General features: G+C 69.3%; 67 protein-coding genes. 34 read left to right on the forward strand and 33 right to left on the reverse strand.

Going from position 1 to position 85,664, the window contains the following annotated elements; genetic code table 11:
- The 4 genes from ABZ412_RS32300 to ABZ412_RS32315 all read right to left on the reverse strand — a co-directional run.
- Positions 1–435 (reverse strand): nuclear transport factor 2 family protein (locus tag ABZ412_RS32300; RefSeq protein ID WP_357287915.1); only part of this gene is annotated, 435 nt, incomplete at its 3' end.
- A 201-nt stretch (positions 436–636) separates the two neighbouring features.
- Positions 637–2,400, reverse strand: a complete 1,764-nt coding sequence (locus tag ABZ412_RS32305) for an oleate hydratase (RefSeq protein ID WP_357287917.1) — start codon at positions 2,398–2,400, stop codon at positions 637–639.
- 46 nt (positions 2,401–2,446) lie between these two features.
- A complete protein-coding gene (locus ABZ412_RS32310) occupies positions 2,447–3,307 on the reverse strand; it encodes a 3-hydroxyacyl-CoA dehydrogenase (RefSeq protein WP_357288073.1) in 861 nt (286 codons plus the stop codon).
- A 2-nt stretch (positions 3,308–3,309) separates the two neighbouring features.
- Entirely contained in the window at positions 3,310–3,957 is a 648-nt protein-coding gene (locus ABZ412_RS32315; protein ID WP_357287920.1) for a helix-turn-helix domain-containing protein, read from the reverse strand.
- Positions 3,958–4,065: 108 nt separating this feature from the next.
- On the opposite strand from ABZ412_RS32315, the gene ABZ412_RS32320 reads away from it, so the two are divergent.
- The gene (locus ABZ412_RS32320) at positions 4,066–6,354 is read left to right on the forward strand and encodes a molybdopterin-dependent oxidoreductase (RefSeq protein ID WP_357287922.1); all 2,289 of its coding nucleotides are present in this window, start codon (positions 4,066–4,068) and stop codon (positions 6,352–6,354) included.
- A gap of 18 nt (positions 6,355–6,372) precedes the next feature.
- Here the strand turns inward: ABZ412_RS32320 and ABZ412_RS32325 are convergent, their stop codons facing one another.
- Positions 6,373–7,251 carry a LysR family transcriptional regulator gene (locus ABZ412_RS32325; RefSeq protein ID WP_357287925.1) on the reverse strand — a complete coding sequence of 293 codons (879 nt, stop codon included), beginning with the start codon at positions 7,249–7,251 and terminating at the stop codon, positions 6,373–6,375.
- A 94-nt stretch (positions 7,252–7,345) separates the two neighbouring features.
- Here ABZ412_RS32325 and ABZ412_RS32330 point away from each other — a divergent pair, with 94 nt between their 5' ends.
- Positions 7,346–8,608 (forward strand): MFS transporter, encoded by a 1,263-nt coding sequence (locus tag ABZ412_RS32330; protein WP_357287928.1) that lies wholly within the window; start codon positions 7,346–7,348, stop codon positions 8,606–8,608.
- Here the strand turns inward: ABZ412_RS32330 and ABZ412_RS32335 are convergent.
- The 3 genes from ABZ412_RS32335 to ABZ412_RS32345 form a co-directional block, all read right to left on the reverse strand.
- Positions 8,581–9,981 carry an aminotransferase class I/II-fold pyridoxal phosphate-dependent enzyme gene (locus tag ABZ412_RS32335; protein WP_357287931.1) on the reverse strand — a complete coding sequence of 467 codons (1,401 nt, stop codon included), beginning with the start codon at positions 9,979–9,981 and terminating at the stop codon, positions 8,581–8,583. The two genes, ABZ412_RS32330 and ABZ412_RS32335, sit on opposite strands and share 28 nt — an antisense overlap.
- Entirely contained in the window at positions 9,978–16,322 is a 6,345-nt protein-coding gene (locus tag ABZ412_RS32340; RefSeq protein ID WP_357287934.1) for an SDR family NAD(P)-dependent oxidoreductase, read from the reverse strand. The genes ABZ412_RS32335 and ABZ412_RS32340 overlap by 4 nt, the downstream gene beginning before the upstream one ends.
- A gap of 100 nt (positions 16,323–16,422) precedes the next feature.
- The gene (locus ABZ412_RS32345; protein WP_357287936.1) at positions 16,423–17,052 is read right to left on the reverse strand and encodes a GNAT family N-acetyltransferase; all 630 of its coding nucleotides are present in this window, start codon (positions 17,050–17,052) and stop codon (positions 16,423–16,425) included.
- 278 nt (positions 17,053–17,330) lie between these two features.
- Here ABZ412_RS32345 and ABZ412_RS32350 point away from each other — a divergent pair, with 278 nt between their 5' ends.
- Complete coding sequence (locus ABZ412_RS32350; protein ID WP_357287939.1) at positions 17,331–18,425, forward strand: TerD family protein; 1,095 nt, start codon at positions 17,331–17,333, stop codon at positions 18,423–18,425.
- 6 nt (positions 18,426–18,431) lie between these two features.
- On the opposite strand, the gene ABZ412_RS32355 is transcribed toward ABZ412_RS32350, so the two are convergent.
- Both ABZ412_RS32355 and ABZ412_RS32360 read right to left on the reverse strand, forming a co-directional pair.
- Complete coding sequence (locus ABZ412_RS32355) at positions 18,432–19,700, reverse strand: TerD family protein (RefSeq protein WP_357287942.1); 1,269 nt, start codon at positions 19,698–19,700, stop codon at positions 18,432–18,434.
- Between the two features lie 57 nt (positions 19,701–19,757).
- A complete protein-coding gene (locus tag ABZ412_RS32360; RefSeq protein WP_357288076.1) occupies positions 19,758–20,456 on the reverse strand; it encodes a haloacid dehalogenase type II in 699 nt (232 codons plus the stop codon).
- Between the two features lie 46 nt (positions 20,457–20,502).
- Here ABZ412_RS32360 and ABZ412_RS32365 point away from each other — a divergent pair, with 46 nt between their 5' ends.
- The 7 genes from ABZ412_RS32365 to ABZ412_RS32395 all read left to right on the forward strand — a co-directional run bounded on the left by ABZ412_RS32365 (position 20,503) and on the right by ABZ412_RS32395 (position 32,883).
- A complete protein-coding gene (locus tag ABZ412_RS32365) occupies positions 20,503–21,366 on the forward strand; it encodes a class I SAM-dependent methyltransferase (protein ID WP_357287945.1) in 864 nt (287 codons plus the stop codon).
- A gap of 145 nt (positions 21,367–21,511) precedes the next feature.
- Positions 21,512–27,559 carry an amino acid adenylation domain-containing protein gene (locus ABZ412_RS32370; RefSeq protein ID WP_357287948.1) on the forward strand — a complete coding sequence of 2,016 codons (6,048 nt, stop codon included), beginning with the start codon at positions 21,512–21,514 and terminating at the stop codon, positions 27,557–27,559.
- 187 nt (positions 27,560–27,746) lie between these two features.
- Positions 27,747–28,745, forward strand: a complete 999-nt coding sequence (locus ABZ412_RS32375) for an alpha/beta hydrolase (protein ID WP_357287950.1) — start codon at positions 27,747–27,749, stop codon at positions 28,743–28,745.
- Between the two features lies 1 nt (position 28,746).
- Positions 28,747–29,646 carry an SDR family NAD(P)-dependent oxidoreductase gene (locus tag ABZ412_RS32380; RefSeq protein WP_357287953.1) on the forward strand — a complete coding sequence of 300 codons (900 nt, stop codon included), beginning with the start codon at positions 28,747–28,749 and terminating at the stop codon, positions 29,644–29,646.
- A gap of 16 nt (positions 29,647–29,662) precedes the next feature.
- Positions 29,663–30,583 carry a ferritin-like domain-containing protein gene (locus ABZ412_RS32385; RefSeq protein ID WP_357288079.1) on the forward strand — a complete coding sequence of 307 codons (921 nt, stop codon included), beginning with the start codon at positions 29,663–29,665 and terminating at the stop codon, positions 30,581–30,583.
- Entirely contained in the window at positions 30,580–32,046 is a 1,467-nt protein-coding gene (locus tag ABZ412_RS32390; RefSeq protein ID WP_357287956.1) for an NAD(P)/FAD-dependent oxidoreductase, read from the forward strand. The genes ABZ412_RS32385 and ABZ412_RS32390 overlap by 4 nt, the downstream gene beginning before the upstream one ends.
- 72 nt (positions 32,047–32,118) lie before the next feature.
- Positions 32,119–32,883, forward strand: a complete 765-nt coding sequence (locus ABZ412_RS32395) for a MerR family transcriptional regulator (RefSeq protein WP_357287959.1) — start codon at positions 32,119–32,121, stop codon at positions 32,881–32,883.
- 59 nt (positions 32,884–32,942) lie between these two features.
- Here ABZ412_RS32395 and rplL read toward each other — a convergent pair whose 3' ends face one another.
- From rplL to ABZ412_RS32410, 3 genes are read right to left on the reverse strand one after another with little or no spacing between them, the layout of a single operon-like run.
- Positions 32,943–33,326 (reverse strand): 50S ribosomal protein L7/L12, encoded by a 384-nt coding sequence (rplL, locus tag ABZ412_RS32400; RefSeq protein WP_357287961.1) that lies wholly within the window; start codon positions 33,324–33,326, stop codon positions 32,943–32,945.
- A gap of 42 nt (positions 33,327–33,368) precedes the next feature.
- Positions 33,369–33,758, reverse strand: coding sequence for a hotdog domain-containing protein (locus ABZ412_RS32405; RefSeq protein ID WP_357287963.1), 390 nt, complete (start codon positions 33,756–33,758; stop codon positions 33,369–33,371).
- Positions 33,758–34,141: a thioesterase family protein gene (locus ABZ412_RS32410; protein WP_357287965.1), complete on the reverse strand. Its 384-nt coding sequence runs from the start codon at positions 34,139–34,141 to the stop codon at positions 33,758–33,760. The genes ABZ412_RS32405 and ABZ412_RS32410 overlap by 1 nt, the downstream gene beginning before the upstream one ends.
- 114 nt (positions 34,142–34,255) lie before the next feature.
- Here ABZ412_RS32410 and ABZ412_RS32415 point away from each other — a divergent pair, with 114 nt between their 5' ends.
- Genes ABZ412_RS32415 through ABZ412_RS32425 form a run of 3 tightly spaced genes read left to right on the forward strand, consistent with a single transcriptional unit; the run spans position 34,256 to position 37,175 of the window.
- Positions 34,256–35,233, forward strand: coding sequence for a GlxA family transcriptional regulator (locus ABZ412_RS32415; protein WP_357287967.1), 978 nt, complete (start codon positions 34,256–34,258; stop codon positions 35,231–35,233).
- Positions 35,230–35,961, forward strand: coding sequence for a DJ-1/PfpI family protein (locus tag ABZ412_RS32420; RefSeq protein WP_357287969.1), 732 nt, complete (start codon positions 35,230–35,232; stop codon positions 35,959–35,961). Before ABZ412_RS32415 ends, ABZ412_RS32420 begins: the two co-directional genes overlap by 4 nt.
- A gap of 20 nt (positions 35,962–35,981) precedes the next feature.
- Positions 35,982–37,175, forward strand: a complete 1,194-nt coding sequence (locus ABZ412_RS32425) for a cytochrome P450 (RefSeq protein ID WP_357287970.1) — start codon at positions 35,982–35,984, stop codon at positions 37,173–37,175.
- Between the two features lie 20 nt (positions 37,176–37,195).
- Here the strand turns inward: ABZ412_RS32425 and ABZ412_RS32430 are convergent, their stop codons facing one another.
- Complete coding sequence (locus ABZ412_RS32430; RefSeq protein WP_357287972.1) at positions 37,196–38,323, reverse strand: NADH:flavin oxidoreductase; 1,128 nt, start codon at positions 38,321–38,323, stop codon at positions 37,196–37,198.
- A 115-nt stretch (positions 38,324–38,438) separates the two neighbouring features.
- Between ABZ412_RS32430 and ABZ412_RS32435 the strand changes: the two genes are divergently transcribed.
- From ABZ412_RS32435 to ABZ412_RS32445, 3 genes are all read left to right on the forward strand, one after another.
- Positions 38,439–38,882, forward strand: coding sequence for a MarR family transcriptional regulator (locus ABZ412_RS32435; protein ID WP_357287974.1), 444 nt, complete (start codon positions 38,439–38,441; stop codon positions 38,880–38,882).
- A gap of 147 nt (positions 38,883–39,029) precedes the next feature.
- Complete coding sequence (locus ABZ412_RS32440; RefSeq protein WP_357287977.1) at positions 39,030–40,034, forward strand: saccharopine dehydrogenase NADP-binding domain-containing protein; 1,005 nt, start codon at positions 39,030–39,032, stop codon at positions 40,032–40,034.
- Between the two features lie 11 nt (positions 40,035–40,045).
- Positions 40,046–40,894: an NAD(P)H-binding protein gene (locus ABZ412_RS32445; RefSeq protein WP_357287979.1), complete on the forward strand. Its 849-nt coding sequence runs from the start codon at positions 40,046–40,048 to the stop codon at positions 40,892–40,894.
- Between the two features lie 6 nt (positions 40,895–40,900).
- On the opposite strand, the gene ABZ412_RS32450 is transcribed toward ABZ412_RS32445, so the two are convergent.
- From ABZ412_RS32450 to tnpA (ABZ412_RS32460), 3 genes are all read right to left on the reverse strand, one after another.
- The gene (locus ABZ412_RS32450; protein WP_357287981.1) at positions 40,901–42,082 is read right to left on the reverse strand and encodes an amidohydrolase family protein; all 1,182 of its coding nucleotides are present in this window, start codon (positions 42,080–42,082) and stop codon (positions 40,901–40,903) included.
- 231 nt (positions 42,083–42,313) lie between these two features.
- Entirely contained in the window at positions 42,314–43,144 is an 831-nt protein-coding gene (locus ABZ412_RS32455; RefSeq protein WP_357287984.1) for a DUF1460 domain-containing protein, read from the reverse strand.
- 33 nt (positions 43,145–43,177) lie between these two features.
- Positions 43,178–43,621, reverse strand: coding sequence for an IS200/IS605 family transposase (gene tnpA, locus ABZ412_RS32460; RefSeq protein ID WP_357287987.1), 444 nt, complete (start codon positions 43,619–43,621; stop codon positions 43,178–43,180).
- Positions 43,622–43,643: 22 nt separating this feature from the next.
- Here tnpA (ABZ412_RS32460) and ABZ412_RS32465 point away from each other — a divergent pair, with 22 nt between their 5' ends.
- Positions 43,644–44,948 (forward strand): transposase, encoded by a 1,305-nt coding sequence (locus tag ABZ412_RS32465; protein WP_357287988.1) that lies wholly within the window; start codon positions 43,644–43,646, stop codon positions 44,946–44,948.
- Here the strand turns inward: ABZ412_RS32465 and ABZ412_RS32470 are convergent.
- From ABZ412_RS32470 to ABZ412_RS32485, 4 genes are all read right to left on the reverse strand, one after another.
- Positions 44,878–46,371, reverse strand: a complete 1,494-nt coding sequence (locus tag ABZ412_RS32470; protein WP_357288080.1) for an AIM24 family protein — start codon at positions 46,369–46,371, stop codon at positions 44,878–44,880. The genes ABZ412_RS32465 and ABZ412_RS32470 overlap by 71 nt on opposite strands.
- Positions 46,372–46,545: 174 nt before the next feature.
- Entirely contained in the window at positions 46,546–46,722 is a 177-nt protein-coding gene (locus tag ABZ412_RS32475; RefSeq protein WP_357287990.1) for a hypothetical protein, read from the reverse strand.
- A gap of 130 nt (positions 46,723–46,852) precedes the next feature.
- On the reverse strand, positions 46,853–48,067 hold the full coding sequence (locus tag ABZ412_RS32480) for a glycosyltransferase 87 family protein (RefSeq protein WP_357287993.1): 1,215 nt from the start codon (positions 48,065–48,067) through the stop codon (positions 46,853–46,855).
- Positions 48,068–48,193: 126 nt separating this feature from the next.
- Complete coding sequence (locus tag ABZ412_RS32485) at positions 48,194–49,609, reverse strand: nucleobase:cation symporter-2 family protein (RefSeq protein WP_357287996.1); 1,416 nt, start codon at positions 49,607–49,609, stop codon at positions 48,194–48,196.
- A 408-nt stretch (positions 49,610–50,017) separates the two neighbouring features.
- Here ABZ412_RS32485 and ABZ412_RS32490 point away from each other — a divergent pair, with 408 nt between their 5' ends.
- From ABZ412_RS32490 to xdhC, 3 genes are read left to right on the forward strand one after another with little or no spacing between them, the layout of a single operon-like run.
- Positions 50,018–51,448, forward strand: coding sequence for an FAD binding domain-containing protein (locus ABZ412_RS32490; protein WP_357287999.1), 1,431 nt, complete (start codon positions 50,018–50,020; stop codon positions 51,446–51,448).
- Positions 51,449–51,480: 32 nt separating this feature from the next.
- Entirely contained in the window at positions 51,481–53,835 is a 2,355-nt protein-coding gene (xdhB, locus tag ABZ412_RS32495) for a xanthine dehydrogenase molybdopterin binding subunit (RefSeq protein ID WP_357288002.1), read from the forward strand.
- Complete coding sequence (gene xdhC, locus ABZ412_RS32500; protein WP_357288004.1) at positions 53,828–54,649, forward strand: xanthine dehydrogenase accessory protein XdhC; 822 nt, start codon at positions 53,828–53,830, stop codon at positions 54,647–54,649. Before xdhB ends, xdhC begins: the two co-directional genes overlap by 8 nt.
- 294 nt (positions 54,650–54,943) lie before the next feature.
- Here the strand turns inward: xdhC and ABZ412_RS32505 are convergent, their stop codons facing one another.
- Entirely contained in the window at positions 54,944–56,560 is a 1,617-nt protein-coding gene (locus tag ABZ412_RS32505; protein ID WP_357288007.1) for an FAD-binding protein, read from the reverse strand.
- 112 nt (positions 56,561–56,672) lie between these two features.
- On the opposite strand from ABZ412_RS32505, the gene ligD reads away from it, so the two are divergent.
- Positions 56,673–57,638 (forward strand): non-homologous end-joining DNA ligase, encoded by a 966-nt coding sequence (gene ligD / locus ABZ412_RS32510; RefSeq protein WP_357288010.1) that lies wholly within the window; start codon positions 56,673–56,675, stop codon positions 57,636–57,638.
- Here the strand turns inward: ligD and ABZ412_RS32515 are convergent.
- Both ABZ412_RS32515 and ABZ412_RS32520 read right to left on the reverse strand, forming a co-directional pair.
- Complete coding sequence (locus ABZ412_RS32515; RefSeq protein ID WP_357288012.1) at positions 57,635–58,282, reverse strand: response regulator transcription factor; 648 nt, start codon at positions 58,280–58,282, stop codon at positions 57,635–57,637. The genes ligD and ABZ412_RS32515 overlap by 4 nt on opposite strands.
- Entirely contained in the window at positions 58,279–60,552 is a 2,274-nt protein-coding gene (locus ABZ412_RS32520) for an ATP-binding protein (protein WP_357288015.1), read from the reverse strand. The genes ABZ412_RS32515 and ABZ412_RS32520 overlap by 4 nt, the downstream gene beginning before the upstream one ends.
- Before the next feature lie 336 nt (positions 60,553–60,888).
- Between ABZ412_RS32520 and ABZ412_RS32525 the strand changes: the two genes are divergently transcribed.
- Positions 60,889–61,269: a LysR substrate-binding domain-containing protein gene (locus tag ABZ412_RS32525; RefSeq protein WP_357288018.1), complete on the forward strand. Its 381-nt coding sequence runs from the start codon at positions 60,889–60,891 to the stop codon at positions 61,267–61,269.
- Here ABZ412_RS32525 and tnpA (ABZ412_RS32530) read toward each other — a convergent pair.
- Positions 61,266–61,715 (reverse strand): IS200/IS605 family transposase, encoded by a 450-nt coding sequence (gene tnpA, locus ABZ412_RS32530; protein WP_357288020.1) that lies wholly within the window; start codon positions 61,713–61,715, stop codon positions 61,266–61,268. The two genes, ABZ412_RS32525 and tnpA (ABZ412_RS32530), sit on opposite strands and share 4 nt — an antisense overlap.
- A 67-nt stretch (positions 61,716–61,782) precedes the next feature.
- Between tnpA (ABZ412_RS32530) and ABZ412_RS32535 the strand changes: the two genes are divergently transcribed.
- Positions 61,783–63,084: a transposase gene (locus ABZ412_RS32535; protein ID WP_357288023.1), complete on the forward strand. Its 1,302-nt coding sequence runs from the start codon at positions 61,783–61,785 to the stop codon at positions 63,082–63,084.
- A 37-nt stretch (positions 63,085–63,121) separates the two neighbouring features.
- On the forward strand, positions 63,122–64,537 hold the full coding sequence (locus tag ABZ412_RS32540) for a lipase maturation factor family protein (RefSeq protein ID WP_357288025.1): 1,416 nt from the start codon (positions 63,122–63,124) through the stop codon (positions 64,535–64,537).
- Here the strand turns inward: ABZ412_RS32540 and ABZ412_RS32545 are convergent.
- A complete protein-coding gene (locus ABZ412_RS32545; protein ID WP_357288028.1) occupies positions 64,458–65,597 on the reverse strand; it encodes a TfoX/Sxy family DNA transformation protein in 1,140 nt (379 codons plus the stop codon). The two genes, ABZ412_RS32540 and ABZ412_RS32545, sit on opposite strands and share 80 nt — an antisense overlap.
- Positions 65,598–65,746: 149 nt before the next feature.
- Between ABZ412_RS32545 and ABZ412_RS32550 the strand changes: the two genes are divergently transcribed.
- Positions 65,747–68,263, forward strand: coding sequence for an arylsulfatase (locus ABZ412_RS32550; protein ID WP_357288030.1), 2,517 nt, complete (start codon positions 65,747–65,749; stop codon positions 68,261–68,263).
- A gap of 14 nt (positions 68,264–68,277) precedes the next feature.
- Here ABZ412_RS32550 and ABZ412_RS32555 read toward each other — a convergent pair whose 3' ends face one another.
- Positions 68,278–70,470, reverse strand: coding sequence for a phosphocholine-specific phospholipase C (locus ABZ412_RS32555; protein ID WP_357288083.1), 2,193 nt, complete (start codon positions 70,468–70,470; stop codon positions 68,278–68,280).
- 322 nt (positions 70,471–70,792) lie between these two features.
- On the opposite strand from ABZ412_RS32555, the gene ABZ412_RS32560 reads away from it, so the two are divergent.
- Positions 70,793–71,266 (forward strand): GtrA family protein, encoded by a 474-nt coding sequence (locus ABZ412_RS32560; protein WP_357288086.1) that lies wholly within the window; start codon positions 70,793–70,795, stop codon positions 71,264–71,266.
- Between the two features lie 4 nt (positions 71,267–71,270).
- Here the strand turns inward: ABZ412_RS32560 and ABZ412_RS32565 are convergent, their stop codons facing one another.
- The 4 genes from ABZ412_RS32565 to ABZ412_RS32580 all read right to left on the reverse strand — a co-directional run bounded on the left by ABZ412_RS32565 (position 71,271) and on the right by ABZ412_RS32580 (position 75,665).
- A complete protein-coding gene (locus tag ABZ412_RS32565; RefSeq protein ID WP_357288033.1) occupies positions 71,271–71,537 on the reverse strand; it encodes a transglycosylase family protein in 267 nt (88 codons plus the stop codon).
- A gap of 135 nt (positions 71,538–71,672) precedes the next feature.
- A complete protein-coding gene (locus ABZ412_RS32570) occupies positions 71,673–73,127 on the reverse strand; it encodes an NAD(P)/FAD-dependent oxidoreductase (RefSeq protein ID WP_357288036.1) in 1,455 nt (484 codons plus the stop codon).
- 91 nt (positions 73,128–73,218) lie between these two features.
- Entirely contained in the window at positions 73,219–74,154 is a 936-nt protein-coding gene (locus tag ABZ412_RS32575; protein ID WP_357288039.1) for a tyrosine-protein phosphatase, read from the reverse strand.
- A gap of 44 nt (positions 74,155–74,198) precedes the next feature.
- Positions 74,199–75,665, reverse strand: coding sequence for a cellulase family glycosylhydrolase (locus ABZ412_RS32580; protein ID WP_357288041.1), 1,467 nt, complete (start codon positions 75,663–75,665; stop codon positions 74,199–74,201).
- A 197-nt stretch (positions 75,666–75,862) separates the two neighbouring features.
- On the opposite strand from ABZ412_RS32580, the gene ABZ412_RS32585 reads away from it, so the two are divergent.
- The 3 genes from ABZ412_RS32585 (at position 75,863) to ABZ412_RS32595 (ending at position 78,355) form a co-directional block, all read left to right on the forward strand.
- Complete coding sequence (locus ABZ412_RS32585; RefSeq protein ID WP_357288043.1) at positions 75,863–76,759, forward strand: tyrosine-protein phosphatase; 897 nt, start codon at positions 75,863–75,865, stop codon at positions 76,757–76,759.
- Between the two features lie 347 nt (positions 76,760–77,106).
- On the forward strand, positions 77,107–77,532 hold the full coding sequence (locus ABZ412_RS32590) for a hypothetical protein (RefSeq protein ID WP_357288046.1): 426 nt from the start codon (positions 77,107–77,109) through the stop codon (positions 77,530–77,532).
- Positions 77,533–77,566: 34 nt separating this feature from the next.
- Positions 77,567–78,355: a fused MFS/spermidine synthase gene (locus ABZ412_RS32595; RefSeq protein WP_357288049.1), complete on the forward strand. Its 789-nt coding sequence runs from the start codon at positions 77,567–77,569 to the stop codon at positions 78,353–78,355.
- A gap of 243 nt (positions 78,356–78,598) precedes the next feature.
- On the opposite strand, the gene ABZ412_RS32600 is transcribed toward ABZ412_RS32595, so the two are convergent.
- Positions 78,599–79,549: a LysR substrate-binding domain-containing protein gene (locus ABZ412_RS32600; protein ID WP_357288052.1), complete on the reverse strand. Its 951-nt coding sequence runs from the start codon at positions 79,547–79,549 to the stop codon at positions 78,599–78,601.
- A 176-nt stretch (positions 79,550–79,725) separates the two neighbouring features.
- On the opposite strand from ABZ412_RS32600, the gene ABZ412_RS32605 reads away from it, so the two are divergent.
- The gene (locus tag ABZ412_RS32605) at positions 79,726–80,265 is read left to right on the forward strand and encodes a hypothetical protein (RefSeq protein WP_357288055.1); all 540 of its coding nucleotides are present in this window, start codon (positions 79,726–79,728) and stop codon (positions 80,263–80,265) included.
- Positions 80,266–80,293: 28 nt separating this feature from the next.
- Here ABZ412_RS32605 and ABZ412_RS32610 read toward each other — a convergent pair whose 3' ends face one another.
- The gene (locus ABZ412_RS32610) at positions 80,294–81,229 is read right to left on the reverse strand and encodes a tyrosine-protein phosphatase (RefSeq protein WP_357288058.1); all 936 of its coding nucleotides are present in this window, start codon (positions 81,227–81,229) and stop codon (positions 80,294–80,296) included.
- A gap of 248 nt (positions 81,230–81,477) precedes the next feature.
- Between ABZ412_RS32610 and ABZ412_RS32615 the strand changes: the two genes are divergently transcribed.
- The 4 genes from ABZ412_RS32615 (at position 81,478) to ABZ412_RS32630 (ending at position 85,525) form a co-directional block, all read left to right on the forward strand.
- The gene (locus tag ABZ412_RS32615; RefSeq protein ID WP_357288061.1) at positions 81,478–82,191 is read left to right on the forward strand and encodes a hypothetical protein; all 714 of its coding nucleotides are present in this window, start codon (positions 81,478–81,480) and stop codon (positions 82,189–82,191) included.
- A gap of 86 nt (positions 82,192–82,277) precedes the next feature.
- Entirely contained in the window at positions 82,278–83,288 is a 1,011-nt protein-coding gene (locus tag ABZ412_RS32620; RefSeq protein ID WP_357288064.1) for an alpha/beta hydrolase family protein, read from the forward strand.
- An 80-nt stretch (positions 83,289–83,368) separates the two neighbouring features.
- Positions 83,369–84,871: a cellulase family glycosylhydrolase gene (locus ABZ412_RS32625; protein ID WP_357288067.1), complete on the forward strand. Its 1,503-nt coding sequence runs from the start codon at positions 83,369–83,371 to the stop codon at positions 84,869–84,871.
- Positions 84,872–84,886: 15 nt separating this feature from the next.
- A complete protein-coding gene (locus ABZ412_RS32630; protein ID WP_357288070.1) occupies positions 84,887–85,525 on the forward strand; it encodes a hypothetical protein in 639 nt (212 codons plus the stop codon).
- Positions 85,526–85,664: the final 139 nt, after the last annotated feature.

Below are 85,664 nucleotides of genomic sequence, written 5' to 3' on the forward strand. Positions count from 1 at the left end.
CGCACCCGCCGCCTGGCGTTTGGCCGCCGCTGCCTCCCGTTCGATTTGCGCGACGGCCTCGGCCTGGATCTGCGCGAACTGGGCGGCCATGGCCTCGGCCAGCGCCTGGGCGCCCGAGAGCGGGCGGACCATCACCGTGAATTCGTCGATCTTGCCGTCGGCGTCGAAGTGCAGGAAGTCGCACCCGGTGATGCGCTTGCCCGCGACGGTGGTCTCGAAGACCAGCGCGTGGTCGGCGGCGTCCGGCGCACCGATCTCCTTCACGTACCGGAAGTCCTCGAACACCCGCATCACCCCGCGCAGGATGGCCGCGGTGATGGCCTTACCCGGATAGGGCTTGAAGGCGACCGGGCTGGTGAAAACCACATTGTCGGCGAGCAGCGCTTCGATGGCCGCGGCATCGCGGGCCTCGACGGCCTGACGGAACGGGTGCATGATCCCTCACATCCAGATAGTCAAATCACTGCCTATGGATTCGAAAGGTAGCGCCAATTACTGGTATCTGTCTAGAGACAATATAGACAATTAGTTCACTATCTGGCTCCAGGCTCCAGGCTCCAGGCTCCAGGCTCCAGGCTCGATGTGAAGACGACAACGGCCCGATCCCACCGGGAACCGGGCCGTCGCGGTGGCGCTCTACTTGCCGATGACGCCGTACTGGGTCAGCAGCTCGCCGATCTCGTTGTTGCCGAACCGCTTCGCCACCCCGCGCCACAGCAGCTCCGGCCCGGGCAGGTCGATCGGGTCGCCGTCGCGCAGCCGCGTCATGGCCGTCAGCAGCGTGCGGATGTCGTAGGTGGAGTTGAACACCTCCGGCACACCCCGCTCGATGTCGAGCAGCTGATACGCCGCCTCCATCCCGGTGCGCACCGAGTACTCGGTGGTGAAGATGCAGTCCCGGCTGGTCTCCGCGAACTGGCCGATGAACGCGAAGTTCACCGAACCCGCGGGCACCACGTCGGGCCGGTCACCGGCCTTGCGGGGCATGAAGAAGGCGGTCACGTACGGCATCATCACCGGCACGCAGCGCGCCGCCTCCGCCGCCAGTTCGGGGATGTCGGACTCGGGCACGCCCAGGTGGTACAGCCATTCCTGGGTGATCTCCGCGCCGGTGCACTCCTGCATGGTCTTCTTCACGTAGTCGCCGGGCTTGTCGGCGAACAGCGCGTACACCCAGACCACGATCTGATCCTTGGGCTGCTGCTTGAAGTGCGGCTGCCGGTTCACCGTCCAGCTCATCAGCCAGCTGGAGTCCTTGACCGTGACGATGCCGCCGGTGACGACCTTGCCGCTGAAGGGATCCCGCTTACAGATCTTCTGAATGTATTCGGGGATGCGCTGATCCAGCGTGGTGACGGTGGCCGACTCCCACTTGGTCTCGGGGATATGCGAGCCGAACACGTCGGGACGCCCGAAAGCCTCGTCCTTGGCCGCGATGCGCCGCCACAGATCCCACGCCGGCGCCGGGCCCTCGTTCAGCTGAGCGGGCGTGTGCTGGTCGCCCTCGTCGGAGTTCTCGGTCAGCGACCCGATGGTCATCAGCAGCAGATCGTCCGGACCCAGGTCCACCCCGCCGTCGACTCCCTCGGAAGTCCAGTGAATCCTGGTGGCCTGCTTGCGATCCCCGCTGATCTCGAAGTCGACGTCGGTGACGGTGGTGTCGAACGTGAACGTCACGCCCTGGTCCAGCAGCCACCGGTACAGCGGCAGCACCAGCGACTCGTACTGGTTGTACTTGGTGAACTTCAGCGCCGAGAAGTCCGGCAGCCCCCCGATGTGGTGCACGAATCGGTGCAGGTACAGCTTCATCTCCAGCGCGCTGTGCCAGTCCTCGAAGGCGAACATGGTGCGCCAGTACATCCAGAAGTTGCTCTCGAAGAAGTCCTTCGAGAACACCTCGTTGATCCGCTTGCCCTCCATCTCCTCCCGAGTGGCGAGGAAGATCTTGGTGACGTCCTGCTGCGCCTTGTCGTTCAGCGTGAAGAGGTTCTTGGTCTGCGCGCTCTGCCCGCGATTGACGGTGGCGCGCTCCAGCGAGAAGTTCGGGTCGTCCTTGTTGAGCCAGTAGAACTCGTCGAGCACGCTGGCGTCCTCGACCTCGATGGACGGGATGGACCGGAACAGGTCCCACAGGCATTCGAAGTGGTTCTCCATCTCGCGGCCGCCGCGGATGACGAAGCCCTTCTTCGGTTCCCTGATGCCGTCGAGCGCGCCGCCGGGGATCTTCAGCTCTTCCAGAATGGTGATCTTGTTCCCGGGCATCCGGCCATCGCGGATGAGGAAGGCCGCGCCGGACAGCGAGGCGAGACCCGACCCGACGAACCAGGCCGTCTTGCCATCCACGCCCGCGGGCTTGCGGGGCCGTGCGAAGGCTTCGTAGTTGCCGCTGGTGTACTCCATCAGAACTCCTGTCCGTGGGGGATCGGTCTGGAAAAACGGTGTGCGCCTAGGCCGTGTACTTGTAGAACCCCTCTCCGGTGGCGATGCCGAGCTTGCCCTTGTCGATGTAGTTGTCCTTGAGCCACTGCGCGATTCGCTGTCCGGTGGCGTCACCGCTCATCAGGATGTTGTAGGGCGTGGTGAGCCCGATGATGTCGAGGATCTGGAACGGCCCGGCCGGAGCGCCGGTGCCGATGCGCCAGGTCTTGTCCACCGCCTCGGGCTCCGCGTAGCCGCCCTCGGCGAGGTTCATGGCCGCGTTGAGCAGCGGCACCAGCAGCGAGTTGAGGACGTAGCCCGCCTTCTCCTTGTGCAGTTCGATGGGCACCATGCCGATGGCGGAGGCGAAGTCCACCACCGCCTGGTAGACGGCCGGATCGGTGTCGGGGGTGCCCATGATCTCGGCGGTGTTGAAGTGCCACACCTGATTCGCGAAATGCAACGCCAGGAACCGATCGGGCCGACCGGTGAAATCCTTGATGGCGCTGGGCAGCAGGGTGGAGGAGTTGGTGGCGAAGATGGTGCGCTCGGGGGCCAGCTTGCCCAGCTTCTCGTAGATCTCCTGCTTGAGTGAGAGCACCTCCGGCACCGCCTCGATCACCAGGTCGGCATCCGAAACCGCCGCGCCCAGATCGGAACTGAGCGCGATGCCCGCCGCGGTCGCCTCGGCCTTGCCGTCGCCCGCACCGGGCACCTGCTCGCGGTAGGTGGCGGCCAGCTTGTCGAAGCGCCCGCGGGCCGCGGTCAGCGCCGCGTCGTCGATGTCGTATCCGGTGACGTCGAAGCCGCGGAACGCGGTCTGGAACGCGATCTGGGAACCCAGCACACCGGTGCCGAGCACGGTGACCTTGCGGATCTCGATGCCCATTGTCATTGCCTCCCTGTGGATGTGAAGTATCCGGCGATTATCTGTGCGATCTGCGCCCGCAGATCCGCCATGGCGTCGTGCCCGGGATGCGCGCCGGTGGACGGCCGGGCCAAGGCCAGGTGCAGCACCGCGAAGATGCTGCGACCGGCTACTCGCGCCTGCTCCTCGACCTGTGGTGACCCGGTCGCGCCGGAGTCGGCGACGAGCCGTTCGGCGATCATGGATTCCAGCCGGGCCACCAGGGCCAGGCCCTCGGAGCGGTACTTGTCGGTGGGTGAGCCGAACAGCAGTTCACGCTGATAGACGATGGTGTTCTCGGGTCGTTGCGCGGCGGTCCGCAGCAGCGGGCCCAGCATCTCGCACACCGCCGCGACGGTATCGGCCTGCGCGCGAGCCTGATCCGCGCCGACCTCCAGCGCGGTGCGCAGCTCCTCGTTGTAAACCATCAGCAACAGTTCGCCTTTGGTGGCCGCGTAGCGGAACAGCGTGCCCGCCGCGATATCGGCGCGATCGGAGATCTGCTGGGTGGTGACCCGGTCGAAGCCCTGTTCGGCAAACAGGGTCGCGGCCGCCTCGAAGATCCTGGACTGTTTGTCGTGCATCTTGCGTTGCCGTCGTCCGACGTGCGCCGATGTGGCCGTTGTGGCCATCGGACACCTCCAACCCTGCCTGCGGAACTGAGTGGACTCAAAAATGAGCGTACTCCAAGCTACTGAATCCGCAACCCCGCCCCGACCGGCCGGGCGTATGTTGTGGGCATGGCCACGCACCTCACCCACTGGGGCGTTCTCGAAGCGGACAGTGACGGCGAACGGCTGACCACGGTCCGCCCGTGGCACGCGGACCCCGAACCCACTCCGCTCATCGAGAATGTCGCCTCGGCCCAGCACCATCCGGCCCGCATCGACCAGCCCTATGTGCGGCGCGGCTGGCTGGAACACGGCCCCGGGCCCGGACCGCGCGGCGCGCAGGAGTTCGTGCCGGTCTCGTGGGAGACCGCGCTGGATCTGCTGGCCGGTGAATTGGCCAGGGTGTACCGGGAATTCGGTGCGGGCGCCGTCTACGGCGGCTCCTACGGCTGGGCCAGCGCGGGCCGATTCCATCACGCGCAGAGCCAGATTCACCGATTTCTCAACTGCCTCGGCGGTTACGTCTCGCATCGCAACAGCTACAGCCTGGGCGCGTCGACGGTGTTGCTGCCGCACATCCTCGCCGATATGGGCACCATCATGTCCCGGGCCACCACCAAGTCGGTGCTGGCCGAGCACTCGAAGCTGATCGTCTCCTTCGGCGGTCTGTCCCCGAAGAACGTGGTGGTCTCGCCCGGCGGGGTCTCCAAGCACAACGGCCGCGGCTGGATCGAGACCGCGCACGCCAATGGCTGCCGCTTCGTCACCATCGGCCCGCTGCGCGACGACTGCCCGGCCGAGGCCCACGCCGAATGGATCGCGTCCCGGCCGGGCAGCGATGCCGCGCTGATGCTCGCGCTGGCCCAGGTGCTGGACGCGGAAGGGCTGGCGGACAACGCTTTCCTGGACCGCTACACCGTCGGCTACGACCGCTTCCGCGACTATGTGCGCGGCGCGGCGGACGGCATCGTCAAGGACCCGGACTGGGCCGAGCCCATCACCGGTGTTCCCGCGGACCGGATTCGCACCCTCGCCCGCGAGATGGCGACCACCCGCACCCTGGTCACGGTGAGCTGGTCGCTGCAGCGGGCCCGCTACGGGGAGCAGCCGCTGTGGCTGGGCGTGGTGCTGGCCGCCATGCTCGGCCAGATCGGTCTGCCCGGAGGCGGATTCGGCCACGGCTACGGTTCGGCCGGGAATGTCGGTCTGGCCGTGCGGGTCACGTCCCCGCCGAAACTGCCGCAGGGGCGCAACGCCGTGCACGACTTCATCCCCGTCGCGCGCATCGCGGACATGCTGCTGAACCCGGGTGAGCCGTACGAGTACAACGGCGAGCATCGCACGTATCCCGCCATCCGCCTGGTCTATTGGGCCGGTGGCAACCCCTTCCATCACCACCAGGACCTGGCCCGGCTGCGCACCGCCTTCGGCCGGCCGGACACCGTGGTGGTGCACGATCCGTTCTGGTCGGCCACGGCCCGGCACGCCGACATCGTGCTGCCCTCGACCATGACCCTCGAACGCGACGACTACGGCTCGGGCGAGGGCGACCGCTACCTGTTCCCGATGCCCGCCCTGACCCGGCCGCACGCGCAGGCCCGCGACGACTACTGGATGTTCGGTGAACTGGCCGAAAGGCTCGGCATCGGTAAGGAATTCACCGAGGGGCGCACGGATCGGGAATGGCTGCGCCACCTCTACGACGAGTGGCGCGACCGATTGAGCGCCCGCGGCCACGACGTGCCCGACTACGACACCTTCTGGTCCGGGGAATCCCTGGACCTGCCCCTCGAAGCCGAGGAGCACGTCGCCTTCGCCGACTTCCGCGCCGACCCGGTCGCTCACCCGCTGCACACCCCGAGCGGGCGGATCGAGATCTTCTCCGAGACCATCGCGGGCTTCGGCTACGACGACTGCCCGGGCCACCCGGTGTGGCTCGAGCCGGACGAATGGCTGGGCGGCCCGCTGGCGGCCCGGTTCCCGATTCAATTGGTGGCCAACCAGCCTCGGACCAAACTGCACAGTCAGCTCGATATCGGCGCGCACAGCCAGTCCTCGAAGATCCGGGGCCGCGAACCGGTCCGGCTGCACCCGGACGACGCGGCCGCGCGCGGTCTCGCCGCGGGCGACATCGTCCGGATATTCAACGATCGCGGCAGCTGCCTGGCCGGGCTGGAGATCAGCGATTCGGTGCGCCCGGGCGTCGCGCAGCTGTCCACCGGCGCCTGGTACGACCCCGACCCCGCCGACGCGACCTTCTGCCGCCACGGAAACCCCAACGCGGTCACCCGGGATCGCGGCACGTCCCGCCTGAGCCAAGGGTGCACGGGCCAGCTGTCCCTGGTGGAGATCGAGCGCTACACCGACCCGCTCCCGCCCCTGACCGTCACCGGCCCACCCGCCATCGTCGACCTGTGAAGGCTGCGCGGCCGCACGTCATCGCCCCGCGCCGCCGTGCGCGACGAGCGCTTCGATGACCGTGCGCGCCGCGTTCGACGGAGTCCGCGCGGCCGCGTGACCGACGCACAAACGCCACGGCAGCGGATACGGCCGGTAGTCGGCGAACGGGACGCCGGGGGAGAGCCGCGCGACCGACAGCGGGATGAGCGCGACCCCGAAATCCTTGGCCGCCAACTCCAGTGCGAACGCCTGGTCGGCCACCTCGATGACCGGATAGCGGCCCGGGAACAGCTCGTCGGCGATGGTGCGGATGCCCCAGCCCGGCGGGAAGTCGATGAACCGCACCCCGTGCAGATCGGCGGCGTGGAAGGGGCGGCCCGCCAGCGGATGCCCGGGCGCGGTGCACAGCACCAGCGTCTCCTCGGCGATGAGATGGGTGGTGAGGCCGGGGAATTCGTCGCTCATGCCCGCGAGCAGCGCCAGTTCGAGCGAATTGTCCAGCAGTCCGGCCACATTGCCGGCCATTCCGGAGATGCTCTGACGCATCCGCAGGGTCACCTCCGGATACTGCCGGTGCAGTTCGGCGATGATGCCCGCCAGGTCGATGTTGTGGATGTTCATCAGATTGCCGACGACCACCTCCCCGCGGATCTCCCCGCGGGCGGCGTCGATGGCGTCCACGATGTCGCCGCGGGCGCGCAGCAGGGTGCGGGCGGGCGCGACCATGGCCCGGCCCGCGACGGTCGGCTCGAGGGTGCGCGGGGTGCGGTCGAACAGGCGCACCCCGAGTTCGTGCTCGAGTTTGGCGACGCTGGTGGAGACCGCCGACTGCACCAGGTTGAGGTGGCGGGCCGCGGCGGTGAAGGACCGGTGGTCGCAACAGGCCAGGAAGCATTCGATCTGACGCAGCTCCATGGGCCGAGCTTAGCCCTGCCATCTATTGGATAGATAGCAGTATCGAAAACCATCGCTTTTGTAGATTGAAATCCCCGCCCACCATGAAGCGGTGATGGTTTCCACGCTCCGCACCGCGGCACCCGCACCGATCGCTCCCGAGGCTGACCCGACGCTGACCCGGACGACGGTGCTGGTGTTCGCGGTGACCGCCGGCTCCTCGGCCGCGGGCAACTACTACCTGCAACCCCTGCTGCACCAGGTCGCCGGCGACCTGACGGTGTCCACCGCGAGTGCGGCGCTGTTGGTGAGCGCGGCCCAGATCGGCTATCTGTGCGGCCTGGCGTTCCTGGTCCCGCTCGGTGACTTCCTGCGCCGCCACCGCATGGTGCCGGTGCTGCTGCTCGCCTCGGTCGCCGCCCTGCTGGTGTCGGCGTTCGCGCCGAACTACGCGGTGCTCGTCGCGGGAGTGGCGGCCACCGGGGTGGCGGCCTCGGCGGCGCAGGTGGTGGTGCCGTGGGCCTCGGCGCTGGCCGATCCGGCGCGGCGCGGGCAGGTGGTCGGCACGGTGATGAGCGGCCTGCTGCTGGGAATCCTGTTGTCGCGGGTGCTGTCCGGGGCGGTGGCGCAGCTGGGTGGCTGGCGCGCGGTGCTGCTGGTGGCGGCCGGACTGCAGGTGGTGATGGCGATCAGCGTGTACCTGCTCGCGCCCGCCACCCCGCGCGCGGCGACCGGGGAGAGCTATCCACGAGTGCTGGTGTCGATCATGGGTCTGATCCGCCGCCACGCGGTGTTGCGGCAGCGCATGCTGCTCGGGTTCATCCTGATGGGGAGCTTCTCGCTGGTGTGGACCGCGCTGGCGTTCCAGCTGTCCGGATCGGGCGGAAGTTCGTACCACTACGGCGAATTCGTGATCGGCCTGTTCGGCCTGGCGGGGGTGGTCGGGGCGCTGGGCGCGCCGGTGGTGGGCCGGCTGGCCGACCGCGGGCACCTGCGCCGCGTCACCACGCTGACCTGGCTGGTGCTGCTGGCCAGCTGGGTGCTGGTGGTGTGGGGCGGGCACAACGTGGTGGCGTTGATCGCCGCGCTGGTGGTCTTCGACTTCGGTATCCAGGGCGCGCATCTGACCAACCAGTCGGCCATCTACACCCTGGATCCAGCCGCGCGCAGCCGCCTGACCACCGCCTACATGGTCACCTACTTCCTCGGCGGCGTGACCGGATCGGTGACCGCCGGGGCCGCGTTCGAGGCGGGCGGCTGGACGCGGGTGTGCGAACTCGGGGTGGCCGCCACGGTGGCCGGTCTGGTGCTGTGGGCGGTGTTCGCGCTCCGCCCACAGCACCGCCGGACTCAGACCGCCATGGCCTCGGGCAGCTGACCCGCCAGCGCGATCGCCTCGGCCAGCAGGTCCGCCGTCGACAGCAACTGCCGCTCGCTGTGCTCGGAGGTGATGAAGAAGCGCAGCCGCTCCTTGCCCACCGGCACCGCCGGGGCCGAGATGGCCCCGGCGTACACGCCCTGGCGCAGCAGGTGCGCGGACACGAATCCGGCCCGCATCTCGCCCGGCACGATCACCGGCACGATCGGCGTGCCCTGGGACTCACCGAGATCCAGTCCCCGCTCCCGCAGCGCGGTGTCGAACAGCCGGGCGTTGTGCCACAGCCGGGCCACCCGATCCGGTTCGGCCGCGAGCACATCCAGACCGGCCAGCGCCGCCGCGATGGCGGACGGCGCGGGCGCACCGGTCAGCATGGCCACGCCCGGTGCACTGGATTTCATCGCCGCGATCAGCTCGGCGTCGGCGGCGATGAACCCGCCGACGCTGCCCAGCGCCTTGGACAGCGTGCCCATCCAGATGTCGACCTCGGCCCCGGCCATGCCGTAGTGCTCGCGGATGCCGTGCCCGGCCGCGCCGAACACGCCGAGCGAGTGGGCCTCGTCCACCATGACGGCACAGTCGAATTCGCGGGCCACGGCGGCCAGTTCGGCCACCCGGCCGACGGTGCCGTCCATGGAGTAGTGGCCTTCCAGCACCACCAGCGCCCGATCGAACCCGGACCGCGACATCTTCAGCACCGACCGCAGCGAGTCGGGATCGTTGTGCCGGAAGTTGATCCGGCGGCAGCCGGCCCACTGCGTGCCGGAGACCACACTGCCGTGGATCAGGCTGTCGCAGAACGCCACATCGCCCTCGCGCAGCAGGAAGCCGATGACGCCCGCGTTGGTGAGGTAGCCGCTGGTGGTCACCATCGCGTCGCCCACGTCGTACATTCCGGCGAGCCGCTGCTCCAGTTCGCCGTAGAGCGGGATCTCACCGGACACGATCCGGCTCGCCGAGGCCGACGCGCCGTACTGGTCGAGGGCCTCCTGGGCCGCCCGCACCACCCGGGGGTGGCTGGACAGTCCCAGGTAGTTGTAGGCGCTGAAGTTCACCAGGTCGGTGTCCATGGCCCGGATGACGGTGTCGTTCGGGCTGTTCCGTGGCAGGAACAGCGGGTTCGGCATGCCCGACTGCTCGCTGATGGCCGCGATGGCCGCCCGTTTGGCGACGGCCGCCGCGACCTCCGGATGGTCGGCGAACTGCCGACCCGGCCCGCGCGGAGCGCGAGCCGGACCAGTCCGCCCCGCGAGGGGAGCCGGCGTGGCGGGCGCGGTGTGCCGGACCGTGGTGGCCGGGCCGGGCACTCCCGCCTCCGTGGTCGCGTTGCCCGCCAGCAGTTTGCGTGCCAGGTCCCGTGCGGATTCGCTCATGCCGACACCGCCCCGGTGTTCGCGCCGACCAGCATCTCGGCGGCGCGGGCCCCCGCGAGCTGGAGGGTGAACGACCGCCCGACCTTCATCGACAGCAGGTCCACGCCCAGTGTCTTGCCCACCAGCGCACCGAATTCCACCGCCATCAGCGAGTCCAGGCCCAGTTCCGGCACCGGGATCGTGAGGTCGATCGAGTCGGCGTCGACGCCCATCACCACGGCCAGTTGCTCGGCCAGCATGTGCGCCACCACGTCGGCCCGCTTCTGCTCGTCGAGTTCGCGCAGCGCCGACACCAGCTGCGAGGCGGCCGAATTGTCCTGCGCCGCAGCGGCGATCAGCTCGGCGGTGCGGCCGGTCATGGCGTACCAGGACACCGTGGAGGCCACCGTCGACCAGTTGATCGGGATGATCGACGCCTGGTGATGGATGCCCAGTTCCAGGGACTTCTCCAGGTATTCGACGCCCTCGTCCATGTCGATCGGGTCGAATCCGGCGGTGCGCAGGTAGCGGGACACATAGTCGTCGTCGGCCATGCCGCCGCCGGACATGTGACCCCAGCCGACCGCCAGCGCCGTGCCGCCGTCGCGGACCACCAGGTCGGCGGTGGCATTGAGCGCGAGATTGGCCGCGGTGTAGGCGTATTGGCCGATGCTGCCGAAGATGGTGCTGCCGGAGGAGAACAGCACGAACATGTCGAGCTCGGCTCCGGCCGCGGCCAGCCCGTGCCGCAGCGCGATCACGCCCTCCGCCTTGGGCCGGTACACCTTGGCCAGGCTGTCCCGGTCCATGTCGGCGACCCGCTTGTCGTCGAGCGTGCCCGCGGTGTGGAAGACGCCGCGCAGCGGGTGCTCGGCGGAATGCGCCCGCGCCACCACGGCTTCCATGGCCTCGATGTCGGTGACGTCCACCAGTTCCTCGGTGACCTCGACGCCCTGCGCCCGCCAGCGCGCCAGTTGGGCGCGGGCGGCGTCGGTGGTCGCGCCGCCCCGGCCCAGCAGGGTCAGGTGGCGTGCGCCCAGCCCGGCCAGCCAGCGCCCGACGGCGAGGCCGAACGCGCCGAACCCGCCGGTGATCAGGTACCGGGCCGCCGGATCCACGGTGACCGCCGCGATCAGCGGACGCACCTGCGGCGCTTCGGATTCCAGGCGCACCGCGATCCGGCCGAGCTGCGCCGAACGGGCCACGTCCTCGAAGGCCCGGGCCACGTCGGCGGTGTCGTACACCTCGAACGGCAGGTACCGGTAGTGGCCCGACGCCAGCTTCTCCTGCACGCCGCGTACCAGATCGCTGGTGGCCGAGCGCTTGATCGCCAGCATGCGGTCCAGGTCGAAGGAGTGGTAGGAGAGGTTCTTGTCGAAGTACCCCAGGTCGAGCACGCCGCCGCCGTAGATGTCGGCCTTGCCGATCTCCACGATGCGCCCGAACTCGGCCACCGCCTTGAAGTTCTGCCGCAGGATCTCCCCGGGCGCGGTGCTGATCACCACGTCCGCGCCGCGACCGGAGGTGAGGCCCAGGACGTCGTCGGCGAAGTTCAGCGACCGCGAGTCCAGCGCGTGGTCGGCGCCCTGTTCGAGCACATAGGCCCGGCGCTCGTCACTGCTGGCGGTGCCGATCACCGTGGCCCCGTACAGCTTCGCGACCTGCACCGCGGCTGAGCCGACACCGCCCGCCGCGCCGTGCACCAGCACCACCTCGCCCTTGCGCACCCGCGCCAGTTCGAGCAGCGAGTGCTCGGCGGTCGCGAACGCGACCGTGCTGGTGCATGCGCCGGGCTCGGTGTCCGCCGGCACCCGGGTGACCAGGTCGGCCTCGGTGGTGTGGAAGCGGGAGATCATGCCCTTGGACGTCACGAACACCCGGTCGCCGACCGCGAGATCGCCGACGCCCGTACCGGTCCGGACGACGACGGCGTCGGCCTCCATCCCGGGCTCGGTGCCGTAGAAGGTGCCCGCCATCTCGCGCTCACCGAGCACCCCGATGACCTTGAGCGGGTCCTTGTAGCCGAGACCGACCGCCAGGATGCGCACCTCGACCTCGCCCGCCCCGGGCGCGCGGCGTTCGCAGCGCCGCCACGCCAGCCGCGACAGCACCCGCGACTTGGGCAGCTCCAGCCGGAAGTTCGCCTCCGGATCGGTGAGCGGCTCGGCCCGGTCCAGTCCGTCGATGCGCTCGGGCAGGGTGGCCGCGACCACCGTCACCCAGCGCAACCCGTTGCGCAGCACCACTTCGTCGGCGTGGTCGTAGGTGAACGCGCCCGGCACTGCCAGCTCTGCCGCCAGGTCCGCCTCGCTCACCTCCGGATCCACGTCGATGAGCCGCCAGCGCAGCCGCGGCTGCTCGTTGAGCAGCACCCGGCGGGCGCCGGCCAGCGCGGCGTGCGCAGGATCGGGGACCGCGTCCTCGTCCGGGTGCGCGAAGGCCCGCTCGGTGACCAGGGAGACGTGCACGGAACCGTCACCGGTCATAGGGATTTCCTCGCCGCGCTGCTCGAGCCAGTCCTCGAGGAAGCCCTCGACGGTGACCGCGATGCGACGCAGCGTCCACAGCGCGTCCAGGTCGGTGTAGTCGTGTCCCGCGACCAGCACGATGTGCGTGCGCTCGACACCGTTGAGCGCCACGATCCGCTGGAGCCGCTCGCGCACAACGGATTCCAGGTCCTCGCGGCCCGGATCGCCGACGGCGAGCACCTCGCCGTGGGCCGTGGCGCCCGCGATGGATGTGGCCCGCGCTCCCGCCTCGGCGGCGAAGTCGACGGCCAGCGTGTACGCGGTATCGGGGGTGGGCAGGGCGGTGGTGTCCACCGGTTCCCGCATGTCCCAGCGGTCCTCGTAGAAGTAGTCCGTGAGCCGTTGCAGCGCACCACGATCGGGGTTGATGTCGCCCAGCCGCAGGCCCAGGATCCGCATGACGATGTTCTCCTCATCGTCGAGCAGGTCGTAGTCGCAGGTGAGCTCGTCGGCGGTCTGGTCGCCGCTGGTACTGGTGAGGCGGGCCACCACCGTCACCCGCTCCGGGATGGGCGCGAACACCCGCACGCCTGCGACGGCGACCGGAACCAGCGCTCCCCGTCCGGCGTTCGGCGCGGCGGCGAGGACCGCTCCGAAGCACTGCACGGCCGCGTCGACGACCGCCGGGTGGGCGAGGTGCCCGCTGTCGCGGGCAATGGTTCCGTCCAGGGTCGCGACCACGGTATTGCCGCTCACCCGCAGCGCGGTGGCGCGGCGGAAGTCCGGGCCGTAGTCGAGGCCGCGGGCGGCGAAGGCGGTGTAATAGGCGTCGGGGTCGATGGCGGCCATCTCCTCGAGCACCGGCAGCTCGGCCTTGGACGGCTCGTAGACGCCCTCGACCAGGCGGCCGGTGGCATTGACCGTCCAGGCGTCGCCCGCCGCGTCGCGGGAGCGAATGCTGAAGCGCCGGGTGGATTCCTCCACCTGCAGTTCCACCACCGGGGCCATGCCCTCGTCCACCACCAGCGGCGCGAGGAACCGGACGTCCTCGACGGCGACCCGGGTGGACTCGGTGCGCAGCGCCGCCGCGCTCAGGGCCGCGTCCAGATATGCCGCGCCGGGCAGGATGCGAGACCCGCCGACCACATGGTCGGCCAGCCACGGCATGTCGCCGACGCTGAGCTGGACGCGCCATGCGGTGTTCGGGTGCTCCGGTACGGGATCGCCGAGCATGCGGTACATACCGGGCGTGCCGTACTTGAGCCGCTGCATGCCGCTCAGTTCGACGCGCAGCCGGGTGCGCTGCCATGGGTAGCGCGGCAGATCCACATGCCGGGTGACCAGATCGCCGAAGAGGGCGTCGATGTCGAGCACACCCGCCGCGTACAGCCCGGCCAGGGTCTGCCGGACGCTCTCGGCGTCGTCCTGCTTGCGGTTGAGGGTGGCGACGGTGGTGCCGGTCTCGTTCGCGCCGATCAGGATCTCGCGAATGTTGGCGCCCAGCACCGGATGCGGGCCGACCTCCAGGAACACCCGGCTGCCCACGCCCACCAGTTCGGTGATGGCGTCGGCGAAGCGGACGGGCTGCCGCACATTGGCGCACCAGTAGGCCGCGTCCCAGTCGCCCGCGGTCACCCGGGTGCCGGTCACGGTGGACCACAGCGGGATACGCGGCTCGGCGAGGCTCAGCCCGGCCAGGGCGGCGGTCAGCTCGTCGAGGATGGGGTCCATCAGGTAGCTGTGATACGGCACCTCGACCTGGAGTCGGCGCGCGAAAACGCCTTGCTCGGTGAGGGATTCGGCGATCTCGTCGAGCCGCTGCTCGTTGCCCGCGAGGGTGACCGCGCTCGGGCTGTTGATCGCGGCGATGCTGACCAGTTCGTCGCCGTCGATCAGCTCCAGCGCGGCGGCGGGGGCCAGACCGACCGCGAGCATGCCGCCCGAACCGGCCGTGGTGGCCTGCAGGCGGGCGCGATGGAAGCTGACCAGCAGCGCGTCCCGCAGCGACAGCATCCCGGTGACGTAGGCCGCCGACACCTCGCCGACACTGTGGCCGACCACGGCGGCGGGCCGGATGCCCAGCTCGTCGAGCAGGGCGACCAGAGCGACCTGGATCAGGAAGTTGGCGGGCTGGGCGACCGCGGTCGAGGTGACCCGCGACTGCTCCTCGGGCCGCAGCAGCTCCTCGACGATCGACCAGCCCGAGATCTCCCGGAACACCGCGTCGATCCGCTCGGCCTCGGTGGCGAAAGCGCCACCGGTGGTGAGCAGTCGGCGGCCCATGGCCCACCACTGCGGACCCATGCCGGTGAACACGAACACCGGTTCGGGCGCCTTGCGGGCGATCACCTTGGCGGTGCGGCCCTCGCCGCCCGCGAAGTCGATCAGCGCCCGCACCAGCTCGGCGTCGTCACCGAAGGTGAGGCCCGCGCGCACACCGTGATGGTGCCGCCGGGTCCACGCCGCCTCGGCCAGCCGGGCGGGTTCGGCTCCGGCGGCGATGAGCTCGGCGTAGCCGCGCGCCAGTTCGCGCGCGGCGGTGTCGGTGCGCGCCGAAATCGGCAGCACGCCATGGTGTCTGGGCTCCCGCTCCGGAGTGTCCGCCGCGACGTATTCCTGGAGGATGACGTGCGCGTTGGTGCCGCCGTAGCCGAAACCGTTGACCGCGACCGTCATTCGGGTCTCCGGATCGACCGGCTGCGCCTCCACCTGCAAGGCCAGACCCAGCTCGTCGAACGGGATCTCCGGGTTCGGCTCGTTCAACCAGCCCTGCGGCGCGATGGTGCGGTGGGTGATGGCCAGCGCCGACTTGATGACGCTCGCGATACCCGAGGCGGCCTCGGTGTGCCCGAGCTGCCCCTTGACCGAGCCCACGCCCAGCGGCGCGGTCCGCCCCTCGACCTGCCCGTAGGCGCGTCCGATGGCCCGCAGTTCCAGCGGGTCGCCGACCGGGGTGCCGGTGCCGTGCGCCTCCACGTAGGTGACCTCGTGCGGTGCGATGCCCGCCCGCTCGGTGACCGACTTGGCCAGGGCTTCCTGCAGATCCGCGTTGGGAACGGTGATGGCGGTGGTGCGCCCGTCCTGATTGGATCCGGTGGCCTTGACCACCGCGTAGATCCGGTCCCCGGCGCGCTCGGCGTCCTCGAGCCGCTTGAGCACCACCATGCCCGAGCCCTCACCGCGGCCGTAGCCGTCGGCGGCGGCGTCGAAGGGCTTACTGCGGCCGTCGGCGGCCAGGAAGCCGCCCTTGCACATCGAGACGAACACCTCCGGCTGCAGCAGCATGGTGACGCCGCCCGCCAGAGCCACCTCGCAGTCGCCGTTGGCCAGCGCCTGGCAGGCCAGGTGGAAGGCCACCAGCGACGACGAGCAGGCGGTGTCGACGGTGAGCGCGGGGCCGATCATGTTGAGCGCGTACGCGATCCGGTTGGACAGCATGGTGTACGACGCGCCCGCCGCGGTGTGCATGTCCACCCACGGCAGCGCCGCATTGGTGTTGGACACCGCCATCTGGTCCAGCGTGAAGGCCCCGACGTAGACGCCGATCGGCGCGCCCGCGGCCTGTCCGGCGATGCCCGCGTCGTCGAGCGCCTCCCAGGCCACCTCGAGGACGAGGCGCTGCTGCGGGTCCATGGCGGCGGCCTCGCGCGGCGAGATGCCGAAGAAGTCGGGGTCGAAGGCCCACGGGTCGCCGGTCATGAAGGCGGCCCGTTTGGTGTACATGCGTCCCGGCGTGCGTTTGTCCGGGTCGTAATACCGGCGGTAGTCCCACCGGTCGGACGGGATCTCCACGACCCCGTCGCCCTTGTTGATGATGAAGTCCCAGAACGACTCCGGGGAATCGATGCCGCCGGCATAGCGGCACCCGATTCCGACAATGGCAAGGTCAGACACTGCATCTCCTCGGAAAACAGAACGAACCTGGTGATCCCCCCCGAGGGCGCGCGGCGGCGGCCCGATCGTGTTCCGCGATCGGGCTCCCCTCCGAGTCATGTCAGCCCGCGGTCACGCCCGCCGGCCGCAGCATGAAATTCAATTCCGGACCCTTACTCCCGATTCGGGTTCCGGCGAGCCGCGCGAAGTCCATCGCTTGGTAGTAGCCGACGTTGGCGTCCTTGCAGATGCCGCACAGGGCGCGCCCGTGGGCCTCGGACTCGGCGATGAGCCAGCGGGTCAGCGCCCGGCCGATGCCCGAACGCGGGACCGTGGGGTCCGCGCCCAGGTAGACCATGTAGTTGTGCGGCTCGGCGGGGGCGGAGCCGGCGATGGCGGCGTCCACCTCGATACCCCGGCGGGTGGCCGCCGGGCCCATGGCCCACAGCAGCTGTGGACCCGAAATCGCTTCCCGCAGAGCGGTATTGCGGAAGCCGTGGGGAATCCACAGCAAAGCGCCGACGATCACGCCGTCGATCTCGGCGACGATGGCCGCCTCGGCGGGCAGGTAGCGGTGCCGGACGAGGACGCGCAGCATGCCCGGCGTGCGCCGCGCGCGCACTTCCGGATCGGGGAAGACGTAGTCCTCGATCGGATCGTCGGACTCGAAGGCCAGGGCGATGACCCGGACGATGTCCTCGATGTCGGATTCGGTGGCGCGGCGAATGGTCGGTGTACCCGACTGAACCAAAACTGTCCCTTACGTTTTCGCGCCCGTCAGCGCCCGACTTCGATGACGGACAGTCCCTCGTCCCACTACTCGACGGTAACCTGAACGGCTACTGACCGGTAATGTACCCAACAGCTACTGAACATGCGACCGATTCACCTTGTGGCATAAAACGATTCGCCGGGAGATGGCCAAGCGCCTCCGGATGCCCTAAGGTTCGCGCGCACAAAATGCCACGCGCGAAACAGATATGGGTTCGTTTCATCCGGGTGTCCGGCCGAACCAATAGAGTGGAGAACGTGGCCGCACTTCTCACCCAAGGGCAGACCGGTGAACTGGGCGTCTCGGACATCACCGTGACGGTGCATTTCAGCGCGGGAGTCGATCTCGCCGCGCTGCTCCTGACCGATCGCGGTGCGGTACGTGATGATACCGACCTGATCTTCTACAACCAGCCCACCGGCCCCGGCATCCAGCTGGTGCCCGGGCAGCACGCCGTCGCCGTGAACCTGAGCGCCGTGCCGCCGGGCGTGGCCCATATTCGCATCGTGGTCAGCCTCGACGACCGCGACAGCCGCTTCGGCGACCATCCCGCCCCGCACATCGGCATCGCCGACGATCGCGGAAACCCGCTGTACGAGTACGTGATCGACGGCCTCGGCAACGAGACCACGGTGGCGGCGGTGGACCTGGACCGCGGCGACGACGGATGGTACGCCCGCGCGGTCGGCTTCGGCCACCCCCGCGGCTTCGCGGCGCTGGTCGCGGATCACGGTGTTTCCATCAGCAATTCGCCGCACGCGGCCCGCCCCGCCGCCCCGTCAATCGCGCCGGTCATGAAGTCCGGCGACACCGTGGCCCTGCGCCGGCAGGGCCAGGACCTGAGCTTCGTCAAGATGGGCCTGGGCTGGGATCCGGTGCACGTGCAGCACAAATGGGGTTCGCGGCCGGTCGAGATCGACCTGGACGCCTCGGCCCTGGTCTACGCCGGGCACGATCTGATCGACGCCGCCTACTACGGCCAGCTGGTCACCAAGGACGGCGCTATCCGGCACTCCGGCGACAACCTCACCGGTGAGGGCAAGGGCGACGACGAGACCATCACCGTGGACCTGACCCGGATCGGCCCGCAGGTCACCACCATCGTCTTCGTCATCACCTCCTATGCGGGCCACACCTTCGAACGGGTCCGGAACGCGTTCTGGCGCTTGACCGACGGCACCACCAGCACCGAGCTCACCCGCTCCAATCTGAGCTCGGGCGGCGCGCACACCGGCATGGTGGTGGCCAAGGTGCATCGCGAGGACGGCATCTGGAAGGTGTCGGCGCTGGGGCATCCGATCGAGGCCGGGCACCCGGTCGAAGCGGCCTCCCAGGTGGTCGGATTCCTGTGAGCGGGTTCAGTCCACGGTGATGAACCGGCCCAGCTGCGGCACCGCCTCGCCGGGGTGCTTGGCCTGGAAGCCCTCGCCGATGGCCTGTAGCTTCCATTCGCCGCCCGAGCGGAACACCTTCGCCATGGCGATGGCCGTGAACGGCATGCCGCCCGCCAGCGCGTAGCGGGCCAGCTCGGCCTGCGTGGTGTCGTCCACCAGCCGGCAGTAGGCATTGCTGACCTGCTCGAAGGTGTGGCCCTGGTAGGAGGTGACGATGAACAGCAGCGTATTCACGTGGCGCGGAATGCGACTCAGGTCGACCAGGATCACCTCGTCGTCCCCGGCCGCGCCCTCGCCGGTGAGATTGTCGCCGGAGTGCCGGATGGACCCGTCCTTCGAGATCAGCTGACCGTAGTAGGCCACGTCCACCAGGTGCCGGTCGGCGAACATGGCCACCCAGGCGTCCAGGTCGATGTTCGCCGCGCGGCGGCCGAACAGTCCGCCCTGTTTGGCCGGGTCCCAGCCCAGGCCCATGCGGATGCGGGTGAGCGCGACCCCGCCCTCCTTGCGGAGCGTGACGCGTTGCCCCTTGGACAGAGTCACCGGCTTGGCGCCCGAGAGCCCGCCCTCGGTGGGGTGCGGCGAATAGGGCGGCGGAGGTGGCGGCTGGGTGCGGTCGGCCGGCGTCGGCGGGACCGGGGGCGGAGTGATCGGCGGCGGAGCGATCGGCGGCGGGTAGGCCGAGGGCGGCGGCGGGGGAGCGACGGGCATCGGGGCGGGCCGCGGCGCGTCCTCGACCGTCACGCCGTGATCGCGGACCAAGGCGGCGAATCCGCCCGCGTACCCCTGCCCGACGGCCCGCACCTTCCAGGCGCCGTAGCGCCGGTACAGCTCGACCGCGATGACGATGGACTCGCTCTGCAGGTCCTCGATCTTGTACTCGTACAGCGCGTTCCCGCCCGGGTCGGAGACCACCGCGATGGGCGGGGCGATCCGCCCGAAGGTGGCCCCGGTCCCGTCGAGGGTGATGACCGCCCGGATCTGGGTGATCTCGGCGGGCACCTGCGCCAGTGAGACCGCCAGATCGGCGGGCTGCCCGGCCACGCCGTTGCGCAGGCGCACCCCCGGACCGGTCGGCTGGTTGTAGAACACGAAGTCGTTGTCCGAGCGCACTTTCCCCTGCTCGGTCACCAGCAGCGCGGACAATTCGGCGGTGGCCGCGACGCGGACGGAGACCACCACCTCCGCCGCGGCCAGTGCGCCGTTCTGACCCTTCACGAGTGTTGTGGACAAAACCGATCCTCCCGTATCGAAAACGCCCACCTGCCACTCTAGGAGACGGTTCGGCGCTCAGCAGGCGAGCTGGTCGGCCAGATCCAGGAAATCCACGGCATTGATATCGAACTCGGCGGAGAACTCGGCATCGGCGAGCGCGGGGTCGCCGTATTCGAGCGGCCGGGCCACGAACGCGGTCCGGAAACCGAGCTCGCGCGCGGCCCGGATGTCGTACTTGTGGCTGGCCACCATCATGATCTCCGACGGCTCCAGGCCCAGGTAGCGGGCGGCCAGGCCGTAGGTGCGCGGATCCGGCTTGAACGCGCCCACCATCTCGGCCGCGAAGACGGCGTGCCAGGGGAGGTCGCCGTGGCGCGTAATCTCCACCACCGCACTGACATCGGCATTGGATAGGGTCGCGAGGGTGAACGTCGCGCGCAGGCGGCGCAGGCCGGGGACGGTGTCGGGCCACGGATCCAGGCGCGCCCAGGCGCGGGCCAGTTCGTCGCGGGCGGCGGGCTTCAGGTCGATGCCCTCGACGTCGAGCAGCGGGTCGAGGGTCTTGCGGTAGATCGACGCCACACTGACCCACCCGCTGTCCGCGGGCTGCCGGGACGTCTCCGTGAAATAGGCCGCGCGCCAGTCGTTCACGAACTTTCCCCAGTCCTGGTCGGGGCTCAGCTCCCCGGCGGCCGCGACGGCGGCCCGCACGATGGTCGAGTGGAAGTCGGTGGTGGTTCCCTGGACATCGAACAGCAGTGCTCTCGGCCTCATCGCGTTCACGGCGAAAGCCTACGAGATCGGTTCTAGGCTGGCGGGCATGGAGATCGGTCGGGCCAGCAGAACAGCCTTGGCGACCGCGTACGCGCGCGCCTACCACCAGCTCTCGGGCGAACCACGGGTCTTCACCGATCCGCTGGCGGCGCGGATCGCGGGCGTTACCGCCGAGCGGATCGCCGATCTCGACACCGCGACCCTGGACCGGCCCGGCGGTCCGGACCCCCGGCAGCGGATCCGGCGCTACTTCCTCGCCGCCCGGGCTCGATTCGCCGAGGACGTGGTGGCGAGCGCGGTCGCGGCGGGAACCGGGCAGGTGGTGATTCTCGGCGCGGGGCTCGACACCTTCGGATACCGCAATCCGTATCCGGGACTGCGCGTGTTCGAGGTCGATCACCCGGACACCCAGACCTGGAAGCGCGACCGGCTCGCGCAGGCCGGGATCGACATTCCCGAGTCGCTCACCTTCGTGCCCGTCGACTTCGAAACCGACACGCTGGCAGCGGGTTTGGCCGCCGCCGGGTTCGATCGCGACCGGTCCGCGGTGTTCGTCTGGCTCGGCGTGGTCATGTACCTGACCCGGCCCGCCATCGAGGAGACCCTGCGCTTCATCGCCGGACAAGGACGGCCGGTGCACCTGGTCCTCGACTACTTGAGCAGCGGCACCACCGACGAGGAACGCGCGTCGGTCCGCGAGCGCGCGGCCCGGATCGCGGCCATCAGCGAGCCCTGGCTCAGCTACTTCGAGCACGAGGACATCGAGGCGCTGCTGCGGTCCTGCGGCTTCGACACCGTCGAGGCCCGGCCGCTGGCGGAGCTGTTCACCGACTACCTCGGCGAGCCGCTCGCGGGCCAGCCCGCCCGGAACCGGCCCGCGCCGCTGCTGCACGCCGCGGCCGGGGCGTGAGCCGCCGCGCCCACCCGTTTGCCCGGCATTTGCACTGGTAGCCCCGGTGCGGTGGCGCTCGACCGATGTATTGCCCGATCAGCTCCGGACCGGTATTCAGTTCGCTCGGGTGGGTACGCGAGTCGAGGCTTGAAGGTAGGAACCGGTGACCGTCGATCTTCCCGCGGCAGGCCGGGCACCGGGTCCCGGCGGCCGAAGACGGGTCCAGACGCTGCCGCGTCTGCTGGCCGCCGCGGTCGAGAGCAGACCGGACGGCATCGCCCTGCGCGCGGGCGGCCGCTCGCTCACCTATGCCCGGCTCGACGCGTACTCCACCCGGGTGGCCCGGCTGCTCATCGCCCGCGGACTCGGTCCCGGCGACCGCGTGGTGCTGGCGCTGCCGCGTTCGGCCGAGGCCGTCGTCGCGGTCTGGGCGGTCGCCAAATCCGGGGCGGCCTTCGTGCCCGTCGACCCCGCCTACCCGCCAGACCGGGTCGCGCACATGCTCGCCGACGCGGGCGCGGCCTGCGGACTCACCCTCACCGCCACCCGCGAGCGGCTCGGTGACGGGCTCGACTGGCTCGAACTCGATGCCCCGGACTGCCGCGCGGAACTGGCCGACATCTCGGCCGAACCGCTGCACTACACCGACCGCACCCGCCGAGTGCACGCCGACGACATCGCCTACGTCGTCTACACCTCCGGTTCGACGGGCCGCCCCAAGGGCGTCGCGGTCACCCACACCGGATTGGCCGGGCTCTGCGGCGAACTCACCCGCCGCTTCCGGGTCGACCCGGATTCCCGCACCCTGCACTTCGCGTCGCCCAGCTTCGACGCGGCCATCCTGGAACTCCTGCTGGCCGTCGGCTCGGCGGCCACGATGGTCGTCGCGCCCGCCGACTGCTACGGCGGCGGCGAACTCGCGCAGCTGCTGCGGGCCGAGCGGGTGACGCACGCTTTCATCACCCCGGCCGCGCTGGCCGGGATCGATGCCTCGAATTTGCCGGACCTCGCGGTAGTGGTGGCGGGCGGTGAGGAATGCCCGCCGGATCTGGTGGCCCGCTGGTCACCGGGGCGCGGGTTCTTCAATCTGTACGGACCCACCGAGACCACCGTCGCCGCGACCATCAGCGATCCGCTCACCAGCGCCGATACCGTCACCATCGGCGGACCGATACCCGGCGTGACCGCCCTGGTGCTCGACGCCCGGCTGCGGCCGGTGCCGACCGCCGTGGCCGGTGAGCTCTACCTGGCCGGGCCGGGGCTCGCGCGCGGCTATCACCGGCGGGCCGGGCTGACCGCCGCGCGCTTCGTGCCGCACCCGAACGGTAAGGGGGAGCGCATCTATCGCACCGGGGACATGGTGCGGTGGGTGCTCGACCGCGACGGTGTGCCGGGACTGCAATACCTGGGGCGCAACGACTCCCAGGTGCAGATCCGCGGCATCCGGGTGGAGCTGGACGAGGTCGACGCGGTGCTGTTCGCCCACGAATCCGTCGCCTTCGCGACCACGCTGGTGCGCCGGCTGCCCAGTGGCGTCGACGGGGCCGTGTCGTACGTGGTGCCCGTCCCCGGAGCCGATATCGATGCCGCGGCGCTGACCGACCATGCGCGGCACCATCTTCCGCGCCACGCGGTGCCGGCCGCCCTCACGGTGCTCGACCGCCTTCCGCTGACCCCATCCGGGAAGCTGGATCGCGACGCGTTGCCCGAGCCGGTATTCGCCGCCCGGCCGTACCGGCGGGCCCTGACCGCGACCGAGCGGGAGGTGGCCGCGGCCTTCACCGAGCTGCTCGGTGTCGCGCGAGTGGGCGCGGTCGACGACTTCTTCGACCTCGGCGGAAACTCGTTGCTCGCTACGAGATTGGCGGGACGACTCGGGGCCGGCCGGGCCGTCCGGGTGCCTGTGCTGCTGGTGTTCGAGCACTCGACGGTCGCCGCTCTGGCGGCGGCCATCGACGGGCTCGGCACCGGTGACCGGCCCGCACCGGCCGCGCGGTCGCGGCACGGGACGCGGGCTCCGCTGTCGCTCGCGCAGCAGCGCATGTGGTTCCTGGCGCGCTTGGATCCGGAGTCGGCGGTCTACAACATTCCGTTCGCGCTGCGCCTGACCGGGGAGCTCGACGTGGCCGCGCTCGTGTGCGCACTGAGGGACCTGGTCGAACGGCACGAGGCACTGCGGACCGTCTATCCCGAGGACGGTGGCGACGGGTATCAGGACATCCGCCCGGCGGACGCCGTGCCGATCGACCCGGTCGCGGCCGACGTGACCGAGTCCGGAGTGCGGAGCGAACTGATCGCCCTGGCGGGCACGGGATTCGACGTCACCACCGAGGTTCCGCTGCGACTGCGGCTGTTCCGGATCGCGGAGCAGGACCACGTGCTCGGGGTGGTCATCCACCATCTGTCCGCCGACGGCTTCTCCATGGTCCCCTTGACCCGCGACCTCATGACCGCCTACGCCGCCCGCACCCGGGGCGCCGCCCCGGACTGGACACCACTGCCGGTGCAATACGCCGACTACGCCGTCTGGCAGCGCGAATTGCTGGGCGCGGCCGATGATCCCGGCTCATCGCACGCCGAACAGCTCGGTCACTGGCGGACCGCGCTCACGGGGTTGCCGCCCCTGCTGGACCTGCCCGTCGACCGTCCCCGCCCGGCCGTCGCCTCGCATCGCGGTGCGGCACAGCATTTCCGGGTGGACGCTACCCTGCATCGGGCCTTGGCGGAGCTGGCCCGCGCCCGGGGCGTCTCGCTGTTCATGGTGGTGCACGCCGCGCTCGCGGTCGTCCTGGCGCGGCTGGCCGGGGTGGACGATGTGGCCGTGGGCGCGCCCGTGGCCGGCCGCGGGGAACCCGAACTCGACGATGTCGTGGGCATGTTCGTCAATACGCTGGTCCTGCGCACCCGCGTCGACCCGGCCGAGCGCTTCGCCGATCTGCTGGACCGGGTGCGTGACACCGACCTGGCCGCCTTCGCCCATGCCGAGCTGCCCTTCGAACGGCTGGTGGCCGCACTGGACCCACCCCGCACCCAGGCCCATCACCCGCTGTTCCAGGTGGCGCTGTCGTTCCAGGACTTCGGAGATCAGGTGCTGGGACTGCCAGGGCTCACCGTCACCGGAATCGATCTCGGTGAGGCGGTGTCACCGCTGGATCTCCAGCTCACCGTGGTGCCGCAGCAGGATGCCGAAGGTCCCGCGGGACTGCACTGTTCGTGGCGATACGCCACCGACCTGTTCGACGAGAGCACGATCGTCCGGCTCGGCGGGCGGGTTGTCGCCGTGCTGGCCGCCATCGCCGCCGATCCGCACGCGCCCGTCGGCGACCTGCCCTGCACCGATCCTGCCGAACTCGCGGCCCTGCCGACGACGGGTCCGCGGCGCGAGGTGTCGCAGACCTTCCTGTTCAGCGGCTTCGCCGATCGGGCGGCGCGCACTCCCGAAGCGGTCGCGGTGACAGGTGACCGCACCGCGCTGACGTACGGCGAACTCTTCGAGTGGTCGAACCGGTTGGCGCGCAAGCTGATCGCATCGGGTGTCGGACCCGGCACCGTGGTCGGCGCGGCCGTGCGGCCCGGACCCGATCTCGTGATCTGTCTCTACGCCATCGTGCAGGCGGGCGGCGCGTACTTTCCGATCGATCCCGACCAGCCCGCCGAACGCACCGCCGACCTGCTCGCCACGGCGGAGCCCGTCTGCGTCGTGACCGCCGATCTCGTGAATGCCCCCGAGCTGGAGAGCTTCTCGCCCGCGCCGATCACCGACGCCGTCCGGTCGCGGCCACTGCACGAACAGGACCTCGCGTACCTGCTGTTCACCTCCGGGTCCACGGGCCGCCCGAAAGGCGTCGGCATCTCGCACGCCGCCATGGCCAACCACATCGCCTTCCTCACCACCGAATACGCGCTGTCCGAACGCGATACCTACATCCAGCTGGTGTCGAGCACCTTCGACGCCTCGCTCATCGGCTACACCGCCCCGCTCGCGGTGGGCGGTCGCCTGGTGATCCCGTCGCCCGCCCGCCGCACCGATCCGGACCACCTGGCCGACCTGCTGATCCGGCACCGGGTGACGGCTTTCCTCACGGTGCCGTCCCTGCTGCGGGCGCTGCTGGAGTTCGCACCCGACGGCGCGCTGTCGGGCTTGCGGGTGGTGTGCGTCGGCGGCGAGCCCCTGCCCGCCGAGCTGATCGCGCGGTTCCGGGCAGCGAGCCCGGCCCGGTTGCACAACCTCTACGGGCCCACCGAGGCGACGATCTCCATCACCGGCACCGACGTCACCGACCACGACGGCGGCCCGATCTCCATCGGTGCGCCGCACTGGAATTCCCGCGCCTACGTGCTCGACGCCCGACTGCACCCGGTGCCACCGGGCACGCCCGGGGAACTGTACGTCGCGGGTGCGCAGCTCGCCCGCGGCTACCTCGGACGCCCCGCGGGCACCGCCGGCCGCTTCGTCACCGACCCCTTCGGCGGTGCGGGGGAGCGCATGTACCGCACCGGTGACCTGGTCCGCCGCACCCGCGATGGGGGACTGGAATACTTGGGCCGCACCGACTTACAGCTCAAACTGCGGGGTCAACGGCTGGAACCGGGGGAGGTGGAGGCCGCGCTGCGCGCGCACCCGGAGGTGGCCGAAGCCGTGGTCACTATCCGCCGGGACCGGCTCGTCGGATACCTGCGCGCCGTCACCGGTCGCACTCCGTGCCCGGAGGAAGTTCTGGCCGCGGCCCGAAAGCTGCTGCCCGGCTACATGATTCCCTCGGACCTCGTCATTCTGGATGCCTTCCCGCTCGGCTCGACGGGCAAGCTGGACCGCGCCGCCCTCCCCGACCCGGAACCGTCGTCGCGGATGTACACCGCGCCGGAAACGGCCGACGAGCACGCGGTCGCGGACGTCTTCGGCGCCGAACTGTGTGTCGAGCGGGTCGGACGTGACGACGACTTCTTCGCCCTGGGCGGAAACTCTCTGTCCGCCATCCGGGTTCGCGCCGCCCTGGCCGGCCGGCTCGGCTTTCCGGTGTCCCTCACGGACCTGTTCGCCCACCCGCGCGTCCGCGACCTGGCCGCCGCGCTACGGGCGGAGACAACCGTGGCCGGCGGCGGGCCGGACCCGGTGGCGGACGCCGTGCTGGATGTCCGGATCACCGCGGCCGGTCTCGCCCCCCGGCGTCCGGGCTCGCGGTCGGCGGTACTGCTCACCGGCGCAACGGGTTTCCTCGGCAGTTTCCTGCTCCGGGAGCTGCTCGAACGAACCTCCGCCACCGTCCACTGCCTCACCCGCGCACCCGGCGTACTCGAGGTCCGCCGTCGCATCGTCGCCAATGCCGACCGCTTCGGCATCGACCTCGTCCCGCATATGGATCGAATAGTGCCTGTCCCCGGTGATCTCGCGCAGCCCGGCCTCGGCCTGAGCACGAACGAGTTCGCCGACCTGGCCGAGCGGATCGACGCGATCTACCACAACGGCGCGCTGGTCAACCACCTCGAGCCGTACGCCCGCATGCGCGCCGCCAATGTCACCGGCACCGCCGAGATCCTCCGGCTGGCCGCCACCCACCAGGCCACACCGGTCCACTTCATCTCGACGGCCTCGATCTCGAACGGCCCGCTCCCGGACGGCGTGCCCGGCTATATCGCCACGAAATGGGTGGGGGAACAGCTGGTTCGAGCCGCCGCCGAGCGTGGTGTTCCGGTCCGCGTCTACCGCCCCGGCCTCATCACCGGTGATTCCCGGTGCGGCGCGGCCGGGGCCGACGACGCCTGGTGGACGATGCTGCGCGCCATGCTGGTCCTCGGTCTCGCCCCCGAGCTACCCGATGCCGAGGTCGCCATGGTGCCCGTCGATCAGGTCGCCGCCGCGATCGTCTCCGCCGCCCGGAAACCGGCCGAACCCGGTGACGTCGAGACCGTCACCCTGCTGCCGGTCCGGACAGTGTCCCTCGCCACCGTTCGAGACGAAATCCTCTATCACGGTTACCGTCTCGCCCCGGTGGCTCCGGCGGACTTCGCCACGGCCCTGCTCACGGCGGCCGAACGGCCGGACGCGGACCCCCGTTTGGTGCGCGCCGCCGCCCTCAGCGTCAACTATTCGGCCGAGGTCACCGGAACGGCCGCGCGCGATCCCCGTTCGGCCTGTCCCGGAGTCGATCGCCCCATCCTGGCCCGCTACCTCGACTACTACATGAAGACCGGTTTCCTGCCCCCGCCATGACCATTCGCCAGTCGGCGGGCAGGTGCAGCTTGGTGTAGAACTCGCCGGGGGTGCTGGACCGAGGCGACCAGGAACGGGTCCAGTTCCTCGATGACCACGGCGCGCTGACAGGGCTCACTATACAGGTGACTAGTCCGTTACCAATGTGCCATTGACAACTGGCACATTGAATCGCGATGCTGGGCCCATGAGGACGAGGTCAATGGCGACCTTCCCGCCGACGGCGGTCCCCACCCGGGCGGCGACGCGGACGCGAGTCGCGGCCGCGGCGTCGGTGGTGGGGGTACGCCAGGTCAATGGGTGGTTGCCGAACAATCGAATCGGGATCGCGGCCGGGCGCGCGCTCATCGCCGCGATCATGGCGGCGGGCGGCCCCGCCCCGGCGGGGACCTCGGTCACCCCGGTCCGCTCCGGCGGCGTGCGCGGCGAATGGGTCCGGGCCGCCGGTGTGCGGCACGGCGATCGGGCCATCTACTACCTGCACGGCAGCGGCTACGTGGTGTGCTCGGCCAAGACCCATCGCGGACTCGCGGCCCGGCTGTCCAAGGCTACCGGGCTGCCGGTGTTCGTGCTGGACTACCGGCTCGCGCCCGAGCATCCGTTCCCCGCGGCCGCCGACGACGCCGCGGCGGGCTACCGGTGGCTGCTCGAACACGGCTATCGCGCAGGCGATCTGGTGATCGGCGGCGACTCGGCGGGCTGTCATCTGACCCTGGACCTGTTGCTGCAGAACGCGATCGACGGCACCGCGCAGCCCGCGGGCGCCTTCATGTTCTCGCCGCTCATGGATCCCACCCTGACCCTCGCCGAACGCCGCGACCGGGTGCTGCCCGATCCCATGGCCCCGGCCCGCACCGGGCGGCGGCTCATCGAGCTGTACACCGCCGCCGAGCCCGCGGATTCGCCGCGGCTGAAGCTGACCATTCCGGCCGGGACCGTGCTGCCGCCGCTGTTCGTGCAGGCCGGCGCGGGGGAGATGCTCGCCGACGACGCCCGCCACCTGCGCGATATGGCCGCCGCGGCCGGCGTGCCGTGCGAACTGGAACTGTGGCCCGGGCGCATCCACGTCTTCCAGGCCCTGCCGTTGCTGGTGCCCGAGGCCGGGCCCGCCCTGCGGAGCGCCGCCGGGTTCGTGACCTCGGCACTGGCGCAATCGGATTCGACTCCAGGAAAGCGGGTGGGCTGACATGTGGCCGATCGACGAGGTGATCTTCGCACTGGGCGGCAAGCGCCGCTCCCATCGCGCCAAGGCCGTGGTGACCGGCGCGGGCAGCGGGATCGGGCGCGCGTTCGCGCTCGAGATCGCCGCGCGCGGCGGTGAGGTCGTGTGCGCGGACATCGACAAGGACCGCGCCGACGAGACGGTGCGGCTCATCGAGCGCACCCGCGGACGCACGGCGCACGCGGCGTTCTGTGATGTGTCCCGGCGCCAGGATGTGGAGAGCCTGGCCCTGCACGCGGAACTGCTGTTCGGCGGCGCGCCCACCCTGGTGATCAACAACGCGGGTGTCGGAATCGGTGGAAAACCAGTGGGCGACATCGGGTTCGGTGACTGGGAATGGGCGCTGGGCATCAACCTGTGGGGTGTCGTGCACGGCTGCGAGATCTTCGCACCCCAGCTGCGGGCGGCCGGCCGCGGCGGCATCATCAATGTGGCCTCGGCCGCGGGCTTCGCGGCCGCACCCGGCATGGCCGCCTACAACGTCTCCAAGGCGGCGGTGGTGTCGCTGTCGGAGACCATGGCTGCCGAACTGGCGGGCAGCGGGGTCGCGGTGACCGCGCTGTGCCCGACCTTCGTGCGCACCAATGTGGTGACCGACGGCCGGATCACCTCGGGCTCCTCCCGATTGGCGGACGGGCTGATGCGCTGGACCGGGTTCTCGCCCGAGTCGGTGGCGCGCACCACCCTCGACGCCCACGATCGGGGCGCGCTGTACGTGCTGCCGCAGCTGGACGCCCGCGTGGTCTGGCACCTCAAGCGGCACTTCCCGGCCCTCTACACCCAAGCCCTCGGCGTCCTGAATCGCGTCCTGCCGCAGCAGGATGCGGCGGCGACCGGGACGAATCTCCAGAAGACAGGAGTCTGACATGTCTGCGAAAACCATCTCCTTCGACTTCGACAACATGCTGGCCAAGATCAAGTCCAAGCAGTGGGCGCTGGCCGACATCGATTGGGACGCACCGGGCGCCGAGCTCATCGACCCGGCCCTGCACGCCAAGCTGAAGCCGTTCATGGCCGATCTCATGTGGATCGAGAACGTCGGCGCGCGCGGCTTCGCCGCCATGGCCAAGAAGGCCCCGACCCCCGCGCTGGCCGAGATCTACCGCTACTTCCACGCCGAGGAACAGCGGCACGCCAATGCCGAACTCGCCCTCATGCGCCGCTGGGGCATGCTCGAGGGCGACGAGATCCCCGAGCCCAATATCAATGTCAAGCTGGTCATCGACTTCCTGGACAAGTACTCCGACGGCATGTCGCTGTCCTTCCTGGGCACCGTCATCCCCATGCTCGAGGTGGCCCTCGACGGCGCGCTGATCAAGTTCGTCACCGACGAGATCGCCGACCCGGTCGCCCAGGAGGTCTTCAAGAAGATCAACAACGACGAATCCCGGCACCTGGCCACCGATTACGCGGTCATGGAGCTGCTCGGCCACGCCGGCTCCCGCAAGCTGGCCATCGACCTGGTGGGCGGCTGGATCAAGCCGTCGCTGTTCATCGGACTGCTCAGCTACATCCCGCTGCTGAACAAGATGCGCGACAACATCGTCGACATGGGCGTGAGCGAGGAGAAGCTCTACGCCGCCATGGCCCGCTTCAAGCAGGTCGGTGAGCGCGCGCCGATCGTGAACCGGCTGCCCATGTACCGGATCGTCAAGATGCATTCCGACTGGGTCGTCAACCGCGAGCACCCGTATCACCTGTTCGCGGACGTCATGGTCAAGGTCACCGGGGCCATCCCGGACCGCCTGCTGCCCACGCAGCCGACCTGGTCCAAGGAACTCACCTACGAGCCCGTCGCATGAACGCCGTGACCAAGCCACTGGACGTGGCGATCATCGGGGCCGGATTCGCGGGCATCGGCGCGGCCATCCGCCTGCGGCAGAAGGGGATCGCCGACTTCGCGGTCTTCGAGCGCGGCGACCGGGTCGGCGGCACCTGGCGCGACAACACCTATCCGGGCGCGGCCTGCGACATTCCGTCGCGGCTGTACTCCTACAGCTTCGCGCCCAACCCGGACTGGTCGCGGACCTACTCCGGCAGCGCCGAGATCCTCGGCTACATCGACACCATGGTCGCGGATTCGGGCATCGCCCCGCACCTGCGCTTCGGGCACACCGTGACCGGCATCGTGTTCGACGACGAGACCGGGCTGTGGACGCTGTCGTTCGGGGCCGGGCGGCGAAAAATGCGGGCGCGCACCGTGATCCTCGCCTCCGGCCCGCTGTCCAATGCCGGGTTCCCGGATATCGCGGGCATCGACGACTACGAGGGCCACAAGATCCACAGCGCCCGCTGGGATCACGACTACGACTTCACCGGCAAGAAGGTGGCCGTGGTCGGCACCGGCGCCAGCGCCGTGCAGATCATCCCGGAGCTGGTGAAACAGGCCGCCTCGGTGAAGGTCTTCCAGCGCACGCCCGGCTGGGTGCTGCCGCGGGTCAACCGGCGCACCAACGGCCTCACCAAACAGGTGTACCGGCAGCTGCCGGTCACCCAGTCGCTGGCCCGGGAAGCCTGGTTCTGGGGCCACGAGTCGGTGGCGCTGGGCGTGGTGTGGAATACGCCGCTGACCCGGGTCGTCGAATCGGTCGCCCTGATGCATCTGCGGTCCCAGGTGCGTGATCCGTGGCTGCGGCGGCAGCTCACCCCCGATTTCCGGGCAGGCTGCAAGCGGCTGTTGATGAGCAGCGAGTACTACCCGGCCCTGCAGGCCGACAACTGCAAGCTCATCACCTGGCCGATCGCGGGACTGTCCCCGCACGGCATCCGCACCGCCGAGGGCATCGAGCACCGCTTCGACTGCATCGTGTTCGCGACCGGGTTCGAGGTGTCCAAGCAGGGCTCGCCGATTCCGGTGACCGGGCGCGGCGGCCGGGTGCTGGCCGACGAATGGCGCGGCGGCGCATACGCGTTCAAGAGCGTCACGGTGGCCGGATACCCCAACCTGTTCCTCACCTTCGGGCCGAACTCCGGGCCGGGCCACAATTCGGCGCTGGTCTACATGGAGGCGCAGATCGAATACCTCACCGACGCCATCAAGATCGTGCTCGACCGCGGGCTGCGCACGCTCGAGGCCCGGCGGGATCGGCAGGACCGCTACAACCGCGGCCTGCAGCGCCGGTTGACCGCCACCACCTGGAACTCGGGGTGCAGCAGCTGGTATCTCACCGAGGACGGGTTCAACGCCACCATGTACCCGGGATTCGGCAGCCAGTACGCGCGGCAGCTGGCCAGGGTGGATCTGGCGGATTTCCACCTGCGCTAGTGTTCAGAACGGCTGCGCCGAAGTTCCGGCGGAGCCAGGGGGTCGCCGGCGGAAGGGACGGGAACAGAACGAATGGCGGAGTACCGCATCGACGATCTCGCCCAGGCCGCCGGCACCACGACGCGCAATGTGCGCGCCTATCAGGAGAAGGGGCTGCTGCCCACGCCCACCCGCCGCAGCGGGCGCGCGCTCATCTACGACGACACCCACCTGGCCCGGCTGCGCATCATCGACGCGCTGCTGCAACGCGGGTTCACCATCGCCCACATCGCCGACTTCATCACCAGCTGGGAGACCGGCAAGGATCTCACCGAGATCCTCGGGCTGCAGAGCGCGGTCACCGACAGCTGGGGCAAAGCCGAAGAGCCGGTGGCGATCCCGCGCGAACTGGTGGACACCTTCTTCGGCGACACCGAGGAGCACCAGGTCGACTCCGACCAGCTGGCCCGGCTCGAACAGCTCGGCATGGTGCGGCTGCGCGACGAGACCGTCGAGCTCACCCGGCCCGAACTGCTCGGCATCTTCGCCGATCTCAGCTCCTACGGATTCCGGCTGCCCGAACTCATCGATCTGCACAGCGCCATCGCCGAGCGGCTCGAATCCATCGCCCGGCTGATGGTGGTGGCGGCCAAGGACCGCATCGAGTCCGCGCACGGACCCGGATGGCTGCCCGAGACCGACGCCGAGATCGCCGAAACCACCGGAATGCTCAACCATTTCCGGGAACTCGGGACCCGCTCGGTCCGCGACAGCCTCGATCAAGCGCTCGACAAGGTGCTGCACGCCGAACTCGGGGCGTACCTGGAGACGGCCGCCCGCCGCCGCGCGCAGGACTGATCAGCACAGGGCTGGATCAGTCACCACAGCTGGATCGAGTCACCGAAAGCTGGATCGAGTCACCGCAGGGCGGCGCGGGCGCCGGCCGCCTCGAGCTTGATCCGGGCGGCCTCGGCGGCGTCCTTGTCGACCTTCTCCAGCACCGCCTTCGGCGCGGCCTCGACCAGGTCCTTGGCCTCCTTGAGACCCAGCCCCGGGATGATCTCCCGCATGGCCTTGATGACCTGAATCTTCCTGTCCCCGAAGGATTCCAGAACGAGATCGAATTCGTCCTGTTCGTCGGCCGCCTCCGCCGGAGCCGAATCCGCGGCGACTTGGACAGCCACGGGAGGCGCGGCGCTGACGCCGAACTCTTCCTCGAACGCCTTCAGGAACTCCGAAAGTTCCAGCAGCGTCATCCCTTTGAACACGTCGAGCAATTCGACGACGGTCATCTTGGCCATGATGTAACCCCTTGCAACGCTGACCAGGCGATACAAGTAATTCTAAGCGCTGGGGACCGCCAAGGTCATCAGATATTCGCGCTCCCCGCGTGTCAGCGGGCGTGGCGCGCCGTCGGCGATGGCGACCAGGGTGGAAGTCGCGTACAGATAAAGGAATTCGCCGTCGCGCACCTCGTGCCGCAGGGTGAACGACGTGGTACCGAGCTTCTCCACCGCGGAGGTGACGGTCACCGGCGCGGCCCGGAAGACCAGCGGCATGCGATAGCTCAGCCGCTGACCCGCCACCACCACGCGCCACGGACCGCCGTTGGAGTCGTAGCGGTCCAGCAGATCCGCGCGCGCCTCGTCGAGGTACTGGGCGAAGACCACATTGTTGAGATGCTGCTGCGCGTCCATATCGGTGCGGCGCAACTGGATGTCGTAGGTGTGCATCAGGCCTCCAGATCCTTCAGGAGCACGCGCTGGTCCTCGGGCAGCGCGCGGGACCGCTGGGTCTCCTGGTCGAAGGCGACCATCGTGCACACCGCCGTCGAATACACCACGTCGTCGTCGCGGATCTCCTGCTCCAACACGAACGAGGAGGTGCCGACCCGGCTCACCCAGGTCTCGATCCGCACCGGATCGGGCCGATACCGCAGCGGCGTCAGATAGTCGATATCCATCTGCGCGACCACGTTCGCCCCGCCGAATCCCTTCTTCCAGAACAGATCGATCCGGGATTCCTCGAGGTAGCGCAAATGCGCGGCATTGTGCACGTGCCCGTCGGCGTCCATATCGGACCACCGCAGCGGGCACTGGAAAAGGTGTCGGGCCACCCCGCATTCATATCAAGCGGGCGGGGCCGGCAACCTCGCGGCCATCGTCGCGATGGCCGAATTTGCAAGAGTCGTGTCGTTGACGCCGTCGCCCGCGGGCCGCAGGCTGAGGGCATGCGGGTGGTGCTGATCGTGGTGTTCGACGGGTTCCAGCTGACCGATCTGGCCGGGCCCGCGGACGTCTTCTCCGGGGCCGCCGCCCTGCTCGGCGACGGTGGCGGCTACCGGGTCGAACTGGCCGCGGCGCAGGCCGGTCCGGTGCGGTCCTCGTGCGGCATCGAGGTGACCGCGCGGCACGGGCTCGACACCTGGACCGGGCCGCTGGACCTGCTGCTGGTGGTGGGCGGGCTGGCCTTCTGGGCGGCGTCCGGCGACGCCGAACTGGTGGCCGGGATCCGCCGGGTGGCCGCGGTGGCCGACCGGGTGGGCTCGGTCTGCTCGGGCACCTTCCTGCTGGCCCGCGCCGGACTCCTGGACGGCCGCCGCGCCACCACGCACTGGGCGGGCGGCGAGCTTCTGGCCCAGCAGTTCCCGGCCATCACCACCGAACCCGACCGCATCTACGTGCGCGACGGCCCGATCTGGACCTCGGCCGGGGTGACCGCGGGCATCGATCTGGCCCTGGCCATCGTGGCCGCCGACCACGGACCCGAACTGGCCCGCGAAGTGGCGCGCTGGATGGTGGTGTACCTGCACCGGCCCGGCGGGCAGAGCCAGTTCAGCGCGCCGCTCACCGGTAACCCGCCCCGGCGCGATCCGCTGCGTGAACTCCAGGTGTGGATGGAGGAGCATCCGGCCGCGGACCTGTCGCTGCCCGCGCTGGCCCTGCGGGTCGGTATGAGCACGCGGCACTTCTCCCGCGTCTTCGTCGGCGAGACCGGGACCACGCCCGCCCGCTACGTGGAGCGGGTGCGGATCGCTGCCGCCCGGCGGCTGCTCGAGACCACCGACCAGCCCATGGACCGGGTCGCCGCCGCGGTCGGATTGAGCAGCCCCGAGACCCTGTACCGAATCTTCCACCGCCACCTGGGCATTCCCCCGGGCGAGTACCGCGCCCGATTCAAGAACTCCGAAGGAGAGCGTGTCTCATGACATTCCAGATCGCCATCGTGCTCTATCCCGGCATGACAGTGCTCGACGTGGTCGGACCGTACGAGGTGCTGCGCGGCATCCCCGACAGCGAGATCCGTTTCGTCGCAGGGGAAGTCGGCCCGGTGGTGGCCGACAGCGGCGTGCTTGCGCTGGGCGCGACCCACACCTTCGCCGAGACGCCCGCACCCGATCTGGTGCTCGTCGGCGGCGGGGAACAGGGCACCACCGGCGCGATGGCCGACCGGGAGCTCATCGACTGGCTGCGGGCGGTGCACCCGAAGACGCAGTGGACCACCTCGGTCTGCACCGGATCGCTGATCCTGGCCGCCGCCGACATCCTGCGTGGACAGCCCGCCACCACCCACTGGCTGGGCCAGCCCGCGCTCGCGCCCTTCGGCGCCGAATCGCGTCCGCACGACCGCATCGTGCACAGCGGCAAGATCGTCACCGCCGCGGGCGTTTCCGCCGGCATCGATCTCGGGCTGTGGCTGGTCGGCCGGATCGCGGGGGAGGAGCGGGCGCAGATGACCCAGCTCTACATCGAGTACGATCCGCACCCGCCGTACGACACCGGCCACCCCGACAAGGCGAGCGCCGACCTGCTACGCAAGACGCGACTGCTCGCCACCAAACGATCGGCCAAGCCGCGGGTGCCGCTGGAGGTGGCCACCGCCCTGTGGCGGCTGACCCTCAACCGCATGCGGGATCGGGCCGCCGCCACACGCTGAATTCCCGTACCGTCGGAAGGGTGACCGAGCTGCTCGGCGATCACTTCTTCGCCAATCCGCATGCGTACTACCGGCTTTGGCGCGAGGACGGGCCGGTGCTGCGGGTGCGGTTCGGGGACGGCGTGGAACGCTGGCTCGTCATCGGCTACGAGGAGGCCCGCGCCGCGCTCGCGGATCCGCGGCTGCGCAAGGACATCGACCTCCTGGAATCGGTGATCGCCCGCAAGCGCACCGGGCCCTGGGAGGGGCCCCGCACCCACGACGGGCTGCGGCACATGCTCAATGCCGACCCGCCCGACCACACCCGGCTGCGGCGGGCGGTCTCGCAGGCGTTCACCGCGCGGCGGGTGGCGGCGCTGCAACCGGTCATCGAGAAGACCGCGCGAGAACTGCTGGACGCCATGGCCGATCACGACGAAGTGGATCTGCTGCGGGCCTTCGCCGTGCCGCTGCCGGTCGCGATCATCTGCCACCTGCTGGATGTGGACATCGAGGACCAGGGCACCTTCCGGGAATGGACCAAGGCGCTGGTCGGCACCCTGGAACCCGGCGTGGACCCGGCCCGGGCGCACGACGAGATGGTGGCCTTCCTGCGGAACCTGCTGCGGCGCAAACGGGCCGAGCCGGGCGAGGACCTGCTCTCGGCGCTGGTGACCGACGCCGACGCCCGCCTCGACGAGGGCGAACTGATCGGCATGGCACTGCTGCTCCTGGTCGCCGGGCACGAGACCACGGTGAACCTGATCGGCAACGGCATGCTGGCGCTGCTGCGCGACCGGCCCTGGCTGGACCGGCTGCGCGCGGCGCCGGAGCTGATCCCGGCGGCCGTCGAGGAATTCCTGCGCTTCGACGGGCCGGTCGATCTGGCCACCCTGCGGTTCACCGCCGAGCCGATCACGGTAGGCGACACCATCATTCCCGCGGGCGAACTGGTCCTGGTGGCCCTGGCCGCCGGCAACCGGGACCCGGGCCACTTCACCGACCCGCACCGCCTCGACCCGCTGGCCGAGCACGGCGCGCACCTGGGCTTCGGTCACGGCGTCCACTACTGCGTCGGCGCGCCGCTGGCCCGGCTCGAGGCCCGGGTCGCGTTCACCCAGCTGCTCGACCGGTTCCCCGACATCGAACTGGCCGTGCACGATTCGGAGCTGCGCTGGCATCCGAACCCGGTGATCCGCGGCCTGAAGCGACTGCCGGTGCGACTGCGGACGTGAATCCGTGGCCCGCGGTGTGGCTAGCTCAGAGTCTTCAACGCCGCGCCGTCGTACGGCTTCAGCTCGTCGAGCCGCCCCGCCAAGACCTTGGCCGCCCACTCCGGGTCCTGGAGCAGGGCTCGGCCGACGGCGACCAGATCGAATTCGTCACGCTCCAGCCGATCGAGCAGGTTGTCGAGGCTGCCGAGTTCGGCGCCCATGCCGGCGAACGCGCGCAGGAACTCGCCGTCGAGGCCGACCGAACCGACGGTGATGGTGGTCTTGCCGGTGAGTTTCTTGGTCCAGCCGGCCAGGTTCAGGTCCGAGTCCTCGAATTCCGGCAGCCAGTAGCGGCGCGTCGACGCATGGAAAGCATCGACGCCGGCCGCGGCGAGCGGGGTCAGGATGGCTTCCAGCTCCTGCGGAGTCTCGGCGAGCCGCGCGTCGTAGGCGTCCTGCTTCCACTGCGAGTAGCGGAAGATGATCGGGAATTCGGGCGAGACGACCTCCCGGACCGCCGCCACGATCTCGGCCGCGAACGTGGTGCGCGCCACGGCATCGCCGCCGTAGGCGTCGGTGCGGCGGTTCGTCCGTGCCCACAGGAACTGGTCCAGCAGATAGCCGTGAGCGCCGTGCAGTTCGACGCCGTCGAAGCCGATGCGTTCGGCGGCCGCGGCGGCCTCGGCGAAAGCGCCGATGACGTCGTCCAGATCTTGTCGGTTCATCGCGTTGCCGGTGCCCTCGGTGCCGTCGACGCGGATACCGGACGGGCCGACGGCGGGAGCCTCGGTGAAGGGTCCGTCGCCCTGGTTGCGAACCATGCCGATGTGCCACAGCTGCGGCACGATCGTGCCGCCCGCGGCGTGCACGTCCGCGGCCACCTGCGCCCACCCGGCCAGCTGCTCTTCACCGTGGAAGCGCGGCACCCGATCGCTCTGACCGGCCGAATCGTGGCCGACATAGGTTCCTTCGGTGACGATCAGTCCGACGCCGGCGGCGGCGCGGCGGGCGTAGTAGGAGCGCACATCGTCCCCGGGAACGCCACCGGGAGAGAACATGCGCGTCATCGGCGCCATCACGATGCGATTCGGAACGGTCAGTCCGTTCAGCGTGACGGGCCGAGACAGGACCTGAGCCGTGCGGGCGGCGTCGGACGTGGTGACGGTCACGGAACTCTCCTCATGGTTACTTGCCAACCTAGATGGTTGAGAACTTCAAGCATTGCGATAGACGCTAGTGGTGAATATTTGAGATCGTCAAGTTTCTGTGGATAGGCTTGTTCATATGACAGAAGGTCCCCGCGTCGACACCGCTCAGCTCATGGAGCTGCTCTCGGTGTCGCTCGGCGCCTACTACGGCGACTTCACCCTCGCCGCGGCGAGCGAGAACCTCACCGCGATCCAGGGCAAGGCGCTGACCGTGCTGCGCCACGGCCCGATCGCGATGCGCGCCCTGGCCGAGATCATGACCTGCGACGCCTCCAACGTGACGGGCATCATCGACCGGCTCGAGAAGCGCGGTCTCGTGCGCCGCGAGGTCAGCGCATCGGATCGGCGCGTCACGAACCTCGTCATCACGGCCGAGGGCGAGCGACTCGCCGAGACCATCCGGGCGAAGATGCACACCACCCGAGAGGGCCTGGACAACCTCGACGCCGAGGACCGGGACCGCCTGTACGCCTTGCTGAAACGGGTCTTCATCGCCCGGCCCGCCGCTCGGCCGGAGTGACCTGCGACAGCACGCGTTGAGCGATGAGACGGTGCCGCCTCAGCGGAGAGACGGTACCGCGCGAGCGATGAATTTCGGTCGGTGGCGAGGTCTATATCTCTGAACAGACGTTCGAATCATTCATCGAGTCAGAAGAGTTGATCTTTCATGACCGTATTCGCCATCTACGGGGCCACCGGTCACACCGGTCGCCTCGTCGCCGCCGATCTCATCGCACGGGGGAAGGACGTCGTGGTGTCCGGGCGCGATCCGGAAGCCCTGGCCGCCCTGGGGCATTCGCGGGTCATGCCCGCCGCGCTCGACGATCCGGCGGCGCTGCGTGCGCTGGCCGAGGCCGCGGACGTGATCATCCACTGCGCCGGACCCTTCGCCACCACCGGATTGCCCGTGGCCACCGCCGCCGTCGAGGGAGGCTGCCACTACGTCGACCACGCCGTGGAGGTGCACCACGTGAAGCGGCTGTTCGACGACTTCACCGAACCCGCGCAGCGGGCCGGGGTCACCCTGCTGCCGAGTGTGAGTTTCTATGGGGGACTGGGTGATCTGCTCGCCGGGGCGGTCGCGCGCGCGGCATCGGACATCGACCGGATCACGGTGGCCTACCACGTCACCAACTGGATGATGACCCACGGCGCGGTGGAGACCGCGCGACTGCTGTTCGCCGACACCGACCGCATCGGCTACGAGGACGGGCAGCCTCGATACGGATTCGTGGAACCGCGGCAGGCGATCTTCGCGTTCCCACCGCCGGTCGGGCCGCGGCCCATGATCGCGCCGGTGCCGTTCCCCGAGGCCGTCACCGTGCCCCGGCACACCCGCACGAAAGCGGTTGAGGCGCAACTGACCGCGCACACCTTCGCCGAGGATCAGGCCTTCACCAGCGAGCAAGTCGATCCGGCCGCCCGCGCCGACAGCCGATTCATGATCGCCGCCCAGGTGCTCGCGTCCAGTGGCTCGGCGTCCGGGACCCTGACCGGGCGAGACCTGTGGTCGGCGGCCGCGCTGGCCTCGGTGGAGGCGGCGGTGCGGCTCACCGACGGCGCCGTCAAGAGCGGAGTCGCCAGTCCCGCCGAGGCTTTCGAGGCCGTCGGCTTCCTGCGGGATCTCGCCACGCGCGGGGCCTTCGAACTCCGGTTGCCGGAACAAGCGTGAGGAGCGCGACCATGGAACCGATTCTCGTCACCGGCGCGGCCGGAGGCAGTCAGGGCGGCACCGGCCGTCGCGTCGCCGAGACCCTGGTACGCGCGGGCCTGCCGGTACGCGCCTTCGTGCACCGCGACGACGGCCGCGCGGCCGAGCTGAAGGACCTGGGCGCGGAGGTGGTCACGGGCGATCTGCGCGAGATCAGCGCCGTGACACCCGCTCTCCAAGGCGTGCGCCGGGCCTACTTCACCTACCCGGTGACCGCCGGAATGCTCGACGCCACCGCGGTTCTCGCGGCCGCCGGGAAGCAGGCCGGGCTGGAGCGGGTGGTCGCCACCTCCCAGCTCGGCTCCGATCCGCAGGCGGGCACCCCGCACATGCGGCGGCACTGGGTGGCCGAACAGGTCCTCGACAATGCCGGGATCGGCGCGGTGCACCTGCGGGCCGCGGTGTTCTTCGAGAACCTGCGGGTGGCCATCGGAGACCGGGGTGAACTGGCGCTGCCGCTCGGCTCGCGCGACACCGTGCTGCCGCTCATCGCGGGCGCGGACGTGGCGGGCGTCGGGGCCGGGGTGCTGCGCACCGAGGGCCCGGTGGATCCGGTGCTGTGGCTGGCCGGGGAGATCATGACCGTCGGCGAGGCCGCCGACCTACTCGGCGTCCCTTACCGGAACGTGGATCCGGCCGAATGGTCCGCATGGGCCATGACGGTGTACCGCGACGAAGTGGCGGTGGAACACCTGACCCACCTGTGGACCATGTTCGCGGCCATCGGCTCGGGGCACGAGCTGTTCCGGGTCACCGAATCCATCGAGCGCTTCACCGGGCGGCCGCCGATCACCCTGCGGGAGTTCACCGCCGGGGCCTGAGGCCGGTCAGGCCAGCCAGCGTCCGTGCCGCAGCACCCGGCGCAGGCCCAGCTGGTCGTCGAGCACCACGGCGTCGGCGTACATGCCCGGGCGCAGGTCGCCGACGTCGTCGAGCCCCGCCGCGTCCGCGGGGGTCGAGGTGACGGCGGCGACCGCGTCGCGGAGCGGGATGCCGCAGTCGCGGACCGCCCAGCGCAGGCAGTGCAGCAGCGTCGCGGTGCCGCCCGCCAGCGAGCCGCCCGGCACCCGGGCCACCCCGTCGGTGACGGTGACCGGGCGCGGTCCCAGCCGGTACTGGCCGTCGGGCATGCCCGCGGCCTGGGTGGCATCGGTGACCAGTACCACCCGGTCGGGGGCGGTGGCGAAAACGAGTGCGCCGAAACCGGAGTCGACGTGCACGCCGTCACCGATCACCTCCACGAACGCCTGCCGCTGAGCCGCCGCCACCAGGCCCGCCGCCACCGGGCCGGGCGCGCGGTGATGCAGCGGCGGCATGCCGTTGGCGAGATGGGTGACCAGGGTGCCGCAGCCCTGCGGGCTCAGCGCCGCCCGGAAGCGAGCGAAACTCGAATCACTGTGCCCCACCGCCACCACCACGCCGCTGTCGGCCAATTGTTTGGCGGCGGTGTCGAATCCGGGGCGTTCGGGGGCCAGGGTCATGACCCGCAGTTGACCGTCGGTGGCATGCAGGAGACGGTCGATGAGTTCCGGGTCGGGATCGGTGAGATAGCCGAGATCGTGTGCGCCGCAGCGGGTCTGAGACAGGAACGGGCCCTCGATGTGGACGCCCGCGATCACCCCGTTCGCGGCGAGCCGGCGCAGCATGGCAGCCTGCGCCACCATGGTGTCGGGGGCGGCGGTCACGATGCTGGCGAGCACGCTGGTCGAGCCGCGCCGATGATGGAACGCCGCGGCCTCCTTGGCCTCGGTCGCGTCCTCGGTATCGAAGCGGTACCCGAAACCGCCGTGCGTGTGGATGTCCACCAGACCCGGCACCACCGTGCCCGCGTACACCGGCGGCAATTCTCGGTGCGTGGTGGCCCATTCGGTGGCCGGTCGGACCGCGGCCACCCGCTCACCCCGCACGGTGATCACGCCGTCCTCGAGCACACCCGCGCGGGTCACCACGCGGCCGCGCAGTTCCAGGCCGCGTCGCCCGCTCGCCAGACCCGTTGCCGCGTCAGCCATCACGCCACACCCATCAGCTCAGAATGACCGATCGCGGGACGGTGCGCGGGTGTTCGGTCCTGTCGATCTCCTGTTCAAACGAATCACATTCGGGCGGTCGCCGAGTTAGATTCGAGAGATACCAATCATTCGGCCTGAAAATTGCTCTCTCGAAACCAATTTCGATTCGGCAGACGGCGAATTGAGGGGCGCCGTCTGCCCCTGCACCCACTGAATCGGGCGCCACCCGATTCAGATGGGGCGCAGCACCACCAGGCCCGGGACCGTCGTCAGATACTGGGTCAGCGGAGTGTCGACGACCTGCTCGTTCGCGGCCAGCGAGGACGCGTTGCGGAACATCGGCCCATTCGGGGTGTCGATGAAAATACCCACGTGGGTGACGTCCAGGCCCGCGGCATCGGTGTACGCGCCCAGGAAATCGCCGGTGCGCAGATTGCCGATCACCGTATTGTCGACCGCCGCGGCCGGAACATAGGTGATGTCACGGTCCACCACCGGCAGGCCGGGAAGATAGTTGCCGCCATCGGCTTTCGCGTTCAGATGCTTGGTCACGGTGACCGCGGCGGGTGTGAGGCCGCGCGTGATATCGGTGGCGGCCGTGCGGTTCACCGCCGCCCAATCGGTGAAGAAGTGCTTGCGGCTGGCGAATTCCACCCGCGAATCCGCGTAGCGGGTGGCCACCAGGTTCTGCACGAACTGGGCGCGGTCGGCCGAGCGGCTCAGCGCGTCCACGTAATCGAGATAGGTGAAGCAGTCGACCCGCCGGAAGTCGACCACCAGCTGCTCGGCCCGGGTGGCCGAGCCGATCAGCATGTTCGCCCCGTAAGGGGTGCCGAGGAAGCGGCCGGACAGTTGCGCGATCGCGTCGGTCCGGGCGCCCGGGATCGAGTTGCGCAGCGCGAGCAGCTCGTCCAGCTGCCGGGAGGTGGACTCGTCCAGAGCCGGTTCGGCCGGCGCGGCCAGAGCTGGTTCGGCCGGCGCGGCCAGGGCCTGCGACGGCGGCAGCGCCAACGCCGAAACCAGCGTGACCAGCATCAGCAGTAGCCGGGTCAGTATGCGCACGAGCCCTCCCTCGGAACGAGACTGCCCCTGACACTACCGAGTGGGGCTGCCGTTGGCGTCGAACGTGCCCTGGACCTGGTGCTCGATGTAATCGCGAACAGCGGAAATGGGAGCGCCGCCAACCGATCCGGCGAAGTAGGAACCGGACCACAAGTGTGTCGCCCGCCAGTAGTGACGTGCGAGTTCGGGATATTCCTGCCGCATCCGCCGCGAGGAGACGCCCTTGAGCGAGTTCACCAGCTTCGACAGCGCCACTTTCGGGGGGAAAGTCACCAGCAGGTGCACATGATCGGCTTCCCCGTTGAACTCGACCAGTGCGCATTCGAAGTCCGCGCACACCTGCCTCATGATCTCTTCCATCTTGGGCAGATGCGTGTCGGTGAACACTCGACGTCGATACTTAGTGACAAAAACCAAGTGTGCGTGAAGTGCAAAAACACAGTGTCTACCAGTTCGAATATCGTCAGATACGCGCATAGACCAATGATAAGATTTTGGTGTGCAGCTCCGGTACAACTATCGCGTCTACCCGACGCCGGGCCAGCGGGTAGAGCTGGCGAGGGCGTTCGGGTGCGCGCGAGTGGTGTACAACGATGCCCTGATCGCGCGTCGGGAGGCGTTCGCAGCGGGTCAGCGAGTCAGCGACGCGGAACTATCCAAGCGGCTCACCGCCGCCAAGGCGACTTCGGAACGGGCGTGGCTGGATCAGGTGTCCTCCGTCGTACTGCAGCAGGCCCTCGCGGATCTGAATACCGCCTACCGGAACTTCTTCGAATCGGTCGTGGGCAAGCGGAAGGGTGCCAGGGTCGCGCCGCCGAAGCTTCGATCCCGCAAGGACAATCGGCAGTCGATTCGGTTCACCCGCAATGCACGTTTCCGGGTGTTGGCGAACCGGAGACTTCGGCTTCCGAAGGTGGGAGATGTGCCGGTTCGCTGGTCGAGGGAGTTGCCCTGCGAGCCATCGAGCGTGACCGTGATCAAGGATGCCACCGGCCGATATTTCGCCTCGTTCGTGGTCGACGTCGAGACCGAACCGCTGCCGCCGACCGATTCCGACACGGGCATCGATCTCGGCTTGACGACGTTTGCGGTGTTGTCGGACGGAAGGATCATCGACTCACAACGATTCCTGCGGCAGGCCGAACGCAAGCTTGCCAACGCACAGAAGTCCTTGTCCCGCAAAGCGAAGGACTCCGGGAACCGGGCCAAGGCCCGGATCAAGGTGGCCCGAGCGCACGCGAAAGTGGCCGACACGCGCCGCGATTGGGCGCATAAGCAGTCCACGATCATAATCCGCGACAACCAAGCGGTGTACGTCGAGGACCTGCGCATCAAAGCTCTCGCCCGTACACGTATGGCGAAGTCAGTGCACGACGCGGGGTGGGGAATGTTCATCCGGATGCTCGAGGAGAAGGCCGCACGGTATGGCCGTACCTTCGGCAAGGTAAACCGGTTCTTCCCGTCCACGCAGATGTGCTCGGTGTGTGGTGCGTTGGACGGGAAGAAGCCGCTGCAAATCCGGGAATGGTCGTGTAGGTGCGGCGCCGTCCATGACCGGGACGTGAACGCCGCGCGCAATATTCTGGCCGCAGGACGTGCGGACAGCCCAACGCCTGTGGAGCTGGTGTCAGCCTCGGTTTCGGTCGAGCAACCGGCGATGAAGCAGGAACCCACCGGCAGCGCGGCACAGCCGACGCTGGCCGGAATCCCTATCCTTCAGGGTGGGGAGGACGTCAACCCAGCAGGCCGCCCAGCAGGCCACCCTGCTGTCCGGCTTCCTGCCCGCCGCCGGTCCCGCCGATGAATCCGCCCGGCGGCAGCTCCGACGGCTGCACGATCACGAAACCGCGACCCGAGAACGAGAGCGTGAGGCCCTCACCGGTGCTGCGGCCGATCAGGCGGGCGAAACCCATGGAGTCGTTGCGCTTGATCCCGGTCTGCAGACTCGACGACCACGCCACCGCCGCCTGCGGGTCGGCATAGGTCGGCTGATCGACGTTCAGCACCACCGGCTGGCCGTGAGTCGTGATGGCGATCCGGCCGCGACCGGTGAACACGCAGTTGAAGAACCCGGCATTGCTGGCGTAACCGGCCGCGCCCTGCACCCGCTGGATGTTGTAGGACAGCGAGGAATCGAAGGCCAGCACGTTCGCGCCGTTGATGGTCAGCCCGTCGGTGCCGTCCAGATCCACGACGTGCACATCGGCGGCGGCATTGGCCAGGAACAGATCCCCGCGCCCCTGCACCTGCATGAGCGGCACGCCCTCACCGGTCAGCCGCTGCTGGATGGCCCGCCCGATCCCGCCGGACCCGAGCGCCTTGAATCGCAGATCACCCTGATAGGCCACCATCGACCCGGCCCGCGCCAGCGTCTCCCCGTCGACCGCGACGCGAATCATCTTGCCGCCCTGCTTCTGGATGCCGAAACCGCTGACCTCGGCGTGTTGCGGATTGAACAGCTCGCTCTGCACGGGCGGAACTCCTTGTGATGCGGGTGTATTCGGAACAGGGGCCGCGGGCGGATACGCGGGCGGTGAGAAGGACTGCGGGGCAGCGGGCATCGGCTGCGGAGGCGGTGGCACCGGCTGCTGGTAGGGCTGCGGCGGCACCGGCTGCTGAGAGGACGGCGCGGGCGCCGGCTGCTGGTGGGGCGGCGCGGGCATGGTGGGCGGCGGCATCTGCTGCGGCGCCGGGTTGGGCTGTGTCGGCAGGTAACCCGCGGGCTGGGGCGGCGGCGCGAAGGTGGTCGGCGGGGGAGCCGGGGCGGGTTCCGGTTCGTCGTCGATGTTGACGCCGAAAGCCGCGGCGAGACCCGCGAGCCCGTCGTCGTACCCCTGGCCGACGGCGCGTACCTTCCAGCCGTCACCGCGCCGGTAGATCTCGACGCACACCACGGCGGCCTCGCTGGTCAGGCCGTTCATGGGGAATGTCAGTGTGCCCGCGTCGGATCCGATGGTGGCGGTCAGCGAGCCCGCCGCCCCGGCGAAGGTGGCGGGGCCGCTGCCGTCGAGGCTGGCGGTGATGGCGATCTTGTCCACGTCGGCGGGCAGCGCGGCGGTGATCACGTCGACCATGTCGCCCGCGCCGCGGCCGTGCCGGTACACCACGCCGGGACCCACCGGCTGGTTGAAGAAGATGAAGTCACCGTCGGATCTGACCCGCCCGTCCGCGCCCAGGAGCAGCGCGGACACATCGACCGCGACGGAACAGGTGACGGTGACCGTCATCCGGTCGGCGGGCGCGGGCCGGTTCTCGCCGCGCGCGAGGGCGGTCACCGGTGTCCTCCGCGGTCGGCGCGGACCCGTTCGGGCGATAGACGATTCACGGCATCCAGTGTGTCGAAACTCGGCCGCCAGGGCCATCCGGGGATACCCGGAGTCCGCGTGGCGCCCGGTGCGTCGTCAGGCCGCGCGGTCCGTGCGCTCGGTGTGGTCCGGGTGCGGCAGGTCGGCTTCGTACTGGGCCCGGTGCAGCGCGCAGCGATATTTCGGGCCCGGCTTGATGTAGGCGGGGTCGAGCCGCTGGGTGAAGCTGAGGTTGTCACGCCGCCAGCAATCGATGCACATCGGCTCGGTCATGGCGTCCTCCTCTGTCGTCGCTTCCGCGAAGGGTATGCGGGAGAGGGATTCCCACTCACGGCCTGTTTCGGATATAGGTCCGGGCACTCTTGCGTAACGGATGCGGCCGGTTTGCCGACCGGTCGGTTGCTTAATGGGTGTCACGGGCGCGCCACACGGACGCGATCAGGCATCCCGCGATCACCGCGTACGCGACGACGTAACAGTTCAACAGGATCGGGGAGATGGGCCACGAGGGCGGGAACAGGAACCAGCCGACCACCACCCAGGTATCGGTCCAGTGGTATGCCCACGCGCCGGTCGCCACATAGACGGCACCGGCCGCCGCCCACCAGCGCGGGTCCGACACCGCGCGATGCACCAGGTAGACGAACAGCGGCAGGAACCACACCCAGTGGTGATTCCAGGAGAACGGCGACACCACGCACGAGGTCAGGCCCGCGAGCGTGACGGTCAGCAGCTTCTCGCCGCGCCGATAGAGTTCCGCCGCGAGCAGCAGCCCGCCGATCGCCACCGGCGCGGCCAGCAGCAGCCACAGCCATTGCGGCACTTGGCCACCCGTGAGGTGCGCGATCGTGCCGCGCAGGGACTGGTTGGCGGGCTGGCTATCCGGGGCGATCCGGTCGGACTGGAAGAAGGTGCGGGTCCAGTACTGCCGGGAATCCGAGGGCAGCACCGCCCCGGCGAGCCCGATCGTGAAGACGAAGGTCGCCGCGGCCATCACCGCCGCCGCCCACTGCCGCAGCACCACGAACTGCGCCACGAAATACAGCGGCACCAACTTGATTCCCGCGGCCAGCCCGACCCCGGCACCGCGTATCCGGCTGTTCGGCGGGCGCGAGAAGTCCCACAGGATCAAGGCCATCAGCACCAGGTTGATCTGGCCGTAGTAGAGGGTGGTTCGCACCGGCTCCAGGAACACGCAGGTGGCCGTGAGCAGCGCGCTCAGCCCGGCCAGTTGCCAGGTCAGGCGGTAGCCGAGGACCCACCAGCACGACAGGACGCACGCGTAGAGCACGCCGATGTTCAGTGTCAGCCAGGTATTCGTGACGTACGGCCACGGGATGGCCAGCATCGGCAGGAAACTCAGGGTGGAGAACGGGGTGTAGGTGAAGGACAGCCCGCGATGGGTGGTCTCGGTGTAGAGGGGATGCCCGTTGTAGATCTTCCAGGCGCCGTCGCGATAGACGTGCACATCGAAACCGCCGGCCAGGAAGCCCACCTGGTCCAGCCAAGGGTCGACGGTGGTGAATATCAGTGCCACGGACAGCGCCGCGCCACAGGCCAGCACCCACGCCGTCGTTCGATTCCACGGTCGCGGTGGCGCACCGGAATCGCGCGCCACCGCTTGATCTTTCGATTCGACCACACCGTCTTGCGTTTCAGCACCGATCAACACCCAACCCACCTCAGATGTGCGATACCCCCTCCCGGATGTGCTGAACCCTACCGGCAGGATTTGATGGTTTCGTCACACCACGGTCCCGCCCGGCGGGCCCTGTCGTTTCCCCGCGCCCCAGTGGTTGAAGACCAGGTTCAGCACGAAGACCACGATCACCGCCGAGGTGATCGGGCTGCCCGCGATCATCTGGAAGTCGGTGGGGAACTGCTTGTAGATGTTGGGGGCGACCGCGGGCAGCAGCGCCACCGACAGGGTGACCGCGATGATGAGCATATTGCTGGTCCCCTCGAACTGGACCTTGTGCAGAATGCGCAGGCCGACCGCGGTGACCATGGCGAACATGACGGTGGCCGCTCCGCCGACCACCGGACCCGGCAGGGCCGCGACCACGCTGCCCACCTTCGGCACCAAGCCCAGCGCGACCAGCATGCCGCCGCATGCCGCCACCACCCAGCGGCTGCGTACCCCGGTCAGCCCGACCAGGCCGACGTTCTCGGCGAAGGCGGTGTCGGGAAAGGAGTTCATGAAGCCGGCCAGCACCGCGGAGAAGCCGTCGGCGGCCAGGCCGCGCGCCAGGTCGGGCGGTTCGAGCTGCTTGTCGACCATCTCGGCGACGGCGACCATATCGGCGGTGGACTCGGTGAAGGTCACCAGCATGACCACGCACATGGAGATGATCGCGCCCAGATGGAACTCGGGCGCACCGAAGATGAACGGCCGGGACACGGCGAACCAGCCCGCCGACCCCACCCCGGACATGTCCACCAGATGCATGGGCACCGCGACCAGCGTGCCGATCGCGACGCTGAGCAGCACGGCCAGCTGACTGATCAGACCGCGGCCGAACCGGTGGATCACCACGATCAGCGCGATCACCAGCCCGGCCAGCGCGATGTGCGAGATCTGGCCGTAGTCGGCGGCTTTCGGGTCGTCCCCGGCGATCAGCCCGGCATCCGCGCCGATCAGCGACAACCCGATCACGCAGATCACGCAGCCCGACACCAGCGGCGGGAAGAAGCGCACCACCATGGCGAAGAAGCGGGCGATGATCAAACCGAACACGCCCGACACCAGGATCGCGCCGTACACGGTCGGCAGCCCGGCCTCACCGCCGCCGAACTCCTGCGCGATCAGGATCATGGGCGAGACCACGGTGAAGGTCGCGCCCGCGACCACCGGCAGTCGTACACCCAGGATGCGGCCGATGCCGACCGCCTGAATGATGGTGACGATGCCCGACACGAGCAGATCGGCATTGACCAGCAGGGCGATGGTGTGGGCGGGCAGCTTCAGCGCCCCGCCGACGAGCAGCGGCACCGCGACCGCGCCCGCGTACATGATCGCCAGATGTTGCAGGCCCAGCAGGAACAGCTTGGGTGGCGGTGGTATCTCGTCGACCGGGTGACGGGCCTTGACGAGTCCGGTGGCGGCATCGATTTCGGATTTACGGGAGGGGCGCACTTTTGCGAGAAAGCGCATTTGCATGACAAGCCTCCTGGAACACGTGGATCACCGGCCGGGGGAGGCCGTGACCACGAACCGAATGATGGCGCAGGAAATACCGGGTCCGCAGCGGATTGTTCGATTGTCCAGCCGGTTCGGCGTGGCTCCCGGCCGCCTTCGTATTTTCCTACAGAATCACACGGTCAGCGGCGTCCCGTGTTGACCGAATATCCCGCCGGACGTAGGTTCAGGCCACATAATCCGTGGTCACAGACAGGAGGCGAGCGGATGTCCACCAACTCCGATCTGCGTCGCCTGGCTCATCGCACGGTGTGGGTGCCCGGGCGCGTCGCCCACGGCTGCTGAGCCGGCTTTCTCGACGAGCGGAATTGATCCGCCGACACTGGATAGTGCAATCGACGACGAAAGCGGCCGGCAATGGCAATTTTCATGACGGTGAACGGAAAATCGACACCGATTTCTCCCGCGGCGACGCACACCACCCTGCTGGATTTTCTCCGGGAGCACGGACTCACCGGATGCAAGGAAGGCTGTGCGGAGGGTGAATGCGGCGCGTGCTCGGTCCTGGTGGCCCGGCCGGGCCGGATCGAGCCGACCGAATGGGTGGCGGTCAATGCCTGCCTGACCCCGGCCGTCGCGCTGGAGGGACAGGAGGTCGTCACCGCGGAGGGGCTGGGCACCGCGGCCGCGCCGCATCCGGTGCAGCGGGAGCTGGCGGTGCGCGGCGGCTCGCAATGCGGTTACTGCACACCGGGATTCGTGTGCAGCATGGCCGCCGAGTACTACCGGCCGGATCGGACGGTCACGGACGAGGTGTGCGCGCACGGCGAGACCGGGCCCAATGGCTTCGATCTGCACGCGCTGAGCGGGAATCTGTGCCGCTGCACCGGCTACCGGCCGATCCGCGACGCCGCCTACGCGGTCGGCGAACCGGCCGAGGATGACGCCCTGGCCCGGCGGCGCGAGGCCGACGCGCCGGAACCGGCGGCGACCGACTTCAGTTCCGATGGGCGGCGATTCGTGCGGCCCGCGTCCCTGGCCGAGGCGCTGCGGCTGCTGCGCGACCATCCGGACGCCACCGTGCTCGCGGGCAATACCGACCTGGGCGTGGAGGCGAATATCCGTGGGCGGCGGACGGATTACACACTGGCCGTCGACCGGCTCCCCGAACTGCGGGAGCTGGTGATCGGCGCGGATCGGATCGAACTCGGCGCGGCGCTGACCCTCACCGAGCTCGAACGCGGGCTCGCCGGCCGGGTGCCGCTGCTGTCGGAGTTGTTCCCGCAGTTCGCTTCTCGTCTCATCCGCAACGCCGCCACGCTGGGCGGCAACCTCGGCACCGGATCGCCGATCGGCGACGCGCCGCCGGTACTGCTGGCCCTGGAAGCGTCGGTGGTGCTCGCGGATGCCGACGGGGAGCGGGAGGTCGCACTGGCCGACTACTTCACCGGCTACCGGAGTTCGGTGCGGCGGCCCGGGGAGCTCATCCGTTCCGTGCGCGTCCCGCTACCGCTCGCGCCCGTGGCCGCCTTCCACAAGATCGCCAAGCGACGGTTCGACGACATCTCCAGTGTGGCAGTGGCTTTCGCTCTCGATATCGACGACGGCGTGGTACGGCGGGCCCGCATCGGACTGGGCGGCGTGGCCGCGACACCGGTGCGCGCCTACGCGACCGAGGCGGCCCTCGAAGGGCGGCCCTGGACGGAGGTCGTCATCGCCGCGGCCGCGGACATCCTGCGCGGCGAAGGCACACCGCTCGACGATCATCGCGCCAGCGCGCGATATCGCAGCGCCATGCTGGGCGAGAGCCTGCGAAAACTGTTCTCCGACACCACCGAGACCGCGGGGGTGCTGTCATGAGTCACCTGTCGCGACGACCCGACAATCCCGTCGTGGGGATCGCGCTCCCGCACGAGAGCGCCGCGCTGCACGTCACCGGGACCGCGCTCTACACCGACGACCTGGTGTACCGCACCAAGGACGTGCTGCACGCCTACCCGGTGCAGGTCCCGCACGCGCACGCGCGGATCACCGCCCTGCGCACCGAGCCCGCGCTGCGGGTGCCCGGCGTGGTGCGGGTGCTCACCGCCGCCGACGTGCCCGGCGTCAACGACGCGGGCGTCAAGCACGACGAACCCCTGTTTCCCGACGAGGTCTGCTTCCATGGGCACGCCGTGTGCTGGGTGCTGGGGGAGTCCCTGGAAGCCGCGCGGCTGGGGGCTGTCGCGGTGGAGGTCGACGTCGAACCGCTGCCGTCGATCATCACCATCGCGGAGGCCGAGGCTGCCGGGAGCTTCCAGGGCGTGCAGCCCGAAGTCCGGTGTGGCGACCTGGAATCCGGGTTCGCCGCCTCGGCGCACATCTTCTCCGGGGAGCTCACGTTCTCCGACCAGGAACACTTCTACCTCGAAACCCACGCCGCCCTGGCGCAGGTCGACGAGGCCGGCCAGGTGTTCGTGCAGTCGAGCACCCAGCATCCCTCCGAGACCCAGGAGATCGTGGCCCACGTGCTCGGGCTGCACAATCACGAGGTGACCGTCCAATGCCTGCGTATGGGTGGCGGATTCGGCGGCAAGGAGATGCAGCCGCACGGTTTCGCGGCCATCGCCGCGCTCGGCGCGACCCTCACCGGACGCCCGGTCCGGTTGCGGCTCAACCGGACCCAGGATCTGACCATGTCCGGCAAGCGGCACGGCTTCCACGCGCGCTGGCGGGCCGGGTTCGCCGCCGACGGGCACGTGCTGGCCCTCGATGCCACGCTGACCTCGGACGGCGGCTGGAGCCTGGACCTGTCGCAGCCGGTCCTGGCTCGCGCGCTGTGCCACGTCGACAATCTGTACTCGATTCCCAACGCGCGCTTCCGCGGTCGCATCGCCAAGACCAACAAGCCGTCCAATACCGCCTTCCGGGGGTTCGGCGGACCGCAGGGGATGCTCCTCATGGAGGACCTGCTGGGGCGGTGCGCGCCGCTGCTCGGCCTGGATCCGCGAGAACTGCGCCGCCGCAACTTCTATCGCCCCGGACAATTCACGCCCTACGGGCAGGAAGTGCGTCACGCCGAGAGAATCGCCGAGACCTGGGATCAAGTCCTGGCCAACGGTGAGATCGACTCCCGCACCAGGGAGATCGCCGCTTTCAACGCGTCGCATCGGCACGTCAAGCGTGGGCTCGCGGTCACCGGCGTCAAATTCGGCATCTCGTTCAACATGACGGCCTTCAACCAGGCCGGGGCACTGGTGCTGATCTACAAGGACGGGTCGGTGCTGATCAACCACGGCGGCACCGAGATGGGGCAGGGCCTGCACACCAAGATGCTGCAGGTGGCCGCCACCACGCTGGGCATCCCGCTGCACAAGGTGCGGCTGGCGCCGACGCGAACGGACAAGGTGCCCAACACCTCCGCGACTGCCGCCAGTTCCGGCGCCGACCTCAACGGCGCGGCGGTGAAGAACGCCTGCGAACAGCTGCGGGAACGCCTGATCCGGGTGGCGGCGACGCGGCTGGGCGTCAACGCCTCCGATATTCGCATCGCCGACGGCGTCGCCCGCGCCCTCGGAGCCGGTGCCGAGGCGGTTCCGTGGGACGACCTGGTGCGCACCGCCTACCTGCAGCGGGTCCAGTTGTCGGCGGCCGGTTTCTACCGCACCGAGGGCCTGCACTGGGATGCCGAGACCATGCACGGGTCGCCGTTCAAGTACTTCGCCTACGGGGCCGCGGCCACCGAGGTGGAGGTGGACGGGTTCACCGGCGCGTACCGGGTCCGCCGGGTCGACATCGTTCACGACGTCGGCGACAGTCTGTCCCCGCTCGTCGACATCGGCCAGATCGAGGGCGGTTTCGTGCAGGGCGCGGGCTGGCTGACCCTCGAGGACATCCGCTGGGACACCGGCGACGGACCCGGGCGCGGCCGGCTGCTGACCCAGGCCGCCAGCACCTACAAGCTGCCGAGCTTCTCGGAGATGCCCGAGGAGTTCAACGTCAGCCTGCTGGCGCACGCGCACGAGGAGGGCGTGGTGTACGGGTCCAAGGCGGTGGGCGAGCCGCCGCTCATGCTGGCGTTCTCGGTACGCGAGGCGCTGCGGCAGGCGGCCGCCGCCTTCGGACCGGAGGGGGTGAGCGTGGAACTCGCCGCGCCCGCCACTCCGGAAGCCGTGTACTGGGCACTCGACGCCGCCCGTCGCACCGGCGAATCCGTCATGGAGACAGGCGAATTCGCCGCCGGGGAAAGCGTGCCCGCCGGTGCCTGACCTGACCTGGGTCACGGCCGTCGCGCGACTGCGCGAACGCCGGGAACCCGGTGTGCTGGTCACCGTGGCGACGGTGCGCGGTCACGCGCCCCGCCGCGCGGGCGCGAAAATGGTGGTGGGGCAGAGCGATACCTGGGGTTCGATCGGCGGCGGCAATGTCGAGGCCGTCGCCGTCGAACGCGCCCGTGAGCTGATCGCCCACCCGCCCGCGGAACCCGAGCTGATGGACTTCGCCCTCAACGACAAGGTCGTCAACCAGCACGGCGTGCAGTGTTGCGGCGGCACGGTCACCGTCCTGCTGGAACCGCTGCCGGTACCCCCGGCCGTCGCGATCTTCGGGGTCGGCCACGTGGGGCTGGAACTGGCCCGCATCCTGGCCCGCCACGAACTGGATCTGCACCTGATCGATACCCGGCCGGACATGCTCGCCGCCGGGCGGCTCGCGGCCCTGGACGACGCCATCGCCATGATCCACACCCACCGCGTCGCGCTGCTGCCCGAGGAGGTGCTGGGCCACCTGCCGCCCGGTACCCACGTCCTGATCATGACCCACGATCACGCGGAGGACGCCGCGCTCTGTGACGCCGCCCTGCGCACCGAGGGGCTGGGCACCATCGGGCTGATCGGGTCCCCGGCCAAATGGGCGCGCTTCACCAAACGGCTCACCGCCGAGGGTGGGCACCCGCCGGAAGTGTTGGCGCGCATCAAGACTCCGATCGGGCTGGCCGACATCACCGGCAAGGAGCCCGCGGTCATCGCCGTCAGTGTCGCGGCGGATCTGCTGCGCGCCTTCGAATCCGGCGCGGCCGACTGACCCCGGAGGCGGTCACCGGCGGGGGCGCGGATCTCCCCGGCCGGGGTCCATCGACCAGCCCAGCGTGCGCGGGCCGCCGCGGGTGCCCCACCCACCTCGATCATGAGCCCACCAGATCGCCCAGTGTGAGGCCCGCCGTCACCAGCACCCGCACCCGACGCTGATGGGACTGCTCCTCGGCCGAACCCGGCAAGCGCGATCCCGGGGTGAGGGGCCCAGGGCGGTGGTGTCGTCATCGGGCGTTCTCGCGGCGTCAGCGGTGTCCCGGGAAATTCCGGGACCCGCCCGCGCCCGTCAATGGGTGGCGGCGAGCTCCACGCTGTGGGTGCCCGCGCGACGGCCGGAGAAGACACAGTCGGCCAGCGACAGACCGCTCACGTACGAGTTCGAGCACACGCCGACCGCGGCCCGCCCCGCCGCGAACAGACCCGGGATCGCCGCGCCGGATTCGGTGCGGACCGCACCGGTCTCCTCGTCCACCACCAGGCCGCCGAGGGTCAGCATCGGCATCGGATAGGTGAGCCGCGCCTTGAACGAGATGTCCAGCAGCGTGAAGGGTCCCGAGTGCAGCGGGCGGCGCAGCTCGTCGGGCTTGCCCATCGGGTCGGGCAGCGACTGCTCGATGGCGCGATTGTGCGCGTCCACGGTCTTGCGCAGCGCCGCCGGTTCGATCCCGGCGCGGGCGGCGACCTCCTCCACGGTCCGGCCGCTCACGCTGCCGACCCGCAGCAGCCGCTCGGCCTGCATGCGCTGGAACCACACCGACTGCTCGGGCAGCTGACGGCGCGCCTCGGTGAGCAGCCGGGCATCGGCCAGCAGCCAGGCCTTGTTCCCGGGACTGGTCGCGATGGCCGCGCCCAATGCCGCGCCGTAGCGGGATTCGTCGATCATGCGCTGCCCGTTGGCATCCACGGCGATCGCACCGAAGAAGGCGCTCGACGGGGCGATGAACCGCCAGGTCGACAGCACGTTCATGCGATCGGTGGCCGCGCCCGCGGCCTGGGCCATGGCGATACCGCTGCCGTCGTCACCCGCGGTGCCCAGCGGCAGGCCCTCGGCCCAGGGGTAGTCGGGGGCGTGCCGCTCGACCATCTCGCCATTGGCGATGAAGCCGCCGGTGGTCAGAATGACACCCGAGCGCGCCCGAATGCGCACGGGCACACCGTAACGCCGCTCGATCCGGGCCAGCAGCGCCTGTACCGCCGTGCGCAGACCCTGGTGGTACACACCGGGTTTCGCCGAGATCTTGGCCAGCGCCGCGAACCGGCGTCGCACGGCCAGCGGGGCGCCGGTGATCGTGGTGGCCTCGACGCCGACCACCCGGCCGTCCTCGATCACGAGACTCGTTGCCCTGGTACCGGTCTGGACCCGGACCCCGTGCTTCGCGGCCGACTCGGCGAGCGGCCCGAACAGCTTCTTGCCCGACACCCCGCGCCCGTGCGCGCGATGCCCGCGCTGCCGCGGCTTCGCCAATTCCCGGAAGCCGCCGGAGTTCTCGCTGCCCGAGTAGTACAGGTAGTAGTCGTCGGTGGGGTAGGAGGTCTTGAACGGGCACAGCGACGCCTCGAACGGAACCCCGTGTCCGGTCAGCCAATCGATGAGGGCGGGCGATTCCTCGCAGAACCGGCGCAGCGTCTGCTCGCTCACCGTGTCGCCGACCTCGGCACGCAGGTAGGCGAGCATGTTCTCGACATCGTCCTCGACGCCCGCGGCCCGCTGCACCCAGGTCCCGCCGCCCGCGTACACGATGCCACCGGAGAGCGCGGTCGCGCCGCCGCCCAGGTAGCGATCCAGCGCCAGCACCTCCGCCCCGGACTCCCGCGCGGCCAGCGCCGCCGCGACACCCGCGCCGCCGTATCCGACGACCACCACATCGGCCGAAGAGTCCCAGGTCCGCACCGTTGCGACCACCTTCCCGAGCGAAGAAATACCCAGCGCCGAGAACTATAACTTGTTCTAGTTAGGTGGGTGGTTCGCGGCGAGCCGGTCGCGGCTGACCGAAATGCCGGTTACCGTCGGACGGATGGCCGGCAAGTCAGCCGCCCCGGCGATCGAGCTGCCGGTCGGCGAACACACGGTGCGCGTGTCCAATCCGGATCGGGTCTACTTCCCCGAGACCGGAGCCACCAAACTGGATCTGGTCCGGTACTACCTCAGCGTCGGCGACGGCATCGTCAACGCGCTGCGCGACCGGCCCTGCATGCTGCACCGCTTCCCCAAGGGCCTGCCCGGCGGCAAGGTCCACCAGAAGCGGCTGCCCGGCGGCGCGCCCGACTGGATCCCCACCGTTCAGCTCTATTTCCCCCGCTACGGACGCACGGCCGACGAACTCTGCGTGGAGAAACTCGCCGACGTGATCTGGGCGGTGCAGATGTCGACCGTCGAGTTCCACCCCTGGAACTCCCGGCGCTTCGACACCGAACTCCCCGACGAGTGGCGCATCGACCTGGACCCCATGCCCGACTGCCCGTGGTCGCGCGTGCGGCGGGTGGCCGGGGTGGTGCACGAGGTGCTCGACGAGCTCGGCGCGGTCGGCTGGCCGAAGACCTCCGGCGGCAAGGGATTACACGTCTACGTCCGGATCGCGCCCGAGTACGGCTTCCAGGACGTGCGCCGCGCCGCGCTGGCCTTCGCCCGCGAGGTGGAGCGCCGCGCGCCCGCCGACGTCACCACCGCGTGGTGGCGCAAGGACCGCGATCCGGCACACCTGTTCGTCGACTACAACCAGAACGCCCGCGACCACACCATCGCCGCCGCCTACTCGGTGCGCGGCGTCCCCGAGGCGACGGTCTCGACCCCCGTGCGCTGGAACGAGATTCCCGACATCCACCCCGGCGACTTCACCATGAAGACCGTCCCCGCCCGCTACGCCGACCTCGGCGATCTGCACGCCGGCATCGACGAGGCGGTCTTCGACCTCGCGCCGCTGCTGGAGTGGGCCGACCGCGACAAGATCGACGTCGACCTCGACGAGGACGCCGGCGACTAGAGCTCGTCGGTGCTGATCAGCCCGTCGCGGATGGCGCGTGCGACCAAAGCGGCCTTGGTCGGGGCGGAGCGGCCCACCGCGGCGTACTTGGCGCGGATGCGTTCCAGGTGGGTGTTGACCGTGCCCGGCGTAATGTAGAGCTGTTGGGCCACCAGGGCTTTGGATTCGGTCTGGAACCAGGCGAGCAGGACCTCGCGTTCACGCTGGGACAGTTTCGGGCGGTCGTCGCCGTCGGTGCTCATGGCCCGGGCCATGGTCGGGCTGAGGTAGGGGCGCACCTCGGCGGCGGCGTGCAGGGCGGCGATCAGGTGTTCGCGGCCTTCGGTTTTCGACAGGTAGGTGACCGCGCCCAGATCCAGGCAGTCGCGGACCAGGTGGGGTTCGGTGTGCTGCGAGTAGACGACCACGCGGTGGCCGCGCGCGCAGATGGTGGCCAGTGCGTTCAGATCCGGTGCGCGCTGGTCGAATTGGAGATCCAGGACGATGGCGTCCAGGTCGCCGCGATCGGGGCCGGTGGCGGCCAGGAAGGCCGAGGGGTCGGCGTGGTCCGCGGTCACCTCGAGGCGGGGCTCGGCGGCGGCGCACCAGCCGCGCACGCCGTCGCGGATCAACGGGTGGTCGTCGACGATGGCGATGCGGATCATCGGGCGGTCTCCAGTTCGAAGCGGTGATGCAATCGCGCCCACAGCAATTCGCCCGCGGTGACGACCTCGGTGTGCACGGCGCCGGTGGGGTCGGCGGCCGCGGTGGACAGGGCGGACAGGCGGTCGACGGTATCGGCGGGGCAGTCGCCGAGCGCGCTGACCGTGCAGCCGGTCGCGTCGGTGGTCACCACCACCCGAGCCCGGGAACGACTGGCGTCCAGCATGATCCGGGCCGCGGCCACCAGGTGCCCACGCACCGGGTCCGGCAGCTCACGGCCTGCTTCGGGACGGGCGTCGGCCTCGGCTTCGACGGTGACCGCGACCCCGCGCCGCTCCGCCGCGTCGATGCCGCCGCGCAGGTCGGCCAGCAGCGGATGGCCCAGGCCGTCCTGCTGGGTGAACAGGCGGCGCAGGCGCGCGTACTCGGTGCGCGCGGCCGCCTGCACCGCGGGCTCGGCGGGGTCGAGGGTGCCATCGGCCAAACCCCGCAGCAGCGGCGTGAATTCGCTCAGCAGTTCGCGGTAGCGACGCAGGCATTCCTGTTCGGTCATGTGGCCGACCGCGTCGGCGGTGCGGTGGCGCAGGCGTTCCCGGTGCAGGGCGGCGGCGTCGCGGGCCACACGGTCCAGGGTCGCGGCGAAGCGGGCGGTGAAGAACTGGAGGAAGAAGATGGCCGCGGTGTGATAGCCCAGTACCCGCAGGCTGTCCAGGCCCGGCGCCCGGACCAGGACGAGTGCGCACACCAGCACCCACCAGGCGGTCAGCGCGGTCAGCGACAGTCGCGGCGACAGCCGGAAACCGAGCGCCACCACGGCCCAGCCGGACGCGCCGATCGACCAGTTCGCGCCCGCCAGGACGGCATCCGCGGGCAGCAGGGCGATCAGGGTCAGCGAGGTTGCGATCGCGAGCGCCATGAGCGCGAGCGTCACCGATTCCCGGCGGCGCGGGATCAGCGCGGCCAGCGCGCATCCCACGTTCACCGCCACCAGCATCGCATCGACCGCCGCCGAGGGCGTCGCCGCCGCATCGGTGAGGGCGGACTGCAGCAGGGTGTCGGCGACCGCGACGCCGACGATGCCGTAGCCGAAACTGCGGCCCAGCCGTTCGATGCCCGCGGCCGGGGCGTCGAACGAGTGCTCCTCGGCGGCACCGGGTTCGGTGGTCGGCCAGCTCAGCCGCACCCGTGTCCCGTGGCCGGGGCGGCTGGTGACCTCGGCGTCGCCGCCGACGGCCCGCATGCGTTCGACGATCGAATGGCGGATGCCGTATCGGTCCTCGCCGGGGACGCCGTCGAAGCCGGCGCCGTCATCGGTGATCACCAGCGCGCCCGGCCCGGCGCTGATGTCGACGGTCGAGGCGCGGGCGTGGCGATCGACATTGGTGAGCGCCTCCCGGACGGCGGCGGTCACCGTCCACGCGAGGGTGCCGCGCACGGGCAGCGGGCCCGGGGTGCGCAGGGTGAGGGGCGTCGAACAGCCGTTGCTCACCTCCCTCAGCAGGACCGACAGGTCGGCCCGGGTGTCGTCGCCGGGCAGCGGAATCCCCGAATCCAGCACGGCCAGATCGCGGGCGGCCTGCCGGGCGATGCGGTCCCGATCCCCGGCCGCGCCCTGACCGACCATCAACAGGGTGGCCGCCGCGGTGTCGTGCATGACGGCCCACTGCTCATGCTCGTACCGGCGGCGCGCGGCCGCCACCTCGCTCGCGATCCGGGCGTCGGCGGCGGCGGTCACGGTCTGGTCGTGCACGGTGGCCGCGCCCAGCACCACCCGGCGCACGCCCACCGCCAGCAGCCACTCCACCAGCAAGTAGGCGACGGTCAGATCGGACAGGAAGTTCCACGGGGTGAGCCCCGGCGTGGCGCGATTGGCGTAGTAGAGCAGCAGCAGGACCAGACCGGTCACCGCCGCCGACACCCGCACCCGCTCCGCGATTCCGACCGAGATCACCGTTGCCGCCACGACCTTCACGTCGATGAGGTCTCCGGTCCCGATCCCGGAGGCGGCCACGCTGGTCGTTCCGAGAAGGTAGATGGCCACCACCGCGACATCGGCCGCGGTCCACCCGGGCCCGAGCCGGCGCCCCCACAGCCGGCTCGCGGACCACACCGCCAGCCCCAGCGTGACCGCCTGCCCCAGCCCAGGCTCGACCGCCCCACTCGCCAGATGCACCACCGTCAACAGCAGGCAGGCGGCGTGCCAGAACCGGATGGCCAGCCACGTCGCCTCCTGCGCGACCGCGGCGTGGGTCGGGTCGGCTTCGCGCAGCACCCGGCCACGGTACCGAACCGGATTCGGCCCAGCATCCCATCCCTTCCGGGGGCACGGGTGTCCGTCGAACACCCGACAGACAGACCCGTCCGACTACGGAATCGTGGAGGGCCCGGCAAGGGGTGCGAGGGTCCGTACCGCTGCCGCGGCCGCGGCCGTTGGCGGGCGGGGAGTCAACGGCCGCCGGGTCACCCGGGCCGGCGCGCGCGGAAGGTGACTACGCTTCAGGGTAGGAGCGCGCGCGGAGCGCAGAGCGCGGCGCGCGCGGCCCGGGCGCTCGCTCGCGATCGTCTGGTGGCGGTGGTCGCGCCCGATCATCGGCTCGCGGGTTGATCGGTGGTCGACCTGCGCACCCTGTCCACGGAAGTGTTCGTGGACTTGCCGGCCGGCACGGCGGGACGCATCCAATCCGACCAAGCCTTCGCCGCCGCGGGTCACGATCGTGACGTCGCTTTCGAGGTGACCACGGCCGACTACATCACCCGGCTCGTCGGACCGGGCCTCGCCGTCGCGATGCTGCCCGCCGCCTATGCGCCGCAACTGAGCGGTGTAGTCACCGTGGAGGTCGCCGACGCGCCGCCCCGCGTCGAGTACGTCATCTGGAACCGCGCTGGCAGCACGCCCGCGGCGACAGCCTTCCTCAACCTTGCTTCCCAAGGGCGGGCGTCCGGTGGCCGGTGCGATGCGCGCAAGCCCGCTCTTTCAAGGCCGGGTTAGCGCATCGAGGTTTTGGGGCGGCCAGGGTTGCGGGGTGGGCGGCGTTGCTGCTCGATGTATTGCTTGATGATCGATAGTGGTGCGCCGCCGCAGGATGCGGCGAGGTAGCTGGGGCTCCAGAGGTGTCCGTTCAGGTGGTGGCGATTCGCACGGCCGGTGAATTCGTAGTGCAAGCGGCGGGCGGAGACGCCTTTGAGGCTGTTCACGAGTTTGCTGATCGGGACTTTGGGCGGGTATTCGATCAAGAGGTGGATGTGGTCGTCCTCGCCGTTGAACTCGATCAGCTCGGCTTCGAAGTCGGTGCAGACCCCCCGCATCACCTGTTCACACCTGGTCAGCATGGCGTCGTCGAGGACTCCGCGACGGTACCTGGTAACAAAGACCAAGTGGACGTGGAGCGCGGATACTACTGATCTGCCACGCCTGTATTCGGGTTCGGAAATCATAGGCCAATGATATGCTGGGCGAGTTGGCCTGAATGCTTCACGACCTACTCGAGGGAGGTGAATCGCCGTGTCGATCGTGCAACGTGCCTATCCGTCCGCGGATCTGGTGGAGGTGCTGGACATGCATTTGGGGCACGCGCGCTACCTCTACAACCTCGGGCTGGAACAGCGCGGCTACCATGTCAAAGGCCAGGCGTTCGGGCTGAACGCCGCCCAGCAGCAACGCGAATTGGCCGATGCCCGCAAGGAATTCGAGTGGCTGCGAGCGGGTTCGTCCTCGGTTCAGCAGGCCGCTCTCCGCGATCTGGATCGCGCGTTCAGGAACTTTTTCGACCGTCGTGCCGGATACCCGAATTTCAAGAAACGCCATCGTGGGCGCGAGAGTTTCGTGGTGCGCGATGTGGTCGTGCGTCGGTTGAACAGGCGCTGGGGCGAGATAGCGATTCCGAAATCGGCGATCCGGCTGCGGTTCCGGGTCACGGTCGCCTGGGATCGGATCGCCGCCGCTAAATCGGCGCGAGTCACGTTCGGCAACGGAGTCTGGCACGTGTCGTTCGTAACGGTCCCATCGGGGAAAAACGTTGCGGGGAACGACGCCGTCCTGGGTGTCGATCGGGGCGTGGCCAACTCCATCGCCACCAGCGATGGTGAATTCTCCACCGCGCCTGGATTATCGGAAGCCCAGCAGCGCCGCGCGAAATCGCTGCAGCGCAAGCTGGCGCGCCAGCAACGCGGCTCGCGGGCTCGGGAGGAAACCAAGCGTCAGCTGGGCAGGCTGCGTCTGGTCGATCGTCGTCGCAAGACCGATTGGGTGGAGCAGACCACCACGCGGCTCGTTCGCACCTACGACGGGTTCGCCCTGGAGAAGCTGCCGATCAAGAACATGGTCAAAAAGCCCGCGCCCAAGCCGGACCCTGATCAACCGGGCGGGTATTTGTCCAACGGTCGTGCGGCCAAGCGTGGTCTGGCGCGGGGGATCATGTCCTCGTGCTGGGGCGAGTTCGCGCGCAGGCTGGGTGATAAATCAACCGTGGTGTTCGTGCCCGCGGCGAACACTTCCCGCACATGTGTGCCGTGCGGCCATATTTCGGCCGGAAACCGTCAGAGCCAAGCGGTATTCCGGTGTGAGAACTGCGGCCATGAAGCGCATGCCGATACCAACGCGGCAATCAATATCCGAGATCGAGCATTCTCAGAACCCGAGGACATCGGGGGATCGGGTGTGGAAGTCTCCTCCACGGGAGCAGCACCAACCAGTGGGTTAATCGCAAGAAACACCCCACTCCCTCTTGCTCGAGAGGGAATCCCGGCCTTTCAAAGCCGGGAGGATGTCAATACGCTTCTCAGTAGGAGCGGGGAAGCGGAGTAGCCGAGCTGAGGCGACACACCGGCGCAGGAGGCGCGGGATGGAGTGGTTCAGCGCACCGGAATACTGGCTCGCGCGACAGGTGGTGACGCGCGGGGTGGCCTTCGTCTATGTGATCGCCTTCGTGTCGGCGGCCCGGCAGTTCCGGGCGTTGCTCGGGGAACACGGCATGCTGCCGATCCCGCGCTGGGTCGCGCGGCGGTCGTTCCGGGCGACGCCGAGCATCTTCCACCTCTATTACTCCGACCGGTTCTTCGCGGCTGTGGCCTGGGGTGGCGCGGCGGTGGCGGCGGCGCTGGTGTGCGGGGCCGCGGATCTGCTGCCGCTGTGGGCGGCCATGCTGGTGTGGCTGCTGCTGTGGGTCCTCTACCTGTCGATCGTGAACGTGGGGCAGGTCTGGTACTCGTTCGGCTGGGAGTCACTGCTGCTGGAGGCCGGATTCCTGGCCGTGTTCCTCGGCAACGACCGGGTCGCGCCGCCGGTGCTCGTGCTGTGGCTGGCGCGCTGGCTGGTGTTCCGGGTGGAATTCGGGGCCGGGCTGATCAAGATGCGCGGCGATCGGTGCTGGCGGGATCTGACCTGCCTGTACTACCACCACGAGACCCAGCCGATGCCCGGTCCGCTGAGCTGGTTCTTCCACAATCTGCCCCGGCCGCTGCACCGGGTCGAGGTGGCGGCCAATCACGTGGCCCAATTGGTGGTGCCGTTCGGGCTTTTCGCGCCGCAGCCGGTGGCGAGCATCGCGGCGACGATCATCATCGTCACCCAGACCTGGCTGGTGTTGTCCGGGAACTTCGCGTGGCTCAACTGGCTGACCATCATCCTGGCGTGGTCGGCGATCTCGAATTCCGCCGCTGCACTGGTGTTCCCGGTGTCGACGCCGACCGATCTCGCGGAGTCCCCACTCTGGTTCACGGTGCTGGTGTTCGCGTTCACCGGCGTCACGCTGACGCTCAGCTACCTGCCGGTCCGCAATATGCTGTCGCATCGGCAGCGAATGAACGAGTCCTACAACCCATTCCACCTGATCAACACCTTCGGCGCGTTCGGCGTCATCGACCGCATCCGCTACGAGGTGGTCATCGAGGGCACCGACGAGGCGTTCCTCACCCGCCATACCCGGTGGCGTGAATACGAATTCAAGGGCCAGCCCGGCGATCCGCGCCGCATGCCCCGCCAGTTCGCCCCGTACCACCTGCGCCTGGACTGGCTGCTGTGGTTCGCGGCCCACTCCTCCGCCTACGCGCGACCGTGGTTCGAGGGCTTCCTGCGCCGCCTGCTGCGCAACGACCGTGACACGCTGCGCCTGGTGCGCCGCAACCCGTTCCCGGACGACCCTCCCCGGCACGTCCGGGCGCTGCTCTACGAGTACCGCTTCACCGGCCCACGGGAACTGCTCGAAACCCGGGCCTGGTGGGTCCGCGACGTGGTCGGCTCGTACGTGCCGCCGCTGTGACCACGGGCTCCTCACCCAGCTGGGCGCGCAGTTCGCGGCGACGGTCCGTGCCGACACCGCGGCGATCGCGATAGGTGATCGCGCCTTCCATCGCCCAGAGCATCTCCAGGTCGAGGCCCTGCACCTTGGCCGCGCGCATGCGGCGGTAGGCCTCGACGGGACCGATGGCGGCGAGGTCGTCGAGCGTGGTCACGTCCGCGTGGGCCAGCATGGCGGCCGCCGCGGCCCCGAGCTCGTAGCCGCGGTCGCGCCACACGCGAATCCTCAGATGGGCTTCGCCGCGGACTGTTTCGGCTTCCCGCCAGATGGCCGGGCGCAGCACGTCGGGGTCGACCGGGCCTTCCTGCCGCGAAAGCACGTGCGCGCGAGCCCGACCGGCCACGGTCACCATCGGCCGGAAGCGGCGGAAGATCTGGATCTCACCGTCGTAGCCCCCGTCGTACGGGCCGAGGTAGGTGTAGTCGGTGCCGTACGGGCCGGACGCGTCCAGCCCGGTGGCACTCAGCGCCCAGGCGCGGGCTTCGTCGGGACTCGACGGGGTGAGCACGACCAGCCCGTGACTGCGGGTGACGCGGCCGCGATGCCGCCGGTGGTGGTACCGGCTCCACCAGCCCTCCAGGGCAGCCGGTTCCAACGTCCGGTCCAGCCCGAAGGTCTGCCACCGCACGGTGCCGTCCGGCTTCGACAACGGCAACCGCCGCTTCAGCTGCCCCGCGGTCCGATCATCGAACGGCGTGCACCAGCCCGGCACCACGAGGATCGGATCGGGCGGCTCGGCATCGAATGGATTCGGGGTGAGGAAGGCCCGATCGATGAGCACGACCGTCCCCGGGCGAGCCTGATACGACAACCCCCACAGCAACCGGCCCAGCAGCCGCGAACCGTGATCGTCCGACAGCACGTGCCAGGTCTCGTGAAACCGGTTGGTGCTGAACCGCGCCCGCGTCCCGGGCCGCAATGTGATCACCGTGTGGGGACGACCGGGCGACCGCACCAGGTGCCGGTGCAGTTTGAGGCCGTCGGTGATGGAACGGGCCGTACTCGTGCGCTGCTGCTTCATCGGGTTCTATGACGCCATAGCGGTGCGCCCCGGATCAACCGGATTTCGACGGGGTCGGTTTGATCGGTTTGTTGCGCTTCGGCCACCGTGTGGGTTCACGTCGGCAACTATTCAGCGAATTTTATGGAGCGCTGCCTAGCGTGCTTGATATGACGCCGTCGAATAACGAGCAGTCGCCCTCCGACGATCGTGGTTCCGATCCCCGGACCACCCGTGGCAAACTCTCCAGGCGCTCTATCCTGGGTGGCTTCGCGGCCGCGGGCGTCGGCGCCGCCGCGGTCCCGTTCCTCGCCGGGTGCGACAAGTCCTCCGGTGACGGCCCTCCCGGCTACGGGACCGGCATCAACGAGGGGTTCGACGGCAAGATCGAGCTCGACGTCCGTGATTCCACACCGGATTGGAAGCCGTTCGAGCTGAAGAAGGCCCCCGACGGCGCGCCCAATGTGCTGGTGGTGTTGTACGACGACACCGGGCTGGCCTCGTGGTCCCCCTACGGCGGTCGCATCAATATGCCGACCCTGCAGAAGCTGGCCGACAACGGGCTCACCTACACCCAGTGGCACACCACCGCCCTGTGCTCGCCCACCCGCTCCACCATGCTGACCGGGCGCAATCACCACGTGAACCGTTTCGCGTCGATCACCGAGGCCGCCAATGGATTCCCCGGCGCGGCGGGTCGTCTGCCCGCGCAGTGCGCGACGGTCGGTCAAGTGCTGCAGGACAACGGCTACAGCACCTTCTGGGTCGGCAAGGACCACAACGTGCCCGAGGAGGACATCTCCCCGGGCGGCAACAAATCCGAGTGGCCGACCCAGATGGGCTTCGACCGCTTCTACGGATTCCTCGGCGGCGAGACCAACAACTGGTATCCGGACCTGGTGGAGGACAACCGGTTCATCGAGCAGCCCTACGGTCCCGAGCAGGGCTACCACCTGTCCAAGGATCTGGCCGACAACGCCATCAAGATGCTGCGTGACCAGCGCTCGAGCAACCCGTCCAAGCCCTGGTATCTGTGGTTCTGCCCGGGTGCCAATCACGCGCCGCACCACAGCCCCACCGAATACGCCGAGAAGTACAGGGGCAAGTTCGACGACGGCTACGAGGCCTATCGCGGATGGGTTCTCGCCCGCATGATCGACAAGGGCATCATGCCCAAGGGCACCGCGCTGACCCCGCTCAATCCGCTGCCGAGAGACGTTGCGGTGGACGTGGACGCGGTGCGGCCGTGGGAGTCGCTCAATGCCGACGAGAAGCGGCTGTTCTCCCGCATGGCCGAGGTGTTCGCCGGGTTCTCCGAGTACACCGACGCCCAGGTCGGGAGGATCGTCGAATACCTCGAACAGACCGGCCAGATGGACAACACGGTCATCTTCTACTGCGCCGACAACGGCGCCTCCGGGGAAGGCTCCCCGAACGGCTCGGTCAATGAGAACAAATTCTTCAACGGCTACCCCGACGACCTCGCCGAGAACATGCGGTACATAGACCGGCTCGGCACCCCCGACACCTACAACCACTATCCGACCGGCTGGGCCGTGGCCTTCTCCACCCCATTCCAGATGTTCAAACGCTACGCACAGTACTCCGGCGGCACCTGCGATCCGCTGATCATCCACTGGCCCAGGGGAATCAAGGCCAAGGGGCAGATCCGACACCAGTACCACCACTGCGTCGACATCGTGCCCACCATCCTCGACGTCACCGGTGTCTCGATGCCCGAGCAGTACCGCGGCGTCAAGCAGTACCCGATCACCGGCGTATCCATGCGATACACGTTCGACGACGCCGACGCCGCGACGAAGAAGCAGCGCCAGTACTACGCGATGCTCGGCACCCGCGGCATCTGGGAGAACGGCTGGAAGGCCTCGGCGGTGCACGCCGCGATCAGCGGGAAGGGCCAGTTCGATCAGGACAAGTGGGAGCTCTACCACGTCGACGAGGACCGCTCCGAATCCAAGAACCTGGCCGACCAGCACCCGGACAAGCTGAAAGAGCTGATCAACGCGTGGAACGAGGAGGCGAAGGACAACTATGTCCTGCCGCTCGACGATCGCACCGCCGTCCAGCAACTCGGTGTCGAACGTCCCCAGGCCGAACCGCCGCGCGACCGATACGTCTACTACCCCGGCACCTCACCGGTTCCCGAGGGCGTCGCGGTCAATATTCGCGGCAAGTCCTACAAGATCCTCGCCGCCCTCGACCTCGCACCGGACGCGCAAGGGGTCATCTTCGCGCACGGTTCGCGTTTCGGCGGGCACGCCCTGTTCATCAAGGACGGCACCCTGCATTACGTCTACAACTTCCTCGGCATCGCGCCCGAACAGGACTTCGTCGCCGCGGCGCCACTGACCCCGGGCAAACACACCCTCGGCATGGAATTCGCCCGGGAGGGCGCGGGCCCGAACGGCGAATCCCTCGGCGCCACAACGCTCTACGTCGACGGTCAGCCCGTCAACAAGGGTCCGATGCGTGCCCAGACCGGCAAGTTCAGCCTCGCCGGTGACGGACTGTGTGTGGGTTACGACAGCGGCGACAGTGTGTCCCTCCAGTATCGGACCCCCGGAACCTTCACCGGCGGAACCATCGAGAACGTCACCGTCGACGTGGGCAAGGAGTCCTACACCGACCTGCAGAAGGAGGCGGCAGCGGCGCTCGAGCGCAACTAGCCGCCCCCAACCGGTCAGGCGGTGACGCCGGCGCTGCCGTTCTCCAGGTGACCGGCGAAGTGCCTGCGCCAGTTGCCGTTTCCGGACGCGGTCAGGGTCAGGTCGTACCAGCCCTGGTCGAGCGGGGCGGCGAAGTCGCGGGTGGCTCCCGCGTCGACGGTGCTGCGGGAGCCGCCGACATCGATCGTCGCCGCAGCGGAACCGGAATTGCGCACGGTGACAACGAAGGTCGGACTGGACGCGGTGCCGCCGATGGCCGCCGTGGCGGTCAGTCCGGCGTCGCCGTCGCCCGAGGCCTCGGCGACGAAGCCGTTGGGCGCGTGGACGGCGAAGTCGTAGGAGCCGTTCACCGGGAAGCGCTCCTCGGCGGTCGCGCCGGGCGCGACGACCGTCTGCCGGATCGAATTGCTCTGGTAGGCAAAGGTTTGGAAGGGCATGGGGACCGAGCCCTGATTGCCGAGGCGGATGGACGCGTTCGCGCCGGAGACCTCGATCCAGGCCAGGGGCTGGTAGGGGAGTGGCCGGGCCTTGGCGCGGCCGGGCTCCTGGACGGGCATCTGCTGACCCGCCGGCGACGGCGGGACCGGCTTGGGCAGGTTCTTCTGCCCGGCGGCGCGAGCGCGCTCGGCATTGGCGTCGGGCAGCGTCGGGATGCTGGTATCGCGGCGGCTGAAATCGAAACAGCTGGTGAGGTCACCGCAGACGTCGCGCCGCCAGGCGGAGATATTGGGTTCGGCGACGCCGGTCCAGGCTTCGAGGAAGCGCAGCACCGACGTGTGGTCGAACACCTGGGAATTCACGTATCCGCCGCGGCTCCACGGGGAGATGACCAGCATGGGGACGCGCGGGCCGAGGCCGATGGGGGCGTTGCCGCTCAGCCCCGAGGCCGCCTTGGTGATCAGGTTGCCGATGCTCGCCGAACCCGAGCTCGAGCCCAGCGTCGCCGAGCCGGAGCTCAGGTCGCCGCCGATATCGCCCGCCGCGGGCAGGATCTCGTCGAGGGTGCCGGGCGGCGCGGTCGGGGGCACCATGTGGTCGAAGAAGCCGTCGTTCTCGTCGTAGTTGACCAGCAGGACGGTGGACTCCCACAGTTTCGGGTTGTCCCACAACGCTTTCAGGACACGCTGGATGTAGGCGGCGCCGTCGGCCGGGCGGTAGGCCGGGTGCTCGGAGTAGCCGGCGGGCGCGACGACCCAGGACACCTGGGGCAGGTTTCCGCTGGCGCAGTCCGAGATGAACTGCTGCAGAACGTAATCGATATTGCTGCCGTCGACGCCGGCCGGCGGGGGAGTCATGCCGCCCGCGGTCACCATGGCGCGGTCGGCCAGCTGCCGGACGGCGGGATCAGTGGATTTCGCGGCATTGTGGTAGTTCTGGAACAGCCACAGCGGGTTGTCGCCGTAGTCCGCGAGGAATGGGCCGCCGCTGTGCGAGTCGGCGTACACCTGCCACGAAATCCCGGCCTGCTGCAGGCGTTCCGGGTAGGTGGTCCAGTGGAAGGCGGGCCGATAGTCCGGCGGATTGGCCACCGCGGGTCCGCCCGCGCGCCCGCCCGGGTCGATGGTGCCGGTCCAGTGATAGAGCCGGTTCGGGGTGGTCGGGCCCTGGATCGAGCAGAAGTAGTGGTCGCAGATGGTGAACGCGGACGCCAGCGCGCGATGGAACGGGATGTCGGCCTCGGTGAAATAGCCCATCGTCATCTTGGACTTGGCCGCGATCCACGAGTGGTACGCGCCGTCGGCCCACGCCACGTGGGTGGTGTTCCAGTCGTGCGCGAGATCGCCCATGTCCTGGCCGTCCACACGGGTGGTGTCCACATGCCAGGGCAGCAGGAATCCGGTGCTGCTGAACGCGTCCGGCTGCTGGAAGGCGTTCCGTTGCCCGCCACCGCCCGACCCGCTGCCGCTCCCGGAGCCGGACCCGCTGCCGCTGCCGCTGGCCGAACCGCTGGCGCTGCCGGTGCCCGCCGACCCACTGCCCAGGTCGGTGCCGGGCCCGCCGGCCAGCACCGCGTCCATGGCGGCCTGCAGCACCGGGTTGTAGCCGCCCGCGGGCAGGCGCACGGCACGCTTGTCACCGAAACCCCGAACGCCGCTCATGGTTCCGAAGTAGTGGTCGAAGGACCGGTTCTCCTGCATCAGGATCACCACGTGCTGCACCTGATCGAGGCTGCCCGAGCGGCCCGGTTCCGCCAGCGCCTCCGCCATGCCCTCCGGCAGCCCGGCCACCCCCGCCGCGCCCGCCGCGCCGGCGGCGAGCATGCCGCCCAGCACCTTCCGCCGATTCGCCGTTCCGAATCCACGCCCCATCAGGAATCTCCATTCAGCATGTCGGTCAACACTTCCGACTCACGTCCCGTCGAGGTCTCGGGGACGCGCCGAAGGATGCTATGGCACCGCCGCGATCGGGCGGAAACACTGATTTCGGGGCAATTGACAAGTGCTGGTTGTCGATGGCGAATCGGCCCGCAGAAGTTGGCCGGCTGATCATCTTCGGGTCATGCGGGGGTGTCAGGGTGGCCGGGTGGGTATGCAGACACAGCCGCGGCCGGTGCGGGTGGTGCGCTGGTTCCATGCACTGTGTGACGGGTTGGTCGCGCTACTGCCGGGGCGGCTGCGCGGCTTCGTGGCTCCCACCTTCGTCGGCTATCTACTGGTGAGCGCCTTCACCTTCGGCGTGGACCTGCTGCTGCTCACCGCGCTGCACGCGGTGGCGCCGCTACCGGTCGCGGTGACCGTCGCCTATTGCACCGCTTTCGGATTGAGCTACCTGCTGAACCGGGTCCTGAACTTCGAATCGCATGCCTCGGTCGGCCCACAGCTGGCCCGCTACATCGTGGTGGTGGTCGTGAACTACCTCGCGTTCATCCTCGGCGTGACGAGCGGCGTCGCGGCGCTGGGCGTCGACTACCGGATCGCCCGCGTCGTGGGCAGTCTCGGCGAGGGGCTGTTCATGTACGCGTCCATGCGCTGGATCGTCTTCCGGACCAAGACCGCACCGTAGCGGTTCAGAGGAAGGTGCCGCAGGTGGGCCAGGCGCCCGGACCCTGCCGGGCGAGGACGCGTTCGGCGACGCGGATCTGCTCCTCCCGGGTGGCATCGGCCGGATTCCCCCTGCCGCCGTATGCCTGCCATGTGCTGGGGCTGAATTGCAGGCCGCCGTAGTACCCGTTTCCGGTGTCGGCGGTCCAGTCCCCGCCCGCCTCGCACTCGACCACGGCGTCCCAGTCGTGCCGGGGCCGGGCCTCCGCGGTGGCGGATACTGCGCAGGTCAATGCTGTGAAACCAAGTGCGAGAGCGAGGGTGCGGGTGGGTCTTCGAAACTCGTGCTGTCCGATCATGGCGTATCTCCGCCCTGGTAGACGAACGCGCGGGCAACAATCAGACGATGGTAACTGAATATTCGCTCATTATTGGAATTTGAAGTCCGCGGGATCCGGTTCGGCCAGCATCGACTCCATGGTGGCGCGGTCGAACGGCAGCAGGTCGATACTGCCGCCCTCGGTGAAGTACCAGGAGTTGCAGCCGGTGTTCCACACCGTCGGGCCCATGGCTTCGGCCACCTCGGACTCGAAACGGTCGGTCGCCTCCTCGGTGACCTCCACGGTGTCGAATTCGCCCGCGCTCCACCGCTGGATCCAGCGGGTGATGTAGCGCGCGGTCACCTCGGCGGCGTGGTGCAGCGGGATCGAGCCGGTGGGGGAGTGCGGGCCCAGCACGGTGAACAGGTTGGGGAAGCCCGGGATCGCGGTCATGCGGTAGGCGCGCGGTCCCTTCGCCCAGGCGTCGTCGATCGAGACGCCGTCGCGGCCGGTCAGATTCATCGGCCGCATGTAGTCGTGGGCGCGGAAGCCGGTGGCCAGCACGATCATGTCGACATCGTGGTGGCGGCCGTCGGCGGTGCGGATGCCGGTCGGGGTCACGGCGTCGATGCCGGTGGTGACCAGCTCGGCATTGCGGGCGCGCAGGGCCCGGTAATAGGTCCCCGACAGCACCTGGCGCTTGCACAGCGGCTCGTAATCGGGAGTGAGCCGCTCGCGCAGACCCGGTTCCAGGACCTGGGTGCGCAGGCTCAGGCGGGCGTACTCCTGCACCGCGCGCCGCCGCCAGCTCGGGCGGGTGACTACGTCGGTGAACAGCCGCGCGCCGGTCATCCCCGCTCGGTAGAGCGCGCGATTCACCTGTGGCAGCCGCTTGAGCGCCGCGCCGACCAGTGCGGGCTGCGGGATCTGCATGGGGGCCCAGATCACCCACTGCGGGCTGCGCACGAAGTGGGTGATGCTCGCGGCCCTCGGCTGCAGCGCCGAAACCACCTGGACGCCGGTCGATCCCGTGCCGAGCACCGCGATCCGCTTGCCGTCGGTCTCCACGGTGTCGTCCCAGCGCGCGGTGTGCACGATGGGGCCGGTGAACTCGGACAGGCCCGGGATGTCGGGCACGGCGGGATGATGCAGCACACCGGTGGCGGCGATGACGAAATCGGCGGTGTGGCTGCTGCCGTCGGCCGTCTCGACCCGCCAGGCGGAGCCGGAGAACGTCGCGGCGACCACCTCCGCATTCACCCGCAGGTGCGGCCGCAGACCGTACTGCTCCACCACGTCGGCGAGGTACCCCTGAATCTCCGGGCCCGGCGCGAAGATGTGCGACCAGTCCGGCTTCGGCGCGAACCCGAACTGGTACAGCTGCGAGGGCACGTCGCAGGTCAGGCCCGGATAGCGGTTCCAATGCCACACCCCGCCGACGTCGGAGCCCTTCTCGAGGATCGTGAAGTCGTGGAAACCCTTGCGCTGCAGGGTGATAGCGGTGGCGATTCCGGACACGCCGGCGCCGATGATCACGATCCGAGGCTGCCGCGGCGCGCCCATCCCAACCTCCTTGTTGGATACCCGAAGAACTCAAATACTGACGGTATTTGGAATCGCCGGGTAAGTCAATCGGCGGGCCGGGCGCCCTGGGTCAGGCCAGCAGTCTGGCGCGTAGCGCGTCGATGGTGGCCTGATCGAGGCCCAGGCCCTCGCGGACGTAGCGGTCGACGCTGCCGTAGAGGCGGTCCACCTCGGCGAAGGCCGCCTCCAGCCACGACAGTTCCACCGCGGTCGGATCGCCGGTCACCGTGTTGGTGGCCAGATAGTCGGCGTTCACCACGTCCCGGGGCACGCCGAGGAGGGTGAGCAGCACCGCGGTGGCCCAGCCGGTGCGGTCCTTGCCCGCGGTGCAGTGGTACACCGTCGCACCACCGGTGTTCGCGGCGATCGACCGGAACAGGGTCGCGAAGGCGACATCGGAGCCGTGGAAGTTGACCATGAACGGGTACCCGATCGACTGGCCCATATCGGAGGAGCCGTGCAGTAGGCCGTCGATCACGGCGCGGGTCAGGGTGATCGGCGGGAACTCGTGGAAGGCGATGCCGCTGTCGAAGCTGACCACGTCGGCCACCTTGTACTGCGCGCCCGTCGGCACCCGGTCGGGCGCGCTGCCGCGCTCGGAACCGTTGCGCAGATCCACATCCAGCGTCACCCCGGCGGTGGCCAGCGTGACCAGGTCGGCGTCGGTGAGCCCGGACAGCCGGTTGGAGCGGAAGGCCACGCCCGTGCGGACCGTGTGGCCGTCGGCGGTGCGGTAGCCGCCGATATCACGGAAGTTGCGCGCGCCCGCGAGCCGGATGGCGGTGGAGGCGGGCGCGGGCAGGGCCGAGACCGGGTCGTCGACCGCGGCCGAGCCCGACCCGGCCGAGCCCGAGGAGCCGAGACCGCCCGCGCCGGAACCGGATCCGGAGGCGATATCGCTGGGCTGCGCCGTCGCGGGAGACGCGCCCAGAGTCGCGCCGAGGGTGATCAGGCCGGCGAGCGCGACCGCCGCGACGTCGAGACGGGGCTGGGTGCGAGAAGACATGGGGGACCTGCTTGCGGTGCGGGGAGAACGGGGATCCGGGTCCGTCAGGACTGTTTGATCGAGTACGAGCCGGTAGCGGTCCCGGTCAGCTGCCAGCCACCCGGCACCTGGGTGAGGGTGAGGCCGGAAACATTGGCGGACTGGAGGTTCGGGCGCGCGGTACCGGGGTACCAGGCTTCCACACGGCCGGTTCCCGTGCCACTGAAACCGGCGGCGGTGACGCTCGACAGGGCGCCGGGCACGGCGCGCGGGTACGCGCGCGACAACGGCCGGGCGTACCCGGCCGCCTGGCCCTGCGACGCGCCCGAGGGGCAGGCGATCCGGTTGAGATTGCCTTGCGGCTTGCCGGTATTGCCGTCGCGCACCGCGTGCGGATCCCCGCACGCCTGCTTCCAGGACCACCAGGTGCCGCCCATCCGGTTGGCGTCGAGCTGATCGAGGAACCGATCCACCTTGGGCGCATCGGAACCCGGGTCGCCGAACCAGCCCCATTCGCCGGTCCACAGCGGCGCACGGTATTTGGCGGCGGCGTCGAGCCCGATCTTGAAGCCCAGCTCGATGCTCGGGAAGGCGTTCACGACATTGATGGACTCGCTGTACAGGTGCGGCGAGAACACCGCCAGCGGATCGGTGATGTAGTGCGCGGGCGGCGTGGCGTCGATGCCGAGGGCCGACCAGATCGCGCTGGGCTCGAAGATGGCCAGGTGCGGCGCGCTGCCGCGTTCGGCCTGCCGGATGGCGGCGATGACCCGCTGGTAGTACTTGCCGAGCTGATCCGCGGCCGAGAACGGGTCGCGCAGACCGGGATTGGGCTCGTTCAGCAGGTCGTACCCGGCGATGGCGGGTTCGTCCTTGAACTCCGCGGCCAGCTTGGCCCAGGTGTTCACCAGATGCCCTTGGATGCCCTGGGTGTCGTCGTAGAAGTTCTGGAAGGCGCGGGCCACCGCGGGCGCGGTCTCGCGGACCCCGCCGAAATTGCAGGTGGTCCAGCCGTCGGTGAGGGTCGCCCAGGCGGGCGCGCCGTCCCAGCCGATGCCGGGCTTCATGAAGATCGGGCACCCCTGCCCCTGGGGTGAGCCCACCGCTTTGCCCCACGCGTCCTGGTGCATGTCCAGCACGGTGTAGATGCCGTTGGCCTTGGCGTCGTCGACGGCGGTGTGGATGCGGGCCAGGTAGGCCTGGTCGAACGCGCCGGGCGTGGGCTCGAGCGCGGACCAGGCCAGGTTCAGCCGAACCACATTGAAACCGAGCGCCGCCATCTGTTCGAAGTCGGTGCGATCCAGCGGCGCGACGGTCGGCAGCGGCTGGTCGTTCTGCGCATAGTCGTTGAGCTGGTTGACATTCGCGCCGCGCAGCAGCACCGTGCGGCCGGTGACATCGGTGATGGCCCCGTTCGAGACGGTGAGCTGGGGCAGGGTCCAGCCGCCCGGTTCGGCCGCCGCGGGCTGGGCCCCGAGAGCGGTGCACACGAGCGCCGTCGCGACGGCCAGGATCCGACCTCGATTCAACATGCGGAAAACCTAACGGCTCCCGCGGCGGCCACGGAAACACCTGTTCGCGGCCGATTCACTTGATCAGCTTGTGAATGTTCGTCCAGTCCCTGTCCCGCTGAACGAGACCCATTGGACTGTTTCCTGTGCGGTTCCCGCCGGTTCATTCGCCCCGCGTAGATCTGTCGGCGATCAACACGCGATTAGGAGTGAGTCAGTTGTCAGTTTCATGGCGTCGTACCGCCGTCGTCGTCGCGCTCAGCGCCGGGCTGTTCGCGAGCCCGCTGCTCGGAAACATCGCCGGCGGTGAGCTGTCGGCGCTGCCCGTCGCCGCCGCCAAGCCCAGCACCGCCGTCGCCGACGCGCCGCACCTGGGCAGCGTCGACAATTTCCGCGATGTCGCCGGAACCGGCGCGGGCTACGACGCGCAGGGCAGCCACCACGTCAACAAGGGCGTCTTCTACCGTTCGAACGCGCTCGCCGCCAACGACGCCGACCTCGCCACCCTGAATGGCCTGCACCTGACGGCCGTGTACGACCTGCGCACCAGTGGCGAGATCGCCACCAAGCCGGATCGCGTTCCGGCCGGCGCCTCCTACACCAATATCTCCATCCTGAGCGGCGACGTCTCCGGTGGCATGGGGAACCTCACCAGCCCCGAGGCCGCCCGCGAAGCCATGCGAGCCCTCAACCGCCAGTTCGTCACCGGGGCCTTCGAACGCGCCCGCTTCGCGGAGCTGCTGACCCAGCTCGCCGATCAGCAGGGCCCGGCCGTATTCCATTGCACCGCGGGCAAGGATCGCACCGGCTGGACGTCCTACCTGCTGCTCAGCCTCGCGGGCGTCGACCAGCAGACCATCATGAACGATTACCTGCTCACCAACGAGTACTCGGCCAAGTCCATCGCCGCCACGCTCGCGCAGATCACCGCCGCCAAGGGCGCCGCCGCGGCCGCCATCTACCAGCCGTTGCTGGGTGTGGAGGCGAGCTTCCTGCAGGCCGGCATCGATCAGCTCGTGGCCGACTACGGCTCGGTCGACAAGTATCTGAAGGACGGCCTGGGCCTGAAGGGCCAGACCATCGAGCAGCTGAAGCACAAGCTGATCCAGAAGTAGCCCATTCCTTCCGGTTGGTTCTGAAAGGTCCTCCGAGGCAGCGGCTTTCGACCGTGAGCTTCCTCACGGTGAACGGTTCGGCCTCGGAGGACACAGCTTTACAGCCGGTCATCGGAATGCCATCGTCCCGACACCGCCCCGGCACCACCGGCGCGAAGACTGTTCTTCGCACCCGGCGCCGGTCGTCGAGCCTCCACTTCGCCCGGTGTCCGCTCTCGACGCGACCCTCCGTTCATGCCCTCGCGTCGGCCACGGACCGCGGACACCTCGGCGCCGGGTGCGCCCCCACCGCGCGTCCGGAGGTCCCGATGTTCGAATCGTGCTGTTCCCCTCACGAATCGGCGCACTTGCTGCGCGCCCGTTACGGCCTACCGGTGCAGCTCTACGCCGACCGTCCGCTGATCACCGTGGGCGCCGCGGTCGAGGCCCTGACGGTGCCCGAACCCCTGGGCCGCCGGGTGCTCGCGCGCCTGGACTGGCTGCCGTCGGCTCCCGTCATCGCCGACCCGCGCGACCGGCGCTGGACCTTCCTGGTGACCCCGCCACTGCCCAATCACCCTGTGCCCCAGCGACTCCGCCTCTTCCTCCAGTCCCACGCGGTGACTGTTCCCGAGCGCGGCAGCCGGATCCTGTTGCCCGCCGACGATCGGCCTTCCGGCTGGCACTGGGCGAACGAACCCGAACCGGGCCGGTTGCGCCTGCCCCACCGCGCCATGGTGCTGGCCGCCCTCCGGCTGTCCATCCTGGAGCGCCCCGACCGCCTGCCGGCCTGACCGCCCGCGCCGGGCGTCCTGCGATCATGTACCCATGAGTAACTGGCTGGAGACGTCCGGCGGCGACACCGCCCGCCCCCTCGCCCAACCGGTACCTGGCGTGCGCGAGGTGCGCTTCGGCCTCGCCGAGCTGCGCGCCGACGACGAGCGGCCGGGCGGGTGGCTGCTGAGCGTCAACGGCATCGCCCAGTCCTACGTCGATCTCGACGATCCGACCTACCTCGAGCTCGAATACATGCGCTACATGGGCTATGTGGTCGATTCCCTGGAACCCGCCGATGCCCCGCTGGACACGGTGCACATCGGCGGCGGAGGCGGCACCTTCCCGCGCTACCTCTCGGCGGTCCGCCCCGGTTCCCGGCACCTGGTCATCGAAGCCGACGAGGCGCTGGCCCGCTTCGTCGACGAACGCCTGGGCCTGCGCTCGGTCCCCGGCGTGGAACTGCGCATCGGTGATGGATCGACCGAGATCGCCACTCTGCCAGCGGATTCCGCACAGCTGGTGGTTGCCGATGCCTTCGAGGGCCTGCGGATGGCGGCGGGCATCACCGGCCCCGCGTTCACCTCCGAGGTGGCCCGGGTCCTGCGGCCGGACGGGGTCTATCTGCTGAATCTGGTGGGTGCTCGAATCCAGCTGGACGACATCCGCTCGACCTTCCCCTACCGTGCGCTGCTCGACGGGGACGTCTTCGCGGGCTACCAGGGCAACCGCGTCCTGGCCGCGAGCCGAGCGCCGCTGCCCCTCGACGCGCTGTACCGCCAAGCGGAACGGGCCTTCCCGCCGTTTCGTGTCGTGGCCGAAGGCCCCGAAACCCGTCCCTAGCGGCGCTGGGTGGCGAGACGAGCAGGGATCAGTGTCGGCACCGTCGATCGCCGGGGGCTCAGTCCGGTATCGACGGTGCCGACTGGAAGGCGGGCTCCGTCCCGGGTCACAGTCCGGTGCGGAGCCCGCCGCTGTCGAGCATTACGCCCGCGCCGAAAACGCTAGGAGGCAAGGCATCTGAAGTGAAATCAATCTTTCGGGTGTAGTCACAACCTCGAGTTGTGATTGCCCGGGACCAGCCGATCAGAGGTGGGGCGGCACCGTGCAGTCCGCGAAATCGGGTTCCTGCAAGAGCTTGACCAGCTCCGGGTGGGTGTCGCGGATGCCGCGAGCCACCTCGACGAACGACCGCACCAGCGCCGACTCCTGGGCGCCGCGCCAGCCGACCGCCACCTCATTGGGCGGGACGTCCGCGACCGGAAGCAGATGCACGCCGGGGAACGGGATCCAGCGCGCGCAGGCCACGGTGAGGACGACACCGACCCCGGTGGCGACCTTGTGCAGCTCCTCGAGCAGCGAGTTCGAGCGCGATATCACCGGGGCCGGAGCGCCGCCGCGAAAGGCGTCCAACTCCCAGAACGCATTCCACACCGGATCGGTGGTGGCGGCCCCGAGCAGCGGCTCGTCGAGCAACTCGTGCGCGTAGACCTCGGCGCGACCGGCCAGCCGATGACCCGTGGGCACCATGACCATCAGCGGTTCGGCGAACAGCGGCTCGAAGTCGACCCCCGCGTCGACGAACGGGCGGCGCGCGAAGGCCACGTCCACCGAGCCCGTGGCGAGTCCCGCCGAGGGGTCCTCATAGGTGAAATGCCGCAACTCCACGGTGATCCCCGGGTGGCGGTGACGGAAGGCCGACAGGATCGGCTCGGTCAGGGTCAGGGCCGCGCCCTCCAGCGCGCCCAGGACCAGTCGGTCCTGCTCACCGCGGTGCACCGACCGCGCCCGCTCGATCGCGACGTCCAGGCCGGTCAGCGCGCTGCGGACATCTTGTAGAAAGACCGCGCCGGCGGCGGTCAGCTCGACATTGCGGGTGGTCCGGGAGAACAACACCACGTCCATCGCATGCTCGAGTTGCTTGATCTGAGTGCTCAAGCCCTGCTGAGAGACATGCAGTCGCTGCGCGGCGCGGGTGAAGCTCAGCTCTTCCGCTACCGCGATGAAGTATTGCAACTGGCGGGTGTGGACTTCCATGAGGCGCAGTCTAGGTCGATGGGCGATGCGAACCGAACTCTATCGCGGAACCGACCGCGCATTGACAAATCGGCCTTGTGAATTGCTCATGAACAATGATTTCTCTTCGCTTCCTGGGTGTTCTAGCGTTTTCGATGGGCTTTTAGCTCGGGCGAGCGCGGCGACAGGAAACGATGATGAATTGGACTGCCCTGGTGGGTTCTCTCTATTCGGCGCAGTACACCGCCTCGGAGCGCCTCGCGGAACCCGGATTGTCGATGCCTCCCAATCCGCCCGCGTCCGTGGAGGCCGTCGCGGCTGCCGAGCGGCGCCTCGGGGTGTGGTTCGACGCCGAGTTCCGCCAGTTTCTGCTGACCTGTGACGGGTGGTCGCGCTACGGGACGGTTCAGCTCTTCGGTGTCGGTGATTTCGCCGCCGGGGAGAAATGGCGGCGGGATTCGGCCTGTGCGCAGCAGTACTTCGATACCGGGGCGTCGGGCACGCTCATCGTGCCCGAGGGGTATCGCCGGGTCCTGGTCGGCAAGACCCTCGCGGCCCAGCGGTTCATCGTGATGCTGTTCCCGACCGGACCGGGCATCGGACCGGCCGCCTGCTGGGACTGCATGGCCGGCATCGACCTCCGCTACCCGAGCTTCGGGGTGTGGGCCGAGCTCGAGGCGTCCGCGATCTCCTACGCCCTGGGCGAGGAGATCGCGGACCGCAGCTGCCCGCGGTGAGCGGCGCGGGCAGCGGACGGAGCGCGGATCAGGCCAGCAGTTTGGCGCGCAGCGCGTCGATGGTGGCCTGATCCAGGCCCAGCCCGTCGCGCACGTACTTGTCGACGCTGCCGTAGAGCCGGTCGACCTCGTCGAAAGCCGCCTCCAGCCACGACAATTCGACCGCCTTCGCGTCGCCGAGCTGCTTGTTGCTGGCCAGGAAGTCGGCGTTCACCACATCGCGGGGCACGCCCAGCACGGTGAGCAGGACGGCGGTGGCCCAGCCGGTGCGGTCCTTGCCGGAGGTGCAGTGGTACACCGTCGCGCCGCCGCTATTTCCGGCGATCGAGCGCAGCAGGGTGCCGAAAGCGACGTCCGAGCCGTGGAAATCGACCATGAACGGGTACTGGATCGACATCTTGAGATCGGACGAGCCGTTGATCAAGCCGTCGATCACGGCGCGCCCCAGCGTGATCACCGGGAACTCGTGGAACGAGATACCGCTGTCGAAGCTGACCACGTCGGCGACCTTGTACTGGGCCCCCGTCGGTACCCGGTCCGGCGCGCCGCTGCGCTCGGAGCCGTTGCGCAGATCCACATCCAGCGTCACGCCCGCCGTGTTGAGCTTGGCCAGATCGGCGTCGGTGAGCTTGTCCAGGCCGTTCGACCGGTAGACCAGGCCCGTGCGGACTGTGCGTCCATCCGCGGTGCGATAGCCGCCGATATCGCGGAAGTTGGTGGCGCCGTCGAGCCGGATCGCCGTCGTGGCGGGCGCCGGCAGGGTGGACACCGGGTCGTCCGCCGCCGCGGAGCCGGACCCCGCCGACCCCGACGACCCGAAACTGCCGGAGCCGGAGCCGGATCCGGAGGCGACATCCGCGGGCTGCGCCGTGGCGGCGGCCGCGCCGAGGGCGGGGCCGAGCGCGATCAGGCCGGCGAGGGCGATGGTCGTGATGTCGGCCCGGCGGGCCCGACGTGGGGACATGTCTACCTACTTACTGTGGGAATTCGGAGACGACTGTTTCTCACGAGAAACCTAGCGGGACAAACGATCCGGGCGGAAACAGAAGTTCCGGAGTCATTGACAAGGCGGGGTTGTCAATGACTCCGAAATTAGGATTTAAGTTCTCCGCCATTGTGCTCTAGCGTTTCCGGGCGTGAGCGGAAGCTCGAATTCTTCACGGGCTCACCGGTAATCGGTTCCGTGTTTCTCCGGAACTGTTGGAAGGAATCATGCGTAAAACATCGAATATTGCCGCCGGAATCGCGGCGACCGCACTGGTGATATCCGGAGCGGGAATCGCCCTCGGTTCCGCGACCGCCGCCGCCGACACCACCTTGTCGGGCTGCGTCCAGCAGCAGCACGTGGACTACAACCCGGGTATCAGCAGCGTCTGGATCACCCACACCTACGACAAGTCCATCAATGTCACCAGCGCGGCGGCCGGCACCCTGGTGACCTACAAGGTCGTGGTCGGGACCACCAGCATCGGCAACCCCTACATCAACTCGATCACCGACTATCCGCCGCCGGGCTTCGACAAGCCGGTCAAGGCCGTCGTCACCGCCTACCACTTCGGTCAGGGCGAGCAGCCCGCCGAGGTGACGCCCGAGCCGAACAACGGCGGCTGGAGCGTCAACAGCACCGGCTGGTTCGTCAACTCCGGCAACCCGGTCACCGCCGAATTCACCTACAAGGTGCCCGCGTCCATCACCGACGGCCAGCAGGTGATGAGCGGCGGCATCAGCGTCGGCGGCACCGTCGGCTCCGGTTCCGACCAGCCGAACATGAGCGTCTGCTTCACCGGCCGCGGCGCGAATCCCGGTGAGGCGCTGCTCGGCAGCCTCGACCAGGGCGGCCTCGGCTCCTCGCAGAACCAGCTCAGCTCGACCGGCTCGGTGACCGACACCATCACCAATGTGATCCGCCGCCTGATCGGCAGCTGATCGGCATCGGTCCGATTCTCCTGGGCCGTGGTGCGCGCGCGGCCGCCACGGCCCAGGACCTTCACCATCGTTCCAAGGAGCAAGTCGTGTCGCCCAGGCGGAGTTTGGCGTCGCTGATCGTGTCGTGCGGTGTGGCCGCGGCCCTGTTCCAGGTCGCGCCCGGCGCGCTGCAGGTCTCCCGGGCCGAGACCGGAGCCCATCTGGATCACATCGATCGCGCGGGGCAACGCCAGCAGATGGTCTACGTGTATTCGGCTGCCATGCAACGGGTTATCCCGCTGCAGGTACTGGCCGCCGCCGACGCGACCACCCCCAGCCCGACGCTGTACCTGCTCAACGGGGCGAGTGGCGGCACCGACGTCACCAACTGGTACAGCCGGACCGACATCGTCTCGTTCTTCTGGAACAAGCGCGTGAACGTGGTGACACCGGTCGGCGGCGAGTTCTCCTATTACACCGACTGGCAGCGCGACGATCCCGCCCTGGGCCGCAACCGCTGGGAGACCTTCCTGACCCGGGAGCTGCCGCCGATCATCGACGCCACGCTGCACACCTCGGGCGTCAATGCGATCGCGGGCGTGTCCATGTCGGCCACCTCGGCGCTGGATCTCGTATCCGCCGCGCCGACGGTGTACTCCGCGGTCGCGGCCTACAGCGGCTGCGCCTCCACCTCCGACCCGGCCGGTCGCGCCTACATCCGGCTGGTGCTGGGCCGCGGCGACGGCAACCCCGCGAACATGTGGGGGACCGACGACGATCCGGCCTGGCGCGCCCACGACATGATCCTCAACGCGGACACCCTGCGCGGCAAGGCGATCTACCTCTCCAGCGGCACCGGGCTGTCCGGCCCGGCCGAGGAGCTCGCCGGGCATTCCGCCCCGGACGAGATCGCCACCAAAGCGGGACAGATGGTGGTGGGCGGAATGATCGAGGCCGCCACCAACTCGTGCACCCACCGCCTCGCCGATCGGCTGCGTGAACTGGATATTCCCGCCCAGGTCGACCTCCGGCCCGTCGGCACCCACACCTGGCACTACTGGCAGGACGACCTGCACAAATCCTGGCCCCTCCTCGCTTCCGCGCTCGGCACGGAATAGCCAGGGGCCGTGCCCAGAAGCACGTCGAGCAAGAGAGCATGGAAACGACAGTGAGACACAGGAACGGCCGGATCGGGTGGATGGCCCGATCAGTGGCCGCGGCGGCCGCCGTGGTGGCCGGATGCACGCTGGGCACCACGGCCCCGCCGGCGATCGCCGCGCCCGCCGCCCTTTCGCCGGTGCACGTGGACGGTTCACAGTTCGTGGACTCCTCCGGGCGGGTGATGCTGCTGCACGGCGTCAACAACGTCGACAAGGAACCGCCCTACTTCACGCCGGGAACCGTCCTGGACGCCCGCGACGCGGAGGTGTTGTCCCGGCACGGATTCAACACGGTGCGGCTCGGCGTCAACTTCGACGGGCTCATGCCGACCAAGGGCGTGGTCGACACCGCGTATCTGGATCGGGTCGCCGGGGTCGTGGACACCCTGGCGCAGTACGGGATTCACACCGTGCTCGACAACCACCAGGACGGATTGTCGAGGATCTGGGACGGCAACGGCTTCCCCGAATGGGCGATCCACGCCCGGCCCGCCGCCGGTGAGAACAATCCCGGATTCCCGATGTTCTATCTGATGCCCAGCATGAACGCGGGCTGGGACGAGGTCTGGAACAACACCTACGGCGTCGTCGACTACCTCGGCCAGGCGCTCGGCGCGCTCGCGGAGAAGATGAACGGCCACCCGGGCGCGATGGGCATCGAGCTGCTCAACGAGCCGTGGCCGGGTTCGGCGTTCCTGTCGTGTTTCCCCAACGGCTGCTCCGGATTCGACGCCAAGTACCAGGGCGTCATGCAGAAGCTGACCGACGCGGTACGCGGCCGCAACGGCGACATCACGGTGTTCTGGGAGCCCAACGTCACCTGGAACGAGACCATGCCCACCAACCTGGGCAAGAACCCGCCGATCAGCGGCCCCGGCATCGCCTTCGCTCCGCACGACTACTGCATCCCCAGCCAGCTGGCCACCTACAGCGGCCTCCCCACCTTCCTGCGCGGTCTGTGCCCGCTGCAGCAGGGCAAGACCTGGGGCAATATCGACGCCTTCACCCATCGCACCGGAATCCCCTCGCTGGTCACCGAATTCGGAGACGGCGACGCGTCGGTGCTGGGCAACACCCTGATCAACGCCGACGATCGGTTCATCGGCTGGCAGTACTGGCACTACAACGGTGGCGACCCGTTCTCCGGCGACATCGGCAGCCAGTTGGTCCGCACCTATCCGCAGGCCACTTCCGGCACCCCCGGCCGCATGATCTTCGACACCGGTTCCGGCGACTTCGCCTACCGCTACACCCCGCGGTCCACCGGCAAGCCGACCGAGATCTACGTCTCGGATCTGCACTACCCCAACGGTTATCAGGTGCGAGTCGACGGCGGCACGGTGACCTCGGCGCCCGGGGCGCGCGTGGTGACCGTCGAGGCGAACGCCTCGACACCGGTGTCGGTGTACATCAATCGGCCCGGCTCCAAGGGCGCGTCCGTGCCCAACGGTCCGGTCGGGACCGGCTCGGCGTCCGGCTCGGCCTCGGGCTCGGCCAGCGGTTCGGGCGGATCGGGCTCGGCCTCCGGCTCGGGCTCTTAGAGAAAGGAATCCACCATGACACTTCGATTCACCGCAGGGGCCACCGCCGCCACGGCTCTGGGGCTCGGAGCCCTGACCCTGTTCGGCGCCGGGTCCGCCATGGCCGCCCCCGGCACGGTCACCTGGACCGACAACGGCACCGTCTACAACCGCACGGTCAGCAACACCACGCCGTCGGTGGGTGAGAAGATCACGATCACCACGAAATTCGAGCGCACCAACGCTACCGACGAGCAGATCAACTGGCTCAAGGACTGGCACCCCACCTGCCTGACCTACGTCACCGATTCCGCCAAGATCATCGACTCCGCCGGAACCCACGGCGTGGAGCCGTACCTGGAGATCCGGCCCGATTTCATCGCCGGCGACTTCACCGCCACCAGCTACAAGGTGATCATCAAGAAGCGCCTGGGTGACGTGCAGCCCGCTACCTTCAGTGCTCAGTACACCGTGGGAGCCGACTGCGCCAAGGGCGCCGCGATGACCACCGGCGTCGAATACCTGTCCAGCCTCGGCCACCATGCCAACTTCAAGACCCAGGGGCCCTCGATCACCGTCGGCGGCACCCCCGGCGGCACCGGTGGCACAGGTAGCGCCGACGCGCTCCCCGGCGGCCTCGGTTCGCTCCTGAGCGGGTTCGGCTCCAGCCGCTAACACCGCGAGTTCTCTTGGCGCAGGCCCGGAACCATCAGGTTCCGGGCCTGTGTGCGTTGCCGTCGAGACCGCACGCGAAAAAGCGGCGCCGAGTCGTTGTTGTTTATGGGCCCCCTTTGGGGTTTTCGCCCCGGGGTCC

The organism is Nocardia sp. NPDC005746, from assembly GCF_040630785.1.
Lineage (GTDB): Bacteria > Actinomycetota > Actinomycetes > Mycobacteriales > Mycobacteriaceae > Nocardia.

Coding starts and splice junctions, on each gene's coding strand:
- ABZ412_RS32325 (WP_357287925.1), bottom strand. CDS start 7,251: ATGGAGCTGCGTCAGATCGAATGCTTCCTGGCCTGTTGCGACCACCGG.
- ABZ412_RS32330 (WP_357287928.1), top strand. CDS start 7,346: ATGGTTTCCACGCTCCGCACCGCGGCACCCGCACCGATCGCTCCCGAG.
- ABZ412_RS32630 (WP_357288070.1), top strand. CDS start 84,887: ATGACACTTCGATTCACCGCAGGGGCCACCGCCGCCACGGCTCTGGGG.
- ligD (WP_357288010.1), top strand. CDS start 56,673: ATGGCCGGCAAGTCAGCCGCCCCGGCGATCGAGCTGCCGGTCGGCGAA.
- ABZ412_RS32545 (WP_357288028.1), bottom strand. CDS start 65,597: ATGAAGCAGCAGCGCACGAGTACGGCCCGTTCCATCACCGACGGCCTC.
- ABZ412_RS32405 (WP_357287963.1), bottom strand. CDS start 33,758: ATGCACACCTACGACATCCAGTTGCGCCGCACCGATATGGACGCGCAG.
- ABZ412_RS32380 (WP_357287953.1), top strand. CDS start 28,747: ATGTGGCCGATCGACGAGGTGATCTTCGCACTGGGCGGCAAGCGCCGC.
- ABZ412_RS32365 (WP_357287945.1), top strand. CDS start 20,503: ATGGAGATCGGTCGGGCCAGCAGAACAGCCTTGGCGACCGCGTACGCG.
- ABZ412_RS32415 (WP_357287967.1), top strand. CDS start 34,256: ATGCGGGTGGTGCTGATCGTGGTGTTCGACGGGTTCCAGCTGACCGAT.
- ABZ412_RS32605 (WP_357288055.1), top strand. CDS start 79,726: ATGAATTGGACTGCCCTGGTGGGTTCTCTCTATTCGGCGCAGTACACC.
- ABZ412_RS32600 (WP_357288052.1), bottom strand. CDS start 79,549: ATGGAAGTCCACACCCGCCAGTTGCAATACTTCATCGCGGTAGCGGAA.
- ABZ412_RS32555 (WP_357288083.1), bottom strand. CDS start 70,470: ATGGCGGAGGCGCTGGCGGAACCGGGCCGCTCGGGCAGCCTCGATCAG.
- ABZ412_RS32375 (WP_357287950.1), top strand. CDS start 27,747: ATGAGGACGAGGTCAATGGCGACCTTCCCGCCGACGGCGGTCCCCACC.
- ABZ412_RS32450 (WP_357287981.1), bottom strand. CDS start 42,082: ATGGCTGACGCGGCAACGGGTCTGGCGAGCGGGCGACGCGGCCTGGAA.
- ABZ412_RS32615 (WP_357288061.1), top strand. CDS start 81,478: ATGCGTAAAACATCGAATATTGCCGCCGGAATCGCGGCGACCGCACTG.
- ABZ412_RS32575 (WP_357288039.1), bottom strand. CDS start 74,154: ATGTCTTCTCGCACCCAGCCCCGTCTCGACGTCGCGGCGGTCGCGCTC.
- ABZ412_RS32485 (WP_357287996.1), bottom strand. CDS start 49,609: ATGCAAATGCGCTTTCTCGCAAAAGTGCGCCCCTCCCGTAAATCCGAA.
- ABZ412_RS32515 (WP_357288012.1), bottom strand. CDS start 58,282: ATGATCCGCATCGCCATCGTCGACGACCACCCGTTGATCCGCGACGGC.
- ABZ412_RS32610 (WP_357288058.1), bottom strand. CDS start 81,229: ATGTCCCCACGTCGGGCCCGCCGGGCCGACATCACGACCATCGCCCTC.
- ABZ412_RS32490 (WP_357287999.1), top strand. CDS start 50,018: ATGACGGTGAACGGAAAATCGACACCGATTTCTCCCGCGGCGACGCAC.
- ABZ412_RS32570 (WP_357288036.1), bottom strand. CDS start 73,127: ATGGGCGCGCCGCGGCAGCCTCGGATCGTGATCATCGGCGCCGGCGTG.
- tnpA (WP_357287987.1), bottom strand. CDS start 43,621: ATGCGCGTATCTGACGATATTCGAACTGGTAGACACTGTGTTTTTGCA.
- ABZ412_RS32580 (WP_357288041.1), bottom strand. CDS start 75,665: ATGTTGAATCGAGGTCGGATCCTGGCCGTCGCGACGGCGCTCGTGTGC.
- ABZ412_RS32310 (WP_357288073.1), bottom strand. CDS start 3,307: ATGGGCATCGAGATCCGCAAGGTCACCGTGCTCGGCACCGGTGTGCTG.
- ABZ412_RS32440 (WP_357287977.1), top strand. CDS start 39,030: ATGACCGTATTCGCCATCTACGGGGCCACCGGTCACACCGGTCGCCTC.
- ABZ412_RS32320 (WP_357287922.1), top strand. CDS start 4,066: ATGGCCACGCACCTCACCCACTGGGGCGTTCTCGAAGCGGACAGTGAC.
- ABZ412_RS32390 (WP_357287956.1), top strand. CDS start 30,580: ATGAACGCCGTGACCAAGCCACTGGACGTGGCGATCATCGGGGCCGGA.
- ABZ412_RS32420 (WP_357287969.1), top strand. CDS start 35,230: ATGACATTCCAGATCGCCATCGTGCTCTATCCCGGCATGACAGTGCTC.
- ABZ412_RS32445 (WP_357287979.1), top strand. CDS start 40,046: ATGGAACCGATTCTCGTCACCGGCGCGGCCGGAGGCAGTCAGGGCGGC.
- ABZ412_RS32470 (WP_357288080.1), bottom strand. CDS start 46,371: ATGACGGTCACCGTCACCTGTTCCGTCGCGGTCGATGTGTCCGCGCTG.
- ABZ412_RS32475 (WP_357287990.1), bottom strand. CDS start 46,722: ATGACCGAGCCGATGTGCATCGATTGCTGGCGGCGTGACAACCTCAGC.
- ABZ412_RS32540 (WP_357288025.1), top strand. CDS start 63,122: ATGGAGTGGTTCAGCGCACCGGAATACTGGCTCGCGCGACAGGTGGTG.
- tnpA (WP_357288020.1), bottom strand. CDS start 61,715: ATGATTTCCGAACCCGAATACAGGCGTGGCAGATCAGTAGTATCCGCG.
- ABZ412_RS32550 (WP_357288030.1), top strand. CDS start 65,747: ATGACGCCGTCGAATAACGAGCAGTCGCCCTCCGACGATCGTGGTTCC.
- ABZ412_RS32560 (WP_357288086.1), top strand. CDS start 70,793: ATGCAGACACAGCCGCGGCCGGTGCGGGTGGTGCGCTGGTTCCATGCA.
- ABZ412_RS32395 (WP_357287959.1), top strand. CDS start 32,119: ATGGCGGAGTACCGCATCGACGATCTCGCCCAGGCCGCCGGCACCACG.
- ABZ412_RS32435 (WP_357287974.1), top strand. CDS start 38,439: ATGACAGAAGGTCCCCGCGTCGACACCGCTCAGCTCATGGAGCTGCTC.
- ABZ412_RS32335 (WP_357287931.1), bottom strand. CDS start 9,981: ATGAGCGAATCCGCACGGGACCTGGCACGCAAACTGCTGGCGGGCAAC.
- ABZ412_RS32315 (WP_357287920.1), bottom strand. CDS start 3,957: ATGGCCACAACGGCCACATCGGCGCACGTCGGACGACGGCAACGCAAG.
- ABZ412_RS32595 (WP_357288049.1), top strand. CDS start 77,567: ATGAGTAACTGGCTGGAGACGTCCGGCGGCGACACCGCCCGCCCCCTC.
- ABZ412_RS32360 (WP_357288076.1), bottom strand. CDS start 20,456: ATGAGGCCGAGAGCACTGCTGTTCGATGTCCAGGGAACCACCACCGAC.
- ABZ412_RS32625 (WP_357288067.1), top strand. CDS start 83,369: ATGGCCCGATCAGTGGCCGCGGCGGCCGCCGTGGTGGCCGGATGCACG.
- ABZ412_RS32305 (WP_357287917.1), bottom strand. CDS start 2,400: ATGGAGTACACCAGCGGCAACTACGAAGCCTTCGCACGGCCCCGCAAG.
- rplL (WP_357287961.1), bottom strand. CDS start 33,326: ATGGCCAAGATGACCGTCGTCGAATTGCTCGACGTGTTCAAAGGGATG.